The 115,343-nt window shown below is 43.1% G+C and carries 98 protein-coding genes, 3 tRNA genes and 5 pseudogenes (2 of these 106 cut by a window edge); 50 read left to right on the top strand and 56 right to left on the bottom strand.

Annotated features, from left to right (window positions below):
* The 13 genes and pseudogenes from EAE90_RS04015 to EAE90_RS03960 form a co-directional block, all read left to right on the top strand.
* Positions 1 to 726: the 3' portion of a Fe(3+) dicitrate ABC transporter substrate-binding protein FecB gene (locus EAE90_RS04015; protein ID WP_214052371.1), read on the top strand. The gene continues 183 nt to the left of window position 1, outside the view; 726 of the gene's 909 nt are visible here — the last part of the coding sequence; its start codon lies beyond the left edge, outside the window; its stop codon occupies positions 724 to 726.
* The gene (gene fecC / locus EAE90_RS04010; protein WP_214052370.1) at positions 723 to 1,715 is read left to right on the top strand and encodes an iron-dicitrate ABC transporter permease FecC; all 993 of its coding nucleotides are present in this window, start codon (positions 723 to 725) and stop codon (positions 1,713 to 1,715) included. Before EAE90_RS04015 ends, fecC begins: the two co-directional genes overlap by 4 nt.
* Positions 1,712 to 2,668 (top strand): Fe(3+) dicitrate ABC transporter permease subunit FecD, encoded by a 957-nt coding sequence (gene fecD, locus EAE90_RS04005; protein WP_214052369.1) that lies wholly within the window; start codon positions 1,712 to 1,714, stop codon positions 2,666 to 2,668. Before fecC ends, fecD begins: the two co-directional genes overlap by 4 nt.
* Positions 2,669 to 3,436: a Fe(3+) dicitrate ABC transporter ATP-binding protein FecE gene (gene fecE / locus EAE90_RS04000; RefSeq protein WP_214052368.1), complete on the top strand. Its 768-nt coding sequence runs from the start codon at positions 2,669 to 2,671 to the stop codon at positions 3,434 to 3,436.
* 46 nt (positions 3,437 to 3,482) lie between these two features.
* Positions 3,483 to 3,599: pseudogene (locus EAE90_RS24625) on the top strand (IS982 family transposase); the annotation flags it as partial.
* Between the two features lie 364 nt (positions 3,600 to 3,963).
* Entirely contained in the window at positions 3,964 to 7,272 is a 3,309-nt protein-coding gene (locus EAE90_RS03995) for a DEAD/DEAH box helicase (RefSeq protein ID WP_214052410.1), read from the top strand.
* Positions 7,273 to 7,439: 167 nt separating this feature from the next.
* A complete protein-coding gene (locus EAE90_RS03990) occupies positions 7,440 to 9,542 on the top strand; it encodes a RecQ family ATP-dependent DNA helicase (RefSeq protein WP_214052367.1) in 2,103 nt (700 codons plus the stop codon).
* On the top strand, positions 9,539 to 10,951 hold the full coding sequence (locus tag EAE90_RS03985) for a DNA-processing protein DprA (RefSeq protein ID WP_214052366.1): 1,413 nt from the start codon (positions 9,539 to 9,541) through the stop codon (positions 10,949 to 10,951). The genes EAE90_RS03990 and EAE90_RS03985 overlap by 4 nt, the downstream gene beginning before the upstream one ends.
* A 1,007-nt stretch (positions 10,952 to 11,958) precedes the next feature.
* Complete coding sequence (locus tag EAE90_RS03980) at positions 11,959 to 13,311, top strand: DNA methyltransferase (RefSeq protein ID WP_214052365.1); 1,353 nt, start codon at positions 11,959 to 11,961, stop codon at positions 13,309 to 13,311.
* A gap of 4 nt (positions 13,312 to 13,315) precedes the next feature.
* Positions 13,316 to 15,304: an AAA family ATPase gene (locus EAE90_RS03975; RefSeq protein ID WP_214052364.1), complete on the top strand. Its 1,989-nt coding sequence runs from the start codon at positions 13,316 to 13,318 to the stop codon at positions 15,302 to 15,304.
* A 2-nt stretch (positions 15,305 to 15,306) separates the two neighbouring features.
* A complete protein-coding gene (locus EAE90_RS03970; protein ID WP_214052363.1) occupies positions 15,307 to 15,906 on the top strand; it encodes a hypothetical protein in 600 nt (199 codons plus the stop codon).
* A 4-nt stretch (positions 15,907 to 15,910) separates the two neighbouring features.
* Entirely contained in the window at positions 15,911 to 17,017 is a 1,107-nt protein-coding gene (locus EAE90_RS03965; RefSeq protein ID WP_214052362.1) for a hypothetical protein, read from the top strand.
* Between the two features lie 275 nt (positions 17,018 to 17,292).
* On the top strand, positions 17,293 to 17,598 hold the full coding sequence (locus EAE90_RS03960) for a hypothetical protein (protein ID WP_214052361.1): 306 nt from the start codon (positions 17,293 to 17,295) through the stop codon (positions 17,596 to 17,598).
* A gap of 176 nt (positions 17,599 to 17,774) precedes the next feature.
* On the opposite strand, the pseudogene EAE90_RS03955 reads toward EAE90_RS03960, so the two are convergent.
* From EAE90_RS03955 to EAE90_RS03945, 3 genes and pseudogenes are all read right to left on the bottom strand, one after another.
* Positions 17,775 to 18,842, bottom strand: a pseudogene (locus EAE90_RS03955) (tyrosine-type recombinase/integrase); the annotation flags it as partial.
* Between the two features lie 152 nt (positions 18,843 to 18,994).
* Positions 18,995 to 19,079: transfer RNA gene (locus EAE90_RS03950), tRNA-Leu, on the bottom strand.
* Positions 19,080 to 19,158: 79 nt separating this feature from the next.
* Entirely contained in the window at positions 19,159 to 19,329 is a 171-nt protein-coding gene (locus EAE90_RS03945; protein ID WP_214052360.1) for a hypothetical protein, read from the bottom strand.
* Positions 19,330 to 19,568: 239 nt separating this feature from the next.
* On the opposite strand from EAE90_RS03945, the gene ampH reads away from it, so the two are divergent.
* Positions 19,569 to 20,786 (top strand): D-alanyl-D-alanine-carboxypeptidase/endopeptidase AmpH, encoded by a 1,218-nt coding sequence (gene ampH, locus EAE90_RS03940; protein WP_214052359.1) that lies wholly within the window; start codon positions 19,569 to 19,571, stop codon positions 20,784 to 20,786.
* A gap of 85 nt (positions 20,787 to 20,871) precedes the next feature.
* Here ampH and lptG read toward each other — a convergent pair whose 3' ends face one another.
* On the bottom strand, positions 20,872 to 21,948 hold the full coding sequence (gene lptG, locus EAE90_RS03935) for an LPS export ABC transporter permease LptG (protein WP_214052358.1): 1,077 nt from the start codon (positions 21,946 to 21,948) through the stop codon (positions 20,872 to 20,874).
* Complete coding sequence (lptF, locus tag EAE90_RS03930) at positions 21,948 to 23,048, bottom strand: LPS export ABC transporter permease LptF (protein WP_214052357.1); 1,101 nt, start codon at positions 23,046 to 23,048, stop codon at positions 21,948 to 21,950. The genes lptG and lptF overlap by 1 nt, the downstream gene beginning before the upstream one ends.
* A gap of 286 nt (positions 23,049 to 23,334) precedes the next feature.
* Here lptF and pepA point away from each other — a divergent pair, with 286 nt between their 5' ends.
* The 7 genes from pepA to EAE90_RS03895 all read left to right on the top strand — a co-directional run bounded on the left by pepA (position 23,335) and on the right by EAE90_RS03895 (position 32,161).
* The gene (pepA, locus tag EAE90_RS03925) at positions 23,335 to 24,855 is read left to right on the top strand and encodes a leucyl aminopeptidase (RefSeq protein ID WP_214052356.1); all 1,521 of its coding nucleotides are present in this window, start codon (positions 23,335 to 23,337) and stop codon (positions 24,853 to 24,855) included.
* 66 nt (positions 24,856 to 24,921) lie between these two features.
* Positions 24,922 to 25,371, top strand: a complete 450-nt coding sequence (locus EAE90_RS03920) for a DNA polymerase III subunit chi (RefSeq protein WP_214052355.1) — start codon at positions 24,922 to 24,924, stop codon at positions 25,369 to 25,371.
* A 13-nt stretch (positions 25,372 to 25,384) separates the two neighbouring features.
* Positions 25,385 to 28,282: a valine--tRNA ligase gene (locus tag EAE90_RS03915; RefSeq protein WP_214052354.1), complete on the top strand. Its 2,898-nt coding sequence runs from the start codon at positions 25,385 to 25,387 to the stop codon at positions 28,280 to 28,282.
* Positions 28,283 to 28,696: 414 nt separating this feature from the next.
* Complete coding sequence (locus EAE90_RS03910; RefSeq protein ID WP_214052353.1) at positions 28,697 to 29,470, top strand: amino acid ABC transporter substrate-binding protein; 774 nt, start codon at positions 28,697 to 28,699, stop codon at positions 29,468 to 29,470.
* 387 nt (positions 29,471 to 29,857) lie between these two features.
* Positions 29,858 to 30,559, top strand: coding sequence for an amino acid ABC transporter permease (locus EAE90_RS03905; RefSeq protein ID WP_036782460.1), 702 nt, complete (start codon positions 29,858 to 29,860; stop codon positions 30,557 to 30,559).
* Positions 30,537 to 31,301, top strand: a complete 765-nt coding sequence (locus EAE90_RS03900) for an amino acid ABC transporter ATP-binding protein (protein ID WP_214052352.1) — start codon at positions 30,537 to 30,539, stop codon at positions 31,299 to 31,301. The genes EAE90_RS03905 and EAE90_RS03900 overlap by 23 nt, the downstream gene beginning before the upstream one ends.
* Before the next feature lie 86 nt (positions 31,302 to 31,387).
* Positions 31,388 to 32,161, top strand: a complete 774-nt coding sequence (locus EAE90_RS03895) for an amino acid ABC transporter substrate-binding protein (RefSeq protein WP_214052351.1) — start codon at positions 31,388 to 31,390, stop codon at positions 32,159 to 32,161.
* 168 nt (positions 32,162 to 32,329) lie between these two features.
* On the opposite strand, the gene EAE90_RS03890 is transcribed toward EAE90_RS03895, so the two are convergent.
* A complete protein-coding gene (locus EAE90_RS03890; RefSeq protein WP_214052350.1) occupies positions 32,330 to 32,710 on the bottom strand; it encodes a hypothetical protein in 381 nt (126 codons plus the stop codon).
* Between the two features lie 615 nt (positions 32,711 to 33,325).
* On the opposite strand from EAE90_RS03890, the gene EAE90_RS03885 reads away from it, so the two are divergent.
* Positions 33,326 to 36,136, top strand: coding sequence for an RHS repeat domain-containing protein (locus EAE90_RS03885; RefSeq protein WP_214052349.1), 2,811 nt, complete (start codon positions 33,326 to 33,328; stop codon positions 36,134 to 36,136).
* A gap of 116 nt (positions 36,137 to 36,252) precedes the next feature.
* Here the strand turns inward: EAE90_RS03885 and rraB are convergent, their stop codons facing one another.
* The gene (gene rraB / locus EAE90_RS03880) at positions 36,253 to 36,660 is read right to left on the bottom strand and encodes a ribonuclease E inhibitor RraB (protein ID WP_214052348.1); all 408 of its coding nucleotides are present in this window, start codon (positions 36,658 to 36,660) and stop codon (positions 36,253 to 36,255) included.
* A gap of 164 nt (positions 36,661 to 36,824) precedes the next feature.
* Here rraB and argF point away from each other — a divergent pair, with 164 nt between their 5' ends.
* Positions 36,825 to 37,841 (top strand): ornithine carbamoyltransferase, encoded by a 1,017-nt coding sequence (argF, locus tag EAE90_RS03875; protein ID WP_214052347.1) that lies wholly within the window; start codon positions 36,825 to 36,827, stop codon positions 37,839 to 37,841.
* Positions 37,842 to 38,147: 306 nt separating this feature from the next.
* Positions 38,148 to 39,071: an aspartate carbamoyltransferase gene (gene pyrB, locus EAE90_RS03865; RefSeq protein WP_214052346.1), complete on the top strand. Its 924-nt coding sequence runs from the start codon at positions 38,148 to 38,150 to the stop codon at positions 39,069 to 39,071.
* A gap of 305 nt (positions 39,072 to 39,376) precedes the next feature.
* Here the strand turns inward: pyrB and EAE90_RS03860 are convergent, their stop codons facing one another.
* Positions 39,377 to 40,597, bottom strand: a complete 1,221-nt coding sequence (locus tag EAE90_RS03860; RefSeq protein ID WP_214052345.1) for a DUF819 family protein — start codon at positions 40,595 to 40,597, stop codon at positions 39,377 to 39,379.
* A gap of 1,015 nt (positions 40,598 to 41,612) precedes the next feature.
* On the opposite strand from EAE90_RS03860, the gene pyrI reads away from it, so the two are divergent.
* The 4 genes from pyrI to nrdG all read left to right on the top strand — a co-directional run bounded on the left by pyrI (position 41,613) and on the right by nrdG (position 45,432).
* Positions 41,613 to 42,077 carry an aspartate carbamoyltransferase regulatory subunit gene (gene pyrI, locus EAE90_RS03855; RefSeq protein ID WP_214052344.1) on the top strand — a complete coding sequence of 155 codons (465 nt, stop codon included), beginning with the start codon at positions 41,613 to 41,615 and terminating at the stop codon, positions 42,075 to 42,077.
* A 96-nt stretch (positions 42,078 to 42,173) separates the two neighbouring features.
* Complete coding sequence (ridA, locus tag EAE90_RS03850) at positions 42,174 to 42,560, top strand: 2-iminobutanoate/2-iminopropanoate deaminase (protein WP_036810177.1); 387 nt, start codon at positions 42,174 to 42,176, stop codon at positions 42,558 to 42,560.
* Positions 42,561 to 42,810: 250 nt separating this feature from the next.
* Positions 42,811 to 44,949, top strand: coding sequence for an anaerobic ribonucleoside-triphosphate reductase (gene nrdD, locus EAE90_RS03845; RefSeq protein ID WP_214052343.1), 2,139 nt, complete (start codon positions 42,811 to 42,813; stop codon positions 44,947 to 44,949).
* Positions 44,950 to 44,967: 18 nt separating this feature from the next.
* On the top strand, positions 44,968 to 45,432 hold the full coding sequence (nrdG, locus tag EAE90_RS03840; RefSeq protein ID WP_214052342.1) for an anaerobic ribonucleoside-triphosphate reductase-activating protein: 465 nt from the start codon (positions 44,968 to 44,970) through the stop codon (positions 45,430 to 45,432).
* Positions 45,433 to 45,434: 2 nt separating this feature from the next.
* On the opposite strand, the gene EAE90_RS03835 is transcribed toward nrdG, so the two are convergent.
* Together EAE90_RS03835 and bhsA are read right to left on the bottom strand one after the other, a co-directional pair.
* The gene (locus EAE90_RS03835; RefSeq protein ID WP_214052341.1) at positions 45,435 to 45,866 is read right to left on the bottom strand and encodes a YhbP family protein; all 432 of its coding nucleotides are present in this window, start codon (positions 45,864 to 45,866) and stop codon (positions 45,435 to 45,437) included.
* A gap of 123 nt (positions 45,867 to 45,989) precedes the next feature.
* Complete coding sequence (gene bhsA / locus EAE90_RS03830; RefSeq protein WP_214052340.1) at positions 45,990 to 46,241, bottom strand: multiple stress resistance protein BhsA; 252 nt, start codon at positions 46,239 to 46,241, stop codon at positions 45,990 to 45,992.
* Positions 46,242 to 46,515: 274 nt separating this feature from the next.
* Here bhsA and EAE90_RS03825 point away from each other — a divergent pair, with 274 nt between their 5' ends.
* Positions 46,516 to 46,830: a GIY-YIG nuclease family protein gene (locus EAE90_RS03825; protein ID WP_214052339.1), complete on the top strand. Its 315-nt coding sequence runs from the start codon at positions 46,516 to 46,518 to the stop codon at positions 46,828 to 46,830.
* Here EAE90_RS03825 and EAE90_RS03820 read toward each other — a convergent pair.
* Both EAE90_RS03820 and EAE90_RS03815 read right to left on the bottom strand, forming a co-directional pair.
* On the bottom strand, positions 46,799 to 47,302 hold the full coding sequence (locus tag EAE90_RS03820; RefSeq protein WP_214052338.1) for a GNAT family N-acetyltransferase: 504 nt from the start codon (positions 47,300 to 47,302) through the stop codon (positions 46,799 to 46,801). The two genes, EAE90_RS03825 and EAE90_RS03820, sit on opposite strands and share 32 nt — an antisense overlap.
* Positions 47,296 to 47,592, bottom strand: coding sequence for a hypothetical protein (locus tag EAE90_RS03815; RefSeq protein ID WP_214052337.1), 297 nt, complete (start codon positions 47,590 to 47,592; stop codon positions 47,296 to 47,298). Before EAE90_RS03815 ends, EAE90_RS03820 begins: the two co-directional genes overlap by 7 nt.
* Before the next feature lie 620 nt (positions 47,593 to 48,212).
* On the opposite strand from EAE90_RS03815, the gene EAE90_RS03810 reads away from it, so the two are divergent.
* From EAE90_RS03810 to EAE90_RS03780, 7 genes are all read left to right on the top strand, one after another.
* Positions 48,213 to 49,157: a prenyltransferase gene (locus tag EAE90_RS03810; RefSeq protein ID WP_214052336.1), complete on the top strand. Its 945-nt coding sequence runs from the start codon at positions 48,213 to 48,215 to the stop codon at positions 49,155 to 49,157.
* Between the two features lie 20 nt (positions 49,158 to 49,177).
* Complete coding sequence (locus EAE90_RS03805) at positions 49,178 to 51,706, top strand: phosphotransferase (RefSeq protein ID WP_214052335.1); 2,529 nt, start codon at positions 49,178 to 49,180, stop codon at positions 51,704 to 51,706.
* A gap of 162 nt (positions 51,707 to 51,868) precedes the next feature.
* The gene (locus EAE90_RS03800; protein ID WP_246550325.1) at positions 51,869 to 54,613 is read left to right on the top strand and encodes a phosphoenolpyruvate synthase; all 2,745 of its coding nucleotides are present in this window, start codon (positions 51,869 to 51,871) and stop codon (positions 54,611 to 54,613) included.
* Positions 54,606 to 55,661, top strand: coding sequence for a hypothetical protein (locus EAE90_RS03795; RefSeq protein ID WP_214052333.1), 1,056 nt, complete (start codon positions 54,606 to 54,608; stop codon positions 55,659 to 55,661). Before EAE90_RS03800 ends, EAE90_RS03795 begins: the two co-directional genes overlap by 8 nt.
* A complete protein-coding gene (locus EAE90_RS03790) occupies positions 55,658 to 57,241 on the top strand; it encodes a fatty acid CoA ligase family protein (RefSeq protein ID WP_214052332.1) in 1,584 nt (527 codons plus the stop codon). The genes EAE90_RS03795 and EAE90_RS03790 overlap by 4 nt, the downstream gene beginning before the upstream one ends.
* Positions 57,242 to 57,250: 9 nt before the next feature.
* Positions 57,251 to 57,874, top strand: a complete 624-nt coding sequence (locus EAE90_RS03785) for a CDP-alcohol phosphatidyltransferase family protein (protein ID WP_214052331.1) — start codon at positions 57,251 to 57,253, stop codon at positions 57,872 to 57,874.
* On the top strand, positions 57,864 to 58,406 hold the full coding sequence (locus EAE90_RS03780) for a CDP-archaeol synthase (protein WP_214052330.1): 543 nt from the start codon (positions 57,864 to 57,866) through the stop codon (positions 58,404 to 58,406). The genes EAE90_RS03785 and EAE90_RS03780 overlap by 11 nt, the downstream gene beginning before the upstream one ends.
* A gap of 110 nt (positions 58,407 to 58,516) precedes the next feature.
* Here EAE90_RS03780 and EAE90_RS03775 read toward each other — a convergent pair whose 3' ends face one another.
* The 5 genes from EAE90_RS03775 to EAE90_RS03755 all read right to left on the bottom strand — a co-directional run bounded on the left by EAE90_RS03775 (position 58,517) and on the right by EAE90_RS03755 (position 62,486).
* The gene (locus tag EAE90_RS03775; RefSeq protein ID WP_214052329.1) at positions 58,517 to 58,690 is read right to left on the bottom strand and encodes a helix-turn-helix domain-containing protein; all 174 of its coding nucleotides are present in this window, start codon (positions 58,688 to 58,690) and stop codon (positions 58,517 to 58,519) included.
* Positions 58,691 to 58,731: 41 nt separating this feature from the next.
* The gene (locus EAE90_RS03770) at positions 58,732 to 58,929 is read right to left on the bottom strand and encodes an XRE family transcriptional regulator (RefSeq protein WP_214052328.1); all 198 of its coding nucleotides are present in this window, start codon (positions 58,927 to 58,929) and stop codon (positions 58,732 to 58,734) included.
* A 283-nt stretch (positions 58,930 to 59,212) separates the two neighbouring features.
* On the bottom strand, positions 59,213 to 60,358 hold the full coding sequence (locus tag EAE90_RS03765) for an ABC transporter permease (RefSeq protein ID WP_214052327.1): 1,146 nt from the start codon (positions 60,356 to 60,358) through the stop codon (positions 59,213 to 59,215).
* Entirely contained in the window at positions 60,358 to 61,503 is a 1,146-nt protein-coding gene (locus tag EAE90_RS03760; protein WP_214052326.1) for an ABC transporter permease, read from the bottom strand. The genes EAE90_RS03765 and EAE90_RS03760 overlap by 1 nt, the downstream gene beginning before the upstream one ends.
* 11 nt (positions 61,504 to 61,514) lie before the next feature.
* The gene (locus EAE90_RS03755) at positions 61,515 to 62,486 is read right to left on the bottom strand and encodes an HlyD family secretion protein (RefSeq protein ID WP_214052325.1); all 972 of its coding nucleotides are present in this window, start codon (positions 62,484 to 62,486) and stop codon (positions 61,515 to 61,517) included.
* Positions 62,487 to 62,723: 237 nt separating this feature from the next.
* Between EAE90_RS03755 and EAE90_RS03750 the strand changes: the two are divergent.
* Positions 62,724 to 63,734, top strand: a pseudogene (locus EAE90_RS03750) (LytS/YhcK type 5TM receptor domain-containing protein); the annotation flags it as partial.
* Between the two features lie 281 nt (positions 63,735 to 64,015).
* Here the strand turns inward: EAE90_RS03750 and EAE90_RS03745 are convergent.
* A pseudogene (locus tag EAE90_RS03745) lies at positions 64,016 to 64,630 on the bottom strand (IS110 family RNA-guided transposase); the annotation flags it as partial.
* 12 nt (positions 64,631 to 64,642) lie between these two features.
* Between EAE90_RS03745 and EAE90_RS03740 the strand changes: the two are divergent.
* A pseudogene (locus EAE90_RS03740) lies at positions 64,643 to 64,978 on the top strand (recombinase family protein); the annotation flags it as partial.
* Positions 64,979 to 65,056: 78 nt separating this feature from the next.
* Here the strand turns inward: EAE90_RS03740 and EAE90_RS03735 are convergent.
* From EAE90_RS03735 to EAE90_RS03720, 4 genes are read right to left on the bottom strand one after another with little or no spacing between them, the layout of a single operon-like run.
* Positions 65,057 to 66,139: a methyltransferase domain-containing protein gene (locus EAE90_RS03735; RefSeq protein WP_214052324.1), complete on the bottom strand. Its 1,083-nt coding sequence runs from the start codon at positions 66,137 to 66,139 to the stop codon at positions 65,057 to 65,059.
* Between the two features lie 36 nt (positions 66,140 to 66,175).
* Entirely contained in the window at positions 66,176 to 66,388 is a 213-nt protein-coding gene (locus EAE90_RS03730) for a hypothetical protein (RefSeq protein ID WP_214052323.1), read from the bottom strand.
* A gap of 12 nt (positions 66,389 to 66,400) precedes the next feature.
* Positions 66,401 to 67,294 (bottom strand): permease, encoded by an 894-nt coding sequence (locus EAE90_RS03725; RefSeq protein WP_214052322.1) that lies wholly within the window; start codon positions 67,292 to 67,294, stop codon positions 66,401 to 66,403.
* 51 nt (positions 67,295 to 67,345) lie between these two features.
* On the bottom strand, positions 67,346 to 67,726 hold the full coding sequence (locus EAE90_RS03720; protein ID WP_214052321.1) for a PadR family transcriptional regulator: 381 nt from the start codon (positions 67,724 to 67,726) through the stop codon (positions 67,346 to 67,348).
* 345 nt (positions 67,727 to 68,071) lie between these two features.
* Here EAE90_RS03720 and EAE90_RS03715 point away from each other — a divergent pair, with 345 nt between their 5' ends.
* Positions 68,072 to 68,449, top strand: coding sequence for a type II toxin-antitoxin system PemK/MazF family toxin (locus EAE90_RS03715; RefSeq protein WP_339920709.1), 378 nt, complete (start codon positions 68,072 to 68,074; stop codon positions 68,447 to 68,449).
* Positions 68,450 to 68,537: 88 nt separating this feature from the next.
* On the opposite strand, the gene EAE90_RS03710 is transcribed toward EAE90_RS03715, so the two are convergent.
* The 17 genes from EAE90_RS03710 to rlmE all read right to left on the bottom strand — a co-directional run bounded on the left by EAE90_RS03710 (position 68,538) and on the right by rlmE (position 86,591).
* Positions 68,538 to 70,448: a DEAD/DEAH family ATP-dependent RNA helicase gene (locus tag EAE90_RS03710; RefSeq protein WP_214052320.1), complete on the bottom strand. Its 1,911-nt coding sequence runs from the start codon at positions 70,446 to 70,448 to the stop codon at positions 68,538 to 68,540.
* Positions 70,438 to 70,512: a protein YrbN gene (yrbN, locus tag EAE90_RS24620; RefSeq protein ID WP_350385507.1), complete on the bottom strand. Its 75-nt coding sequence runs from the start codon at positions 70,510 to 70,512 to the stop codon at positions 70,438 to 70,440. The genes EAE90_RS03710 and yrbN overlap by 11 nt, the downstream gene beginning before the upstream one ends.
* Before the next feature lie 107 nt (positions 70,513 to 70,619).
* On the bottom strand, positions 70,620 to 71,504 hold the full coding sequence (gene nlpI / locus EAE90_RS03700) for a lipoprotein NlpI (RefSeq protein WP_214052319.1): 885 nt from the start codon (positions 71,502 to 71,504) through the stop codon (positions 70,620 to 70,622).
* Positions 71,505 to 71,753: 249 nt separating this feature from the next.
* Positions 71,754 to 73,883, bottom strand: a complete 2,130-nt coding sequence (pnp, locus tag EAE90_RS03695) for a polyribonucleotide nucleotidyltransferase (protein WP_214052318.1) — start codon at positions 73,881 to 73,883, stop codon at positions 71,754 to 71,756.
* 246 nt (positions 73,884 to 74,129) lie between these two features.
* Positions 74,130 to 74,399: a 30S ribosomal protein S15 gene (gene rpsO, locus EAE90_RS03690; RefSeq protein ID WP_015836102.1), complete on the bottom strand. Its 270-nt coding sequence runs from the start codon at positions 74,397 to 74,399 to the stop codon at positions 74,130 to 74,132.
* Positions 74,400 to 74,521: 122 nt separating this feature from the next.
* Positions 74,522 to 75,469 (bottom strand): tRNA pseudouridine(55) synthase TruB, encoded by a 948-nt coding sequence (gene truB, locus EAE90_RS03685; protein WP_214052317.1) that lies wholly within the window; start codon positions 75,467 to 75,469, stop codon positions 74,522 to 74,524.
* Positions 75,469 to 75,879 (bottom strand): 30S ribosome-binding factor RbfA, encoded by a 411-nt coding sequence (gene rbfA, locus EAE90_RS03680; RefSeq protein ID WP_036776512.1) that lies wholly within the window; start codon positions 75,877 to 75,879, stop codon positions 75,469 to 75,471. Before rbfA ends, truB begins: the two co-directional genes overlap by 1 nt.
* 65 nt (positions 75,880 to 75,944) lie before the next feature.
* On the bottom strand, positions 75,945 to 78,674 hold the full coding sequence (infB, locus tag EAE90_RS03675) for a translation initiation factor IF-2 (RefSeq protein ID WP_214052316.1): 2,730 nt from the start codon (positions 78,672 to 78,674) through the stop codon (positions 75,945 to 75,947).
* Positions 78,675 to 78,698: 24 nt separating this feature from the next.
* On the bottom strand, positions 78,699 to 80,207 hold the full coding sequence (gene nusA, locus EAE90_RS03670; RefSeq protein ID WP_011148606.1) for a transcription termination factor NusA: 1,509 nt from the start codon (positions 80,205 to 80,207) through the stop codon (positions 78,699 to 78,701).
* A gap of 21 nt (positions 80,208 to 80,228) precedes the next feature.
* On the bottom strand, positions 80,229 to 80,681 hold the full coding sequence (gene rimP / locus EAE90_RS03665) for a ribosome maturation factor RimP (protein ID WP_214052315.1): 453 nt from the start codon (positions 80,679 to 80,681) through the stop codon (positions 80,229 to 80,231).
* Positions 80,682 to 80,892: 211 nt separating this feature from the next.
* Positions 80,893 to 80,969: transfer RNA gene (locus EAE90_RS03660), tRNA-Met, on the bottom strand.
* A 58-nt stretch (positions 80,970 to 81,027) separates the two neighbouring features.
* Positions 81,028 to 81,116, bottom strand: a tRNA-Leu gene (locus EAE90_RS03655).
* A gap of 56 nt (positions 81,117 to 81,172) precedes the next feature.
* Positions 81,173 to 81,511: a preprotein translocase subunit SecG gene (secG, locus tag EAE90_RS03650; protein ID WP_214052314.1), complete on the bottom strand. Its 339-nt coding sequence runs from the start codon at positions 81,509 to 81,511 to the stop codon at positions 81,173 to 81,175.
* Positions 81,512 to 81,687: 176 nt separating this feature from the next.
* The gene (gene glmM, locus EAE90_RS03645) at positions 81,688 to 83,025 is read right to left on the bottom strand and encodes a phosphoglucosamine mutase (protein WP_214052313.1); all 1,338 of its coding nucleotides are present in this window, start codon (positions 83,023 to 83,025) and stop codon (positions 81,688 to 81,690) included.
* Positions 83,022 to 83,867, bottom strand: coding sequence for a dihydropteroate synthase (gene folP / locus EAE90_RS03640; protein WP_214052312.1), 846 nt, complete (start codon positions 83,865 to 83,867; stop codon positions 83,022 to 83,024). The genes glmM and folP overlap by 4 nt, the downstream gene beginning before the upstream one ends.
* Before the next feature lie 84 nt (positions 83,868 to 83,951).
* The gene (gene ftsH / locus EAE90_RS03635; RefSeq protein ID WP_214052408.1) at positions 83,952 to 85,904 is read right to left on the bottom strand and encodes an ATP-dependent zinc metalloprotease FtsH; all 1,953 of its coding nucleotides are present in this window, start codon (positions 85,902 to 85,904) and stop codon (positions 83,952 to 83,954) included.
* A 57-nt stretch (positions 85,905 to 85,961) separates the two neighbouring features.
* Complete coding sequence (rlmE, locus tag EAE90_RS03630) at positions 85,962 to 86,591, bottom strand: 23S rRNA (uridine(2552)-2'-O)-methyltransferase RlmE (protein ID WP_049585096.1); 630 nt, start codon at positions 86,589 to 86,591, stop codon at positions 85,962 to 85,964.
* A 140-nt stretch (positions 86,592 to 86,731) separates the two neighbouring features.
* Between rlmE and yhbY the strand changes: the two genes are divergently transcribed.
* Positions 86,732 to 87,025, top strand: a complete 294-nt coding sequence (gene yhbY / locus EAE90_RS03625; protein WP_214052311.1) for a ribosome assembly RNA-binding protein YhbY — start codon at positions 86,732 to 86,734, stop codon at positions 87,023 to 87,025.
* A 133-nt stretch (positions 87,026 to 87,158) separates the two neighbouring features.
* Here yhbY and greA read toward each other — a convergent pair whose 3' ends face one another.
* A complete protein-coding gene (greA, locus tag EAE90_RS03620) occupies positions 87,159 to 87,635 on the bottom strand; it encodes a transcription elongation factor GreA (protein WP_036776530.1) in 477 nt (158 codons plus the stop codon).
* Between the two features lie 260 nt (positions 87,636 to 87,895).
* Between greA and dacB the strand changes: the two genes are divergently transcribed.
* The gene (gene dacB, locus EAE90_RS03615) at positions 87,896 to 89,344 is read left to right on the top strand and encodes a serine-type D-Ala-D-Ala carboxypeptidase (RefSeq protein WP_214052407.1); all 1,449 of its coding nucleotides are present in this window, start codon (positions 87,896 to 87,898) and stop codon (positions 89,342 to 89,344) included.
* A 54-nt stretch (positions 89,345 to 89,398) separates the two neighbouring features.
* Here dacB and cgtA read toward each other — a convergent pair whose 3' ends face one another.
* From cgtA to rplU, 3 genes are all read right to left on the bottom strand, one after another.
* On the bottom strand, positions 89,399 to 90,574 hold the full coding sequence (gene cgtA, locus EAE90_RS03610) for an Obg family GTPase CgtA (protein ID WP_214052310.1): 1,176 nt from the start codon (positions 90,572 to 90,574) through the stop codon (positions 89,399 to 89,401).
* A gap of 252 nt (positions 90,575 to 90,826) precedes the next feature.
* Positions 90,827 to 91,084 carry a 50S ribosomal protein L27 gene (gene rpmA / locus EAE90_RS03605; RefSeq protein WP_011148617.1) on the bottom strand — a complete coding sequence of 86 codons (258 nt, stop codon included), beginning with the start codon at positions 91,082 to 91,084 and terminating at the stop codon, positions 90,827 to 90,829.
* Positions 91,085 to 91,103: 19 nt separating this feature from the next.
* Positions 91,104 to 91,412, bottom strand: coding sequence for a 50S ribosomal protein L21 (rplU, locus tag EAE90_RS03600; protein ID WP_214052309.1), 309 nt, complete (start codon positions 91,410 to 91,412; stop codon positions 91,104 to 91,106).
* Positions 91,413 to 91,663: 251 nt separating this feature from the next.
* On the opposite strand from rplU, the gene ispB reads away from it, so the two are divergent.
* Positions 91,664 to 92,635, top strand: coding sequence for an octaprenyl diphosphate synthase (ispB, locus tag EAE90_RS03595; protein WP_214052308.1), 972 nt, complete (start codon positions 91,664 to 91,666; stop codon positions 92,633 to 92,635).
* A 21-nt stretch (positions 92,636 to 92,656) separates the two neighbouring features.
* Here ispB and EAE90_RS03590 read toward each other — a convergent pair whose 3' ends face one another.
* Positions 92,657 to 93,037, bottom strand: coding sequence for a DNA-binding protein (locus EAE90_RS03590; RefSeq protein ID WP_214052307.1), 381 nt, complete (start codon positions 93,035 to 93,037; stop codon positions 92,657 to 92,659).
* Positions 93,038 to 93,113: 76 nt separating this feature from the next.
* Positions 93,114 to 93,461 carry a DNA-binding protein gene (locus EAE90_RS03585; protein WP_214052306.1) on the bottom strand — a complete coding sequence of 116 codons (348 nt, stop codon included), beginning with the start codon at positions 93,459 to 93,461 and terminating at the stop codon, positions 93,114 to 93,116.
* 183 nt (positions 93,462 to 93,644) lie between these two features.
* Here EAE90_RS03585 and EAE90_RS03580 point away from each other — a divergent pair, with 183 nt between their 5' ends.
* Entirely contained in the window at positions 93,645 to 93,911 is a 267-nt protein-coding gene (locus EAE90_RS03580) for a helix-turn-helix domain-containing protein (protein ID WP_011148622.1), read from the top strand.
* A gap of 101 nt (positions 93,912 to 94,012) precedes the next feature.
* Here the strand turns inward: EAE90_RS03580 and mdh are convergent, their stop codons facing one another.
* Positions 94,013 to 94,951 (bottom strand): malate dehydrogenase, encoded by a 939-nt coding sequence (gene mdh, locus EAE90_RS03575; protein ID WP_214052305.1) that lies wholly within the window; start codon positions 94,949 to 94,951, stop codon positions 94,013 to 94,015.
* Positions 94,952 to 95,407: 456 nt separating this feature from the next.
* Between mdh and argR the strand changes: the two genes are divergently transcribed.
* On the top strand, positions 95,408 to 95,878 hold the full coding sequence (gene argR / locus EAE90_RS03570; protein WP_036776550.1) for a transcriptional regulator ArgR: 471 nt from the start codon (positions 95,408 to 95,410) through the stop codon (positions 95,876 to 95,878).
* A 45-nt stretch (positions 95,879 to 95,923) separates the two neighbouring features.
* Here the strand turns inward: argR and mpl are convergent, their stop codons facing one another.
* Positions 95,924 to 97,294, bottom strand: a complete 1,371-nt coding sequence (gene mpl, locus EAE90_RS03565; protein WP_214052304.1) for a UDP-N-acetylmuramate:L-alanyl-gamma-D-glutamyl-meso-diaminopimelate ligase — start codon at positions 97,292 to 97,294, stop codon at positions 95,924 to 95,926.
* A gap of 165 nt (positions 97,295 to 97,459) precedes the next feature.
* Between mpl and fbp the strand changes: the two genes are divergently transcribed.
* A complete protein-coding gene (gene fbp, locus EAE90_RS03560; RefSeq protein WP_112877177.1) occupies positions 97,460 to 98,464 on the top strand; it encodes a class 1 fructose-bisphosphatase in 1,005 nt (334 codons plus the stop codon).
* A 282-nt stretch (positions 98,465 to 98,746) separates the two neighbouring features.
* The gene (ppa, locus tag EAE90_RS03555; RefSeq protein ID WP_214052303.1) at positions 98,747 to 99,277 is read left to right on the top strand and encodes an inorganic diphosphatase; all 531 of its coding nucleotides are present in this window, start codon (positions 98,747 to 98,749) and stop codon (positions 99,275 to 99,277) included.
* 99 nt (positions 99,278 to 99,376) lie between these two features.
* Here the strand turns inward: ppa and EAE90_RS03550 are convergent, their stop codons facing one another.
* From EAE90_RS03550 to tamA, 3 genes are read right to left on the bottom strand one after another with little or no spacing between them, the layout of a single operon-like run.
* Positions 99,377 to 99,724 carry a gamma-glutamylcyclotransferase family protein gene (locus EAE90_RS03550; protein WP_036776564.1) on the bottom strand — a complete coding sequence of 116 codons (348 nt, stop codon included), beginning with the start codon at positions 99,722 to 99,724 and terminating at the stop codon, positions 99,377 to 99,379.
* A 2-nt stretch (positions 99,725 to 99,726) separates the two neighbouring features.
* Positions 99,727 to 103,500: an autotransporter assembly complex protein TamB gene (gene tamB, locus EAE90_RS03545; protein WP_214052302.1), complete on the bottom strand. Its 3,774-nt coding sequence runs from the start codon at positions 103,498 to 103,500 to the stop codon at positions 99,727 to 99,729.
* Positions 103,497 to 105,239: an autotransporter assembly complex protein TamA gene (gene tamA / locus EAE90_RS03540; protein ID WP_214052301.1), complete on the bottom strand. Its 1,743-nt coding sequence runs from the start codon at positions 105,237 to 105,239 to the stop codon at positions 103,497 to 103,499. The genes tamB and tamA overlap by 4 nt, the downstream gene beginning before the upstream one ends.
* 114 nt (positions 105,240 to 105,353) lie before the next feature.
* On the opposite strand from tamA, the gene msrA reads away from it, so the two are divergent.
* On the top strand, positions 105,354 to 106,001 hold the full coding sequence (msrA, locus tag EAE90_RS03535) for a peptide-methionine (S)-S-oxide reductase MsrA (RefSeq protein ID WP_214052300.1): 648 nt from the start codon (positions 105,354 to 105,356) through the stop codon (positions 105,999 to 106,001).
* 155 nt (positions 106,002 to 106,156) lie between these two features.
* The gene (gene paeA, locus EAE90_RS03530) at positions 106,157 to 107,488 is read left to right on the top strand and encodes a polyamine export protein PaeA (protein ID WP_214052299.1); all 1,332 of its coding nucleotides are present in this window, start codon (positions 106,157 to 106,159) and stop codon (positions 107,486 to 107,488) included.
* 109 nt (positions 107,489 to 107,597) lie between these two features.
* On the opposite strand, the gene EAE90_RS03525 is transcribed toward paeA, so the two are convergent.
* The gene (locus tag EAE90_RS03525; protein ID WP_011148633.1) at positions 107,598 to 107,804 is read right to left on the bottom strand and encodes a DUF1107 domain-containing protein; all 207 of its coding nucleotides are present in this window, start codon (positions 107,802 to 107,804) and stop codon (positions 107,598 to 107,600) included.
* A 290-nt stretch (positions 107,805 to 108,094) separates the two neighbouring features.
* Here EAE90_RS03525 and EAE90_RS03520 point away from each other — a divergent pair, with 290 nt between their 5' ends.
* Entirely contained in the window at positions 108,095 to 108,649 is a 555-nt protein-coding gene (locus EAE90_RS03520) for a YtfJ family protein (protein WP_214052298.1), read from the top strand.
* Positions 108,650 to 108,745: 96 nt separating this feature from the next.
* Here EAE90_RS03520 and cysQ read toward each other — a convergent pair whose 3' ends face one another.
* From cysQ to bamJ, 4 genes are all read right to left on the bottom strand, one after another.
* Positions 108,746 to 109,489: a 3'(2'),5'-bisphosphate nucleotidase CysQ gene (gene cysQ / locus EAE90_RS03515; RefSeq protein WP_214052406.1), complete on the bottom strand. Its 744-nt coding sequence runs from the start codon at positions 109,487 to 109,489 to the stop codon at positions 108,746 to 108,748.
* A 249-nt stretch (positions 109,490 to 109,738) separates the two neighbouring features.
* A complete protein-coding gene (locus EAE90_RS03510) occupies positions 109,739 to 111,112 on the bottom strand; it encodes an MFS transporter (RefSeq protein ID WP_214052297.1) in 1,374 nt (457 codons plus the stop codon).
* A gap of 121 nt (positions 111,113 to 111,233) precedes the next feature.
* Positions 111,234 to 112,337, bottom strand: coding sequence for a hypothetical protein (locus tag EAE90_RS03505; protein WP_214052296.1), 1,104 nt, complete (start codon positions 112,335 to 112,337; stop codon positions 111,234 to 111,236).
* A gap of 576 nt (positions 112,338 to 112,913) precedes the next feature.
* Positions 112,914 to 113,534, bottom strand: coding sequence for a BamJ family beta-barrel-assembly machinery protein (gene bamJ, locus EAE90_RS03500; protein WP_214052295.1), 621 nt, complete (start codon positions 113,532 to 113,534; stop codon positions 112,914 to 112,916).
* A 270-nt stretch (positions 113,535 to 113,804) separates the two neighbouring features.
* On the opposite strand from bamJ, the gene EAE90_RS03495 reads away from it, so the two are divergent.
* On the top strand, positions 113,805 to 114,521 hold the full coding sequence (locus EAE90_RS03495) for a helix-turn-helix transcriptional regulator (protein WP_214052294.1): 717 nt from the start codon (positions 113,805 to 113,807) through the stop codon (positions 114,519 to 114,521).
* A gap of 36 nt (positions 114,522 to 114,557) precedes the next feature.
* On the opposite strand, the gene EAE90_RS03490 is transcribed toward EAE90_RS03495, so the two are convergent.
* Positions 114,558 to 115,343: the 3' portion of an ATP-grasp domain-containing protein gene (locus tag EAE90_RS03490; RefSeq protein ID WP_214052293.1), read on the bottom strand. It continues 510 nt past the right edge of the window; 786 of the gene's 1,296 nt are visible here — the last part of the coding sequence; its start codon lies off the right edge, out of view — the gene reads right to left on this strand; it ends in the stop codon at positions 114,558 to 114,560.

Raw genomic sequence — 115,343 nt, 5'->3', positions numbered from 1 at the left:
GGTATTGCCGATGATAACGATCCACAACGTATCCTCTCGGATGTTCGCCAGCGTATTAAGCCCTGGCAATCAACGGGCACTCGCGCTCAGCCAAGCCTTGAAGCTATCAGCGCGTTGAAGCCGGATCTCATCATTGCAGATAGCCAACGCCACACAGGGATTTATCGGGCGCTAAAGGGTATCGCTCCCGTCCTGCTGTTAAAGTCCCGCAACGAAACTTACAAAGAAAACCTGCAATCTGCCGCGATCATCGGCAAAATCATGGGGAAAGATAATGAGATGCAGAAACGGCTGGCAGAGCACCGTGAACGCATGAAAAGCTATGCCAGCCAGTTACCACAAGGCGTCAGTGTGGTTTTTGGCACCTCGCGCGAACAGCAATTTAACCTGCACTCCAGCGACACCTATACCGGCAGCGTCTTAGCGGCATTAGGGCTAAAGGTTCCCACGCCAGTTAATCATGCGGCAATGGCTTCTCTCAGCCTGGAACAGTTACTGGCTCTCAATCCTGACTGGCTTATCGTGGCCCACTATCGCCAAGAAAGCATCGTCAAGCGCTGGCAACAAGATGCGCTATGGCAGATGATGACAGCACAGCAAAAACGTCAGATAGCGGCAGTAGACAGCAACACCTGGGCTCGTATGCGCGGGATATTTGCCGCGGAACGCATTGGCAGCGATGCGGTAAATATCTTCCACCATCAACCGGTTAATGAAACACCATGAGACGCTGCCATCATCCAGTCTGGCTTTGGGGATTGCCGCTGGTTGCACTGTTTAGTGCGTTCTGGCTAAGCCTGTTTTGCTATTCTGCGATTCCCGCCATCAGTGCGCTCAAGGCACTGGTGCCAGGCCATACACCGACGCTACCTGAAGCGCTGGTTATCAATCTGCGGCTACCACGCAGTCTGGTTGCTATTCTGCTCGGCGCAGCTCTGGCATTGTCCGGCGCACTCCTCCAGACGCTCACTCATAATCCGCTGGCCTCCCCCTCCTTACTGGGTATTAACAGTGGCGCTGCACTGGCTATGGCGCTGGTGAGCGCTTTCAGTCCGGCACCACTGGCCGGATATTCCATTTCTTTGGTGGCGGCTTGTGGCGGTGGAATTAGCTGGATGATGGTGATGGCCGCAAGTGGTGGCTGGCAGCAAAAATACGATCGCAACCGGCTAATTCTGGCGGGCATTGCCTTATCTGCCTTATGTATGGCACTAACACGTATTACGCTACTGCTTGCCGAAGATCATGCTTACAGCATTTTTTACTGGCTGGCGGGGGGAGTCTCCCATGTCCGCTGGCCTGAATTCTGGCAACTATTCCCTTTCATGGTGGTCACTGTACCTGCGGTTTTGTTATTGGCGAAATCACTTAATCTGCTCAACGCTGGCGATATCAGTGCCCATACACTTGGTGTGAACCTGACGCGACTGCGTATCTTCGTCAGTTTAGCGGTACTAATTCTAGTAGGGGCCTGCGTCAGTGTGGCGGGGCCAATCGTGTTTATTGGCCTGCTAATGCCGCATCTGGCGCGTTTCTGGGTTGGCTATGATCTACGCCGCACACTGCCAATGTGCATGCTGTTGGGAGCGGTGTTCATGCTACTTGCCGATTTACTGGCCCGTGCGCTGGCCTGGCCCGGAGAACTCCCGGCAGGCGCGGTGCTGGCGCTCATTGGCGCACCCTGCTTTGTCTGGCTGGCAAGGAGGCGAACATGAATCGTCAGGTTATCTTACTTTTAGTAGTATTGCTGGCAGTTACGCTGGTGCTAGCACTACACATGGGCGCACAACCACTTCCCTGGAGCGCATTAATAAGCGGCTGGCAACCCAGTGACAAACACCACTTTGTGCTAACACAGTACCGCTTGCCGCGTATTTTACTCGCCATCACTATAGGCGCTGCACTGGCGCTTTCCGGCGTTCTGGTTCAGGGCATTGTTCGTAATCCACTGGCCTCCCCCGATGTACTTGGGGTAAACCATGCAGCAAGCCTGGCGTCGGTAAGTGCACTGATCCTTTTCCCTTCTCTGCCGGTGCAGTGGCTTCCGCTACTCGCTTTTTGCGGTGGAATGGCCGCGCTAATCCTACTGCGAGCGATTGCAGGCCCCTCTTCGCCACTGCGCCTTGCACTGGTTGGCGTCGCACTTTCAGCTACCTGGACAAGCATCACCGACTACCTAATGCTCTCACGCCCACAAGATATCAATAACGCGCTTTTGTGGCTGACCGGCAGTCTTTGGGGACGCGACTGGCAGTTTGTGGCTATAGCCTTGCCGGTATTGATGATACTGATACCGCTCAGCCTGCGTTTTTGTCGCGATTTAGATTTGCTGGCACTTGGTGATGACAGCGCCAGCACACTGGGCGTCTCGCTCCTACAGGTACAATCCTGGGGATTAATGCTGGCAGTAGCGCTCGCCTCAACAGGCGTTGCCGTTTGCGGGCCAATTGGTTTTATCAGCCTCGTGGTCCCCCATCTCGTTCGCAGACTTGTGGGAGGACGGCATCGCTGGCTTATACCAACATCCATGCTTATGGGTGCTCTGGTTTTACTACTAGCCGATTTGCTGGCAAGGACCATAGCCCCACCAATGGAATTGCCTGCTGGCGTACTGACCGCCATCATTGGCGCTCCTTATTTCTTCTGGCTTTTAGTGAGGACACGTTAAATGCAACTGGCTACGGAAAAGTTATCTGCGGGCTACGGGGAGAAACGTATTCTAAATGACCTGTCGCTCACCCTCCCGACCGGGAAAATCACGGCGTTACTCGGCCCCAATGGCTGTGGTAAATCGACATTACTGAAATGCTTTTCACGGCTATTAACGCCATTATCTGGAAAGATAACAATAGATAGTGAACCTTTAGCGCACTTTTCCTCACGCAAGCTCGCCAGACATCTTGCGCTTTTACCGCAACATCCTCTCACACCAGAGGGGATCGCCGTCCATGAACTGGTTGCATACGGGCGCAGCCCCTGGCTGACCTTCTGGGGGCGTTTAGCACCTCATGATCGTCATCTTGTACAACAAGCAATGGAAAAAACGCAGATTAGCCATCTTGCCAATAAACGCGTTGCCGACCTTTCGGGCGGGCAACGGCAGCGCACTTTTCTGGCGATGGTTCTGGCCCAAGATACGCCGGTGGTGCTGCTCGACGAACCCACGACATACCTGGACATCAACCATCAGGTGGAATTGATGAAGCTGCTGCGTGAACTGAACAATGAAGGAAAAACGGTCGTGACCGTACTTCATGACCTCAATCAAGCTAGCCGGTACTGTGACCACTTGGTGCTGCTTTCCCAAGGGCAGATTATCGCCCAAGGCTCACCCGAGGAGGTTATGACACCGAAATTATTACAGCGGGTATTCAGCATTAAAGCGGAAATTCATCCCGAACCCGTTTCAGGTAAACCAATGTGTGTGGTGTGTTAAGCGGGAATCTAATGTAACGTGTTGGTTCTCTTCTCCAGTACGGCTTAATATGCTCGGTTTTTTGTTAGAGGTTGTGTCGGGATTCATTATTTATACCACCCAACCCAAAAAGCCGAGCTTGAATTTATGTGATGCTAAAATTGCTGTTCTTAAGCAAAGCTGAGGTTATTAAGCTCTACAGCTTCGACTTGACGGGCATTGAGCTTTATTTTGGAACTCATTTTTTATCGAAGTGAAGATGCTCCGGCATCCGCAATATCAGGGAATAATTTTGTTAAATCATCCATTTAATTTGCTGTTCTCCTCTGGCTATTTCTTCATCATAGCAAACATATGACACTTAACCTATCTTGTAGCCAGCATTCCCGAATAGTGCTTCGTGATAAGGAAGATGAATAAAGTATGGGGGGCTTTGTTACCAAACTGTGACGTATGTCATAACGCTTAAGCCAAACGCCTACAAAACCCATATTGATTGCTGTACTCTTATCATTCAAGGCATTTGTTAGATAATTCAAAGAGCTATGATGGCCGCAACTTCCCTTTCGAATGATATTCTCCGTACCTGGCAACGTATAGAGTTCTTCCAACCTTATACACTTGGAAAAAAAGATAAAAGTTTACTAATTCCGCTTAAAACACTCTATCAGCTGGGAGATAAGGCACTACCCTGGCTTTCATCAGAACTCCGTCAACAACATGATATTCCCGATCAAAAAGTCTTATACAGCTTGTACGTCGGTTTGTTTGATAAAGCTATCGCTAACGCGATCAGCCAAGCGGTGTTTGGTCCAGATGAAGGGTATTATGCAGAAGAATTTGAGCAACGGCTGGATAAAGAAGGAACAACCTGCTTTGCCAAAATTCTATTAGGCGCGGAAGGAAACCCTGCTCTGGATAAATTTTCAGTGAGTTCTCTTCCCTGGGCTTTAGGGCACCTGCGTGATGAACGTTTTGAACAGCTTAATACGAAGGTATTTTCAGCCAGTTGCGAGCATCTTAAAAATACCCTCGGCAACTTTAGCGTCTCTCTGAAGCCAATACGAGAAAATGGCCCCGGTATTTTAAAAGCAAATGATATTTTAACACTGTTGACGACACATCTGGTGAGTTGGGCAGATTTTGAACCCCAATGGCAATATGCTTTACAAATAGACTGGATGGAGGGAAAAGGCGACGATACAGAAGCATCACAAGAAAATAGCGATGAAATTGAAGAAGAAGTCAGCGCTAATGATAAAACCTTTGCACTTCCTATTTTAAATAGTTTTTTCTTTGAGGACATTGAATACGCTATTACGGCCCTAAAACGAGGAGATAGATGCAAAGCTCTCAGAGCATATCTTTCTCATCATAGTGTCCCCAGGAATCCAGACCTTTATTCACAAGACGGGCTTGCCTCCATCATCAGTAAACTCCATCCAGCGAAGATGCCTCATGGACGCTGGCCTTCCGATCCCAAACATGCCATGTCGCTAATGCAGCAATTTGCTATTAATACAGCGATAGAAGAGCTTGCTGACGGTGGGCTGCTTTCCGTCAACGGCCCTCCGGGAACTGGAAAAACAACGCTTCTGCGCGATCTAATAGCACATAACATTGTTGAACGAGCGAAGATACTTACGCGTTATCAAAAAGTTGATGACACGCTGGACAATTCCGGTTTTATTGTGAATGCGCTCACTGGTTTCGAAATGGTCATTGCGTCATCCAACAACGCCGCAGCAGAAAACATATCAAAAGAATTGCCGCAAAAGAAATCATTGGCTGAAGAATTCCAATCGCTTGACTATTTAGCACCAACCGCAAACCAGATAGCTGCCGAGAACCGCCCAAAGCGCGAACATAAAAAAAGTAAAAAGAGTCAGGGAAAAGTTAGAACCTATCACCTCTATCGTCCGTTGAAGAAAGAGAAACAATGCTGGGGGATCATTTCCGCTGCTTTGGGCAACAAACCAAACCGGACTAAATTTTCTGATCGCTTATTTTTTGATGAACATTTTTTACGCGACACCCCAACTGAAGCCTCTCGTCCCGCTGAAGAGAACTTTCTCAGTCTTTGGCGCTGGAGGCACTATCACAACCCCATCTCTTTCGCCACCGCTAAAAAACGTTTCCTCGTATGTCTGGAAAAGACAAAAAAACTTCAACAGCAACTAGAAATGTTTGTGCATCTGATAGAAAAACAGCATAACGATTCATTCGACACGTTATCACTGAAGTTGAAGCAAATAGAAGGACTGTACGAAACACAGCTTAACAGGCTGGAACAGGTGAAAACAGAACAGGATGTATTAGGAAAACAGCTCCAACATGCGGAACAGCAACAAAAAATTATCGAAAGTGATGCACCAGGATGGCTAATGCGTCTGATGAATCGCAAGCGAGTGCATGTGTATAAAGAAACGTTGCAGTGTGCACAACACGAAGTATTAAGACTGATGAGATTGCAAGCCGAACAAGCCCAGCGTGTTGCGGAACAACGCAAGTCAGTTAATGACATAATTGAAAAAAAGCGAACCTTACAACAGGATATCGAAAAAATTATCCAACAACGGGAGAATGACCATCGTTCTCTGCAAACTTTGAAACAGCAGTTTCCTGATATCACATTGCCAGATATCAACCAATCTATCACTGATGCAACATTACAACGAACGGCCCTTTGGCAGAATGCACAGATAAATCGTCAACGTTCCGCATTATTTATCACAGCGATGGAACTTCATCAGGCTTGGCTTTATGAAGCACTAGGAGTACCTCGTTTTGGAGACTTCATATTTAATCTCACGGCTTTTTTAGCACAACCTCATTCCGAAATCAGGCCTATACGCTGGTGGCAAACGCTGTTTATGTTTGTGCCCGTATTATCCACAACTTTCGCATCTATGGGACGCATGTTCCACGGAGTGGGAAGCGAAGAACTTGGCTGGTTAATGATCGATGAAGCCGGCCAGGCACCTCCACAACAAGCTGTCGGGGGACTCTGGCGTGCAAAACGGGTACTGGTTGTTGGAGACCCTTTGCAGATTGAACCGGTATTTACGACCCCTCCGCCGTTGGTTGAACGTCTTTGCCTAGATGCTCTGAATGAAAAGGCTAAAGACTGGAATCCGGGATTACTTTCAGTGCAGCAGGTTGCTGATCGCGTCAATCATTGGGGATGTGAATTAGAAGTCATGAACAACCTGATCTGGCTAGGTATTCCATTGTGGGTACACCGTCGTTGTATTGAGCCAATGTTCAGTTTGTCTAATAAGATGGCCTACAATGGCCGCATGATTCATGGGCTTGATGCTGACAAGATTCGCTGCCAACCTGTGAACAACATTCTGGAAAACCATTGGCTGGCATCGGTTGGAGGGACAGGTGAAAAACAATATCGTGACAGCCACGGTAAAGATTTGCTCAAGTTATTGGACCAACTGCTTGTTGCAAATGTTTCTCTTCATTCGATTTATGTTATTACACCGTTCAAAGCAGTTAAGTCAGCATTGTGTGAATTATTAGGAAAGCGTGATCTGGCTACCTGGCGGCAATCTATGCCATTGATGACACGAAAAGAACTCAACGTATGGCAAAAAAATTGTATTGGTACAGTGCATACTTTTCAGGGCAAAGAAAACGATATTGTCATTTTTGTCCTAGGCTGCGACGAAAATAATGATGGCGGCGCAAAATGGGCTGCCAGCAAGCCTAATTTGTTAAACGTTGCGCTCACCCGAGCAAAAAAACACATTTTCATAATTGGCGATCCAGCGGTATGGCATGGTTTGCCTTGGTTTCGCGATGTAGCCAAGGAGTTGCCAGTGGGGACATATCATCATTTACAATAACCCTAAGGTGGAATGATCAAAAAACGAATAACGAAATAAGTAAACAGTCCTTATGCCGTTAGGTAATACTGCCTCACAAATTGCATTATTCGTAACATGAACCTGAAGGTGATTAGGGTTATCTAAGCTAATGAATGGCGAGCTAATTGTATAAACAAGGAGTGATAATGAATCGAGCTCAGGCCCAACAACTGCTACAAACTGCACTAGCCAATCCAAATGCTGAGTTTCGCGATGGTCAGTGGGAAGCTATTGATGCTTTGGTTAACCAACGGCAGAAACTGTTGGTAGTGCAGCGTACTGGCTGGGGTAAAAGCTCAGTTTACTTTATCAGCACCAAAATTTTCCGCGATCGCGGCATGGGGCCGACGATTATTGTTTCTCCTTTGCTGGCCCTGATGCGTAACCAGATTGAGTCCGCCCAGCGCCTGCACATCGTAGCCGAGACTATGAATTCCACCAATACAGCGGACTGGCAGACGGTGACACAAAGGATTATAAATAATCAAATAGATTGCCTGCTGATTTCTCCTGAGCGGCTCGCCAATGATAACTTCATTGAAACCGTGCTTCATCCTATCGCTGACCGTATTGCTCTGATGGTGATCGACGAAGCCCACTGCATCTCCGACTGGGGCCATGACTTCCGCCCAGACTATCGGCGTATAGTAAATATTTTGCGCCAGTTGCCACCTAATACACCAGTATTAGGCACAACGGCCACTGCCAATAACCGCGTGGTGACTGATATCCAAACACAACTGGGTAATATCCAGATCCAGCGTGGTCCACTGATCCGTGAAAGCCTCTCGTTACAAACTATGGTGCTGCCTGATCAATCCTCTCGCCTAGCTTGGTTGGCGCAAGTGATTCCCACCTTGCATGGTACTGGCATTGTGTACACCTTAACAGTGCGTGATGCCGAACAGGTAGCAAATTGGTTGAACGTCAATGGCATAAATGCCAGAGCCTACCATAGCAGTATTGAGGCTGATGGTTTTGAAAACAGTAACGATTACCGACAATATCTTGAAGAGTTATTGCTAACCAATCAACTTAAGGTGCTGGTGGCAACTACTGCATTGGGTATGGGGTACGACAAGCCGGACTTAAGCTTTGTGATTCACTATCAAGCACCAGGTTCTATCGTGGCTTACTACCAGCAGGTCGGCCGCGCAGGGCGTGGTATCGACAACGCTATTGGTGTGTTGATATCTGGTATAGAAGATCAAGATATTCATGAGTTTTTCAGGAATTCGGCATTCCCATCAGAAACTCAGGTAAACGAAATTTTGCAAGTACTAGATAATAGTGATGGTTTATCGCTTCGTAGCATTGAAGAGCAAACCAACCTACGCTATGGCCAGATTGAAAAGGTATTAAAACTGCTAAGTACAGAGAACACCGCTCCTGTGATTAAAGTCGGAAACTTATGGCGCAGAATACCCGTGCCTTATGCTATGGATCGCCCCCGTATCGCTCACCTCACCAACCAGCGTAAGCAAGAGTGGGCTGAAGTACAGGCTTATCTGTCAGATACCAGATGTAAGATGACTTTCTTGCGCCGTGTACTGGATGATCACGACCCTACACCTTGTGGCAAATGCTCGTCATGCATCGGCCAGCCTGTTGTTAATCAGGCTATTAATCCAATGTTAGTTCATCAGGCAGGCACTTTTCTTAAACATGCCGAAATGATTATCCAGCCAAGAAAACAGGTAGCAACTTCTAATCGAGCCTTTCCTACATATTGTTTTCCACGGCAGTTAGGTTGCTTAGTTGCTCAGCCAGGTAGGGTTCTCTCTCGATGGGGAGATGCTGGTTGGGGAAAAACTGTTATTGAAAATAAACATTCGGGTTATTTTTCTGACGAACTAGTTGATGCTATGGCTGAAATGATCTCACAGCGTTGGCAGCCTAATCCTAGTCCAACTTGGGTGTGTTGTGTTCCTTCCTTAAGACACCCGAATTTAGTCCCTGCATTTGCACGTCGTTTAGCACAAAGATTGAACCTGACATTTGTTGATGCGGTAGCAAAAGTTCAAGATAACCAGCCCCAAAAGGAACAACAAAATAGTTTTCATCAATGCCACAACCTTGACGGCGTTTTTGAGATAACACAAATTATACAAAATCAACCAGTACTCCTTATCGACGACATCGTTGACTCTGGTTGGACTCTTACCGTTATTGCAGCTTTGTTACAGCAAGCGGGTAGTGGTATTGTATATCCCGCAGCACTTGCCTCTTCTTCGGTGAAAGACTCATGAATTTATCGCCAACAGCACAAGCCACATTATTGCTCACTAGTTATTTTTCCAAGGCGAGCTGTGATGATGTCAAACCCCTCACTAATGCTGAATGGGGTAGGTTTGCGTTATGGCTGAAAGAAAAATCCACAACACCAGCAGATTTGTTGGTATCTGAGCCTAAATCAATATTAAGCAACTGGCAGGATTCCCGCATCAGCACAGAACGAATTATACAGTTACTGAATCGTGGCCACAGCCTGGCGTTAGCCGTTGAAAAATGGCATCGAGCAGGTCTTTGGGTAGTTACCCGCTCTGATCCTGAATATCCCAAGCGCTTAAAACAGCAATTGAAAACCGATTCGCCGCCTGTGCTATTTGGTTGCGGTAATAAAGCTTTACTGAATGTTGGTGGTTTAGCGGTTATTGGCTCACGTGAGGCCAACAATGCGGACTTGTCTTATACCGAGCTGGTCGGTTCAAGAGCGGCATCAGAGGGCATTGCGATTGTATCCGGTGGTGCCCGTGGTGTGGATGAGACGGCTATGGTGGGAGCAATGCTTGGTGGCGGCAACGTTATTGGGGTACTAGCAGATAGCCTACTGAAAGCCGCTACCAGCGCAAAATGGCGCAAAGGTTTGATGAATGGCAGTGTAATGCTGATTTCGCCCTTTTACCCCGAGGCTGGCTTCAGCACTGGAAACGCTATGGCCCGAAACAAATATATCTATTGCTTGGCAGACAGCTCGCTGGTAATTCACTCGGGGAAAAAAGGCGGCACACTAAGCGGGGCAGAAGAAAACCTGAAAAAGTGCTGGGTGCCATTATGGGTAAAACCAACGAATGACAGTAGCGCGGCAAATACTGATTTAGTTGCGAAGGGGGGGCATTGGTGTGAGGCAGATGTTCACAACCTTAAGGTTTCTGATTTGCTCTCCGTAGAAAACTCTACTGCTTCGCAGAAAGAAGCTGAACAGGTTGATCTATTTTTCATACCAGCACAGTCAGAATTATTTGCGAAACCTGCATCGGAATTTGATCTAGAGGTAGCAGAAAATCGAACAATTGCTGCTCATTCAATCGAACAAGATGAAATCCAGGGTTCAATCGATCACGAAGCAGAAGCAGAAGCAGAAGCAGAAGCAGAAGCAGAAGCAGAAGCAGAAGCAGAAGCAGAAGCAGAAGCAGAAGCAGAAGCAGAAGCAGAAAAAATTATAATGCAGGCTGTGGATTTTTATCAATTGTTTATTACTGAACTCCAGCGATTGGCAATAAGCCCTATTACACTTGATACCCTTATCGAGAACACTGGCCTGCATAAATCTCAATTGAAGGAATGGTTAAAACGAGCTATTGATGAGGGACAAGTGAAAAAACTCGGTCGTCCTGTTCGTTATCAAATAGAAAAGAAAAATCAAAAAATTGTTTAAATGATTGTTGTTGTGACTATGACAAAAAAACCAATGTTCAAGAGGTAACGACGGTTTACTTGCTGAATAGATTACAGTTGGATGGAATCTGTTATGAGCATGTATGAACGGTTGGGTAAGGAATATGATTCACGCCAAGCTTAAGGGTAGCTTCAGAAATGCCTTACCTGATAACTTCACTATATGTCAAATAGCTAAAATTGCGATCCTCTGGTTATTCACCAGCACAAACCGAGCTTTGACTTAGTGCTTTATAGCTAGCCGAGAAAGAGGCGTTGCGCCTGGCACTGTATTAGTGTGCAGCTAAATTGCTGTACACCTTTGCCAATATCAAATAATACTTGGGGTTATTAAGGGGCTAATAATTCAGCCCCAGTCTGACATTTTCTTGTTTTTCTACTTCTTTTTTTACTGAGATTGATGCCATTACGGATCATTATCTTAATACTATCGCGTTGCTCCCTAGCTTTCCCTACCTGCAAACCGATATTTCAGATACCACCATTTCGAACAACTGGGTTTGATGAGAAGATACAAACCTTATACATCAGTAAGTTTGTATTCTTTTTCACGGGACTTTGCCTCACAAGCTTCCATGTCTGTTAAAGGCATAATTTGGGGGGGCAACTCATTATCGAAAAGAACTGCCCCCAAATATCATGGATGTCAACGGATACGAATGGACGATTATAGACTTAAAAACTAAGTAATTTGTTTTTTTCAGGTAGTTACGGAAGTTTATGGAGAAGACCGGACTCGTACATCGCAACTATCCTTATGATCTTAATGGATTAAAATAAAACCTATTAATTAAGATACCATCAGTCCAAGTTTGTGATAATCGAACAAAAAATTTTCATTTATAAAAATGATATTATGTGAATAATTTATTTTCGTACAATTTTATTTATTACTACAAATATCGACATTTATTATCAATGAAAATAAAAAAAATATAATTCATTGATTTTCATGCAAAAATATGATATAAGGAAGAAAATAAATTTATGGATATACGAGATATGTCATTCTGGCAGTCAGAAATCAATGAAACTATTACCAACTCTTTCAGGTTCATTGCCAAGAGTGAACACGATAACTTCAGCAAGTGGCTTTCAAAATATAATGAAAAAGCTCCAACATCTTCCAACCAAGGGACAATAAACCTCCCATTTCAACGTTGGTTCCGCTTTAAGGAAGCCTTTTCTCCAAAGTTCGTCGTTGACACCCTAGCCTCATTACCATATGAAGTCAATACATGTTTAGATCCATTTTTGGGGAGTGGAACAACTGCCGTCACCTGCAAAATGATGGGAATCAATTCAATTGGAACAGAAGTTAATCCATTTCTATCAGACTTAGTCTCAGTGAAATTAAATTATGTCTCTCCTGAAAGTTTTTTGAAGGAGTATAAAAAGATAATTAATAATTTAGAAATTATTACCGATGATTTCTTGTTAACTCCAGGTATGCCTTTATCTTTTACAGAACCGGGGATAAAAGGTAGATTCATATTCTATAAAAATACATATTCTACTATCAGAGCATTGCTCCGGAGTTCGAAAGTAATGTCGGATGATGAAGCTCGTTTATTCAAGGTATTATTAGGTTCAGTTCTTATTGAAAATAGCAATGCTATTGTTAATGGTAAAGGTAGAAGATATAGACGTAATTGGGATTCAAGAGTTAAAACAGGGCATGATGTAATTAGATCTATGAACAAGGCAGTATATAATGCACTGGAAGACATTGAATTATTTTACACACAAAATAATAGTACACACTTAATTCATAACGGTGATACAAGAAAGCTTTTAAAAGATATTGAAAAAGCAGACGTTATTATTTTCTCACCCCCTTACCCTAATTCTTTTGATTATACTGATGTCTATAATATTGAGTTATGGATGTTAGACTACCTTAAAAATAACATTGACAACAAAAAACTAAGGAATCAAACATTTCGTTCTCATGTTCAAGCGAAATGGAATTTCGATGCCGACATGGAATTAAATTCTAAGACCTTAATAAAGGTATTCGATAATTTAAATAAATCCAGGAAGGAGCTTTGGAACAAAAACATTCCTGAAATGGTTTATAATTATTTCGAAGATCTTCAAACTATTTTTAAAGAGTTTAGTAGAATATTACCTATAAATCATCATGCTATAGTAGCTATAGGTGATAGCCAATATGCAGGTGTTCATATTGACGTTGGTGTCATACTTGAAGAAATCTTAGTACCTCTTGGTTTTATTCTCCAAGAAAAAGGAGAGATACGTTCAATGAGGAGTAGTTCCCAGCATGGCGGTAAATTTGAACTATCTGAACATTGTTTAGTTTTCAAGAAAATAAGGTAAAATCATGACCACCGGAAGAAATAAGATCACCTTACCTATAATTAGACAAGTTAGACTATACGATTTTGATTTATATACAAGCAATCCAAATATTATAACGGAAGTCAATAAAAATGTTTATTGCCTAATCGGTGCTAATGGATTAGGAAAGTCCACATTCCTTAACTCTGTTACGTACTGTATAACCGGGGCGATTCCACTCACTGAGAAAAATTTCTCAACGACTCCTGAATATGCTAAGAATGCGACCAAGAACACAAGGACAACTGATTATTTTAACGGTCGAATAAGTGAAAACTTACGTGAACGAGCAAAAGTATCCGTACTTCTAGAATGTAACAATACAAAAATAGAAGTAACACGTCATTTATTTTCTGATGGCAAAGTTTCAAACTTATCGATAGAAGACCTCGAAAATAATAAACATATAGCATTAGATACAAACAACAGTAATGCTGATGAAATGGAATCAGTTTATCAACAAAAAATAATCGAACTGACAGGATTAAAGGATTTTAGCCAATATATTTTTCTTTTCCATTTTATATCTGTATTTGATGAATCAAGACATTTATTACTCTGGAATGACGATATATTAACAAATGCATTATATATTGCTTTTGGAACAGATCCATCAGTGGCTATTTTAGCTGAAAATCTACGGAATGAAATGGAAAAAGAGGATTCAAGAGGACGAAACGCCAAATTTGCTGCAAAACAGATAACACGTCAAATTGATGAATTATTATCAGCGATGAGGGATAAGCATAGTGATGATGGTTTATCGCAAGCACAAACGTTAGAAAGACATAAAAAACTCTGTGAGAATGTAAAATATGCACAAAACAGAACCTCTCATATAAACTTAGAAAAAAAAGACTTAGAAGTAAAATGTGCTGAATTAAATTCAAAATATTCAGCATTAGAGGTTGAATATAGAAAGGAGTTTTCATCTCGTCTGTCTAATATGAGCCACTTGAGATATCATCCGTTGATCAAGGTAAGTATAGAATATCATAAATGTGCTCTATGTAATTCTGAATCAAATGATATTTCTCAACATCTGGAAGACATAATATCCAAAAATAAATGTCCATTATGCTTATCGAAAGTAATTGATGATTCTGATGCAGATAAACTCGCACTTCAAAAAATCAAAAATATCGATATAGAAAGAGCAGACATTAAAGAAAAGCTTGAGATAACTTATCAAGCTTTAGACCGGGTAATTTCTGAGTTAAATATTGCTGAAGCTAATGAACAAGCAGCACAAGGAGAGCTTGATTCATTCGAAAATGACAATAGAAGCACAATTCTTTTAGGGAGTACACCAAATCCTAATTATTTCACTCAGGAAATAAAAGAACTTGAAGCACAGAAAGAAAAATTTAATAAAAACAGTTTGGCCTTCTATAAAAAACGAGATGAACTCCGAGAGCAATTAAGAAAATATGAAAAAGAGTTGAAGGTAAATTATTCTATATACGCAGAATCTTTTGTTCTAAGATTTAGAGAATTAGCAGAAGAATTCATTGGAATGCCAGTAGATGTAGTTTTAGAACACCATAAGCCGAAGACAAAATCCGGATTTGGTCTGACGCTACATATGAATAAGAAGCTAAGAACTACTTCAGATAAATTATCAGAAAGTCAGAGATTTTTTATTGATATTGCATTAAGAATGGCAATAACTGAATTCATGTGCAATGGTTCGGCTACACTACTTATTGATACTCCTGAAGGTTCTTTAGATATAGCATATGAAGCAAGAGCAGGTTCGATGTTTTCTAAATATGCGAAACAAAACAACTTCATACTTATGACTGCAAATCTAAGAAGTTCGTATCTTGTATTAAGACTTGCTAATCTGCAAAAAAAACAAGGTATGCAAATAGTAAAAATGACAGAATGGACGAACCTTACAGAAGTTCAGAAAAGTGAGGAGGGTTTGTTCACCAGAGCCTATAACGATATTGAAGAAGCCATGGAGTGATCATGAAACAAATACTACCGTCTGCATACTTTGATTCACTTATTATAATGGATGAAATGCCGGCATCACTACGCCCTATATCTTTTGTAGAGTATCATCTTTTTTCTTATCTATCATGTGTCTTGGCTTTATTCAAGGGTGAGTCAATAAGTAGTTGGGGTTATAAATATACCGTAACAGAATATGGATTCCCTTTTTCTAACGAATTGCAGCACGCCATAGATTTTTTATTGAATAGAGGATTTATTTATAGCGATGATAATGGTTTGTTTCATCCAAATAAAGATATTATAACCACTGAACTTAATAACTTCTCTCATGACAAATCTTTAGCAAATAGAAGAGAACTAATCAGTACAGCATTACAATGTGGACTCAATATACCATCGGGTGCAATCAGAAATGCAATAAAAAATTCTCCGGGCATGTTTTTAAGCACGAGCCTGGCTCAAGCGGCTCCATTGCTGGATGATGAAGACAACATAGATATTTTATATGACGAATATGATGTCATATCAAAAATGATTGGGAAAGAAAATAAAGATTTATTATCACCTGCTGTAATTTGGTTATCTGCCCGTGTTATGAGAACTGAAGGATAAGTTTATGTTTATCAATGCAGACCTTGGAAGAATTCGTGACTTAATTGCAAGTAGTCCAACACTTCATGCAAATCAAGTCTTTGGTAAGAACGGCACTGATAAACTTTCTTTTTTAATGGACAGGATAAAGATATTTTATCAACATTTCCCAGCAGAAAGTGTAAGCTTTAATTTAATGTTTTGCATTAAAGTTGAAAACTTTGACAATAAAGAAATGATATTCCAAAAAGGGAATTTCACACTTATTTATGGTTTTGAAAACATACATACAATAATATCATCACGAACAGACAAATGTATATCTTTTGAAGTTTTAGATGATGGAACCTGTGCTTTATCAATAACTGAAAATAACTATTTACACAATGACGAAACATTGCGTAAAAATTATATATTTTATAGCCTCAATAATAAAAAAGAGCATTTTTACATTGGCTCCTTTACTGATGAAGTAGTTCCTCTTTCACCAATGATAACAAGCAACTTTTGTGCGCCAACTTACCATTCATTAGATGATGCTTTGAAAACGTACTATATCAAAATGGCGAGAGAGACAACATGTAAAATTCTTCAATCCATTTGGCACAATGGAGTTGCTGGTGCAAGGTTATTTTTAACCAACAAACCAGAGCATATCATGCGTAACTCTCTCGTTCAGGCTTTGAATATGACATTAAAAGATGCTGATATTAGGGCAGAACAAAATACAGATGATACAAAACCCGTAGATATAAAAATTTCATGGTTTCACAGTAAAGCAACCGCTCTTATTGAAATAAAATGGCTTGGTACTTCTTTAAAAATCGCACCAAAGAATCCTAATAAACCTTATACTACCTATGACGAAAACAGGGCACGAGAAGGTGCTAAACAATTAATTGAGTACATAGATAACGAGTTCACTAGTAGTCCTGAAAGATTACCTCAAGCCTACTTGGTAGTTTTTGATGCAAGAAGAAAAAATCTTATAGATCCAGAAACACAGGTCAGTAAGGATGATGCTTTCTTCTACGAAAATCATGATATTGATTATAATCTAGAATACTATGAATTAGATTATTTTAATAAACCTTATCGCTTCTATCTAAGACCGAGATATTCAAGTTTATAATTACTTTTATAAAAATTAATTTTCACGTTTACAAAAAGCCACTTTTGACAAGGGAGTGGCTTAAAATTTCTTAGCAACAAATGTCAAAGCAAGGGCTAACTCATCGAAGCTCCGCTTCTCTGAGTTGCCTTGCTTTTCCTTCCTTTGGTCTGAAAAGGTAAAACAAAATTCATAGGAAACGTTAAAAAAACATTCAAGTTATGCTGTCTCCTTGTTTTAAAAATGAATAGAATGTTACCAACCGTTCTGATCTTATCAAAGTGAAGGTAAATGTAATGAGCGAAAACAGCAAAGCAATACCAGAAGGCGAGAGTAAAAAAATAGGTGATGTAAATCTCAAAGGTATTATTGATGGAATCGAAATACACTGTAATGTTGATCTAACATATCAGACACCTAAAAAACCTGAGCAGGAAACTTCGCAAAGCCTTCCCAGAAGGTTACAAACCAAACATTATTTTTCTTATTTCGTTCTCCCATTAATAATAATAGCCACCTGTTTCACAATCGATATTTTTTTGATTATAACTTCCACATTTTTTATTTATTTTACCACTCGTCTTTGGCTTCATTTTGTATAGGATGTTTACCATTAGCCCTTCAACCATCCCTGTTTATGTAAAAAAATATGTTGATTTTATAACATTGTCATCATCAACATTAACCGCATTTTTGTTATTATTCAAAACCGTTGATTCTTACAACCCATATTTAGAAATGATTTATAATTTGAAAGATCATGGGTTCATTGGTAGGCGGATTCAACTAAAGCGCTACAAGCCATCGCTCTGAAACCATGCCCGCATACTTCCGTTTTTGTATCATATCCCATCACTCGTAATGCATTATTTACCGTATTTTCGCTCATAACTTTATTAGGATCATGGTCGCCGGGAAAAAGCCGTTCATTGTCCCCACTAAGCTCTTTAAGTTGCTGTAAGATATCTATTGCCTGATTACTCAACGGCACAATATGGGCTGATTTCATTTTCATGCCACGGTAAGAATAACGAACTCCTTCGATTGGATTTCGTTGACCAGGTATCTCCCACACTGAACTATTAAAGTCAATTTCATCCCATCGTGCAAAACGTAACTCACTAGAACGCACAAAAGTGAGTAAAGTCAGTACCACCGCTAAACGTGTAATTTTCCTGCCACGGTAATGACTTATACGTTCCAATAATTCAGGAAAGCAATTGGATGGCAATGCAGGATAATGTTTAGTTTTAGGCATGGTCAGCGCCCCAGCCATATCTATAGCCGGATTACTGTCGATAATGTCATTTTGTACGGCATAGCGCATGATAGCAGTTACCCGCTGTTGGAGCCGTTGAGCTACATCATGCTTTCCTGCATCATCCACCATTCAGATAGGTACTAATAGATGACTAGTCTTTAACTGACGGATATCAATTTTACCAATATGTGGAAAGATGTATTGTTCAAGGCTGCGCAGTACACGCGCCCGGTTATAGTCACCCCACCGCTTATTACTGGAGTGCCATTTCCTAGCAATAGTTTCAAAATTGAATTCGCCTGATGCCTCAGCTTGAGTCTCTTTCTGTGTTGCTTTGGGATCTATATCATTAGCTATCAGTTTTTTAGCCTCATCACGTTTATCTCTGGCATCAGCAAGAGAAACTACCGGGTAAACCCCAAATGCTAACCTGTCTTCTTTTTTATCAGTAGGTCGGCGGTATTTCATACGCCAGTATTTTGAACCTCTCGGAGTAATTTCCAGATACAACCCGCCACCATCAGCGAGTTTATAGGCTTTATCTTTTGGCTTTGCTGCCTCTATTTGCCTGGCATTGAGTTTCATGTTGGGGGCACATTATTAATCGAATCGGAAGATGCCCCCACAGATATGTGGATTACAACGGACGATAATAGACCTTGATAGACTATTTTATTTGATTTATAAGGAGTTTTCTTGGATAAGTGGACTTTGGTGAACTGCTATGAACATAGTCATGGTGCCGAAGGCCGGACTCGAACCGGCACACCCGAAGGCGGTTGATTTTGAATCAACTGCGTCTACCGATTTCGCCACTTCGGCACTGAAGTAGTATGCGGAAAACGAGGGCCATTATACCTGTCAGCGATCTGTTAGCAACTGTTATCCTTCTAACTTTGGTTTAAGTGTTGAAAAAAAGATCAAACCCATCTCTCAACACAAATGTATGTTCAATTACTGAACATAAAAGCTCTAAATAAACACACACAGCAATATCTTTTCCACCTGAAATAGCTCCTTCTCTACAAACCAGAGCAAAAACAACTCCCCCCGAGACAATTTTTACAATCATAGTTAGCTGAACCACCTGACGCTGATAGACAACCTATAATCACCTTATATAATCTCAGCATGGTAGTTCACTATGAGGTAAATGGTTATGACGATTATTAGCTGGATTGGCGCTGGGATCTTTTTGGGCATTGTCATTGGTGCGTTGATGGCATTGTTTAAAAAGAATAAATAGCCGCTTTTGCTATCTTTATCCTGTTTGTGAATTCACTGGAAATATGCCTGATTGGTCAATTCAAAATGAATAAACAGTTTTTTAAGATCTTCTCCATTTCTGCCATGATGTTGGCTCTTACAGCCTGTTCTTCTTCAAATAAAATATATTCAGCAAAGTTTCTGCAACCGAAGAAACAACCATTGAAATGGGAAGTGTTCGAAGGAAATGCGAGAACTAAAAAGCTGGCTTCACAGTTGGTTGATCAGTATGCACAGGATATTTTCAACAGCAGCAATGCGCAAGGTATGGCGATGGTGGTGATTGATAATAATCAAGCGGTTTACCGCAGTTTCGGTGAAACTCGTCCAGGAAACGGCATCCGTCCCAAGCCTGATTCAATCATTCGTATTGCCTCGCTGACTAAGCTGATGACCAGTGAGGTTATGATCAAGCTCGAAGAGGATGAGGTCCTGCGTTCCACCGATCCATTGCAGGATTATAGTTATTATGGCGTGAAGGTGCCCCAATACAGCCCTCTTCAACCTATCCGGTTATTCCACCTGGCAAGCCATACCAGTGGCTTACCTCGTGAGCAGCCGGGAGGTAAATGGGGGCGCCCTGTTTTTGTCTGGCCTACACAAGCCAATCGCTGGGCCTGGTTAAAAACAGCTCAATTAGACTCCGCACCAGGCACAACAGCATCTTATTCCAATCTGGCTTACGATTTATTGGCAGATGCGCTCTCTAAGGCTACGGGTAAGCCATACACCCGTTTGTTACACGATAAGATCACCGGCCCTTATTACATGAAAGACACTACACTGACGCCAAACCGTTCTCAGTGTGCTCGTTTAATGGAAAGTTATAAGCCGAGTCCATGTCTTAATACGATTGCTGCGGCAGGCAGTGGTGGAATTTATTCAACACCAAAAGATATGCAACGCTGGATGCAGCAATTTTTATCATCAGACAGTCAATTACGTAAACAAACCGCCAGCCGCGAACAAGGTATTTATTTTAAACGTTCTACTCTGGCTTCAATTAAAGGGATGGATGTTGCTGGTCAGGCCGATGGCGTTGGCCTTGGATGGGTTTATATGAACGGCCGTGGTGATGTACCAGGTATTTATCAGAAAACCGGCGGCGGCGGTGGGTTCAATACGTATATGGCAATGATCCCCGAACAAAATATCGGCGTGTTTGTGGTGATCACTCGTAAACAACATAGCCAGTTCAGTAGCGTAACAACCGGGGTTAATCAACTGGTAACTGCATTGTCGAGGAATCACCACCAAGCTTGAGCCTTTTACATCTTAAAATCGAGATGCCCAAGATAGGGTTTCTTAGCCAAAAACCCTATCTCTATGGTTCCTCGATTTTTAAAAACTACTGTCTCTTAAGGAGTAAATAAATGCTCACAGCAAGGAACAACAAACTTGGCAACAGGGCCGCCAAAACCGCTGGCATGTTGTACACCAGGCTCAGTGGGCCAAAGATCTCATTAAGTACATAAAATAGGAAGCCAAAGGTTATCCCTGTTACTATCCTCACTCCCATCGGCACGCTACGCAGTGGCCCGAAGATGAATGAGAGTGCCATCAACATCATGACTGCAACTGAAAGTGGGGCAAATATCTTTTTCCACATATTCAGTTGATAACGTCCTGATTCCTGCTCACTCTGCTTAAGGTATTTGATGTACTGATATAAGCCACTAATGGAAAGTGCTTCAGGCTCAAGCGCTACCACATTCAACTGTTCTGGCGTCAGGAGAATTTTCCAGTCAGCGGAAATACGTTGTGAGCCAGTGATTTTTTTGCTGTCTGTCAGATCGGATTCTTCCACTTGAGAAAGCTTCCACAGGTCGCTATCTTCATCATAAACCGCACTGGCGGCATACTTTACAGAGAGTAGTTTTTTATCATCACTAAAATGGTAGATATTGACGCCTTTAATCTCTGTATCACTCACAATCCGCTGGATGTAGATAAAATCGTCCCCGTCTTTCGCCCACATACCTTTAGTTGTTGAAACCAGAGAACCACCAAGCATCTTCTGAGCCCGGTAATTACGCGCCATCTGTTCACCTTGTGGCGCAACCCATTCACCGATAATCATGGTCAGGATCACCAACGGAATAGCCGTTTTCATCACTGAGCCAGCAATCTGCATACGGGTAAATCCAGAAGCCTGCATGACCACCAACTCACTACGGGTTGCCAGCGTACCAAGCCCCAATAAAGCGCCAAGCAAAGCAGCCATCGGGAAGAATATCTGAATATCTTTCGGTACGCTTAACAAAGCATAAAGACCCGCGGAAATAGTGGTATATTCCCCCTGCCCCACTTTTCTTAGCTGATCAACAAACTTAATAATGCCGGAAAGTGATACCAGCATAAACAGCGTCATCAGAATAGTCTGTAGAATAGTCCGCCCGATATAACGATCCAATACACCAAACATCAGGCTACTCCTCTGTCTTTGAAACGCGCCCGAATCCTACGCATCGGCAAGGTATCCCAAATGTTGAGAACCAACGCCAGCGTCAAATAAGCTCCGTTAACTAGCCACATCCAGATAAGGGGGTCCAATTTGCCTTTGCTACCGTTAGAACGCAGGGAACTTTGTAGTAAGAAGAAAATGAGATATAGCAGCATCGCTGGCAACATACTGAGTACCCGACCTTGACGCGGGTTTACCACACTCAAAGGTACAACCATCATGGCCATAATCAGTACCGAAAGCACCAGAGTCAGACGCCAATGGAACTCAGCGCGGGAATCTTTATCATCATCCTCCCATAACTGAACAATAGACTTTTGTTCAACTTTATTACTATCTACGATTGATGTCTGATGCCCGACAATTGCTTGATAGTCATGAAATTCAGTGATCCTAAAATCACGCAACATGGCAGTACCTTCATAACGGGTACCATGATTAAGGATAACCACCTGTTTGCCATCAGGCCGCTCCACCATATGACCACCATCAGAGATCACCACGGAAGGACGCTGGTTATCAACGGGACGAAGTTGGGCAAGAAATACGTTTTCAAATTTATTGCCGCGCACGTTGCCAATATAGAGCACCAGATTACCATCGTCGGAAGGTTTGAACCGCCCTTCCATGATCGCCGCTAAACTTGGATTAGCTTTAGCATCAGCCACCACATGTTCTTGATATTTCGAGGACCACGGCATGAGCCAAATGACATTCACTGCCGCTAACGCGGAAGTAAATAGCGCCAGAATCAGCGCCGAAACCACTAGCACACGCTTGCCTAAACCACACGCATGCATAACAGTTATTTCACTTTCAGTATAGAGTTTACTGAAAGTCATCAATACCCCAAGAAACAGGCTCAGGGGCAAAATCAATTGCGCCATCTCAGGCACGCCTAATCCTAATAAGGATAAAACTAAGTTTGCCGGGACGTCCCCTTCCACTGCGGCACCCAAAATTTCTACTAACTTTTGACAGAAAAAGATCAGTAAAAGGATAAAGAGTATCGCAACTTGGCTTTTCAGGGTTTCCCGTACTAGATATCTAATGATGATCACGCTTATTACGCCTGTGAAAACTTGTCTTTTTGCAGGAAAATCGCTAACTTCATTGTATATATACCATTTATTATGTGCATCAGTTTGGCTTCCTCACTGCTAAAATGATATCGAAGCATTCCATATTCAGGTTCCCAATCAGAACATACTTATATAGTTAGCTAAACAATAACAAACAGTGCGTTTAGCTTAACATAAATAGTTAATTTTCTATGGGGTAGATTAATGCGGAACGCTATATTTTAGCGATAGCATCCGTCTTTGTCTTTAAGATTCAGGAGAACGCATGGAGTTTAGTGTAAAAAGCGGTAGCCCGGAAAAACAACGTAGTGCATGTATCATTGTCGGCGTTTTCGAACCTCGTCGCCTTTCCTCTATCGCTGAGCAACTCGATAAAATAAGTGACGGTTACATCAGTGCATTGCTGCGCCGTGGTGAACTAGAAGGCAAAGTTGGTCAATCACTGCTGCTGCATCATGTTCCCAATGTGTTATCTGAACGTATTCTGCTTATCGGCTGTGGTAAAGAGCGCGAATTGGATGAACGCCAGTATAAACAGATTATTCAGAGAACTATCAATACCCTCAATGAAACGGGTTCAATGGAAGCAGTTTGCTTCTTAACAGAATTGCATGTTAAAGGCCGCAATAATTATTGGAAAGTACGCCAAGCGGTGGAAACAGCAAAAGAGTCTCTCTATGTTTTCAACCAGCTAAAAAGTAATAAAAATGAGTTGCGCCGCCCACTGCGTAAGATGGTTTTCAATGTTCCAACCCGTCGGGAGCTAACCAGCGGTGAACGTGCAATCCAGCACGGCCTTGCCATTGCTGCCGGTATCAAAGCGGCCAAAGATCTTGGTAATATGCCACCCAATATCTGTAATGCAGCTTATCTGGCTTCTCAGGCGCGCCAGCTCGCAGATTCTGCCAATAGCCATATTACAACAAAAGTGATTGGTGAAGAGCAGATGAAAGAACTCGGCATGAATGCCTATCTGGCGGTTGGTCAAGGTTCTCAGAATGAATCTCTGATGTCAGTCATGGAATATAAAGGCAGTTCTGATAAAAATGCCAAACCCATCATCCTGGTTGGCAAGGGGCTGACTTTTGACTCCGGCGGTATTTCAATCAAATCTGCTGGCGGCATGGATGAGATGAAATACGATATGTGTGGGGCTGCAACGGTTTATGGCGTGATGCGTGTGGTTTCTGAGCTACAATTACCGCTCAATGTCATCGGCGTCATGGCAGGCTGCGAGAATATGCCAGGAGGTCGCGCTTACCGACCTGGAGATATTTTAACCACCCTATCCGGTCAGACTGTCGAAGTACTCAACACCGATGCCGAAGGCCGTCTGGTTCTGTGCGATGCGTTAACTTACGTTGAACGTTTTGATCCAGAATTGGTCATTGATATCGCCACACTGACCGGTGCTTGTATAACGGCGCTTGGTAATCATTACAGTGGATTGTTATCCAACCATAATCCACTGGCCCATGAGTTACTCAATGCTTCAGAACAATCCGGTGATCGCGCATGGCGTCTGCCAATGACTGACGAGTTTTTCGAGCAAATCGATTCTAACTTTGCCGATCTGGCGAATACCGGTGGCAGTGGAGGTGGTGCGATTACCGCAGCCTGTTTCCTGTCCCGCTTCGCAACAAAATATCACTGGGCACATCTGGATATCGCAGGTACCGCCTGGCGTTCAGGTAAAGCAAAAGGCGCAACAGGTCGCCCAGTTGCACTACTGTCACAATTCCTGTTAAATCGTGCGGGAAGTGCCGGTATCAATAACGACGATTGATTTGATTCCTCTCTTAGTTTATCAAAAGGGCATTTGACAATGCCCTTTCTCCGTAACAGAGACATTATGAAAAGTGCCACGTTTTATTTACTAGAACAGCCATCACCTCAGGCAGATTTGCAAGCTCATGAATGGCTGGCATGTCAATTTGCGGCTGACCAATGGCGATCAGGAAAACGGGTGCTCATTGCCTGTGAAAACCAGCTACAGGCAGAAAAGTTAGATGAAGCCTTATGGCAACGAGAGCCTCATCAGTTCGTCCCACATAATCTTGCTGGTGAAGGGCCAAGATATGGCGCGCCGGTCGAGTTATGTTGGCCGCAAAAACGGGGAAATGCCCCCCGTGATATCCTAATAAATCTGTTGCCGCAATTTGCAGACTTTGCCACCGCTTTCCATGAAGTGATAGACTTCGTTCCTATAGATGAAAATTTGAAACAGTTGGCGCGTGAACGATATAAATCCTATCGCAGCGTCGGCTTTAATTTGACCATGGCAACGCCGCCAACATACTAAGTATCAAGATAAAATGGAAAAAACACCCGCAACTCAAACGCAAGCCGAGCCATCTCTCGATAAAACGTACAATCCTAAAGAAATTGAACAACCTCTTTATAACCATTGGGAGAAAAGTGGTTACTTCAAGCCTAACGGCGATACCAGCCGTGAGAGTTTCTGTATTGTCATCCCGCCGCCAAACGTGACCGGCAGCCTGCATATGGGCCACGCATTTCAGCAAACCATTATGGATACCATGATCCGCTATCAGCGAATGCAAGGTAAAAATACTTTGTGGCAGTCCGGTACTGACCACGCAGGTATTGCTACTCAAATGGTGGTTGAGCGCAAGATCGCAGCAGAAGAAGGCAAAACCCGCCACGATTATGGCCGTGATGCGTTTATCGATAAGATCTGGCAGTGGAAAGCAGAATCCGGCGGCACGATTACCAATCAAATGCGTCGTCTGGGTAACTCCGTTGACTGGGAGCGCGAGCGTTTCACTATGGATGAAGGTCTATCCAACGCCGTAAAAGAAGCCTTTGTCCGTTTGTATCAAGAAAATCTCATTTATCGGGGGAAACGGCTGGTTAACTGGGACCCGAAATTGCACACTGCAATTTCCGATCTGGAAGTTGAGAACCGTGAAGTTAAAGGTTCTATGTGGCATCTACGTTATCCACTGGCCGATGGTGTAACGACCGCAGAAGGAAAAGATTATCTGATCGTTGCAACTACCCGGCCTGAAACGATGCTAGGCGATACCGGCGTAGCAGTTAACCCGGAAGATCCGCGCTATAAGGATTTAATCGGCAAAGAAATTATTCTGCCACTAGTTAACCGCCGCATTCCTATTATCGGTGATGAACATGCGGATATGGAAAAAGGCACCGGTTGTGTAAAAATCACACCAGCTCATGACTTCAATGACTATGAAGTCGGTAAGCGCCATGCCCTGCCGATGATCAATATCATGACCCTTGATGGCAACATCCGTCATGAAGCAGAAGTTTTCAATACCAATGGCGAAATTTCTGATGTCTACAGCTCTGATATTCCGGCAGAATACCAAGGCATGGAACGTTTTGCTGCTCGTAAAGCGATGGTGGCTGAGTTCGAAAGATTGGGTTTGTTGGTTGAAATTAAAGCACATGATCTGACCGTTCCTTATGGCGATCGCGGCGGTGTGGTTATCGAACCCATGCTGACTGATCAGTGGTATGTCCGTACCGCGCCTCTGGCGAAAGTGGCTATCGAAGCCGTTGAAAATGGCGATATCCAGTTTGTACCTAAGCAGTATGAAAATATGTATTACTCCTGGATGCGCGATATTCAGGATTGGTGTATCTCTCGCCAGCTATGGTGGGGCCACCGTATTCCGGCATGGTATGACGCCAACGGTAATGTTTATGTGGGTCGCAGTGAAGAAGAAGTCCGTCGTGAAAACAATCTGGGCGCAGACATCTCTTTAAACCAAGATGAAGATGTACTGGATACCTGGTTCTCTTCCGGTTTATGGACTTTCTCTACCCTTGGCTGGCCTGAACAAACTGAGGCGTTGAAAACTTTCCACCCAACTGATGTGTTGGTGAGTGGTTTTGATATCATCTTTTTCTGGATTGCCCGTATGATCATGATGACCATGCATTTCATCAAAGATGAAAATGGCAAACCTCAGGTTCCCTTTAAGACTGTCTACATGACCGGCCTTATCCGGGATGAAGAAGGTCAGAAGATGTCCAAATCCAAAGGGAATGTCATTGACCCACTGGACATGGTTGACGGTATTTCTCTGGAGGATCTGCTAGAAAAACGTACCGGCAATATGATGCAGCCACAGTTGGCTGAAAAAATCCGCAAACGTACCGAGAAGCAGTTCCCGGCAGGTATTGAAGCGCATGGTACCGATGCTCTACGCTTTACGTTAGCCGCGCTGGCCTCAACAGGTCGTGATATCAACTGGGATATGAAACGCCTGCAAGGCTACCGTAATTTCTGTAACAAATTGTGGAATGCCAGCCGTTTTGTTCTGATGAATACAGAAGGTCAAGATTGCGGCCAAAATGGCGGTGAAATGGCGCTATCACTGGCTGATCGTTGGATTCTGGCTGAATTTAACCAGACAGTAAAAGCTTACCGTGAAGCACTGGATACATATCGTTTCGATATGGCGGCCAACATTCTCTATGAATTCACCTGGAATCAGTTCTGTGACTGGTATCTAGAGCTATCTAAACCGGCGATTAACAAAGGTTCAGAGGCGGAAGTTCGTGGCGCTCGTCATACTCTGATTGAAGTTCTGGAAGGATTATTGCGCCTGGCTCATCCAATTATTCCATTTATCACCGAAACCATCTGGCAACGGGTGAAAGTGGTTAAAGGAATTGAGGCCGATACCATTATGTTGCAACCGTTCCCTGAATTTGATCTAGCGAAAACTGATGAGCTGGCGCTGAACGATCTGGAATGGATTAAGGAAGCGATTATTGCAGTACGTAATATCCGTGCTGAAATGAATATCGCACCAGGCAAACCACTGGAAGTTTTGCTACGTAATGCCGATGCTGATGCACAACGTCGTGTAGCGGAAAACCTGAATTTCATTCAAGCAATGGGCCGTTTATCTTCTGTCACGCTTCTGTCTACGGGTGAAGAAGCGCCAATTTCTGTCACTAAACTGATTAATGGTGCAGAAGTATTAATCCCAATGGCTGGCTTAGTGGATAAAGAGGCGGAACTAAGCCGTTTGAATAAAGAGATTGAGAAGCTGGATAAAGAGATTGGCAGCATTGAAGGCAAGCTGTCAAATGAAGGTTTCGTCAGCCGTGCGCCAGAAGCTGTTGTAGCCAAAGAACGTGAACGTTTGGCAAGCTGCAATACATCAAAAGAGAAGCTGCTGGCTCAGAAAGAAACGATTGCCGCATTGTAATATGCTCAACCAAAGCCACTGCAATTTATTGTCAGTGGCTTTTTAATTCAAATAGTAAACGATGAAATTAATAACAAAGTGTAAATTCAATCTATTCCATATAAATATCATCAAGAATATTGAAAATAACAACACCTATTTCCTTAACACGAGTGAATATTAACTTTTAAATTCATATATCTTAAATGACAATATGATATAATTTTATTTTATATATAAATCATTATAGTTAGCATATTATAGAGAGAGCAAAATCATATAAATAAATTATTACAAATAAAAAGGTAAACAATAATGCAATTCTAGTCTAATTTAATATTTAATTATTTATTGTTATGAATAATTTATTTCATTAAGCACTATCAAGGTAACAATAAATTAATTTACTAATTTATCACAACCCGGAGAAATAGAATGAAAACAATTCTTACCCTATTATTGGCAAGTACTATCCAATTTGGTCTCGTACATTCCTCTAATGCAGAATCAACCCTTGATAAGATTAAATCCACCGGCACATTCAGAATAGCGACGGAAGGAGCTTATCCACCATTCACTTATCACGATGCCTCCGGTACTTTAACCGGCTTCGACGTTGACATTGGCCGTGAAATCGCACGCCGATTGAATGTCAAACCAACATTTATTGAAGGAAAATGGGACGGACTGATTGCCGGGTTAGATGCGGGACGTTCTGATGCGGTAATTAATCAAATTGCGATTACCCCTGAGCGCAAGAAAAAATATGACTTCTCCATACCCTATATTACATCGCAAGCGGTACTTATCATTAATAAAGATAACAATAACATAAGAACATTCAGCGACTTACAAGGCAAAACCTCAGCACATACTCTGACTAACAACTTCGCCCAAATAGCCAGAGATAACGGCGCAGAAATTATCGGCACGAATGGATTTAGTCAGGAAATTGAACTGGTTAGTACCGGCAGAGCCGATGCCACTATTAATGATAATCTATCTTATCTGGACTATAAGAAGCACAAACCAAACGCACCAGTAAAAATTGTCGCAACGAGCCCCAATGCAGGGCAGACAGCCGTTTTACTTCGTCAGGGAGAGTCAGAACTCAAAATTGCTATTGATAAAGCAATAACTGACATCAAAGCCGATGGTACCTATCAGCGTATCTGGGCTAACTATTTTGGTGATAATCCTTCCGAATAAGTACAATATTCCCTTAACAGTTCCCTGGAAGTTAACGAAAAATTTTCGTCCAGGGGACTTTATTATTAACCTTGTTGAATTAAACAGCCAGAAAATATTTTAATCAAACATTAGATATATTGATTTATATAAATCACTCTATATATCTAAAATGACAATATGATATAACTATATCTTATATATGTAAGTTGACAGCTTGCCATATGATATTTAAAAAAATCACTATAAATATATATACCCTATGGATTTCAAGATGCATCGCAACGGCAAGGCAGCGGATCCCCGGTAACATAGATAACGATGTTACCGGGGGTGAGTGAGTGCAGCCAACAAAGAGGCAACTTGAAAGATAACGGGTATAGTTATTACACACAATAGGGAAAATATATGGAACCCTCCTGGTTCAATTTAGTACTCGATTCTTTTTGGCCTATGCTTTATGCGGGCTTTACTTTCACTATTCCACTAACTCTCATTACTTTTACTCTCGGTATCATACTGGGTTTTATCGTAGCGCTTATCCGGCTTTATGGGCCAAAACCGCTTATTGCCGTCGCCAAATTCTACGTCTGGTTGATCCGTGGTACGCCGTTGCTGGTACAACTGTTTCTTATTTTTTACGCCTTACCTAGCGTCGGCATTACGTTAGGCGCATTCACCTCAGCGGTGATTGGTTTCACTTTGAATATTGGCGCCTATACTTCCGAGGTAATTCGCGCTACTTTATTGTCTGTACCAAAAGGACAATGGGAAGCGGCTTATTCTATCGGTATGAGCTGGACACAATCATTACGTCGGATCATTCTACCTCAAGCCGCAAGAATCGCGATTCCACCACTCTCGAACACATTTATTTCACTAGTGAAAGATACTTCACTGGCCTCAGTCATCACCGTACCGGAGCTTTTCCTTGCCGCACAACGTATTGCTGCGGTGACTTATCAACCTCTCATTCTCTATACTGAGGCGGCAATACTTTATCTGATAATCAGTTCAGTGTTGTCATCACTACAAGCCCGTCTGGAAAAGAAGTTTTCGCAAAAGAGCGACACACAGGAATTAAAAGATGATCCAACTCTCCGGCATTGAAAAAAGTTTTGACGGGCACAAGGTCCTGAAAAAAATCGATCTCACCATTGAGGAAGGCAGCCTGACCGCGCTGATTGGCCCATCAGGAAGTGGCAAAAGCACGCTATTACGCTGCATCAACCTATTAGAAACTCCCCAAGCCGGGAAGCTCCAGATCGGCAATGAAAGCATGATCTTCACCGGCAAAGGTCGGATTGCCCACAAGGATATACAACGAATTCGCCAACAAACCGGCATGGTGTTTCAAAACTTTCAGCTTTTCCCTCATCTCACGGTCATTGAAAATATTATGGAAGGGTTAATCTGGGTTCAGAAATGGTCACATGAACAAGCTAAACAACGAGCGCTTGAACTACTGGAAAAGGTTGACATGTCACATAAGGCCGATGTCTTTCCAACCACACTATCCGGTGGTCAGCAGCAGCGCGTAGCCATTGCCCGAGCACTAGCGCCTTCGCCCAAAGTGTTATTATGCGACGAACCCACTTCCGCACTTGATCCAGAGTTATCTCAGGAAGTTGTTGCCGTATTAAAGCAGTTAGCGAAAGAAGGAACCACAATGTTAATGGCTACCCATGATCTACGCTTGGCAGCTAACCTTGCCCACGATGTCATATTTTTAGAATCCGGGGAAATTGTCGAATCGGGAACGTCGAAAACAATTTTCACCCGTGCCCTTAAACAACGTACGGTAGAATTTGTTTCAACCTTAACCAATACCTTACCGGATTGGGAGATATAACCCACCGTTAAAATAACCTTGCCGTAATTGATCCAAGAATCAGTTAATGACCATCAAATAAATTTTTTAACAGTTGGAGAAAGAAAATGAAAGCGTTGCTTACCGCATTATTCGCGGGTGTTATTCAATTCGGCATTGCATATTCTGCACATGCAGAGTCTGGCCTTGATAATATTAAATCAACAGGGGTATTCAAGATCGCTACCGAAGGAACCTACCCGCCATTTACCTATCACGATGCCTCTGGAGCCTTAACTGGATTTGATATTGATATTGGCCGTGAAATCGCACGACGTCTGAATGTCAAAGCTGAGTTTACCGAAGGCAAATGGGATGGGCTTATTGCCGGGCTGGATGCCAAACGCTATGACGCAGTACTTAATCAGGTCGCTATTACGCCAGAACGCAAAAAGAAATATGATTTTTCCGCGCCGTATATCATATCTAAAGCCGTACTTATCACCCGGAAAAATAATGATAATATAAAAACGTTCAGCGATCTGAAAGGTAAAACCTCAAGCCATAGCTTAACCAGCAATTACGCCCAGTTAGCAAAACGTTTCGGTGCGGAAATCGTTCCTACCGAAGGATTTAATCAGTCCATCGATTTGGTTGCTACAGGCAGAGCTGATGCCACTATCAACGATAATCTGTCCTATCTCGATTTTAGGAAACACAAACCCAATGCACCGGTAAAAGTTGTCGCGACCGAACCCAATGGCGATCCGGTCGGTGTACTAATTCGTAAAGGTGAACCAGAACTACAAGCCGCTATCGATAAGGCACTAGCCGATATCAAAGCCGATGGCACCTATCTACGCATTTCCACTCAGTATTTCGGTACCGATGTTTCTAAATAAGAAAATAACCACCTCTGTTTACAAGAGGTGGTTTTCTCTTAATAATTTATACAAAAATCATATAGCTTGGAACAGTTACTCAAAATATAAGTAATGAAAACCTAACACAGAATTCTGCATATATTCTACTATCCATGAGAACAACCAGAATTCTGTATTTTCTCTTAATTAAATTAGTCTAAATTTCACCACCTTTTTAGCATCTACATAGAAACGCAACGTTTTGTTCCCTCCTCCTGAGCTTTCACCTTCTACATCCTTTGCATTTTTATAGCTGAAAATCTTACCTTTATGATACTTTATTTGATCCTTACCTGGAGGATTATTAAAGTCTTGAAAAAGCCAAATAATTTCTGGCTCACCATCTATCGTTATACGAATAGCCTTTTTGCTCTCATCTTGACTTCCAATCCATGGTACCCAAATTTCACCTGCCCATTCAGAATTAATATTAACAGTATAAGTCTTGTTATTATCTTCACCTACCACAACATAGATTTTCTTTTGGGTATTATTAATAATTTTCTTAATATTACTTACATTAGCCATTTGCAATACCTTCCTTAAATTAATACTATTTTCTTGACGTAATTAAGATCAATATATAAGATCTTTCTATTAATTTTCTAATATAGAGTAAAAAACCATGTCAATCATATTCATTTTCGATTAAATTAACATTTTTTACACCCTTTACCAGCATCTGTACTATAAATGATAGAAATGATCATCTGAAACTTCTTTTATATAAGAGAATTGAGGGTAATAGAAATAACCGTTACCCTACTGTCAGAACAGAATCATAATAGCAAAACAGCCTTATTTACTATCAAATAAATAGAATATATAAAAGAATAATATTTTTCCAACGTCATAATTAATATCCCAGACTCTTTTCCATGCATCAATTCAATAGCCACGTACAAATCTGTAATATCATAGATATAACCGACAATATTCAATAATAATTTAATTATCTGAATATAAAATAATTTTTCGTCATTCCACCATTCTGTCCCTATCTATTGAAATACTAATTCTCATACTGTCAATTTCAAAAATTATCATACTGTTCTGTTAAAGATTTTCCTCATTCCATAGTAAAGTCTCAGGTCGCCACTATTAAACCGGCTAACAGACTAAAACAGCATAAGGAGCTGCAATATGAGTCATTACAATTCTGCAATTAACCGAAATACTCCATCTGTCAGGGTACGAGATAATCGAGGGTTGAATATACGTACGCTGGAATATCTGCGTACTCACGCTGATGAAACCAATAGCAACGAATTGATCACTCGCTATGAATTTAATACTCAAGGATTTCAAGTGAAAAGCACGGACCCACGTAGATATAAAAATCAGAGTGGTTCAAACTTCACCCGAATCTTTAGTCTCGCTGGTAATACACTGCGTGAAGAAAGTATCGATGCCGGCCGAACAGTTACATTAAACGATATCGAAGGACGCCCAATACTGACTATCAATGCAATCGGCACTCGTCAAACCCATCACTATGAAGGCAATACCTTGCCCGGCCGCTTGCTGGCTGTCACCGAGTCAATACAAAAGAACGAGAAAACCACCGAGCGCCTTATTTGGGCAAACAATACCGATGCAGAGAAAAACCAGAATCTCGCCGGGCAATGTATACGCCATTATGACACTGCGGGGCTGATACAATTGGAAAGTTTATCCTTAACCGGCGCAGTTTTATCACAATCCCGTCAATTAATAGCCGACGATCAGGAAGCTGATTGGCGCGGTGACGATGAAAATAGTTGGCGTACAAAACTGAATGACAATATATCCACGACTCAAAATAAAACTGATGCTATTGGCGCCCTGCTAACCCAAATCGATGCCAAGGGAAATATACAGCGGCTGGCCTATGATATCGCGGGCCAACTGAAAGGTAGCTGGTTAACACTAAAAGGCCAATCCGAAAAAGTTATTGTGCAGTCTATTACCTGGTCAGCAGCCGGACAGAAATTACGAGAAGAGCACGGTAATGGCGTTATTACGGAATATACCTATGAACCAGAGACCCAACGATTAATTAACATTACAACCCGCCGGATTAAAGATAGTACAAAACCGCTACAAGATTTACGTTATGAATATGATCCCGTTGGCAATGTGATCAATATTCGTAATGATGCAGAAGCAACCCGATTCTGGCGTAATCAGAAAATAGTACCGGAAAATGCATATTCCTATGATTCTCTGTACCAACTCATCAAAGCAACCGGTCGCGAAATGGCTAACATTGGTCAACAAGGAAGCCAGCTCCCTCCTTTAATTACCCCTCTGCCTACCGATGACAACACCTATACTAACTATACTCGTACTTATACTTACGACGATAGCGGCAACCTGACACAAATCCAGCATAGCGCTCCGGCAAGTAACAATAACTACACCACAGATATCACTATCTCAAACCGTAATAACCGCGGTGTCCTCAGTACCCTCACCAACGATCCCAATCTCGTTGATACATTCTTTGATGCAGGTGGTCATCAAACCAGTCTGATATCAGGGCAATCCTTAAACTGGACACCACGAGGAGAACTACAACAAGTTAGCCAAAATGGTAACACCACGCGCGAGTGGTACCGCTATGACAGTAACGGAATGCGGCTACTGAAAATAAATGAACAGCAAACATCCAATGCCACTCACCAACAACGAGTCACTTACCTGCCAGGATTAGAATTACATACCACACAAAGCAGCGCCAATATCACCGAAGACTTGCAAGTTATTACTGTCGGGCAAGCAGGAAGAGCACAAGTACGTGTACTACACTGGGAAAAAGGCCAGCCCACTGGCATAGATAACGATCAAGTCAGATACAGCTACGATAATCTTACACACAGCAGCGAATTAGAACTGGATATGCACGGGGAAATTATCAGTTGGGAAGAGTATTACCCCTATGGCGGCACCGCAATATGGGCGGCAAGAAATCAGGTTGAAGCTGGTTACAAAACCATTCGTTATTCAGGCAAAGAGCGTGATGCAACGGGACTGTACTATTACGGCTACCGTTATTATCAACCGTGGGCCGGTAGATGGTTAAGCGCTGACCCGGCTGGAACAGTAGATGGCCTGAATTTATACCGTATGGTAAGAAATAATCCAATGACTGGCATAGATGAAGATGGACGTATATTTAAAACCGTAGCAACAGGTGCATTAGGCGTTGGCGGTATAGCATACGAACTTTACAAACATAAAAATCAACAAGCTGAAAGACCTCAGATGCCATCTCCTGCTTCTGAATCCTATGGTGATCAACAAGTCAGCAAAATCACCCAAAAAGCGAGTGCTTTAAAAGCAAACTATGACCCGATGAAGCAGATGGCCCATAACATAGCAGGACGTAAAGAAGCCGCAGAACATCTCGCGCAGGGACAAGTCCCTGGCGCTCAAGCAATAAAAGAAGGGGCAAGTTTAGTCGCGGCTGCCGGAGAATTCGCCGCCGCTGGCAATATAGGTGAACTAAACAAAACTGAGCTAACAAAAGCCGCCGGCACCGACGCAATTAATAATTTTAGCCTCACCTTCGACGGTATAAAAAAGGTATTTAAGGCAGGTGCGGCTACTGCTACCGTCACCCCAGAAAAATTGGAAGAGCTGCAAAAAGCAACTGATGATTTAAAAGAGGTCGCAACAGATACGCTAATTACCGGGGCATCGCTGGGTGCAACGGTCGGCGCCACACTGGATACCGCCGCCGCAGTCGTACCACATCCAGTAGCCAAAGTGGCATTCAAAGGTCTGTCATTAGCATGGAAAATGACCGGCGTTGTTCACACCGCAGAAGAATTAAGCGAACTCGCAGAAAAACATAAGGATCTGGTTTCTAATGAGCTAGGACAAGAATTAAAAAGGGAAGTCACCGAGGCAAACCAAATTAGGAAAGGAACTATTCTTTCAAAAGTCAGGGAACATGGTTTGATAAGATAGCCTATTTAAAACGTAATAGTCCTTATTCGCCAAAGCAGATAAGGACTATTTCATTTTGAATCACATGTATCAATCACGACCAGAACTAACACAAGATTCTTAACATACCGCTCATACTAATGAAGTCTACTTTCACCCTGCTCTGGCAAATCATCTTCATCTTGCTCATCAGGATCTTCGAAGTAAGTGCCCCAACCGTCATAATTAATGCCAATTTTTTCAGCCAGATTCACCAACTGTTCAACCTGGGCATCAATCAGTTCTGCATTCAATCCACACTCACTGATAACATCACAACACATCAGAATAGTCCCATCTTCGACTTCCAATTCTTCCGCATCAGTTACTTCATAACCCAGTTTAAAGGCTTCAACCGCTGCCTTTTCCAACAGGCCAAAGTCCTCAGCAGAAAAGTGATGTTCAATGGCATACAGTGCATCAGGATCACTACCATCTTCCAGTAATTCTTCAATAATAAGGCGCGTTTCTTCGCGTTGTTCTTCTAAGTCTCTTTGATTTGCCATACCAAATATCCTCAAGCAGTTGGCCGTCCCAATACTCATTCTCCCACACCACAGGCGGGCTAACCACTGTTTACATCAAAGAAATCTAATACGGAGTTGAAATTGCATTTTTATAGATATAGATTGAATTTAAATGCAAACAATAAATACGGAGACACCAAACAATGAATCCGTTCTATCAGCGTCATTTCTTAAGGTTACTTGATTTTTCCTCGGCAGAAATTCACGCCTTGTTAAAGCTATCTGCTGAATTAAAATCGACTAAAAAATCTGGTACAGAAAAAGCCCTGCTAACAGGCAAAAACATCGTGCTGATTTTTGAAAAAGATTCCACCCGTACCCGCTGTTCATTTGAAGTGGCCGCTTACGACCAAGGGGCAAATATCACCTACCTCGGTTCCAGTGGCAACCAGATTGGCCATAAAGAATCGATCAAAGATACCGCTCGTATACTTGGCCGTATGTATGACGGTATTCAATATCGCGGCTATTCCCAAACAATCGTTGAATCACTGGCAAAATATGCAGGTGTTCCGGTATGGAATGGGCTAACAGATGAATTTCACCCTACTCAGCTACTGGCAGATCTGCTAACTATTCAGGAACATCAGCCCGAAAAACCATTGTCAGAAATCAAATTCGCCTACTTGGGGGATGCCCGTAACAATATGGGTAATACCATGCTAGAAGCCGCGGCACTAACGGGCATGGATGTTCGGTTGATTGCCCCTGAAAAGTACTGGCCCAATGCCGCGCTGGTTACTGAGTGTCAGAAACTAGCTGAAAAAACGGGAGGTAAAATTACTCTGACGGAAAGTATCGCCAAGGGGGTTAAAAATGCTGATTTTCTTTATACCGATGTCTGGGTTTCTATGGGCGAGCCAAAAGATGTTTGGCAACAACGAGTCAACCTCTTGAAACCTTATCAAGTGAATATGGATGTGGTGAACATGACCGGCAATCCACAAGTCAAATTCCTGCACTGTCTGCCAGCATTTCATGACGAAGAAACGGCATTAGGCAAACAACTCGCTGCTGAATTTAATATGTATGGAGGGCTGGAAGTGACCAATGAGGTTTTTGAATCAGAGCACAGCATTGTGTTTGATCAAGGAGAAAATCGCCTGCATACCATTAAAGCGGTAATGGTGGCAACATTAGCAAATGATCTTAAAATTTAATTAGTTGAGATATCGGCAGGATTATGTCTTTAAAGATATGATCCTGCCAATCTTATTTTTCTTCGGTCAAATAGTTGCTGTAAGATTTTTCACGAGTATAATGCGCCACAATTTGCCGGGAGAAATCATGAAAGACAGCGCTTATTTTTGTCATCAAGCACAACTGCCTGAAAGAGGGCAGCTAGCCGTCATTGTTTTCCCGTTGCTAAACCAATCATTTAACGCCCCTCAATGAGGGGCTTTTTTTTGCCCGGTAATCAATTCATGATCGCCACCCCGGATGTCAGCATTAGAGGAGAGTGAAAAATGGCTAATCCGTTATATCGCAAACATATCATCTCAATAAATGATCTGAGCCGCGAAGATCTGGAATTGGTGTTGCAGACTGCTGCCGCACTGAAAGCCAGACCACAACCTGAATTGCTGAAACCCAAGGTTATCGCCAGTTGTTTCTTCGAAGCCTCCACCCGTACTCGCCTCTCTTTTGAAACAGCAATCCATCGCCTTGGCGCTTCAGTTGTCGGTTTCTCAGACAGCAGCAACACCTCTCTGGGTAAGAAAGGTGAAACGCTAGCCGATACTATTTCCGTTATCAGCCAATACGTTGACGCTATCGTGATACGCCATCCACAGGAAGGCGCTCCGCGTCTGGCTTCTGAGTTTTCCGGTGACACTCCGATTATCAATGCCGGTGACGGCGCCAACCAACATCCGACTCAAACCTTACTGGATCTGTTCACTATTCAGGAAACTCAGCAACGGCTAGATAGTCTGAATATCGCTATGGTTGGTGATTTGAAATATGGCCGCACAGTCCATTCGCTATCACAAGCGCTAGCGAAATTTAATGGCAATCACTTTTATTTTATCGCCCCGGAAGCATTGGCAATGCCAAACCATATTCTTCATATGCTGAATGAAAAAGGTGCGACCTATAGCCAGCACGCTAATATTGAAGAAGTATTACCGGAGCTAGATATTCTTTATATGACCCGCGTACAGAAAGAGCGCCTTGATCCATCCGAATATGCCAACGTAAAAGCACAATTTGTTCTGCGCGCTTCCGATCTGATCGGTGCGAAAGAGAACCTCAAAGTTCTACATCCGTTGCCACGTATTGATGAAATTACTGTTGATGTCGATAAAACTCCCTATGCCTACTATTTTCAACAGGCTGAGAATGGTATTTATGCTCGTCAGGCGCTATTATCTTTAGTTTTAAATGAATGATTAAAATAGAGAAAGTACTTTTTTATCCACAAATATAATAGGTTATTATTTTCTTTTGGAATAGCGATTAATCAGTCTGTTTACCACCTTCGGTATCAAAAACAAATTCGATGCGGCGCCAAAATACGTCTTGCCCAGTCAGTGAGCAAGACCGTATTTCCGGGCAGTAAAGCACATAAAAACCGTCACTTTTGTCTACTCGCTGCCTGGTTTCCTCCTTTGACAACAAAGGAGGGAAAGTAAAATAATCTAATGAAATAAAATTATAATTTTTTAATATTAACTTGAGAATATTATGATTAATTTCACAAAATCGCTGTAATAACAAAATAAACAATCGTTCCAATGTGGTTGCCAATCACATATCCTACCGTTCCAATAACCATAATAGGCCCAACTAAGCCTATCCAACCTCTACTAATCGCTAACGCTGCGGCGGTTGTTGGGCCGCCAATATTTGCATTGCATGCAAGTATAATTTCCTCAAGGCTAAATTTGAATAACTTCCCAAAACTCAGTGTTAATAATAAATTCATCATTGCTATAATGAATACAAATAAAAACAACAAAGGCGCGTTACTAATAATAAGCCCTATTGAAGCAGGAATTCCTATTACAACAAAGAATATATAAATTGCGTAAGTTCCCAATTCATAGCTGCCGTTTAAATTATTAAAAGTTTTTTTGAATATGGAAACCACAATAAACGTTACGGTTGTTAAGATAAGATATTTATCTGATATCAAGCTAAAAAGCAATTCCTGATAAATACTCCCAGTCTGTCGTGAAAATGTTTTCATCCAAGCTGAGAATTGAAATGAAATTGCTACAATAAAGATAGCCCAGGCTAAGGATAACGCAATATCCCTTAAAGAGATATTCTTAGGTTGCCAATAAGATGTTGAAAAAGAATTTGATTTATCTAAATTGGGATCATTCACCATAGCATCAGAATAAGGGCTCCTCCAAAACTTTCTTGCAAATGACCAACCTGCTAATGTTATTAATATTATGCAATAACAGACCATCATGAGATTATCAGCAACGATCGTGGATGCAGTCATATCTTGAGAGGGCTTCAATTTGGCAACCATTGCGGCGAAATTCACCCCACCACCAGTATATGACGCCGCCATCATCGCGCTTATCTTATCCAGCTCGGGTATATAATTTTTTAAAATTTTAAAAGCCAAAACTGCGCCTACCATCGTCGCTATCGAAGAGAGCAAGAATAATATAAGTAATCTCCAACTTTCCTTAACAATGCTATGTAAATTAATTTTAAATAATAATAAAGGTATCGCCAACGGAACGATATATTGCCAAACTGCATCGTATACTATTGATTGAGTAGGAATTATTTTTAAATTGGATGCCAGGAGGGCAATAGTTAATGCTATCACAGCACCAGGTACTTTCGATGCCCATCTATATCTTTGTTCCATTATAATCGCTAGCGTAGCGGCAATCATTACAAAAGCCCAAAGGGCTAAGATATTATCAGGGTTAATTAACGTTTTATTCATTATTTCTTCCTAATATGTGCCAAGTTAATATTACAAAATTCACCTTCTCTATTTAAAATAAACTCATCATAGATTGATTTATTATATACCCGTTATCTTTCAAGTTGCCTCTTTGTTGGCTGCACTCGCTCACCCCGGTCACATAGTTATCTATGCTCCCTTGCCGTCGCGATGCATCTTGAAATCCATAGGGTATAACTTTTATAAAACAACAGAGCCAGATTACCATAGCCATAATATCATCATTCAGTCGGTAAATGAGTAAAAAAACCAGATCAGTTCATTATATAATAAAGCAATCAACGCTATACGGTAACTGGCATATCTTTGCCAGACTTACGTGTTAAAGTAACAGTACAAAATAAGCCTTTCATTTTATTAGGCCCTCATAAACAACCTTCCATCTTGAACCTATATGTTATTAAAATAATGCCTAAATGTTCATAAAAATCATTAATTAAAAACTTATTAATAACTTTACAACAAAGATATTTTTTACAATACAAATAGTAAATAATATATTTTCTCTATCATTATTCAAATAAATATTTTAAAGTTTTACTCTTAATTTCATTTAATGAAATAAACCATGTTATTAATAATAACTTTACCAAATAACACATTAGTTTAAAACTAATTTTTTTGACATAAATAATCTATTAACCTTTACATTACCAACAAATATTAATTAAATCAAGTTTTTTAAAATCAAGATATTATTAGCCATTAATTCTAAGACATTAACTTGCCTTTTAATTTAAGATAATAATTTTCAATCAGAATAATACTTCAAACAAAATAGCCAAAATAAATAAATTCAACATGGTACTCTTATAACAATGACGGCTAAAGCTAAGTATATGGAATAACAACAGTAAGATAATATTGATTTGTCTACGTCTTATCTGGATAAACAGGATAACACCACCTAAAATGGAAGACGTGTCGATTCTTAACAATATTCTGGAGGATGAATACAGAAAGTTGTCACTAAAATGTATTCATACAAAACACGATGACCCAAGATCATAAACTACAAGTCGAAGCTATTAGGTGCGGTACGGTGATTGACCATATCCCGGCTCAGGTCGGCTTCAAACTACTCTCTCTGTTTAAGCTAACTGAAACCGATCAACGCATTACCATCGGCCTGAACTTACCTTCCAATCGACTAGGTAAAAAAGATATCATCAAAATCGAAAATACATTCCTGACAGAGCAACAAGCTAACCAGCTTGCTATGTATGCGCCGAATGCCACGGTGAACTGTATTGAAGACTACGAAGTTGTGAAGAAACTTCCCATTAACTTGCCAGAGTGTATCGATAGCGTATTAGTCTGCCCTAACAGCAACTGCATCAGCCACAATGAACCCGTAGAAAGCAGTTTTCGAGTCAAAGTGACAGTGGAAGATGTAGTGCTAACCTGCAAATATTGCGAGAAAGAGTTCGACCGCAGTGTGGTGATACGCAACGATTAAACTCCCTATGTCAGTTGCTGAGGCAGAAGCGGACACTATAATAGTACCCTTGATGAAATATTCATTCAGTTATCACATTAACAAACAGGAGAACCTATGTCATACGAGATTAATACCAATAAAGCCCCTGCTGCAATTGGTCCCTATGTTCAAGGTGTTGATCTAGGCAATATGGTCATCACTTCCGGCCAGATCCCAGTCAATCCAGAAACAGGTGATGTCGCAGAAGATATTGCCGCTCAAGCTCGTCAATCACTGGAAAATGTTAAAGCTATCGTTGAAAAAGCAGGTCTCACTGTCGGTGACATTGTTAAAACAACTGTCTTCGTTAAAGACCTGAATGACTTCGGTACCGTTAATGCAACTTATGAAGCATTCTTCAAAGAACACAATGCATCTTTCCCGGCTCGTTCTTGTGTTGAAGTAGCCCGTCTGCCAAAAGACGTTAAAATCGAAATCGAAGCCATCGCGATTCGTAAATAATCCCTGCCCTGTTTTCCACAACCCCTTGGTTAGTTACTGACCAAAGGGGTGTTCTTCTCCACTGGACCTAAAATATAAGTCTTCATTTTTTGTTTCAGATCAAATGAGATCGTGATTATCTCACTTCAAATTACTATATATTGTGCTTAAATATAATAATAAAACTATATATAGCAACATCCATCTTTAAGCTGAATACCAAAACGAGAATAGTTTGCACTTTTGAACAACATTCTCAAGGAGTCATATTGTGAAAACTGTTGTGATAAAACGGGATGGGCGCCAAGTACCATTTGATGAAAAACTTATCAGAGATGCCGTAAAACGGGCCGCTTCTGCCATTGGCATGACGGATGATGAGTATTGTATCCAAGTTGCATCCACAGTAACGCAATTATTCGCTGACTACAGACAAGTTGATGTACAAGATATTCAGAACGCAATAGAAAAGCAATTGATAGCAGACAACCATAATCACCTTGCCCATCGCTATATTCAATATCGTCACGATAGGGATACTGTCCGAGAATTACACAGCCGACTTAATCAAGAAATCCGTGGTTTAATTGAACAGAGTAACGTTTCCCTGCTCAATGAGAACGCCAATAAAGACAGCAAGGTGATTCCTACTCAACGGGATCTGTTGGCCGGGATTGTTGCTAAAAATTATGCCAAACAATATATTCTGCCGCGTAATGTGGTATTAGCCCACGAAAAAGGCGAAATCCACTATCATGATCTCGATTATTCCCCCTTTTTCCCAATGTTTAATTGTATGTTGATCGATCTGAAAGGCATGCTAACTCATGGGTTCAAAATGGGTAATGCTGAAATAGAACCACCAAAATCCATTTCAACCGCAACGGCAGTAACCGCTCAAATTATCGCTCAGGTTGCTAGCCATATTTATGGCGGTACCACCATCAATCGTATAGATGAAGTATTAGCCCCCTTCGTTAAAGCCAGCTATGACAAACACTTGGCGATTGCCGAAGAGTGGAATATCAGCGATAAAAAATCCTATGCCGAAGCACGAACAGAAAAAGAGTGTTATGACGCTTTCCAATCGCTGGAATATGAAGTTAATACACTACATACCGCCAATGGACAGACTCCTTTTGTCACTTTTGGCTTTGGCTTGGGTACGTCAAAAGAATCCCGCCTAATTCAGCAATCTATTCTGCGTAACCGCATTGCTGGTTTAGGTAAGAATCACAAAACAGCAGTATTCCCCAAACTGGTATTTGCTATCCGTGATGGCCTGAATCACAAATTCGGTGATCCTAACTACGATATCAAACAACTGGCTCTCAAATGTGCCAGTAAGCGCATGTACCCAGATATTCTTAACTATGATCAAGTGGTTAAGGTAACAGGCTCCTTTAAAACCCCAATGGGTTGTCGCAGTTTCCTCGGTGTTTATGAGGAAAGGGGGGAACAAATTCATGAAGGACGCAATAACTTAGGGGTTATCAGTTTGAACCTGCCTCGGATAGCTATCGAAGCCAAAGGAGATGAAAAACATTTCTGGCAATTACTAAACAAACGTCTGGCACTGGCAAAGCAAGCACTCATGACCCGTATTACCCGCCTGGAAAGTGTCAAAGCACGAGTTGCCCCCATCCTTTATATGGAAGGTGCCTGCGGGGTTCGTCTAAAAGCCGATGATAATATCGCTGAAATCTTTAAGCATGGCCGGGCTTCTATTTCTCTGGGCTATATTGGTATTCATGAAACCATTAACGCATTGTATGGCAATCAGGTTCATCTATTTGATGATCAACAATTACGTGTAAAAGCACTCTCAATTGTTGATCATCTGCGAAAAGCCACTGAGCAATGGAAAAAAGAAACAGGTTATGGTTTCAGTTTATACAGCACGCCAAGCGAAAATCTATGTGACCGTTTCTGCCGCCTTGATACCGCTGAGTTTGGCGTCATTGAAGGCGTGACAGATAAAGGCTATTACACCAACAGTTTCCATCTCGACGTTGAAAAGAAGGTCAATCCTTATGATAAATTGGATTTTGAAGCCCCTTATCCACCACTAACAAATGGCGGTTTTATCTGCTACGGCGAATATCCTAATCTGCAACATAATCTGAAAGCACTGGAGGATGTATGGGATTACAGCTATTCATGTGTCCCTTATTACGGCACCAATACCCCCATCGATGAATGCTATGAGTGTGGGTTCACCGGTGAATTCTCCTGTACCAGTAAAGGGTTTACCTGTCCACGTTGTGGCAATCATGAACCTTCCAGAGTATCAGTAATCCGCCGCGTTTGTGGTTATCTGGGAAGCCCCGATGCCCGCCCGTTCAATGCGGGCAAACAAGAAGAGGTGAAACGCAGGGTAAAACATCTGGCAAATGGGCAATTAGGCTAATGAAGGCGGGCTAACAAAGTGAATTATCACCAATATTACCCTGTTGATGTGGTTAACGGCCCCGGAACCCGCTGCACACTGTTTGTCGCCGGGTGCGAGCATCAATGTCTCGGTTGTTATAACAAAAGTACCTGGCGGGTAAGCTCCGGCCAACCATTTACGCAGGAAATGGAAGACCGTGTAATTTTTGATTTACAAGACAAACGCATTAAACGACAGGGACTATCTTTATCTGGCGGAGATCCCCTCCACCCACACAATGCATCCGCGATCCTGAAATTGGTAAAACGGGTTAAAACAGAGTGCCCAGACAAGGACATTTGGCTTTGGACGGGTTATCGGCTAAAGGAACTTAGCGAAATTCAACGGGAAATTGTCAGCTATATTAATGTGCTAGTGGATGGCAAGTTTATACAAGATCTTTATGAACCCGGTTTACTATGGCGTGGCAGCCGCAACCAGATTATTCATAGACTCAGATAATTTTATCGCTGCCAGCCAATTTTCTTACCAAATCCAAGCGTATTATCAGTCATCTTTATTTCACTGAGATTCAGTTGCCAAATAGGTGTTTTAACAGCAATTGCCACAGGAAAACGGCGGCAATAACGTGCTCTGGCAGCTTTATCTTTTTCACCCTCAAGACGAATGACTTCCCCTTTGAACTGAATACCTTTTATCTGTGCAATATTTCGAATCTGCCCGGCAATGGTACCTGCAACCTGCGGGTTGACCTGCATCAATTCACCGTGGCGAGTATGAAGTTCAGTCATAAACCAGAAAGCGATTTCATCGGCATCGAAAACATAGAAGCAATTTGCACACCAAATATCATCACCGGTTGCTGTACAAAGCGTTAGGACATGCTGTCTTGCAAGGTATCTGTGGATAATCTGAAAGTTTTCAGTGGTGTTCACTCTCTCTCCAATAGCAGGGTCGTATCTGCCTGGAAGCCCAGAACCACGCCGGGATAAACATCATCCTACGGCGTGTTCTGACATCTCCTGACAGGGCCAGGGTTCAGTGTGTTCTACTATAAATTAGTTATAGATTTCAGCAACACCTGATAATTGATTCTTACCGCCAGCAGAGATAATGCGGAAAGAAGATGCCCCTGCTTTGTCAGCTTTTTTGGACAACTCGGCACTGAGGGTTTCCAAAGTATCAGCCCCCGTGACAGAAATTACGCCAACTTTAGAAGAGGAAGCTGTTTGAACTTCTTTTGCCGCCATACTACCAAAAGAGATAGCACTTAAAGCTAAAGCAACAGCGATATATTTTACGTTTTTCATACTATGATCCTTGATCAATTTTTAGTGGAATGAGTTACTCTCTGTGATGTGGATCATAGTATGCTCTAAAGGCCGGAATAAAAATTAGCAATTATTGCTATTCTATTTCAGTTTTTTTGAATAAAAAATACAGCGTACAGCAAATTGATATGTAACAGGTTTTATAAAACTGTTATATTATAATAACTTAAACTAAATTATTCAGAAAAATGATATAGAAAAACGTCCGAGTAAAATATAAATATCAAAAATAGAAAACTCAGAAAAAAATTATATGGCTGAAAATCAATGGGTTCTTTACTTACTGAAAACAAAATCAGGAATGCTTTACACCGGGATAACAACAGATATTCACCGTCGTTTTACACAACATGAAAACGGAAAAGGAGCCAAATCTCTGAGGGGGAAAGGACCGTTACAGCTAGTTTTCAGTAGTCATGCCGGAGATCGCGCCAATGCCTCACGGCTGGAATATCAAGTCAAACAATTAAGTAAACAGCAAAAAGAGAGGCTGGTTATTTGCCAGCCCGTCTGTATAGCAGAATATTTAGCATCAATTAGAAACGGCCAAAATGTGGGGAGTAAGTAACCAATCCCTGATGGTCAGCCAAAGAACTATCAGCTAATTCATATACCTGAAAATAAGATTCATACGTTGGCCACTGGCAATACAACTGGTGCTCACTAGCAAGCGTAAAACCAAACCGACGATAATAGTGTGGATCACCTAAAACAACGACGACGCCATAACCAAATTCATTCAGGCTATCCAAACCTTCATACACCAGCTTTTCACCAATCCCCTGCCGACGATATTCTTCCGCAACGGCTAACGGCTCCAGACCAACCCATTGGCGATCTTCACCATTAATATCCACCGGACTAAAAGCCACGTAACCGATTACCTGGCCTTCGTCATCTGTGGCAACCACGCCTAACGTCAATAATCCATCTTCCCGCAATTGTTGGACCAATTCCGCTTCCGCCGAAGTATCAAAAGATTTCCGTAATAACCGATCTATTCCCGCGGCATCTACCGGAATTTCTACCCTGATCAACATGATAATCGCGCCAGATCATGCTGATCCGCGCCCTCCGGCAAACTCGCTTTTACACATTCAGCCAATTGCAACAAACCTGCACAGAAAACAGTAAACATGAATTTCAACGCTATCGCATCTACCAAATTTTTAACACACAACCCTAATTCTGTACGGATAATTATCAGAATCAGATCATTGGCTTCGTCGCTGAAACTAACCTCTTCCTGCTTATACTGGTTGACAACTAAATGACTAGCTCGGACAGTAGTAAACCAGCACAGAGTAAGATTGTGGATTTTTCCTAACACAGCTCAGACTCCTTACTTGATAAAGTAACGTAGCTATTTAGCCAAAATATATCGGCATTCTCCGATCCTACATCAAGAATCCAATACAAACCTAACTGTAAATATTACCTTTTAATTATTGTGGTAATATCTGACTATAAACTGCGCTAAATCAAAACATCCCCTCACTCATTCAATTACAATAACTAATCATTTATTGTTTTATTCCGGTATCTTATATGGAGAAACTTTGTCTTACGAAAAATTTATTTACGTGACAAGTTATACAGATAACAAGACAGATACTCATTTATATTTGCCTAAAGCATGATATCGGAGCCTGTTATTCCTCAACATAAGGACAAAATAAAAACATCGTATAAACATACAGTTATAGAGAAAACTGTAAACATAAGTTGCATGCTAAAATTAAAATTTACACATACTGATTATAGCCGATAGCAAACTTTTGGCTTAATGTATGACTCTAGTCTATATGTATTTTTTAAGTTATTTAGAGAGATAATGTTAAAAAGCACACATAGACTTTAATTAAGATTCTCTTCTGGATTGATTATCCTTTAGCTGAATTTTCACACGTGTATATAGTTTAGTCTTTATACAATAAATAGGAATGATGTATGGAAAGCCAAGATATTTATTCAAAATTCATTGGTAAGAGGATAAAGCTATGGATGGATGAGCGTTTTCCACTACAAAATGCGCCGCTTTTCTTTCTCTTTTATATCATCAGCTATTCCGTAGCTTTTTATTCAATCGGAGAAAAGCCCGTTTTGTCATGGGAAATCCTGCTCGGTTGCCTGATGTCCTTCTCCTATTTTTTACTACTACGGATATTCGATGAGCATAAGGATTATCAACTGGATTGTGAACATCATCCACAGCGGATTTTACAACGCGGTATTATTACGCTGAAAAATCTACGGGTGCTTGGCATCTGTTGTATCGCATTACAATTAGGTGGAAGTCTATTCTTAGATCGGGGAATGGGTTCAGTTACTTTTGCCTGGCTGTTGGTCTTTATCTGGACCTGTCTTATGGGGAAAGAGTTCTTTATCGGTGAATGGTTAAACCAACACCTTACTTGGTATGCTATTTCCCATATGCTGGTAATGCCGCTCATTATCTGGTGGTTGGCCAATATCGCCACTCCTGACCTCACACTCAATTTCCCAATATGGGTTTTGATGGGGTTGTGCTTTTTCTCTGGATTCAGTTTTGAAATTACACGCAAGTGTAAAGGCCCAGATGAAGAACGTCTGGAAATACCGACCTATTCATCTATTTTCGGCAGAAAAGGGGCTGTCGCTATTATCGCGTCATTACTCACCGTAATGTTGATATTACAAATTTGGCTAATCCGTATCACCACTGATGGTATAGCGTTATGGGCGTTAATTATCTTGGTCGTTTGTTATGCATTGTGTCTATGGCAATTAAGTAAATTCCTCCGTAGTCCCACTATCCAAAATCGCAAACGTGATGAAGCTGTCGTGGGAATATTTATGGTGCTGGGTTACTCGGTTTGCGCTGCCAGCATCTTAATAAAGCTTGGGTTTGCTTAGGTATTAAAGGAAATATAGTTATGCTGCAAAAGAATATCCAATCATATGTAAGTGATGCATCAGATAATACCACTGATCACATAGAAAACTGTGCGCGAGGTTCTATTCTAGAATTGTCACGTGACATATTCAGCATCAAAAAACACCAAGGAGCATCTGCCGTCCGTACAGAAACAACCCAAGTGAAACTATTGCCCCGCCGCCACCTCTACACCTACACCGAGGAAGCGCGACAAAAACGTCTGGATTATTTGGCAAAACATACCGGGCATACATTAGAACACGTGGCAAATACCCGTCTGGATGCGACCAAGCTGACAAAAACCATTGAAGGATTTATTGGCTCAATAGAAATCCCTGTTGGGATCGCCGGCCCTCTCTTGATAAAGGGACAATACGCTCAAGGGATATATTATGCCCCACTTGCCACCACAGAAGGCGCTTTAATTGCTTCGGTATCCCGTGGTTCTTCCGCCATTACGCAATCAGGAGGGACGACCGCGCGTGTACTTGGTCAACGCATGATACGAGCCCCGCGTTTTGAATTTCATAGCGTCTCGCATAGCATTATGTTCAGTGATTGGGTCAAAGAACATATCAGCGAATTACGGTATGAAATAGGACGCCATTCCAAACATGCGCAATTGTTGGAAATAAAGCCACATATCATCGGTCGCAGCGTCCATTTGCAATTTATCTACAATACCGCCGCCGCAGCGGGTCAAAATATGACCACCATCTGCACTTGGTATGCATGTCAATGGATCCAACAGCAGTTAGCCAAAATGGCGTTTATACCACTACGCCACTTTATGATCGATGGTAATACATCTAGTGATAAAAAGGTGTCTTATCAACCTTTCATCGAAGGACGTGGAACTCGTGTAGTAGCTGAAGTTTATTTAGATGCTGAATCCTGCCAGCAAATCTTACGAGTCACTCCACAACAACTGGTCACGGCTTATCATCATGTCAGCGAAGGCGCTATCGCCTCAGGAATGATTGGCATAAATATTAATGCCGCAAATGTGATCGCCGGGATGTTTACCGCTCTAGGGCAGGATATTGCCTGCGTACATGAATCGTCAGTCGCCCACTTGCACATGACATTAACTGCCGATAATCGCGTCTATTGCAGTATCACACTGCCTTCTTTGATCGTCGGTACCATTGGTGGCGGAACCAATCTACCACACCAACGTGAATGTCTGAACCTGTTGGGCTGCACCGATGAAAACGGCACCGCCCGCCTGGCTGAGATCATCGCCAGCTATTGCCTGGCCCTTGATATTTCAACTCTGTCAGCTATTGCTGCGGATGAGTTCGCTCAATCACATGAAAGACTTGGCCGCTATCGCCCTGCCACCACTAGCAATATTACTGCGCATACCCCACAGGAACTTGATCTCTCCTTCTTCCAGCAAGCAGATTTTAATCCTGTATTACAAGGGGCCTATTTAACCACGATCAAACCTAAATTTTCTGGCAGTGACGAGCACAGTATGTTGACCCATCTGAGTTCAAATTATGCGGAACGTTTAATTGGCTTATTTCCTTTTTCCATGACGACATCCGCACAGAATAATTTACCCGTGATGCTGAAACTGAAACCTCTGGGGAGTGAAGTCGTTAATATGGTGCTGGATATCGCCAAACACTGCTCTCCTGAGTTATTTGCTGTTTTCCAGGATCTTAAACATCAGCTTGAATTTAACCAAAGCCATAGCCGTGAACTGGCGATTATGAACCAGCAAGATCCACGGTTGATGCGCTATATTCCAATTATCTATGGTGTAATTGAAAACGAAGCAACCGGAACTTATGCCCTGATTGAAGAATTGCTCCAGGATATGGTGTTAATGAACAACATTAACCTGGAAACACCTTGGGAGCCACGCCACCTTGAAGCCGCCATCCGAGGAATAGCCGATATTCACTCTATCTGGCTGGGACGAGAAGAAGAGCTCACGTTGAAGTTCCCACAACTGCAAATTGCGAATGCCGATACGGTTTCCCAGATGAAGCCCCTATGGCAAAAACTGGGCAATTTTGTCCACCAAACGTTCCCTGAGTTGTTCACCGCCGAAGAAGAGAAAGATTTCCAGTACTGGGTAGACAACACCGCTACCTGGTGGAAAGAAATCGAACAGATGCCAAGGACATTGATCCACGGTGATTTCAACCCGCGCAATATTGCCTTCCGGCAACAAGAAACCGAGCTACGTTTATGCGCTTGGGATTGGGAATTGTCTACTTTGCATCTACCACAACGCGACCTGGCAGAACTTCTGGCTTTTAGCTTAGACCAACAAAGCGATGCAGATAAGGTGGCCTATTATATAGAACTACACCGGGTTGAACTTGAGCAAAAATCGGGGCTCTCTCTTGATCCAATAAGTTGGCGTCGTGGCTATGAATTAGCGCTGCGTGATTTATGGATGAGAAGGATTCCGCTTTACATGATGGCCCACAATGTTGTTGGTTATCCATTTATGGAGCGCACAATGAAAACGCTCCGCTGGCTTATTTCATTAACACGGAATAAATAATCAATCGAATAAACTATTTAATTTACTCTTCCTCTAGAATAAGGGTGCAGCAATAGCTTGTAATACATTCATATCTTATTGATCTATTCACGCCAACAATATTACGTGCAGATAAGACCATGATGTAAGCAAAGTATCCTATTGCTGCATTGGTGGAATAATATGAAATATCTCTACACTCAAAATAACGCTATTGAATTGGCAGAACATTCCTTAGGCGGCAAAGCAGCCAATTTATTATGGCTTACGCAAAACGGTTTTCCTGTACCTAATTATTGGATCATCAGCAGCGAGGTACTCAATAGCCTACTTATCAAAGATACATTTGCAAGCAACATCATAGAACAGTTGGCTAACGTACCACATGATATCAGCCAGGAAAAACTTGACGCTATTGCTGCGCCATTGCGTCAGTGGATACAGTCGATTCCATTGCCTGCTGAATTAGAAGAAGAATTGGCTCTCTTATCGGAGAATCACCCAGATGCATTTTTCGCTGTTCGCTCATCAGCCATTGGCGAGGACGCCGCCAATGCCTCTTTCGCCGGGCAGATGGACAGCTACCTATTTCAACGGGGTAAATCAGCTCTGGCCAATAGCTTACGTGCTGTGATGGCCTCAGCTTTTAACACGCGCGCATTACAATACCGCCTACACAAACAGCTACCGATGGGCAATATAAGTAGTGCTGTCATCATTCAGAACATGGTTGCCGGTGAGGTTTCTGGCGTCATGTTTACTGCCCACCCAGTGACGGGTAGCAGGCAACATTGCCTGATCTCATCCGCCTGGGGCACCGGCGAAGGTGTGGTTTCCGGCGAATGTGATACCGACGAATTCTCAGTTCATCTCACTACACCTGAGATTGAACGCCATATCACACAAAAAGAGACAGCAAGTGTTTTCGATACCACCAATGGCAGCGGTACAGTAACCATACCCGTCGCGGAAGAAAAACAGTGGCAACCGACCTTACTCGATAATGAAATCTATGCATTACGAAATATCGGCAAAAAAATCGCGGCAGAACGGGGATGCCCACAAGATATCGAATGGACGATTCAAAACCATAAAATCTTTATTCTACAGACCCGGCCAATAACCCGACTGCCACGTCTGGATGATAAAAGCGAGCCTTATATTATCTTCGATAATTCCAATATTCAGGAATCTTATTGTGGAATAACAACACCATTAACTTTCTCTTTTGCTCGCGCCGGTTATGCCACCGTTTATGAACAGACAATACGTGCCTTAGGTTGCTCGGATAAACAAGTTAACCAGCATCGTTCCATGTTAGAAAACATGCTCGGTTTAATTAAAGGCAGGATCTATTACAACATCAACAATTGGTATAAAGGGCTATTATTACTCCCCTCTTTCCAAACCAATAAAAAAGATATGGAAAGAATGATGGGGCTGGAAGACCCGGTTGACTTTGTTGAGGATAAAACACTTTCACTGGGCAATAAAATAAAGAAACTGCCCAAAATGGGGTGGGCACTCTTGCGCCTGTTATATGCCTTTAGGACTATGGATCAACGGGTAGAACTATTTTTAGAGCAGTTCAAATGGCATGCCGCCGCCATAAAACAAGCAGAACCGTATACCTGTAACAGCAGCCAATTGATCGAGAAATTGAAATATCTGGATGAACATCTGCTACGACGCTGGACAACGCCGATCCTGAACGACTTCTATGTGATGATGTTTAATGGCCGAGTAAATCGGGAGCTAATTGCTGCCGGTATTGAGAATTCATCGGCATTATTAGGTGATCTTCTCTCTGGGGATGAAGATATTGAAAGCACCCAACCAACCAAAGTGCTATTAAAGATGTGCCAATATGCACGCCAGCACCCTGAGTTGTGCAACCTGTTAACCCACGGTGATGCTCGTACCCTGTTGACCCAAGTACGCCAACTCGATGAATCATTCCACCAGCAGTGCATCGATTATATTAAAAAATATGGCGATCGCACGATGGGTGAATTGAAGCTGGAAACCATCACGTTAAAACAAGATCCCAGTTTTCTATTTCTGATACTAAAAAACTACCTTGCTATCGATACTCTCACGCCAGAGACGTTATCTAGCCGGGAAAGAAAATTGCGCACTCAGGCCGAAAATACGGCATTTCAACAAATACACGAGCGACTTGGCTCCAGACGCATGAACGCCTTCAAAAAGAATTTGCAGAAATTGCGTCAGGCGATACGCCACCGGGAAAATATGCGCTTCACCCGGACCCGTATGTTTGGGCTATACCGGGATATTTTCATACAACTTGGCCAAGCCTATGCACTAGAAGGCATTCTCGCTGAACCTCGCGATATTTTTTATCTCACATTAGAGGAGATCTACAGCAGCTACGAAGGAACAGTAATACAAACCCAGCTTAAGCCTTTAGTTGCTATACGCAAGCAAGAATATGCCAGCTACGAAACCGAGGATGAACCCGCTCATCACCTTTTCATTAGAGGCTCACTGTATCAACAGCAAGATTACAGTTATCCCTATCGGGAAAAACAGGCTCCAACTGATAGCAACGTGCTACAAGGCATAGGTTGCTACCCAGGGCAGGTTGAAACAACTATCCGATTAATTAAAAATCCACAAGATGAAATGTCGCTGGCAGGTCAGATCCTGTGTACTGTGCGTACCGATCCCGGTTGGGCGCCGTTATTCCCCACAGCCGGTGGATTATTAATCGAACGCGGTTCTACTCTCTCACATTCCGCTGTTGTCGCCCGTGAACTGGGTATCCCCGCAATTGTTGGCATTCCTGCCGTCACACAAATTTTGCAAGATGGCGATCGAGTACGCATGGATGGCGCAACTGGGAGTGTTGTCCGCTTGCACGACACCACAACAGAAGAACAGGCATCAAGGAGTGAACATGTCTAATATCTTCATGGGAGAATGGTCTCCGGCCAATCCACTGCCCGAAGGTTTTCTTGACCTTCCGCCAATTATTTATCGCGATTGGCCGCTCTGGCCTGGCGAAGACCGAGAAAAGGTACAACAACAGTTCAGCCCAAAGAATTCCTGGTTTAATCACAGTAAAGCTTGGATTGGCTGCATTCCAGGGAAAGCTCGTCTTGTCGGCTTTTTAGTACCTCATAGGGTTGATGGCCGATCTGCCGCATTTTTCGGCTTTTGGGAAACCGATAATGACATAGCAAGCAACACTATGCTGTTTAGCGCCTTGGAACAATGGGCCAAGGAAAATGGTGCGCGTAATCTCTACGGACCCATTAATTTTTCAACTTTCGGCGATTACCGCGTTCGACTTGATCATTTTGAGGTCCCTCCCTTTGAGCATGAACCTTATAACCCTCCTTACTATCCTCTTTTGTTAAAAGAGTTAGGGTTTGATATCCGTTATCGCTATACCTCGCTATTCGACGATACTCAGGCAATAGCAGGCAACTTTCAACAAGCTCATCAACGCGCGCAAAAACTTCCTGATGTTCAAGCGACATTGTTGCCGTTAACACCGGAATTATGGATGCAAGAACAGGTTAAACTTTATTCTTTTATCGACTCAGTATTTGGCGAAAATTTCGCTTATACCACGCCATCTTGGTCAGCCTTTCAACAGCACTGTAGTGAAGAGTTTATTAAACCTTTTTGCCGTTATCCTGCGTCATTTCTGGCTAAAACCACCAACGGCGAAATTGCCGGGTTACTTCTGAGTCTCTCAGTTCTACAAAAAGGTCAGCCCGCTATCGGATTGTTGAAAACCGTAGCAGTTGCACCGCAATACCGGGGCAGTCGGTTGTACAACACGCTGTATTGTTCATTTGAACAGAGCGCCAGGCGCATTCACCCTCGTCTGGGAGGCGCTCTGATGCGTGAAGATAATACATCGCTCAAGACCGCAGGACGGCTTTTCAATACACCGGCCGCCACTAAGCATCAATATGCGCTTTATTACAGGAGGATCGCATGACAAATATTTGTCAGCCAATTGTCAATGCCGCCCAAAAACACCCTGAGCATTTAGCCTTGCAAGCGCCACATTCATTGGAGCACAGTAACGACTTAAGCTTTCAGGAGTTTTTTTCTCATGCCTCCCATTTCCAGCATCTGTTAACCCAAGCCGGGTTCGTTGCCGGCGATCGCTTACTGGTGATTGTTCAACCGGGTTTAGTACTTTACCCATTACTTATTGCTATTTTGGGGCTAGGACTCGTTCCCGTTATGCTTGAGCGCGGGCTTGCCAAAAAGCAACTGCGGGAGATACTGCGCCGCAGTAAATTATCAGCGGTGATCACTCAACCTACGTTAGGAAAATTTTGGTTTCTGATCCCTGAATTGTGGCGACTGCGACGTTTTGTCATCGGCCAACGTATCTGGGGCATGAAAGCGCTGGCAACACCCAGTCAACATTTACCTCTAAATAGCTTTGTTTGCCGAGACTTACCGCCGGATACAACCGGGTTAATTACCTTTACCTCAGGTTCTACCGGCATCCCCAAAGGCGCAAACCGCACTCATGACAGCCTGTTAGCACAACTTTATGCCATAACAGCGCTTTTTTCTGAGGGAAAGAGTGAGATTGACCTACACAGTTTTCCCGTTATGGTGCTGCACTCATTGTGCTGCGGCAACAGCAGTATTCTGCCTGATTTTGACTTTGCCCATCCGGCAACTGTCGATCCGCAAAAGATTGTCAAGCAAATGCAAGACAAAGGTGTTACATGCCTCAGCGGCGCTCCCGCCTATATGAGCAAAGTCACCAGTTATGCTAAGAGCAAAGGGTTGTCATTCCCCAACGTGCGAACAATCATTGTAGGTGGTGCGCCTGCCAACAAGGCTCTGCTTGAAAACTGCCTGACCGTCTTTCCACATGCTCGACATTTAGTGGTCTATGGTTCTACCGAGGTTGAACCGATCAGTACCGTCGAAATGACGACTCAATTAAACCACTGGGCAACTCATGATGGTTATCTGGTCGGAAAACCAGTGACACAAGCAGAAATATGTATTCGGGAAATAACTGCCAACCCCCAACAAATTATCCCACTGGCCGCCGGTAGTGTCGGTGAAATCTTGGTTGCAGGGCCTCATGTGCTCAAAGACTATATTGATAATCCTCAAGCAACGAAAGAAAACAAGCTCCCACGTAAACAGGGAGGTATTTGGCACTGTACTGGTGACGTTGGCTATCTGGACACCACAGGGCAGCTCTGGCTACTTGGACGGGTAAAAGACAAAGTGGTGCTAGAGGATGGCCGTATCATTCATCCCTATGTACTGGAAAAAAGGATCAATGAACTGCCAGAGGTCACTCAAAATGCGTTTGTGCTACATCCTTTAGGCGGAGCCGCTCTGATACTGGAAAGCGCTACCCTACCGACAAATTTACCCGCTATTTTAGACGAGTTGGCGCTCACGCTAGTTACCCGTATTTACTATGTTAATTCTATTCCGGTTGACATTCGCCACAACAGCAAAATAAACCGCATAGCACTGACAAATATGCTCAGAAAAGGACAATTGTCCTCCGTTCCACATAAGGAAAAATAAGGAAAAGTTATGAATAATAATCATTTTATTATCCAATTAAACAGAGCAGATTATATTACTATTGGTGGAGCGGTATTTAGCGCTCTTGCCGTGGCAGCCGCATTACAACATTGGTATTACTTAGCCATTGCGTTTTTATATCTTGCCATGCTTGGCGACGCGCTCGATGGCATGCTAGCCAGAAACTTAAATATTACGCGCCCATTTGGTCGTTATCTTGATGGATTTATGGATCAACTTATTTACTTGATCTCTCCAGCGATTATTCTCTATCTTTCCGGTTATCAATCTTGGTATTCCCTGTTTATTATCTTAATGATCATTAGTGGTTGCCTGAGATTATCTGTATTTAATGAAGTCGGGAATATTCAAAACGAAAACCAGCTCTCCTATCTCGGTATGCCCGTATTCTGGAGCTTATTTATTATCAGCGGCTACGCTTTGGTAAGCTTGGTAGTCGAGCAGTGGTTAAGTCATCTCTTACTGACATTAGCGCTCCTTACATTCAGTATTGCTATGTTATGGGATCGCCCGTTTTATAAATTCAAGAATCTCAATACTATCATCAGTACAACACTCGCAGGGTTTGTTTTATTCACTGGTCTGCATTTTTGGAGTCTTTATGCTCAATAGTTTTTATCATGGATGGATTTTAATGATCCCCGTCATCCTTGGTGGTTGTTTACATATGGTAATTGTGACGAAAAACTATTTTTCCCGCTGGGCTATTCCAGTACATCAACGTTATTTTGGTCGCAACAAGACCTGGCGCGGTTTTATTGTTGTTCCCATTATTACCGCGCTATTTTCGCTATTGTGGTTAGCTTTCAGCACAGGAACACAGGACACTGTTATTCCGCAGACTATTTCCTCCTGCTTATTTGCTGGTTTTCTGGCGGGTTTCGGCTATGTTCTTTTCGAATTGCCAAACTCCTGGCTAAAAAGGAGACTCGGCGCACCACCGGGACAACACCCGGAGCAAAATAAGCGATTGTTTATTTTATTCGATCAACTTGATTCTGCTATTGGCATCACAATAGCCTATTTTATTTATCTTAATCTTACTTATATCGATGCATTTTTTATTTTCCTCTGTTTTTTAATCAGCGCTTTTGTCGTTAAGAATATACTGTTTTTACTTTCGCTGAAAAAAACGAGATTCTAAGCGAGGAAATCAGATAGAAATATTGCAGGAAAATGGCTTCCTTTAACGGAAGCCTCTTAGAACAAGTAGATCTTAAGTATCACCACCAACAAAACACACATTCTGTAGTATTACTTCGCAGTTAAAGATAACTCAACACCACATGCAGCAGCATAACGTTTAAGTGTGTGCCAACTAGCTTTCGTTACATTCTTCTCAATACAGGTAATCGCAGACGGATTAATTCCCATCCGTTTATACCCGTCATCTTTCAAGTTGCTTCTTTGTTGGCTGCACTCGCTCACCCCGGTCACATAGTTCTCTATGCTCCCGGGGCTTCACTCCCTTACCGTCGCGATGCATCTTGAAATCCATAGGGTATAGCTATATCTATTTTCTTTAGACCCGCCTTTTCCCGCCACTCAGTGAGTTGTTCCAGCAGCTCATATTCTTCTGTAGCCTCAACATAAGATTGTATAGCTTCCGGTGTATTAAGAAGTCGCTTTCTCACTTCTGAATGTGAGATAGGAGTTACTTTAGCCATATGTCATATCCTCCAATCGTTTCAGCACTAACTCTATTTCAGATGGTGGTTTTTATCTGTTCTCTTCATAAAGCATCGTAAAATGTCAATCTGCTTCCCTTGTGAAAAAAGATAATGAATAGATACTTATCTCAGAAGGGATTAAATCCATAAGTTAATGGTGAAATATTTATAAAAATCTAGAAAATGTAACCTCGCAACCTAAAAGAAAGAAATCATCGACAAAACACAATTCAGCGATACATTGATAGAATTGACTTAGACTATATAGGAACATAAATCATCACTTAAACACCCTACGCAAATAATAGGTTATTTTCCTGAATTCACTATTACGCACCATACTTATCAAAATTCCTAACAGAGTATAAACCCCACCAAGAACCAGCATCATGACAATATCTCCCAGTACATTCTGTACTGGCAATCCCATTTGGTTAACACCGGCAATCGCTTTCGTTGCCCAAGTCGATGGTAAAGCAGAAGAGATTATTCTCACCCAATCAGGCATTGCCTGTATCGGCCAGACTGTACCGGAAATATAGAACACAGGCGTGGTAAGCAAAGCTATCGTCAGATAGATCATTTCCACACTGCGCATACATTCTGTTACTAATTTACCTAATCCAAGTACCGCCAACATAAACAAGAACGTCAGCATTAATAGCAACGGAATAGACGCCTCCTGCCGGTATCCCAACACCCACGGCCAAAGCACAAAAAAGATGATAGAGAGAAAAAGCCAAATCGGTAATAACGCCGACAACGCTCCCAAATAGACAGGCAATGGCGGTTTACCTTTCGGTGTACCACGTATCGTAATACTAACCCGCACACAAGATATCAATAGCGAGTGTTGTAATAACATCACCAATAAACCGGGAAAAACAATTGCGGCAAAACTAACACCTGGGTTAAATAGCCCAACAGTTTCACTACGAATCGGCATCAGTAATAACTCTGTCTGTTCCGAGCTAAAACCATATTTTAATAATAATTTACTGTTATATTCGTTTAGCAATTGCCGGTGAGCAGAGGTCAACTCTTGCTGAATTTGTCCATTGGCAAGACGACTGGTTGCATCACCATAAATCGGAAAAGTGATATTTTTTCCATTAAGGATATTTTTCTCCAGATCCGCCGGGATGATAATGATCGCAAAAATTTCACGCAGCAGTAGATCGTGACGAGCATCAGCTAAATTATCATAGCTGTGGACAGCAATTTTAGCCGTAGAATTGAGCTGGCGTATCAAAGCCCGACTAGCAGAGCTGTGATCTTGGTCGATCACGGCAACCGGAAGATCCCATACTGTTGGCCGGACATATACCAAACTCATCATACACAAGGAAACCAGCATCAACATCCACATGGGCTTTTCCAACATTCCCATTAATACCCGGCGAAAAGTTTGCCAATACATCTGCATTATTCATCACCCTGTGGCAAGCCAAGCCGTTTAAATAACCGGTTTCGTACTAGCAGAAAGCAAACAACCGGATAAATAAGCAATAAAGCACAAACAGATAAAATACCCAATAAAGAAACCTCACGCAGAAAAATATCAAACATCGCATTTAGCGCATGCGTTAAAGGCTCAATATTGGCAATTATTCGCGCCGGCAATATCATTGATAATTCTGGCACCGACATACCTGAAAAAGTCGTCGCAATACTGACTAGCACTCCAATTAAACTGTAAGCCGTCAATGTGCTATTAGTGAAAGTAAACAGCAACAGGCCAATACTTTGAGCGGCAATGACATAGAAGAAACCCACTATTACCATATATATCGGATTACCATTCACTTTTGCATCAAATACACCAATCAGAGCAGCCAATTCAACAATCAACAACAGAGTAAAAAACAGGGTATAAGGCGCCAATTTTCCCAATAGAGCGAAAGTAAATGGTTTCATTGTCATCAGTGTCTTGCTGCGAGCCATGCTATAAATCGTGCAGGTTACAACAAAAAGCTGTAATAAATGGATTGTGGCCGCAAACTGCTGATAATAGATGTAACTACCGCTGGCATTAAAAAGGCTGTCATAAACGAGCGTAACATTGGCTAATGGCGGTAACTGATGACCCATTTCCGTCGCCAATATGGAACGGTACTTCGCATTAATCTCTGCCATTAATCCACTGAGATCTTGAATAGAGTAACTTCCAGCGCCATAAAACAGCGCGTTGTAATACATACGCACGGTTGGCTGGTTTCCTCTGAGCGCATTAGCTTCAAAATCGTGCGGGATATAAAGTAAAGAGTAATCCTTAGCACTGCCAAGCCGTTCAAGAGATTCCTGCAATCCCCCATCATAAGATTTAATCTGCGCATGAGAAGCCGCATCCAGGTTACGTATTAGATGACGTGACAACGGGCTTTGATCATTATCAACCACCGATACTGGCAGATCGAGCAATGTCCCTTCTGAGAAATTAGCGCTGATCAGCACGAATAGCATCAACGGAAATAACCAGCTTAACCAGTGAAAAACTGGGCTACGAATCACAGCCCGGATTTCTTGGCTAAAAGCGCGTTCGAAACCACGCCATGCAACCTTGCTCCGCATCAGTCACCTACTTATTTATCCCAACGCCACAAGGCACTCATACCAGGACGTAAACCTTCAATAGGCTGTAAGGAATACAAGCGCACTTCAAAGGTTCTTAAATCGAAATCACCGGTGGCGCGAGTGGCACGCTTAGTCGCATAATCACCCATCGGAGAGATATAACGAACTTCGGCTTCCACCTCTTTATCACCTAGCGCAGGAATACGAAGTTTGACTTTATCCCCTTTGTGCACCTTTGCCAGAATGTCTTCCCGCAGGTTATAAATAAAATAAGCTTCTGGTACACGGATTAATGTCACTAAAGGACTATTAGCACTAAATAATTCACCAACTTCTGCCGGAATCGGCCCCACTTCCCCCGCAACAGGTGCTTTGACCTGCAAATCATTACTCTGGGTTTGTAACTCAATCAGTTGCTGTTCAGCCTGACGTAAAGCCGCTGCATATTTCTGGCGCAGTTCAATCCTGTCACCATGCCTGCCTTCATCCAGTGACGCTTTTGCGCTCTGCATTTTCTGATAGGCAACATCTCTACTTCTGTGAGCATTATCTAGATCGTTCCGTGAAACATAACCTTTAGATGCGACATTCTGAATACGATCATATTCACGTACCGCATTATCGTATTCGGCCTGAGCTTGTGCCAAACCCGCTTCCAAATTCCGAATACTTTCTTCACGAGTTCCATGAAGAGATTGTTCCAACTGCGCTTTGGCTTGATCACGAACAGCTTCCAGTGAAGCAACCTGAGCCAGTAATTCCGGGCTTTCAAGTGTAATCAGCAACTGCCCTGCCTTAACATCATCTCCGCGTTCAACGTGACGTTTGATCACTCGTCCCTTAGCTTTAGATGCGACAATCACTTCTGGCGCATCAACTTCACCTTGCAACAATAAATATTGGTTATGGGAACGAAATAACACAGCCATTGCTGTGAGCAAAATCACCAGTAAAATCGTAAAAAGTGTTCTTTTTTTCATGATGTCTTACACATCCAAAATTACCCGACTCGAAACTAACGCTATAGCTTCTCATTGTTCTACGGAAAATTTCTTATATGTTTGTGCGTATAATCACTGACAGAAAGGAAAACGCTTTATAATAGTGTAGTGGTTTATGATTATTGTCAAATATTAACCTACTTAAACTAAACTTTTAATAATATTATTAGCTGTTTCTGTAAACTAATAACATCCACAAATCCTCCCGGAAAGTCTATGTACGAATTTAATCTTGTGTTGTTATTACTACAACAGATGTGTGTTTATTTGGTTATCGCCTGGCTACTAAGTAAAACACCACTATTTATTCCGCTGTTACAAGTTACTGTACGTTTACCTCATAAGCTGCTGTGTTATGTCGCTTTTTCCATTTTCTGTATTATGGGAACCTATTTTGGTCTGCATGTAGGTGATTCCATTGCCAATACTCGTGCTATTGGCGCGGTTCTTGGCGGGCTTCTCGGTGGGCCAGGTGTCGGCGCGCTGGTGGGATTAACTGGCGGGCTGCATCGCTATTCCCTTGGTGGGATGACCGCTTTCAGTTGCATGATATCGACCATTATTGAAGGTTTAATCGGCGGCATTATCCACAGCTATCTGACGAAACGTGGTCAGATAAATCGACTGATTAATCCTTGGACAGCCGCTATCGTCACGTTTTGTGCTGAAGTAATACAGATGGGCATTTTGCTACTGCTCGCTCGTCCATACAGTGAAGCATTAGCGTTGGTCAAAAATATCGCCACCCCCATGATTGTCACCAATAGTATCGGCGCAGCAATGTTTATACGTATCCTACTTGACCGACGAGCAATATTTGAAAAATATACTAGCGCATTTTCTGCTCAGGCCCTGAAAATCGCTGTCTATACAGAGGGTATTCTGCGAAAAGGGTTTAATGAAAATAACAGTATGAAGGTAGCGAAAGTTATTTATCAACAACTGGAAATAGGCGCAGTGGCTATTACAGATAGAGAAAAACTCCTGGCGTTTATTGGTATCGGTTCAGATCATCACCTCCCTGGAACACCTATTTCTTCAGAACAATCCCGCCGAGCAATTGAAAACAATGAAGTGGTTTATGCCGATGGCAATGAAATACCTTATCGTTGTTCAATCAATCCAACTTGCAAACTCGGTTCCACTCTGGTCATCCCGCTACAGGGAGAAAATCAGCAAGTTATCGGCGCAATCAAACTTTATGAAGCTAAAAATCGTCTATTTAACCCGAATATATGGACACCGACTTAATTCAAGTAGGGGAGTGAATTTCTCTGACATTGTAGTCGCAAGCATATATTCGGCTTCAATGAGCCCTGATGAAAATCCGCACTCTCTGTCCTCATTATTCTGCCAGTCTCGATAGACTGATCGGGTTACCAGGTTCACAGAGAGTCGGTACTACCTGTCAGTACATCAACTTATGGACTTCTATTACATCACGACGTCGAACTGTTAATTCACCGTGCTTCATAAACCGATTGTTGATTGACTAAGGCCCACGCGATTCAGGCATTTTTATTCGCCAGTGCCACTGCCACTTTATTGATTCCGCTGCGGGCTATCACGCCTTTTAACCAGAGTTGTAAGCCATTACATTGTTCGTCAGGGATTTTTTGCACCCGGTATACCACTGAACGGGCACCCTGGATCAGTATTCTCCGCAAATAGCCATCCCCACGTTTCGTGATCCCCAATAACCTGACTTTTCCACCGCTGCTATGCTCTCTTGGCACCAACCCTAGATAGCTGGCAAAACGGCGGCCATTCTTGAAGTCCATGCTGTCGCCCAAGGCGACCATCAGAGCCGATGCTCCCAGCGGGCCGATACCCGGCAGTGTCAGTAACCGTCCGATATCTTCCTGTTGCCCATTCAGGTGGTCGAGGCGTTTATCCAGCACTTCCAAACGCAGCTGCTGTTCTTTGAGTTCAAACAGGAGTTCCTGAAACAGTTCACGGTTCATTGGGGTCAGGTCATTTTCCACGTTTTCCAGATGCTCAAGCAAACATTGCTCAACTTTGTGAGCACTTTCCGGGATGGCAATGCCATATTCCAAGCCCAATCCCCGGATTTGATTAATCAGCGCCGTCCTGTTTTTCATTAGCCGCTGGCGAACCCGATTGTCAAACAATGAGTCAATTTAGTCGATGAACTGCACAAACAGGGCATTCAGTTTAAAAGCCTGACCGACTCTATCGACACGGGTACACCATCAGGCCGTTTCTTCTTCCATGTCATGGCAAGTCTAGCAAAGATGGAGCGTGAGCTGATGATCGAACGTACCCGAGCCGGGCTTGAGGTTGCCAGACAACCTGGCCGCAAAGGGAGACGCAAACCCAAGATGACGGATAGCAAAATTGAATCAGCCAGAAGGCTTTTAGCGAGTGGTGTCCCTCCTAGGGAGGTAGCCAAAAATCTGGGTGTATTAGTTCCTACACTGTATCGTTGGGTACCCGCCTCTCAAACTTAATGTGTTATATTTCTGTTGCTTTGTGATGGAGCAAGCAAAGGTGGTCGCTTTCCTGCCATTATCTGCTTCAGATTAACCTCAGCAACTGCAACCAGTTAGAGTGTAGCTTTCCATCTCGGTGCCGGACGTTACTCCGACTTGAGGTGTATAGCACGGGAATAATCCGTAGTGCCTATTCCCCTCTCCAATGATATTAAATAATTGACGATAGCGGCTCTTACTAATCATATCCGCAGTATTGCGACAGACCGGTACTGCGCGACCGGTATCAAACACATGGCCGCTATCCAAGACAAAGCGATCCGGAGCATCGGGCAGATTGCCCCGATAGATAGCCACCTGACCATAATCCTCACAGCTATCTTCTAAATCCAGTTTGAACAACCGGAATGTGATGGAAGAGAGTTTCACACCGCCAAGTCTGGCTTCAATCGCCGGGTTGGCAATCGTCTTTTCACTGCTCGCAATAACCCGCGCATCCAGAAAACCGGCTTTTCTCGCCAGCCGGATAAAATCTTCAAAATAGAGCGCGTCACCAATACATTCACCCACCAGTAAAGGATCATTTCTCAGTTCCGGCGCAAGCCTTCTGTCTGAAAAAATATCTGCAAAGTAGATTTCCCCACCGGGCTTGAGCAGCTTAGCCATACCGGCCAGTACATCCGCTTTAGTCATAGACAGGTTGATCACACAGTTTGAAACGATGACATCAATACTTTCCGGGGGTAGATTGAGTTTGTCCAGTGCCTCAATATTCCCCTGCAAAAAGTGGACATTGCTATTGGCATAGCCAAACGCTTCGCGGTGATATTCCACATGACTCTCGGCGAAGGCGATCTGCTCGGCGGTGGCATCCACACCAATCACTTTACCCTGCTCTCCGACCAGGCTGGATAGAATGAAGCAGTCACGCCCACCACCACACCCCAAATCCAGTACGGTGGCTCCCGTCAGTAAGGGCGGAAAAGGGGAGCCGCAGCCATAAAAGCGCATCTGTACGTCAGGATGAATCTTTGCCAGAATCGCTTTGACACTATCAGAAGGCGGTGCGTCTACCGTACAGACGTTCGTTGCCAGATCCTCTTTGTCTGTCAACGTATCGCCATAGTAATGCTGTACCTGCTCTATCCGCCGGTCAGCCTCGTGTTCATTTGTCCTCATTGAGTGATCCTTATTAATGTAGATATCCGACTGTCATTATCCAGCCTGTGATGAACTGGCCGATGGTTTAACACGTTGAGTGTCGTCTTCCTCTTCAACGGCTTCGATACGCACCGCGCAGCAGGAGGAGGATTTGGTGGCCGCTGGCTTAGCTGGCTCATCAGGCACCTCTTTGATGCGTACCGCACAGCAGGCGGATTCTTCCTGCTTACCGAACAGACGGCTAAAAAAGCCTTTTTTCTCAGGCATGGTAGATACCTCTTATATAAACAATACGTTAGCGATATAGCCAACACCAATGGCAACGATAAAGATGGTTAATACAAACATAGCCACCAAGCGCGGGCGGAAAATGGTATTCAGCAAGGCCACTTCGGGAATACTGGCCCCGGCCCCGGCAATAATCAGGGCGGCAACCGCACCGATACTCATGCCCTGGGCTTGTAAGGCCATACCGATAGGGATCAATGTTTCTGCGCGGATGTACAGCGGTACACCAATGGCAGCGGCAACCGGGATAGCGAGCGGGTTATCAGCTCCAGCCACACTGGCAATCCATTCACCGGGCACAACACCATAAATCAGTGAACCAATCCCGGCACCAATTAACAGGTAAGGCAGTGAGGTTTTGAATAAACCAAAGGCAGAATAAGCAGAGCGGCGCAACCGTGACTTGAAGTCATTCGGCCCCTGATTTTCAGTATCACCCACCACCCGGACTTTCTTGACGTCTTTTTCTAATCCGAAGGCTTGCCAGAGCACTCCAATAGCGACTGCCAGTACAAAGGAGGCGATACCATAGAACAGGGCAAACTTCCAGCCGAACAGCGTCACCAGCAGCCCAAGAATGACCGGGTTTAAAATAGGTGATGATATGAGGAATGACATGGCCGCCCCAAAGGGTGCGCCCGCATTCAGCAAGCCGATTGTCACCGGGATCGTCGAGCAGGAGCAGAACGGAGTCACCGCGCCTAAACCGGCCCCCACGACATTGCCCCGCAGGCTGTGGCTAGTCATCAGGCGTTGTACGGTACTGGTGGGAACATATTCCTGTAGCAGCGCCACCAGAAAGCTAATAATGAAAAACAGGGCTATCAGTTCCCCGCTGATGACGGCAAAGAACTTCAATGTTTCAGAGACGGTATTCAGATCCATAGCTATTCTCGATCAATGCATCGATGGGCAATGCTTGTGGTTAAAAAAATATCACCGTTGTTGAGTGATGTATTGGGTTACTTCCAGCCAAGCTTCTACTGCGACAGCAAACGCTTCACGTCCTTTCTCTGTCAGGGTGTAGACCTTACGGCCACGTCCGGCGACGGTTTCAGTGTGCACAGTGACATAGCCACCTTGCTCCAACTCACGCAATACCGGATAGATAGTGCCCTCAGTTGGGGCGCAACACCCTTGTGTTGAACACTCAACCTCACGGGCGATTTCGTAACCATGCATCGGACGAGTTTGCAATACACTGAAAATAAAGAACTTGGACAGGCTCATCTTGATGATGCCATTCCAATACAGTCGGTCAGTGTAGTCTACTGCCGGACGCTCTACAGTTTTAATAGCAGTTCTTGATCTAGTCATAGTATTCATTTTATACATTGACCATCAATGTATCAAGTGAAATTTGATCCACTCATGACCAACATCTCCAGATTTTCATATAGCATTATTGCCGTTGGATATTACCTTAGAGTACGATTTTTTCCTAATTCTGAGAAAATCCCTTAACGTGCTTTATTTCCCGTTTTCTGAGGCGTTCCCCAAATAAACAGGGGGAATGTCTCAATATAATATCTGCTAAAAGGCAACGAAGAGGGAGAAAAACCCTATCCCAGCTTCTTACAGAAATCAATCCTCAGGAAATAAAAGTACTAAATCAATCAGTGGCATTCTGGAACGAAACTCCGGCAGTTGGTAAGGAATACAATGATGACTAAAAGGAAAAAATTCCCAGGACGAGGAGAAATCTGGTTTGTAGATCATGATCCAGTGACTGGCCGGGAATTAAAGGGAAAACATTACTTCATTGTTATCACTGAAACTATATTGAATAAAGCTTTAGGAACTGCAATTTGTTGTCCAATAACAACAGGTGGGAGTAAGCCACGCTCATCAGGTACAACAGTTGTGGTTGATGGCCGTAGTACACTTTCTGGAGAAATTACGGGTGTCGTATTATGTCACCAAATCAGAACACTGGATTTAGAAGGAACGAAAGCTACATATGCCACAGATACAGAGGCTGAATTGCTCGATGAAATCATTGGCAAAGTAATTGATTTAATTGATCCCCAAGAAGACTGAATCATACCGCAATTGATACAATTAACTGATAAAAAAACGGCCCCTGTAAAAAGAGCCGCTTTTATTATTTAAATATCAGTCCAGATGATTACTGCGCGTTACTATTGTTGTAACGACGGCGTGGAGCAGATGAACCATGATCATCGGCACGACCACGGAAATTGCCACGGCTCTGACCTTCACCACGACCTTCTCCACCGCGGCGTTCACCATTGAAACGACGGCCACCGCCATTGAAATTCTCACGATCACGGCGAGGAGCGCTACCATTACCATTATTACCATTACGCCCACCACCACGACGTTCACGGCGCTCAAATGGCTGCGCATCACCCATTAACTGCATATTCATTGGCTTATTCAGAATGCGGGTACGGGTAAAGTGGGACAACAAATCACCTGGCATACCTTTTGGCAATTCAATCGTGGAATGTGTTGCAAACAATTTGATGTTGCCAATATAACGGCTGCTGATATCACCTTCATTAGCAATCGCACCAACGATATGACGAACTTCAACACCATCATCACGGCCCACTTCAATACGATACAACTCCATTTCACCAACATCACGGCGTTCACGACGAGGACGATCACCACGTTCGCCACGATCATCAAAGCCATTACGACGACGATCATCACGTTCATTGAATTCACGGCGAGGACGACGCACCGGATCTGGCGGCAGAATCAATGGGCGCTCACCTTGCGCCATTTTTAATAATGCTGCGGCCAGCGTTTCTATATCCAAATCTTCCGCAGGTTGCAATTTAGACAACAGAGTACGGTACTGATCCAGATCGCTACTTTCCAACTGCTGCTGTACATTAGCGGCAAATTTTTCCAGACGACGCTGACTCAACAACTCAGCATTTGGCAGTTCAACTTCCGGAATAGTCAGCTTCATTGTACGTTCAACGTTACGTAACAAGCGGCGTTCACGGTTTTCAACAAACAACAACGCACGACCAGCACGCCCTGCACGGCCAGTACGGCCAATACGGTGAACATAAGATTCGGCATCCATTGGAATGTCATAGTTAACAACCAGACTGATACGCTCAACATCTAGACCACGCGCTGCAACATCAGTCGCAATCAAAATATCCAAACGACCATCTTTCAGACGTTCCAGTGTCTGCTCACGCAGTGCCTGGTTCATATCACCGTTTAGCGCCGCACTGTTGTAGCCATTACGTTCCAGTGCTTCTGCTACTTCCAACGTTGCGTTTTTGGTGCGCACAAAGATAATCGCAGCATCAAAATCCTCTGCTTCAAGGAAACGCACCAAAGCTTCATTTTTACGCATACCGTAAACAGACCAATAGCTCTGGCTGATGTCAGGACGAGTCGTTACACTCGCTTGGATACGCACTTCCTGCGGATCGTTCATAAAACGACGGGTAATGCGACGGATAGCTTCTGGCATAGTTGCAGAGAACAGCGCAGTCTGATGTTCTGCGGGGATCTGGCTCATGATGTTTTCAACATCTTCGATAAAGCCCATACGCAACATTTCGTCTGCTTCATCCAAAACTAAACCGCTCAGGTTAGACAGATCCAAAGTACCACGCTTTAGATGATCCAGAAGGCGTCCAGGTGTACCCACAACAATTTGCGGCCCTTGACGCAAAGCGCGTAACTGAACGTCATAACGCTGTCCACCATACAGCGCAACAACATTCACGTTACGCATATGTTTAGAAAAATCTGCGCACGCTTCAGCTACCTGCACCGCCAGTTCACGGGTCGGTGCCAACACAAGGATCTGCGGAGCTTTCAACTCAGCATTGATGTTATGCAGTAAAGGCAGACTGAATGCCGCTGTTTTACCACTCCCCGTCTGCGCCATACCTAGTACGTCACGACCATTTAATAAATGGGGAATACATTGTTGCTGAATTGGAGATGGCTTTTCATAGCCAAGATCTTCCAGTGCAGAAAGGATAGGTGCTGATAAACCCAGATCAGCAAAAGAGATTTCAGTCTCAGTGGTCATGTAATGGTGCCTCATTAGTTATGGCGGCCAGTCTACATAACGCATCGAAAAAAATTTCGGTCATTTTCATTTAAAATGTGAACTGGCTCAAAGTATTTAATTAAACGAACAAATAAGCCCTCATCGGTCAAGATGATGGACTTTGTTAATCGATCTCGAAATGTTCGTCAGCTATTGCTGGTCCGATTCTGATAGGTCATCTTGTTCCTGGCCTAACAGCGCCAATTCCAACAATGCATAGCGGTGCTCAACAAAGTTATGTGCGTTGTTAGCTACCGTCAGCTTGAATAACGCAGATGCGCTATCCTTGTCCCCCAGACTTAGGTAATGCTTACCTAAATAGAAGTCAGTTTCACTGAGATGCTCAGCGAGCGAAGTGTTATCCGTTGCATTCTCTTTCAAGCGGTCCATCAATGTATATTCACTAATTTTGCCTAAATAGAATTCAACTATATTCCAGCCCCATTGCCCCCGGTTCGCTTTTTCGTAGTGCTGCGACAAGTTCAATATCGCCCCTTTAGGATAAAATTCTTTTTCCACTAGGTACAACCACAGCGAACGGAAAGGATCATTTGGATCGTCTTGATAAAACGCCTGCAGATCATCCTGCGCTAACTTATACCGACCACCGTAATACAACGCGATGCCACGGTTAAGACGCGCGTAATTGTAAGTTGGATCAAGCTCTAATACAGAATCAAACGCTTCATAGGCGGCATCAAAATTGCCAGCCTGTGTGAAGTAAATTCCCAGATAATTAAAAATTTCTGGAATATTAGGCCGAATAGATAAGGCAACAGAAAAATCATTCCGTGCCAAAGCTCTCAGCCCGAGACTATCATACAGCACACCTCTCTCATATAAAAGCTGTGCGTACTCATCTTCTGTCAATGACCGACTCGCAAGAATCTGTTCCATGCGAGCCAGAATGACTTCTTGTTGCAATGAAGGTTGTAACGGAATAGCAAAAACTTCGTTTTTACGCCAATCCTTGCTGCTGCATCCTGCCAAAAGAAGTATTGCTACAGCATAACACCAGCGCAGAAAAAGATTCATTTCCTACTCCCGAAAGTCAGACATTAAATTAAGAATGCCCTATCACCCATATTGCATTTATTGGGCCTCCTGCCCTGAGTCTATAAACGGCGCCTTTTTACAAGACGCCGTTTATACCCGTCATCTTTCAAGTTGCTTCTTTGTTGGCTGCGCTCTCTCACCCCGGTAACATAGTTATCTATGCTCCTGGGGATTCGCTCCCTTGCCGTCGCGATGCATCTTGAAATCCATAGGGTATATACATCAAATTTATTCTGCTGATTGTGGTACTACTGGTGTATCCTCGACAATTACGCCGGCTGTCGCTTCTTTAATGCTCAGACGAACACGACCCTGGCGATCAATTTCCAGAACTTTAACTGAAACTTCCTGACCAACCTGCAAATAGTCAGCCACTTTCTCAACACGCTTATCAGCAATCTGAGAAATATGTACCAGACCTTCTTTACCACCACCGATAGCAACAAATGCGCCAAAATCAACGATACGAGTTACTTTACCAGCGTAAATACGAGCCACTTCGATTTCAGCAGTGATTTCTTCAATACGACTAATGGCATGTTTTGCTTTTTCACCATCAGTTGCAGCAATTTTCACTGTGCCGTCATCTTCGATCTCAATGGTAGTTCCAGTTTCTTCTGTCAGTGCACGGATAACTGAACCACCTTTACCGATAACATCTTTAATCTTATCAGGGTTGATCTTAATAGTATGAATGCGTGGTGCAAATTCAGAAATTTCATTACGTGGGCTGTTAATGGCCTGTTCCATTACACCCAAGATATGCAAACGCGCACCTTTTGCCTGATTCAGAGCAATTTGCATGATTTCACGGGTAATGCCTTCAATTTTGATGTCCATTTGCAGTGCGCTGATGCCTTCACAGCTACCCGCGACTTTAAAGTCCATATCTCCCAAATGATCTTCATCACCCAAGATGTCAGACAGAACAACAAAATTGTCGCCTTCTTTCACTAACCCCATAGCAATACCAGCAACAGCAGCTTTAATCGGCACACCTGCATCCATCAACGCAAGAGATGCGCCACAAACAGATGCCATTGAAGACGAGCCGTTTGATTCCGTGATTTCAGAAACTACACGAACGGTATATGGGAATTCGTTAGCTTTCGGCATGACTGCCGCTACACCACGTTTAGCCAGACGACCATGACCAATTTCACGACGCTTTGGCGAGCCAATCATACCTGTTTCACCAACAGAATATGGCGGGAAGTTATAGTGCAATAGGAAACGATCTGTGCGCTCTCCCATCAACTCGTCAATGATCTGAGCATCACGTTCTGTACCTAAAGTCGCAGTAACCAAAGCCTGAGTTTCACCACGAGTAAACAGCGCAGAACCATGTGTACGAGGCAGAACTCCAGTACGTACGTCCAATGCACGAACCATATCTTTTTCACGGCCATCAATACGTGGTTCGCCACGCAAAACACGACTACGGACAACTTTTTTCTCTAAGCTACCCAGAATCTCATGGATTTCGCCTTCCTCTAGAGCTTCATCCTGTTCCAACAACGCAGCCGTTACTTCCTCTTTGATAGTATCGACCTGAGCATAACGCTCCTGTTTCTCAGTGATACGGTAAGCATCGCCCAAACGGCTTTCTGCCAATTCAGCTACACGGTCATGTAACGCTTGATTTACAGGTTCCGGCGCCCAATCCCATTTTTCTTTACCTGCTTCCGCAGCCAACGCATTGATGTTATCAATAACCACCTGTTGTTGATCATGGCCGAATACTACCGCACCTAACATTTGCTCTTCAGTTAGAATGTCAGCTTCAGATTCAACCATCAAAACAGCACCAGCAGTACCTGAAACCACCAGATCTAAACGGCTGTTTTTCAGCTCATCACTAGTTGGGTTAAGCACATACTGATCATTAATATAACCAACGCGAGCCGCGCCAATTGGACCATTGAACGGAATACCAGATAGTGCCAGCGCAGCAGAAGCACCGATCATTGCAACAATATCTGGGTTAACTTGCGGGTTAACAGAAACAACTGTCGCTACAATCTGCACCTCGTTCAGGAAACCTTCCGGGAACAGAGGACGCAAAGGACGATCAATCAAACGAGCGACTAATGTTTCGCCTTCACCAGGGCGACCTTCACGACGAAAGAAGCTGCCTGGAACACGACCAGCAGCATAAGTACGCTCCTGATAGTTAACAGTCAGTGGAAAGAAATCCTGACCTTCTTTTACTTTTTTCTGACCAACAACAGTGACAAATACAGCCGTGTCATCCATATTGACCATGACAGCAGCAGTGGCCTGGCGAGCCATCATACCTGTTTCGATAGTAACGGTATGTTGACCATATTGAAATTTACGAACAATCGGATTAAGCAAAATAATATCCTTTCGTTAACATTGTCTTTTATATTCAGCAGACAACAATGAATAATCTCTTCATGCCACATCCTCGCGACTAACGACAGGTCTTACTCCTTTAAGCACTCTCATTAGCCGCGCGAACCTCTGTAACTGAAGAGCCTTAATAAAAACCATCACCAACATTTTTCGTGCTGTTACCTATGATGGCTTCTCAGAAGAAAAGGGGCCATATATGGCCCCTTTCCACTGAAACTTGCTTGATTAGCGACGCAGGCCAAGACGCCCAATCAGCGCAGTGTAACTTGTTACATTTTTACGCTTCAGATAGTCCAAAAGTTTACGACGCTGAGAAACCATGCGCAGCAGACCACGACGGCTGTGGTGATCTTTTTTATGCTCTGAAAAGTGGCCTTGCAGATGGTTAATCTGTGCAGTTAACAAAGCAATCTGTACTTCACTAGAACCACTGTCATTCGCATCACGACCAAATTCAGCAATAATTTGCGCTTTTGCTTCAGTACTTAGAGACATATTACAACTCCAAAAACATATAAACTAAAATTACAGGTGCCGATCTCTAATTCAGCTACCCAACATATAACTGCGCCATTCTACGCTGCAAATAAGTTAAGCGCAAGATAGCCCCAAACACCCTAGTCCCGGCTTTCAACAACTAAACGGCGGGGAGCAACAAGCCCATCGTCATTGATAACAGCAATGCCAATGAATTTCCGTTCGTCACCTTCAGTTACACGTACCAGACTTTCAACCAAAGTCGGAGATTTGGCACTGCGTACCGCCTGACCTTGCTTAAAATAAGCCGCAACTACTGGAATCAAATTAACCTCTGGGAAATGAGCAATTGCACTATCCATTGGTAATAATAATGAATCAATTAATTCGCCCACAGGTATTTCCTGATCTTTAGCCTGCTTTTGCAATTCATATAATTGCTCAAGTGTTACCATACGATCATTTGGATAATTCGCTACCTGTAAACGTCTTAAATAAATAACATGAGCACCACAGCCTAATAATTCACCTAAGTCATCAATAATAGTGCGAATATAAGTCCCTTTCGAACAGTGTATTTCCAATTCCAGCTCATCATCTTCCCAACGGATAAACTGTAATTCATAAACTGTAATCGGCCGTGCTTCGCGTTCTACTTCAATACCCTGACGAGCATACTCATACAATGGTTTTCCCTGATGTTTCAGTGCAGAATACATGGAAGGAATTTGCATGGTATCCCCACGGAATTTATCCAAAGCTGCATCAAGTTGAGCCTGATTTAGCAGGATTGCCCTTTCACTGATGATTTGCCCGTGTGAATCAGATGTATCAGTTCTCTGACCAAGACGAGCTATCACTCGATAACGCTTGTCAGAATCAAGTAAGAACTGGGAAAACTTCGTGGCTTCACCAAGGCAAACCGGTAGCATACCCGTTGCCAGTGGATCCAACGCGCCAGTGTGACCCGCTTTGCTGGCGTTGAAAATACGTTTTACTTTTTGTAACGCATCATTAGAAGAAATATCCTGCGGTTTATCCAGTAACAACACACCATGTATATCACGACCGCGACGACGACGCCCCATTACTTCTCCTCTTTGTGATCCGCAGAAGCACGGCGCTGTTCGTCATTCTTCACAACATTAGTAACCAGATTAGACATCCTCATCCCCTCTACCAGGGAATTATCGTAGGAGAAAGTCAATTCTGGTACGACACGCAAACGCATTGCTTTACCCAGCAGAGAACGAATAAAACCAGAAGCTTCATTCAATGCCTTAATACCATTCTTTACCACTTCAGAATCATGCTCTTCAGTCAACACATTCAGAAAGGTGACAAATACTTTGGCATAAGCCAAATCACGGGAAACTTCAACGCCAGAAACAGTCGCCATACCGATTCGGGGATCTTTCACTTCTCGTTGTAAAATGATGGCAATCTCTTTTTGCATTTCCTGTGCAACGCGCTGAGTACGACTGAATTCTCTTGCCATTGTTATATCTCCTGACATTTGGGGGGCAAAAGCCCCCCAATAATGAAATTAACCAGTGGTAGGAATTAGGCGATAGATCGTTTAACTTCAATAACTTCAAATACTTCGATCATGTCACCAACACGAACATCGTTGTAGTTCTTAACACCGATACCACATTCCATACCATTACGGACTTCGTTAACGTCATCTTTAAAGCGGCGAAGGGATTCCAATTCACCTTCGTAAATCACTACGTTATCACGTAATACACGAATTGGATTATTACGCTTAATAGTACCTTCAGTCACCATACAACCGGCAATCGCACCGAATTTCGGTGACTTAAACACATCACGAACTTCTGCTAGCCCCATGATCTGCTGTTTATATTCAGGCGCCAGCATACCACTCATTGCCTGCTTAACCTCATCAATCAGGCTATAAATAACAGAGTAATAACGCAGATCCAAGTTTTCATTTTCAACAACTCGGCGTGCGGAAGCATCAGCACGAACATTGAAGCCTAGAATAATTGCATTAGAAGCAGCAGCCAGTGTTGCGTCAGTCTCAGTAATACCACCTACGCCAGAGCCAATGATTTTTACTTTCACTTCATTGGTAGACAATTGTTCCAATGCTTCGCGGATCGCTTCACATGATCCCTGAACGTCAGATTTCAGAACAATGTTCAATTCAGAAACTTCACCCTCTTCCATGTTAGCAAACATGTTTTCCAGTTTAGATTTCTGCTGGCGAGCCAGTTTGACCTCACGGAATTTACCCTGACGATACAGAGCAACCTCACGAGCTTTCTTCTCATCACGTACAACAGTCGCTTCATCACCAGCCGCAGGTACGTTGGACAGACCAAGGATTTCCACTGGAATAGATGGGCCTGCGGAGAACACTTCACGACCAAGTTCGTCACGCATTGCACGAACTCGTCCATATTCAAAGCCACAAAGTACAATATCACCTTTGTTCAAAGTACCTTCTTGAACCAGTACTGTCGCAACCGGACCACGGCCTTTGTCCAAGAATGATTCGATAACAACGCCGCTTGCCATGCCAGAATGGACTGCTTCTAGTTCAAGAACTTCAGCTTGAAGTAAGATTGCGTCCAGCAATTCATCAATACCAATACCAGCTTTAGCAGATACATTGATAAACTGGGTTTCACCGCCCCACTCTTCAGGCTGAACTCCGTGCTGAGAAAGCTCATTCTTCACGCGATCTGGATCAGCTTCCGGTTTGTCAATCTTGTTAACCGCAACAACCACAGGCACATTCGCTGCTTTTGCATGCTGAATAGCTTCGATAGTCTGAGGCATCACACCATCATCGGCAGCAACAACCAAAACCACGATGTCGGTAGCTTTTGCACCGCGTGCACGCATTGAAGTAAATGCAGCATGCCCTGGAGTATCCAAGAAAGTAATCATGCCACTTTCAGTTTCAACATGGTAAGCACCGATATGCTGGGTAATACCTCCCGCTTCCCCAGAAGCCACTTTCGTAGAACGAATGTAATCCAGCAAAGAAGTTTTACCGTGGTCAACGTGGCCCATGATCGTCACAACTGGTGCGCGAGGTTCAGCAACAGCTTCACCTGTATCGCGGTCGCTCATCAGCGCTTCTTCCAACTCATTCTCACGACGCAAAATAACCTTATGACCCATCTCTTCAGCAACTAGCTGTGCTGTTTCCTGATCGATCACTTGGTTGATGGTTGCCATTGCACCCATTTTCATCATGGCTTTGATGACCTGAGAACCTTTGACAGCCATTTTATTAGCCAACTCAGCAACAGTAATGGTTTCACCGATAACAACATCACGGTTAACAGCCGCTACAGGCTTATTAAAACTTTGTTGCAATGTGCTGGTTTTACGTTGCTTGCCTTTTGTACGACCAACTGCGCGTGCTTCTTCACGATCTGCTTTAGATTCAGAATGCTTATTATTTTTCTTCTGGCGAGTAGCCTTACCGCTACGACCACGAGCACGACGATCGCCTTCAACTTTAGCATCGTTTTCGTCTTCTGCCGCACGGGCATGACGGGAAGTAGTGACATGATAATCGTCGTTATCAATAGAATCTGAATCACTTGACCACTTATCCTGATTCTCTTCAGCCATACGGCGAGCTTCCTCAGCAACGCGTCTAGCTTCTTCCTCTACCTTACGACGCATCTCTTCTTCTGCTTTGCGCTTAAGATCAGCAGCTTCTGCTTCACGACGTGCTTTTTCACTTTGAGCTGTTTTGTCAGTCTGGGCTGGTTTTTGTTTATGTTCGGTATGTTGATTGGTCACTTTTTCATTTTCCGCTGCCTGGCGCTTAGCTTTTTCAGCTGCTTCACGTTTGGCTTTTTCTTCTGCCTCACGTTTAGCCTGCTCTTCAGCGAGTTTCTTCGCTGCTGCTTCGGCTTCGCGTTGCGCTTTTTCTTCTGCTTCGCGCCGTGCTTGCTCTTCCGCTTCACGCTTCGCCTGTTCTTCCGCTTTAGCCTGTTCAATTGCATCGCGGTTCACATATGTACGCTTTTTGCGGACCTCAACGGCTACCGGTTTGCTTTTACCATCGGTGCCTGAAACATTCAACGTACTACGTGTCTTACGCTGCAATGTTAATTTATCGGGTTTACCAGCCGAACCGCCTTGTTCGCGGTTCAAATGTGCCAGTAAAGCTTCTTTTTCTTTCTGGGAGACAAAATCAGTTTCGGTTTTTTTAATCCCTGCATCAGCAAATTGCTGTACTAAGCGATCAACCGAAGTCTGGATCTCTTCTGCCAGTGATTTTACGGTTACATCTGTCATGCTGTTCCTTCCTGCTACGGTTTATTACGCATCATCGCCAAACCAACAGATATTTCTGGCCGCCATGATGAGCTCGCCTGTCTTCTCATCATTCAAACCTTCAATATCAGATAGGTCGTCGATACCCTGCTCGGCAAGATCTTCCAGCGTACAGATGCCACGGGCAGCCAGGTCAAATGCCAGAGTACGGTTCATACCAGTCAGATTTAACAACTCTTCAGTCGGTTGTTTATCACTGAGGCTTTCTTTCTGAGCCAGTTCCAGAGTAGTTAAAGCAGCTTTCGCACGTTCACGCAGGACTTCGATAGTTTCCTCATCAAGGCCCTCAATTTCCAGAAGTTCCTTAATTGGCACATAAGCCAATTCTTCCAGAGTTGAAAACCCTTCTTCGACTAGAACAGTAGCGAATTCTTCATCAATATCGAGATGCTTAGTGAATGTATCAATAGAAGCATGAGCTTCTGCCTGATGTTTTGCTTGTAGCTCTTCAGCAGTCATGACATTTAATTCCCATTTGTCATCACCACGGTGCTTTTTCAACAACTGCGCAGCCAGGCGCACGTTTTGACCATTACGGCCGATAGCCTGCGCTAAGTTATTGCTTTCAACGGCAACATCCATCGTGCACTTGTCTTCGTCAACAACAATGGATGCAACATCAGCCGGAGCCATAGCATTAATGACAAACTGAGCAGGATTATCATCCCACAATACGATATCGATTCGTTCGCCGCCCAGTTCGCTGGAAACGGCCTGTACTCGCGCACCACGCATGCCAACGCAAGCACCAACCGGATCGATACGTTTGTCATTCGTTTTTACTGCAATTTTGGCGCGAGATCCCGGATCACGGGCAGCAGCTTTAATTTCAATTAGCTCCTCACCAATTTCCGGAACCTCAATACGGAACAGTTCAACCAGCATTTCCGGACGGGAACGGCTGACAAACAGTTGCGCACCTCGTGCTTCAGGGCGAACATCATACAGTACACCACGCACACGATCACCTGGGCGGAAATTTTCCCTTGGTAACATGTCTTCGCGAAGGATAACGGCTTCAGCATTATTGCCCAAATCAAGAGTGATATTCTCACGATTGACTTTCTTAACCACACTAGTGATGATCTCACCTTGCTGTTCGCGGAACTGGTCAACAACCATAGCACGCTCAGCCTCACGTACTTTTTGTACAATAACCTGTTTAGCGGTTTGTGTTGTAATACGATCAAATGTCACTGATTCAATTTGATCTTCGGTATAGCTGCCCAAATCGATTTCAGGCTCTTCAAATCTAGCCGCTTCTAGCGTAATTTCACGCGTCGGCTGAGTCACTTCTTCAACAACTAACCAACGACGGAAGGTGTCAAAATCGCCAGATTTACGGTCAATGCTGACACGAACATCAATATCTTGTTCATATTTTTTCTTGGTGGCTGTGGCCAATGCTGTTTCCAGCGCCTCGAAGATCTTTTCGCGTGGAAGGGATTTTTCGTTGGAAACCGCTTCCACAACAGCCAGAATTTCTTTATTCATCCTAGTTGCCTCATCCGAACTTTAAAAGTGGGGTACCAGGTTCGCTTTCTGGATGTTGCTCAGTGCGAACACTTCATCTTTTCCATCCACCGTAACCGTGATCATTTCGCCGTCGACAGTTTTGATAGTGCCCAGCCATTTACGACGGTTTTGCATTGCTATACGTAAAACCAGACTGACTTCCTCACCAATAAAACGCTGGTAATGTTCAACCGTGAACAATGGACGCTCTAAGCCAGGTGAAGAAATTTCCAGGTTATAAAGCACTGAAATAGGATCTTCGACATCCAACACCGCACTGACCTGGTGGCTAACATCAGCACAATCATCAACAGTGATACCATTCTCACTATCAATATAAATCCGCAGTGTAGAAACACGTGCACGAATAAACTCCAAGCCGACTAACTCAAAGCCTAAAGCTTCAACTGGTGCTGAAATCATCGCTGTTAATTTTTGCTCTAATGTGGACAAGCCCACCCCCAAGACATAAAAAAAGGGCTAATTAGCCCAGTAGTTCTGTTGTCAAATAACAAAAAACCCCGAAATTCGGGGCTTTATGCAACTGGACCCTATTTGCTGCCAGTGGCTTCAACCACTCACTTCATGCCCCTTTAAATCAGAATCAATATTTCAAATATTGCTGAATTATTTCGTTCAAAAAGGTGCATCTTAATTTAAGAAGTGGTTGCGGGAGCCGGATTTGAACCGACGACCTTCGGGTTATGAGCCCGACGAGCTACCATGCTGCTCCATCCCGCGTTCGAAAACGTGGCAAATATTACGCCGATAACTGCGAAAACGCAAGCTATCCGAATAATGGTACCGAGGACGGGACTTGAACCCGTAAGCCCTAGTGTGGGCACTACCACCTCAAGGTAGCGTGTCTACCAATTTCACCACCTCGGCACTACATGAGGCTATCGCTGATTAAACAACCTCATCTCAATTCTTTCTTGTGATGATTACTGCGGGATATCACTATTTGGTGCTGCTGGCGCCGCCGGAATCTCTGTTGATTTCTCGACTTTAGCAGGCTCGCCAATATTTTCCCATTTGCTGCTCGTACCGGTCTGATTACTGGTCAGATTACCAAGCACCAAACTAATAACGAAAAACAGAGTAGCGAAAATCGCAGTCATACGGGTCATAAAGTTACCAGAACCCGATGAACCAAATAACGTTGCAGAGGCACCCGCACCAAAGGAAGCACCCATATCAGCACCTTTACCTTGCTGTAGCATAACCAAGGCAACTAGCCCGATAGCAACCAGCAAGAAAACAACTAAAAGAGCTTCATACATATGTCGTACCTATGTCCTCGTGGGGTTTACCACAATCTATGTGGTTACCTTATACCGCATCACCCACTCAAACAGGCTAATCGCCTGACTGAGTGGGTCTGAATACTAACCAAACCACATCTGATACGCAAGGTTAATTTCAATAATCAGAATCACTTGAGGAAAAAAACAACAAATTAACCAGCGAGTTTCACTGCATCAGCAATACGATGAGCCAAGGCCGTGACTTGTACATCATCTTCACCCTCCACCATGACACGAATCAATGGCTCAGTACCAGATTTACGTAACAATACCCGTCCACGACCATTCAATTCAGCTTCAACAGATTTAGTAATGTTAATTACATTTTCCGACTTAAGTGGATCGTGTGAACCGGAGAAACGAACATTTACCAGCACCTGTGGCAAAAGTTTCATACCACTACACAGATCGTGCAAACTCATATGGTTACGTACCATAGCGCTCAGAACCTGAAGACCAGCAACAATGCCGTCACCCGTAGTTGTTTTATCCAGTAAGATAACATGACCAGAATTTTCGGCGCCTAAACGCCAGCCTTCTTCCTGCAATTTTTCCAGCACATAACGGTCGCCCACTTTAGCACGCAAGAACGGGATACCAAGCTGCTTCAATGCCAGCTCCAATCCCATATTACTCATCAGCGTACCAACAACTCCACCACGCAGTTGTCCTTGTCTCAATGCTTCACGGGCAATAATATAAAGGATTTGGTCGCCATCAACTTTCTGTCCTAAATGATCAACCATAATAACGCGATCACCATCGCCATCGAATGCCAGGCCAACATCTGCCTTTTCTTCTACAACGCGTTGTTGCAATAAACGCACATCGGTAGCACCACATTTTTCATTAATATTGATACCGTTCGGCTCACAGCCAATCGTCACAACATCAGCTCCTAATTCTCTGAGTACATTTGGGGCAATGTGGTAAGTCGCACCGTTAGCGCAATCAAGTACAATTTTCAATCCATTAAGACTTTGCTCACTTGGAAATGTACCTTTGCAGAATTCAATATAACGACCAGCAGCATCAACAATACGATTTGCACGTCCCAACTCTGCGGATTCCACACAAGTCAGTGGCTTTTCCATTTCAGCTTCAATTGCCTCTTCCACATCATCTGGCAGTTTCGTACCGTCAATAGAGAAGAATTTAATACCATTATCATAATAAGGATTATGAGAAGCAGAGATAACAATTCCAGCTTCAGCACGGAAGGTACGAGTCAAATAAGCTACAGCAGGTGTTGGCATAGGACCAGTGAACGAAGCCGACAAGCCAGCCGCAGCTAAACCTGCTTCTAAAGAAGATTCCAGCATATAGCCAGAAATACGGGTATCTTTACCGATAATAATCTTACGAGAACCATGACGAGCCAATACCTTACCCGCAGCCCAACCAAGCTTTAACACAAAATCTGGCGTAATTGGGCTATTGCCCACTTTGCCACGGATACCATCAGTACCAAAGTATTTGCGGTTACTCATAATTTCTTTTCTTCCTTTGCTGAAAGTGTTGCTTCGACAATTTGCATTGCCTGCACGGTTTCTTTGACATCATGCACCCGGATAATTTGCGCGCCTTGCATAGCAGCGACAACAGCACAAGCTACACTACCGATAATCCTTTCTTGTGGCGGTACATGAAGTAACTGACCTATCATAGACTTACGTGACATTCCTGCCAGCACAGGTAAACCAAATTGATGAAATTGGTTTAAGTGTGCCAGTAACTGATAATTATGTGTCAAGTTCTTGCCAAAACCGAAACCGGGGTCAAGAACAAGTTTATCTTTTGCTATTCCTGCCATCACACAACGTTCAATTTGCTCAGTAAAAAATTGTTTCACTTCACTTAACAAATTTTCATAATGTGGCGCATCCTGCATCGTCCGTGGTTGGCCCTTCATATGCATCAAGCAAACGGGTAAACCAGATTTAGCCGCGCTTTCCAAAGCACCAGGCTCTTGCAATGCACGAATATCATTAATCAAATGAGCACCAGCTTTTGCTGACTCACTCATCACCAATGCTTTCGAGGTATCAACGGAAATCCAAATATTAAACCGTTGAGCTAGAGCTTCAACAATCGGAACAACACGCTCCACTTCTTCCTGTTCACTAACTTCATCAGCTCCAGGACGGGTAGATTCTCCACCGATATCAATGATCGCGGCCCCTTCATTAATCATCTTTTCGGCATGCCGTAAGGCCATGTCCAGAGTATTATGAACACCACCATCAGAAAACGAATCTGGAGTCACATTCAAAATACCCATTATTTGTGGGCGAGAAAGGTTGAGAATATTATCTCTGACTCTGAGTTTCATGTCGGGCTACCTTCAATGTCAAAACCCCAGGGCTTACCTGGGGTTTCATGAATATATCAATCAGGCTACGAAACAATGGAACAATTACTGATCTTTATTTCCTGACCGCCCTACCTGTTCACCACCTTGCGCCAATGTATTGATATCACCAGTTGGTTTTGTAGTCTGAGGAGGAGGTGTATTACCCGTTGGGCGACTGTTATTATTGCTGCCATTATCGCTTTCCCATCCAGCGGGTGGGCGCACATTTGTACGATTCATTAAGTCATCAATCTGGGGGGCATCAATAGTTTCGTACTTCATCAATGCATCTTTCATCGAATGCAGAATATCAAGGTTGTCCATCAGAATCTGACGAGCACGTTGATAGTTATGATCGATAATTGCCTTCACTTCCTGATCGATAAGACGAGCAGTTTCATCAGACATGTGCTTAGCTTTAGCAACTGAACGACCAAGGAACACTTCTCCTTCTTCCTCTGCATAGAGTAATGGGCCGAGTTTTTCTGAGAAACCCCACTGCGTTACCATGTTACGGGCAATTGATGTCGCCACTTTGATATCGTTAGATGCGCCAGTAGAAACGCTGTCTGGACCGTAAATAATCTCTTCCGCCAGACGACCTCCATATAAGGTTGAAATCTGGCTTTCCAACTTCTGACGACTGGCGCTGATCTGATCTCCTTCCGGTAGGAAAAAAGTCACACCCAAAGCGCGACCACGCGGGATAATGGTAACTTTATGAACAGGATCATGCTCAGGAACCAAGCGACCAATAATGGCATGGCCTGCTTCATGATAAGCAGTTGATTCTTTTTGCTCTTCCGTCATCACCATAGAGCGACGTTCTGCGCCCATCATGATTTTGTCTTTCGCTTTTTCGAATTCAACCATAGAAACTACACGTCTGTTACCACGAGCAGCAAACAAAGCAGCTTCGTTCACCAGGTTAGCCAAATCAGCGCCAGAGAATCCCGGAGTACCGCGAGCAATGACAGAGGCATCAACATCAGTATCCAGAGGAACCCGGCGCATATGAACTTTCAGAATCTGCTCACGACCACGTACATCTGGCAAACCAACAACAACCTGACGGTCAAAACGACCAGGACGCAGCAACGCAGGATCAAGTACATCGGGGCGGTTAGTCGCGGCAATAACGATAATACCTTCGTTGCCTTCAAAACCATCCATCTCAACCAGCATCTGGTTCAGAGTCTGCTCACGTTCATCGTGACCGCCACCCAAACCAGCACCACGCTGACGGCCCACCGCATCGATCTCATCAATAAAGATGATACAAGGTGCTGCTTTCTTCGCCTGCTCGAACATATCACGAACACGGGATGCACCAACACCAACAAACATTTCAACGAAGTCAGAACCGGAGATAGTAAAGAATGGCACCTTCGCTTCACCCGCAATCGCTTTTGCCAGCAAAGTCTTACCCGTACCCGGAGGCCCGACCATTAGAATACCTTTCGGGATTTTTCCACCCAACTTCTGGAAGCGGCCTGGCTCTCGCAGATATTCCACCAGTTCACCAACCTCTTCTTTCGCTTCGTCACAACCAGCAACATCAGCAAAAGTGGTTTTAATCTGATCTTCTGTCAGCATACGGGCCTTGCTTTTGCCAAAAGACATTGCCCCTTTACCGCCGCCGCCCTGCATCTGACGCATAAAGAAAATCCAGACCCCAATAAGCAATAACATCGGGAACCAGGAAATGAAAATAGAAGTTAGCAGACTTGGTTCCTCTGGGGGTTCACCAACCACTTTTACGTTTTTATTCAGTAACGTATCTAACAGTTTTTCATCCTGTACTGGTAGGTAAGTGGTGTATCTGCTGTTATCTTTCCTACTAACATTAATTTCACGACCTGTGATACGAACTTCGCGCACCTGATCCTGGGCTAATTCATTGATGAAGGTAGAATAATCCACCCTACGACTATTGGAATCGCTGGGACCAAAACTCTGGAATAACGACATCAGCACAACTGCGATAACTAACCAGAGAATCAGGTTTTTCGCCATGTCACTCAAGGGATTAACCTCATATTACAACTGTGTTAACAAATAGCATTCAGGGTACTATAGTTTCCGCCCTGTCGCTACAATGTATACTTCACGCGATCGTGCCCGCGAAGCGTCTGGCTTACGAATTTTCACGTTCGTAAATAGGGAGCGAATTTCCCTCAGGTATTCATCAAAGCCTTCTCCCTGAAACACTTTGACAATAAAACTCCCCCCGGGGGCCAGCACATCACGACACATATCTAACGCCAATTCAACCAGATACATGGATCGAGGAATATCGACCGCAGGTGTTCCGCTCATATTGGGCGCCATATCCGACATGACGACCTGGACTTTGTTATCACCAACTCGCTCAAGCAATGCTTTCAATACAAGTTCATCACGAAAATCACCTTGAAGGAAATCGACGCCAACAATGGGATCCATCGGTAAAAGATCACAGGCAATCACTCGCCCATTATCATTAATTTGACTTACTGCGTATTGAGACCACCCACCAGGAGCTGCTCCTAAATCGACAACGGTCATGCCAGGCTTAAAAATTTTGTCACTTTGTTGAATTTCATCAAGTTTAAACCAAGCGCGAGAACGAAGCCCTTTTTTCTGTGCTTGCAGAACATATTTATCACTAAAGTGTTCTTGTAACCAGCGACTGGAGCTTGCCGAACGTTTTTTATTGGCCATTGTCCTTTCCAACTATACTACGAATAAAGAGCCAGATATCTATTGCTCCATACACCAAAACCACAACACACTATTTATGGTGATAGAGATGAGATGGCGGTAGAATGTCCCGTTTTCAATCCTAACTAAGCAAAAAAACAATGACCCTTAACAAAAAACAAGTACAACACCTGAGAAGTCTCGCTCACCCGCTAAAACCTGTCGTCATGATTGGTAATAACGGCTTGACCGAGGGTGTGTTGGCCGAAATTGAGCAAACGCTGTCACACCATGAGCTTATCAAAGTCAAAATCGCAGGCGAAGATCGTGAAACCAAAAATTTGATCGCCAATGCAATTGTCCGCGAGACCGGTGCATATAATGTGCAAATTATCGGTAAGACCTTGGTTCTTTACCGCCAATCGGAAGAACGCAAAATTATTTTACCTAAATAATCAAACCTCATTTATATAAAATTCCGGGCGCATACTATGATAAAAAAGGCCATCTTCGGCCTTTTTTACTTTCTACACGATCCTTGCGCAATATTACCTAACGTAAATCAGTAGCAACAGGCCAATCCTGAAGTTAAATATATTCAACTTTCAGGATTTCATACTCAACTTCACCACCTGGTGTTTTGATAATAACAACGTCATCAACTTCTTTACCTATCAAACCGCGGGCAATTGGTGAATTCACTGAAATTAAATTTTCTTTAATATCTGCTTCATCATCACCCACAATCCGGTAAGTCTGCTCTTCATCAGTATTAACATTCAAAACCGTAACTGTAGTCCCAAAAATAACACGTCCAGTCTTGGGCATTTTTGTGACATCAATCACCTGTGCATTAGAAAGCTTAGCTTCTATTTCCTGAATACGGCCTTCGCAGAAACCTTGTTGTTCACGAGCAGCATGATATTCAGCGTTTTCTTTCAGATCACCATGTTCACGTGCTTCAGCAATGTCTGAAATAATTTTTGGACGGCGTACGTTCTTTAGATAATCTAACTCTTCGCGCAACTTATCCGCGCCACGTACCGTCATTGGAATCTGTTTCATTTATTAATCCTCTAAATCTTTCCTGAGCAAAAAACAAGCATCATCCTGATGTTTTCAGATAACAGCACAATGAGCACACCTTGTCGGGCGGGCTTACAGACAATAAACAATAGTGCAAACCACAGGGCTACCCGGAGTTCACAATCATATTTTACATATTAATATATCATTCTAACGTAGACTTGGTGATGGGTCATCGTTTACTTTTCCCCACTTTGCGCCTTAGTATTGTGGTACGTCTACATCCATATGCGAAATTTATGTCCTTCTTTAAAATTGCCAGCAGATTAGTTTGCGTTACCACTCTGTATTTAATTACACCCAACGCAAACGCCACGCCCGTTGAGGAATATACGCAATATCTGCCTGATGGTACTAATCTGGCATTAATCGCTCAAAAGGTTGGTGCCAATACCCCATTAATTGATTATCACGGGCAGCAAATGGCTCTACCAGCAAGTACGCTGAAAGTTGTCACAGCTCTTGCAGCATTGTTACAACTGGGTAAAGATTATCGCTTTATCACCACTCTGGAAAGCCACGGAAAAATTTCAAACGGCGTCCTGAGAGGGAATTTAATCGCTCGTTTTGTCGGAGATCCGACACTGACCCGTCAACAACTTCGCAATATGGTCACAGTCCTGAAACAATCTGGCGTGGAAAAAATTGACGGCAATCTTCTGATAGATGTTTCCGCCTTTGCCAGCCACGATAAAGCTCCCGGTTGGGTATGGAATGACATGACCCAATGTTTCAGTGCTCCCCCTGCTGCCGCAATTGTAGATCGAAACTGTTTTTCAGTTTCGTTATATAGTGCTGAACACCCCGGTGATACTGCATTTATCCGCGTAGCATCTTTTTATCCCGTAAATATGTTTAGTGAAGTTAAGACATTGGCAAAAGGCTCTCCTGAAAGCCAGTACTGCGAACTGGACATCATTCCCGGAGAACTTAACCGTTTTACTCTTACCGGATGCCTTACCCAACGCAGTGAACCGCTGCCACTGGCTTTCGCGATTCAAAATGGCGCCAGCTATGCCGGGGCAATTCTCAAAAATGAATTGCAAGTTGCAGGAATTGAAATCACAGGTAATCTCAAACGCCAAAGCCTACCAACTGACCCGGGAAAAGTTCTGGCGCAAAATCAATCAGCGCCATTACATGATCTGCTGAAAGTCATGCTAAAAAAATCTGACAATATGATCGCTGATACCGTATTTCGGACAATAGGCCGACAACACTTTGATATACCTGGTACCTGGCGTTCAGGCTCTGATGCAGTACGGCAAGTGTTAAAGCAAAAAGCAGGTATCGATCTAGGAAATACCGTAATGGTGGATGGCTCAGGATTATCCCGCCATAATCTGATTACTCCAACAACCATGATGGAAGTATTACAGTTTATTGCTCAACATGATCAAGAATTAGATTTTATTTCCATGCTGCCATTAGCAGGTCATGACGGCACACTAAGGTATCGGGGAGGGCTGGATGAAGCAGGAGTAAACGGAAAAGTTTCGGCTAAAACCGGTGCCCTGCAAGGAGTTTATAATCTGGCTGGCTTTATAACCACTGCTAGCGGTCAACAAGTTGCTTTCGTGCAATTTATTTCTGCTTACGCTGTACCGCCAAAAGAGCATCGCAACCGTCGAGCTCCTTTGATTCGATTCGAAAGCAGGCTGTACAAAGATTTATACCAAAGCAACTGATAAAATTGGCGCCACAAATATGGCGCCCTTAACTATGATGAGAAAGTAAAAAAATCAGCGTTTATAAATAACCTCAACGCCTTCGTCGTCATCTTCGTCCCAATCGTCATCCCAGTCATCGTCTATTTCCGAAACCTGTTCCAATTGCTTCTTATGGTAGTCATCCCACATAAATTCAACTTTCTCAGGTTGAGCTTCACCTTCTGTTGTGCTCATATTACGAGGCTGAGTTTTCATAAACTCCATAATATCCCAGCAAAGCGCTTTAACACCCAAATGATTTATTGCTGAGATCATATAAAAGTCGCCTTCCCACCCCAATTCATCAGCAATAGCTTGGGCACGCTGTTTAGCTTCTTCTGGATCCAGCAGATCAACTTTATTGAATACCAACCAACGTGGCTTTTCTGCCAATTTTTCACTGTATTGCTGTAGCTCGTTGACAATAATCCGGGCATTTTCAACAGGATCTGATTCATCAACAGGACAAATATCGATTAAGTGCAGCAATACCCGGCAACGCTCCAGATGTTTCAAGAAACGAATACCCAAACCAGCGCCATCGGAAGCACCTTCAATGAGCCCTGGAATATCAGCCACAACGAAACTTTGTTCGTTATCCATCCTTACTACACCCAAGCTTGGTACCAGAGTGGTAAATGGATAATCTGCAACTTTTGGTTTAGCGGCAGAAACAGCACGGATAAATGTGGACTTGCCCGCATTTGGCATCCCTAGCATACCAACATCCGCCAACAACATCAGTTCCAGCATCAATTCACGGGTTTCACCTGAGGTCCCCATCGTTTTTTGGCGAGGAGCCCGGTTGACAGAAGATTTAAAGCGGGTATTGCCAAGCCCGTGAAATCCACCTTTCGCTACCATTAAACGCTGTTCATGACGAATCATATCGCCTAAAACTTCGCCGGTTACTGCATCACGGACACGCGTCCCAACAGGGACTTTAATCGTGATATCCTGACCACGCTTGCCAGTACAATCACGACTTTGGCCATTCTGGCCACGTTCTGCCCGAAAGGATTTTTCAAAACGATAGTCAATTAGCGTATTGAGATTTTCATCTGCTAGCAGATAAACATCTCCACCATCTCCACCATCCCCACCGTCTGGCCCACCTTTCGGAATATATTTTTCACGACGGAAGCTGACACAACCATTGCCACCATCCCCCGCAACAACCAGTATTCTGGCTTCATCTACAAATTTCATATTTTTTCTCCGTATGATAGCCATTACAGTGCTGGACGGCCGTGTTACCCAGAGATGGCGTACTTTAGAATATAAAAAGCCCCGCAACACATGCAGGGCTTCTGATTCGGTTTATACCCGTTATCTTTCAAGTTGCCTCTTTGTTGGCTGCACTCACTCACCCCGGTAACATAGTTATCTATGCTCCCGGGAATTCGCTCCCTTGCCGTCGCGATGCATCTTGAAATCCATAGGGTTTATAACTCGAAAAACTTATTCAGCTTCAATGCTGATAAATTTACGGTTTTTCGGGCCTTTAACTTCGAATTTAACTTTCCCGTCAGCTAATGCGAACAGGGTGTGATCGCGACCACAACCAACGTTATTGCCAGCGTGGAATTTGGTACCACGTTGACGAACAATGATGCTGCCTGCTAGTACAGACTCGCCACCAAAACGTTTTACACCCAGACGTTTGCTTTCAGAATCGCGGCCATTACGAGTTGAGCCGCCAGCCTTTTTGTGTGCCATTAATCTGCTCTCCTAAATCTTAAGCGATGCCAGTGATTTTAACATCGGTGAACCACTGACGGTGGCCTTGCTGTTTACGGCTGTGTTTACGACGACGAAACTTAACGATTTTAATTTTCTCGCCACGACCGTGGGCAACCACTTCAGCTTTGATTTTAATGCCTTCAACGACAGGAGCGCCGATTTTGATGTCATCACCATTAGCGACCATTAGAACCTGGTCAAACTCAACAGTTTCACCCGTTGCGATGTCCAGCTTTTCCAGGCGAATTGTTTGACCTTCGCTGACTCGGTGTTGTTTACCACCACTTTGGAAAACCGCGTACATATAAACTCCGCTTTCCGCACGCCCCCTTAAATATCATTCCAGAGCGCACTATAAATATTCATAATAGGGCGCGAATTCTACGCAAAAAAGCCTAAGAAGACAAGTGCAGAATTAGAGCAGATGATAAAAAAACATAGTTGCTGAATTGTCATTTATTTAGACTGTTTTTCGAGTACAATCAAGACACAGCAATAACTATTTTAATGTTAATATGAACACAGCTCTGCATTAAAACCCATAGCCGAAAAAATATGAATTTAGAATCTATTATCAAGCTAACCGCTGATGATATGGCAGCGGTAAATGAAACCATTCTTAGTCAGTTGAATTCTGACGTTACTCTTATCAATCAGTTGGGCTACTACATAATCAGCGGTGGTGGAAAACGCCTCCGCCCAATCATTGCCATCCTGGCTAGCAGAGCATTGGGTTATCAGGGTGATAAGCATGTTACTGTTGCCGCATTAATTGAATTTATCCACACAGCGACTCTGTTACATGACGATGTTGTGGATGAATCAGACATGCGACGTGGCAAAGCGACTGCCAATGCCATGTTTGGCAATGCTGCGAGCGTACTGGTTGGTGACTTTATATACACACGATCTTTCCAGATGATGACAGCTCTTAACTCTATGCGAGTTCTTAAGTTGATGTCAGAAGCAACCAATGTCATCGCTGAAGGTGAAGTTTTACAGTTGATGAACTGCAATGATCCGAATATTTCTGAAGATGATTATATGCGGGTGATTTACAGTAAAACAGCCCGATTATTTGAAGTCGCCGCACATGCCTCTGCAATTCTTTCTAACGCCACCCCAGAACAAGAAACAGCTTTACAAAATTACGGCCGTTATTTAGGCACTGCATTCCAGTTAATAGATGACTTACTGGATTATGATGCCGATAGCGATACATTAGGCAAAAACACGGGTGATGATCTTAACGAAGGTAAACCGACATTGCCTTTGCTGCACGCTATGAATCATGGTACTCCAGAACAATCAGCGCTTATTCGTGAAGCAATTGAAAAAGGTAATGGCCGTCATTTACTCGAAACCGTACTGGCAACCATGAAACAGTGCGGTTCACTGGAATATACCCGTAAACGAGCAGAGGAAGAAGCAGATAAAGCAATAGCTGCTTTGCAGGCGCTGGAAAACTCCCCATACAAGCAAGCACTCGTGGGGTTGGCTCATATTGCCGTACAACGCCTTTCTTAATCGATAGAACAAAACCTGGGGTTAATCTGACTCCAGGTTTTTCTCTGCGTCTTCAACACCTACATCAATATAACCAATAAGTTTTGCCAGCCCCTCTCGAAGAATAAATTTCACAATTTTTTCCCGCTCAGCTTTAGTTAATTGATAGTAAGCCTCAATCCAAATTAAGAATGGGTCTTGCCGTTTGTTTGCATAATCAATAGTGCTTTCCCCTACAGATAGCACATTAAGTACATCTTCAGGCAAGCTATTTATATGATATTCAAGAGCCTTGCCCTGAACACCCCGTTTACGTCTATATTCCCATCCTTCCCGCCTTGCCATCAGATTTATTCCCTGTGGCGAAGAAGGAAGTCCGGCAATACCAACCAGCTCTTTAGCTGAGTACCATTCTTTTTTCATACTTTTCTTCTCACTTTGCACCGGGATAATGAAGAAGAATCCAAGTTAGTTGGCATTTTTAATTTCCAAAAATGGGTTAAATAACAGAAAGTTTTTCCAAAAAACTTCTGATACCATCCCGTAAGATCATAGCTGTCACAGCCTGTTTCTCAGATTCTGATAACTGATGGAAAGCACCAACCCAAATCGATAAAGGATCTTGCTTCTGCACCTGATACTCAGAAGATGATTCATGAAGCTCCAGTGCTGCAATGGTCGTTTCCGGGAAACAAGAGTAGTGATACTCGACTGCTTTACCTTGCACACCTTGTCTTTTCTGACGTAACCACTCCTCGCGCTTTGCTCTGGCATTAACTCCTTGTGGTGATCCAGGTAACTCACCCACGCCGATTAATTCCTTGGCCGAATACCACTCTTTTTTCATCACGTTTCTCTATTTTTGTAACCAAGTTCAAAAAAGAAGTTTTTAAGAAAAAATTTGGAAATATTTTTAGAAAAATAATGCTATTTTATTTCTCAATAACAGGTTTAAGTTCGTTATTACTCTCATGCGTACCTGTTATTTATACCACTAATGGCATCAAATTTAATAAAAAAAGGATTAAAAATGATTTCAAGGAAATCTGATTGGCATCCTGCCGATATAATTGCAGCTTTACGCAAGCGGGGAACAACCTTAGCTGAAGTATCACGCAGAGCGGGGCTTAGCTCGTCGACCCTAGCTAATGCGCTATCTCGACCGTGGCCAAAGGGGGAATGGATAATTGCGAATTATCTGGAAATACATCCTTCAGAAATTTGGCCAAGTCGCTATTTTGATCCAAATACTGGAGAATTATTAGAAAGGAAAGTACGCGAACAAACAAATAATTAGCTAACGAATTATATTCGTTGAATAAAAACCGCCGGTAATTCGCTATACCAGCGGTTTTATTATTTCATAGATATATATTTTTTACTTATAAAATATATAAATTAGTTATTAATAAATTTTTCGCCTAATTCTATATCTTTTCTCAATACATCTAGCATGCCTTCCAGCGCTTTCTGCTCAAAATCACTCAACTGACCAATATCCAAACGCTCTTCTACGCCATTTTTACCCAAACGAACCGGCTGAGCAAAGAAGCGAGCATATTTGCCATCACCTTCAACATAAGCACATTCCACAACATCACTTTCGCCTTGTAAGCCGCGGACCAAAGAGAGCCCCAGACGAGCCGCCGCTTGCCCCATAGACAGAGTTGCAGATCCTCCACCCGCTTTAGCTTCAACCACTTCAGTACCGGCATTCTGAATACGCTTAGTTAAGGCAACCAACTCTTCATCAGTAAAGCTCACACCAGGGATCTGCGACAACAGAGGCAAAATTGTCACACCAGAATGACCACCGATAACGGGTACTTCGATTTCCTGTGGTTTTTTATCTTTCAACTCAGCAACAAAAGTATTAGAACGAATAACATCCAAGGTTGTGACACCAAACAAGCGGTTTTTGTCATATACACCCGCTTTTTTCAGCACTTCAGCTGCAATAGCTACAGTTGTGTTGACTGGGTTAGTAATAATCCCAATCAGTGCTTTCGGGCAAGTTTTAGCCACTTGTTCTACCAGGTTACGAACGATACCCGCGTTAACATTAAACAGATCTGAACGATCCATACCGGGTTTACGGGCAACACCCGCAGAAATCAATACAACATCTGCTCCTTCTAACGCAGGAGTCGCATCTTCACCGGCAAAGCCTTTAATTTTCACTTCCGTTGGAATGTGGCTCAAATCAACAGCCACCCCAGGTGTTACTGGAGCGATATCATATAAAGAGAGTTCTGAACCTGAAGGAAGCTGGGTTTTTAGTAGAAGAGCAAGAGCCTGACCAATACCACCGGCTGCACCGAGAACTGCAACTTTCATCCTGATACTCCTTAAATCGTTTATACTTTAAAATGCTGTGAATTCATCTGGTTAAGAACCATAGATTACTACGTTTTTTGAAAACAATCTGTTAACAGCCAAATTGTGGACTTACGCTCTAATAGTGGGACGCAAAAGTCGCCGTATTCTAGGCAAAATGCTTATCTGTTAATGAGATAACGGACACTATTTTGAGAATTTCCCTAAATTTTACGAAATAATCGGCTAAATACCTTACACCCAACAACAACGCCAAACAACATCATTTGATTAACAATATATTTACCTGATAACCAATCAAAAAAAGCAAATTTTCATATTCATGTTTTATGAATTTCTATATAACATAAGAGCAATTTCACACGGTTCAAATTGGCTATAAAATCATTATTATTGCATAAAAATTCATTCATATGCATAATAGCAAGCTTCATAGCTGATTGAATATGGTGAAATATGCGTACTCCCTCTAAACAGGAAGATTTAGTAAAAGCTTTCAAGGCGTTATTGAAAGAAGAAAAATTTAGCTCTCAAGGTGAAATTGTCACCGCTTTACTGGAAGAAGGTTTTGAGAACATTAACCAATCCAAAGTTTCCAGAATGCTCACTAAATTTGGTGCTGTTCGCACCCGTAACGCCAAAATGGAGATGGTTTACTGTCTGCCTGCTGAACTTGGCGTCCCAACAGCCACTAGCCCACTAAAAAACTTGGTACTGGACGTTGATCACAACCATTCAATTGTTGTCATTCGCACAAGTCCCGGTGCTGCACAGCTTATTGCACGTCTGCTAGATTCTCTTGGTAAAGCAGAAGGTATACTTGGCAGTATCGCTGGCGATGACACCATTTTTACTACACCGGCCAGAGGTTTTACAGCAGAGCAGCTACGTGAAGCAATTCTTGGATTATTCGAACAAGAACTTTAAATGAACGCGCCAACAATGGCGCGATTCATTTTCCTGCGGTTATCTTCAGGATCGATGAGCTTTTTTATTCAGTGCAAATAGCAATTTTTCATGAATACCACCGAATCCACCATTACTCATCACCAGAATATGATCACCTTGTTGTGCCTTATCAACAATCATATTTACCAGTGAATCGATATCAGCACTCCAGTAAGCAGGCTGAACACAGCGATCTGCAATTTCTGATACATGCCATTTAATATTCGCTGGCTGAAATAAGAATACTTCGTCAGCACGTCCTAGTGCTGGCGCGATCTCATTCTTGCTGATACCCATTTTCATGGTATTTGAACGCGGTTCCAACACAGTAATAATACGCGCAGTTCCACCAACCTTACTACGCAGAGCTTCTAAAGTTGCCAGTATTGCTGTCGGGTGATGTGCGAAATCATCATAAACAGTAATGCCGTTCTTCTCACCACGTAACTCAAGGCGACGACGTGCGTTAATAAATTCACTTAGAGCACAACAGGCATCTGCTGGCTGGACACCAACATGATGTGCAGCGGCAATTGCAATCAGCCCGTTGCGCATATTATGTTCACCCACCAGCGACCAGTTCACTTCTCCAACAACTTTACCACCATAAAACACCTGATAATTACGACTGTCTGTGCTGATCTTTTTTGCCTGCCAGTTACCGGTTTCACCCACTAGCTCCAATTCACTCCAGCAGCCCATAGACAAAACCTGTTTCAGGTTAATATCGTTATCCGGGACAAGGATCTTACCACTACCCGGAACGATCCTGACAAGATGATGGAACTGTCTCTGAATAGCCGCCAGATCGCCAAAAATATCACCATGATCGAATTCCAGATTGTTTATGATCAGCGTACGTGGGCTGTAATGCACAAACTTAGATCGTTTATCAAAAAAAGCACTGTCATATTCATCAGCTTCTATTACGAAAAACGGGCTTTCCCCGATCTGAGCTGATGTTTCAAAATTCCCCGGAACACCACCAATTAAGAAACCTGGTTTATAACCACAAGCTTCCAAAATCCAGGCTAACATACCCGCAGTTGTTGTCTTGCCATGCGTCCCTGCAACCGCCAGCACCCAACGTTCAGGCAAAACATAATCATGCAGCCATTGTGGGCCAGAAGTATAAGGGAGCCCACGCTCCAGCACAGCTTCTACACAAGGATTCCCACGGCTCATAATATTACCGATGATGACCATATCAGGCGCAGAATCCAACTGTGCCGGGTCATATCCCTGAATCAGATTAATCCCATGTTTTTCCAGTAAGGTACTCATTGGTGGATAAACATTGGCATCAGAACCAGTCACTTCATGGCCAAGAGAACGTGCCAAAATTGCCAGTCCCCCCATAAAAGTGCCGCAGATACCAAGAATATGAATACGCATTGATTTCCTATTCCGTAGCATAAAGTTAGCCACTATTCTAACCATCAAAAGCAAGATAAGAAATGGAATAGCCTATGAATCATCCCTTTCTTTGGCTAAACTGCCCGCGTAAGAGTGCAATTGATACTCTAAAACCACTATCAAATCACATTCAGGACTTTTGTCATGAAAACATTAGGCGAATTCATCGTCGAAAAGCAGCACGATTTTTCTCACGCTACGGGTGAACTCACTGCATTGCTTTCCGCTATTAAGCTCGGAGCAAAAATCATTCACCGCGATATCAACAAAGCCGGTTTAGTGGATATTTTAGGGACCAGCGGTGTGTCCAATATCCAAGGCGAGGTGCAGATGAAACTGGACCTGTATGCTAATGAAAAACTCAAAGCAGCACTGAAAGCACGCGGTGAAGTTGCGGGGATCGCTTCAGAGGAAGAAGATGATATCGTTATTTTTGAAGGAGACCGCGCTGAAAACGCAAAATATGTTGTTTTGATGGACCCATTAGATGGTTCTTCAAATATTGATGTAAACGTTTCCGTCGGTACTATCTTCTCTATCTACCGCCGTATTACCCCCATCGGCCAGCCAGTGACTGAAAAAGATTTCCTGCAACCAGGTCATCGTCAAGTCGCCGCCGGATATGTTGTTTATGGTTCTTCCACCATGCTGGTCTACACCACCGGCTGTGGGGTACACGCCTTTACTTACGATCCTTCTTTGGGAGTATTTTGTCTTTCCCATGAGAAAGTTCAATTCCCACCCAATGGCAATATGTATTCCATTAACGAAGGGAATTACATCAAATTCCCTATGGGGGTAAAGAAATACATCAAATATTGCCAAGAACAAGATGAAGCAACTCAGCGCCCTTATACCACCCGTTATATTGGTTCGCTAGTTGCTGATTTCCACCGAAATTTACTTAAAGGCGGCATCTACATTTACCCAAGCACCGCCAGCCACCCATCGGGAAAATTACGCCTGCTGTATGAATGTAACCCAATGGCATTCCTGGCTGAACAAGCCGGAGGTAAAGCCAGTGATGGCGCTAATCGCATTCTGGATATCATTCCATCTAAACTGCATCAGCGTGTCCCTTTCTTTGTGGGCAGTAAATCGATGGTGGAGAAAGCCGAGAGTTTTATGGCTGAGTTCCCAGATGAGTAATTTCATCGGTTAATGACGGATAAGCGACGGGATTTTTCGTCGCTTTTTTGATTTTAACTAGTTACTTTATTACTGATTGGCGGCCACCTAACAGATCACCTTCAATAAAATGGCGACTGCACAAAATCGTGCACAGGCTCATCTAGGTTTTATAGTGACTGCCCCACAGGGTTATCGCCAAACTCAGAGACAGCATTTGTCAGAAAAATGGAGAGTACTTTAAAAAATGTTTTGGCTATAATACTCCCCACTCTATTCTGGTTTGAAATAAAGGAAACTTTCATGAGCCTGAACTTAGTACCAGCAGGAAAAGAACTGCCTGAAGATATCTATGTCATTATTGAAATCCCTGCAAACGCCGATCCAATTAAATATGAAGTTGATAAAGAATCCGGCGCACTGTTTGTAGACCGTTTTATGTCTACCGCGATGTTCTATCCATGCAACTATGGCTACATCAACAACACCCTATCTCTGGACGGTGATCCGGTTGATGTTCTGGTTCCCACGCCATACCCACTACAACCTGGTTCAGTGATCCGTTGCCGTCCAGTTGGCGTTCTGAAAATGACTGATGAATCAGGTGAAGACGCGAAACTGGTTGCAGTTCCACATAGCAAACTGACTAAAGAGTATGATCACATTAAAGATGTGAACGATTTACCGGAACTACTGCGCGCTCAGATCACGCATTTCTTTGAGCACTATAAAGATCTGGAAAAAGGTAAGTGGGTTAAAGTTGATGGTTGGGATAGTGTCGAAGCTGCTAAAGCAGAAATTATCTCCTCTTTCGAACGCGCCGCCAAAAAGTAGCTTTTGTCTGTTTGAATAATTAAAAAACCTCTGGGGAACATCACCGACAGAGGTTTTTTAAAATCATACTCCCTTTTTATTACAAAAAAGGATTTTTATTTACTCTTCCGCATGGCGCTTCAACCAGTCACCGCTTTTTATCCGCCGTAAACCAGTTATTGGAAACTGATAAAGATATATCCACGCATTACCATACGGTGTCTGAATCAATTCCCTTAGATACTCCCGCGAATTATCTTTCAAATCGTCTAATTCTGTCAGGATAGTAGAATTGATTCGATATACCTCACATTCAATACTTCCGTCACCACGGACAACCGCAGGATAATGCCCAAGGTCATATAGCTCATAGCCTTCCAGCCGATGATCACCTAACCATTGAGCATCGGTCATCCAGTGATGATTGCCCTGTTTGCGCCGTAAGCTGCCATAAACAATAATTCGCATTTTTAAAACTCAAACTGATAGAGCAAATCCAATGTCTGATCAATACCAGACACCGCTTCCAGATACAATCTAGGCATTAACCTATAGCGTAAGGTTAACGTTGCCAGTGAATCAAATATACCAACACCATACTTAACTTGCAGATCTTTTGTAATCTTTCCACTAACAACTACCTGTGATTTATCACCAACCCCCTGAGTATCCAATGCTAAGTCGGAAACACCAAATATTTCACCGATCTTACTTACCAATTGACCACTCTGCGCAACCCCTAAACCTATTAATATTGCTGTCATCTGTGAGTTATCCGAGTCACTATTCTCTAACCCTTCACCCCGCAGCAGATAAGAAAGCGCTTCCAATTGTGATCTAACAGGTTCTGAGAAAATTTCTACTTTTGGCTGATCCGCTAAACCGGTCACTCTTACTCCTGCAATAACCCGCCCATCGGTAGAATCTGGATTACGGATAGCCTCAATGTTAAGTAACGGCTGATCAGGTGGACCTGAGAACATAATCAGCCCTTTACGGACGATCAGATCCTGCCCATAAGTATGGAAACGACCATCAAGAATATCAACTTGACCGTTCAAACCTAAGCCTTGTTTATCTTGAACAACCTTCAAATCGCCTTTAAGTTGCGCTTTAAGACCAAAAGCACTGAGACGAACATCGTCTCCTATATGAATCGTCAAGTTACTTTGAATCGGAATCGACGCTTTTTTCTCTTGTAATGGCTGGAGATTCTCATTCAATATCACTTCATCCGGTGAAGCCTCAACTGTCGATTCTGGTAGCTCCTTCACCGTAATACGCGCCCAAGGGATACCAACGCTACCATCCAATTTCAGCAACTGAGGAGAAGCCTCAAACACCAGAGCGGGGCTAACATCAATTTTCACCATTGGTGGAAGAACTACTCTTAACTTGTCACCATTAGCCGCCATTCTTGCATGCCATGCATCCACATTGCGCCAGTCTGCGTCACCATTCAGGTTAAGTTGTCCTTTCGGTGTTTTGATAACTCCCTCAAGAGCAGAATGTACCCCATCAAAATTCACACCTATTTGCCCTTGAGTAATATCAAACGGGATCCAGTGACCCGAAACTTGCAATGCATCCAAGTTCAACCGACCAAACAATAAGGGATTTTTGACATTACCTCCCAGACGCAAGTTAGCCTTCAAATGACCTTCAGCCTTATCGCCATTCCCTAGAATAGGCTTAATTAATGCCAATGAAATATCCTGAACATCGACATTGCCCGACAGCTTACGACTCCCTGCAAGATCATCAACCTGAACATCACCGTTAAACTGACCATTTCCCATAATCTTAAACAACCAATTCAGCTTTGCTGTGCCATTCTTCAAGCCTGCATTGAGTGTCAGCGTCTGGAAATCTACCGGTAATGCAGTGCCATCAACCATCTGCTTAACCTGAACTCCATCACCACGCAGATTAACGTTGGCCTGAGGCAATTCTCCGTCCGCACTCCATTTAACGTCAGCATTGCCACTGAATACACCTTTCAAATGGGTTTCAGGCTCCAGTAATGGCTGAATCATCGCAAGATCAAAGCGTTCAAGAATAAGGGATACGCTACCGCTGGCGCCTGCTTCAATGGATTTAGGTACACAGAGCCGCGCATGTGGATTCAGCCAACAATGCGTGCCCACAGTGATTTTCTGTTGCTGATTAAGATAATCGAGAGTTATTGCTTTAGCTAAACGCCATTCTCCAACCGGAGTGTCAAAACGGGTATTGTCGATGCTGCCTTTCCATCGCTGTTGCTTACGATCAAAACTACCATTAAGCGAAAGTTGACCCGCAATCGGCTCACCGTCGATCTTTAGTTGCACGTTGTGCTGTTTCTCATTGCCCTTTGCATCCAACGTCAAATTACGGACAATCAAATCGGCCTGTTTTAACTGACTGACTTTAACAGCAAGATCCCCGTGGATCTGTTCAGCAGAACGTACACTCCCCTTGACACTCACACGATCAATGCGCAAATCCTGCCACTTCAATCCATTGACCTTAAGATCAGCCAAAAGTTGAGGCGCTTGCATATTACCGCGCAATTTCAGCGTCCCATTCACGACACCGCCAAGCCCCGGTAATATGCCATCCAGCTTTGGTGCACTGATATCGCCATCCAATTTCCACTGTTTGAACAACTGCCCCTGGAGATTCAATTTATTGCGCCCTAAAGCTAGCTCAAATTGAGGAATATTCCACTGACCAGCCGCGTTACCAGAAATCTTACCTCTGGCTTTTACTAAGTTCTGTTTTACGTTGCCGTCCAGCATAATTTCCGGGATCTGGAGCTGCCAACTACCACCGTGTAAACTACCACGGGTAACTATTTTTCCATCTACTTTGGCGGGCCATTCCGGCCACTGTTTAGCGGTATTGATCCCGGAGAGTGCCAGTACCGCATTCCAACTGACCGCCTTACTCCAGTCTGCCACACCTGCCAATTCAGCCTTTCCCTGCAAAGCAGATAGGCGTAGACGGGTCAACTTAAACTGCTCTTCATTGCCTTTAGCATCTAACACGAGTAATGCCGGTGGAATTTCATTCCCCTTAATACTGGAACGCAATGACAGATCATAACCACTGGCCTTACCATTTAGACGCATTCTTACGCTATCAAGCTGATATTCAGGCGTTCCCGTTAAAGGCCAACTTAGTTGCTGGCTTTCAAACATCATTCGCACTGGCAAACCCGCCTTCGCCAGTTCCGCTTGAGCATCAAGTTTAGCCCTGACAGGACCAGACAAATTCATTCCCAAGCTAAGTTGCTCCAGTAAAGCGCCATTAAGCTTTACATCAACCTTTTGCCCCTGAATCTCTTGTCGACTTAATTCACCTTTTATTACCAATTTTATCGGCCACTGCTGCGCCAGAGTCGCAGAACCATTAATGGCAATAGAACCTTCCGGCATCTTAACATTCAATTTGTTGAGCTGAATCTGCTGTCCCTGATTACTGAGTTGCAACAAAAACTCATTGATTGTGATATCAGTATCACCCGTCAGCCGTAACTGCTTACCGCTGATCCCTGCAATCGTCATATCCAATGGAATAGGCACTTCCGGTAACGTTGCCAATAGCGGTTGAGAGAACAATTTTTTCAAAATTTCTGCCAACGATTTTTCCGGTTCACTCCCTCGTTTCATTTTCTCCTCTGCTTCTGCTGTTTTCAGCCGATCAGGGGGAGTTTTTGGCAGTCCCACCAGCAATCCATTAATTTTCGTTGGCTTAAGCGTTAATACTTTTTGCTGCCACTGAGCTGCGGTCCTAAGTTCATCAAGGGCAAATACCATATCATTTACGGTGACAGTGACATTTTTAACAGATAGCAAATCAAGGGAGACTGGATACGGCGTCCTCAGTTCAGTCAAAGGCTCTGACTTTGACGACGGTTCTCCCGCAGGGGGCAATTGGCTAGTATTAATCGCAACTTTTACGCCTTCCGTTGTCAATGCATTAACACATAGCTGACTATTTTTAAGACAGGAAAGACGCAGCGAAAGGTGGAGTTGATTGACATTGACATCCACACCGGGCATTTGATACTTAACGCCTTTCAGAGTCAAATCACGCCAACCGCCACTGACACTGGCTATATCTAACCCCGGCACCCAACGGGCAGCACTGTTAATCATAAAATGCAAGCCAGATTGCGTTCCTACTAACCCGGCAACAGCAATAACCAACAAAGTCACCATCAGCAAAAAAGCAATACTGACCTTTTTAATCCATCTCATAATTCAGATCCTAACCCAATGTAAAACTGGATATTACGGGATTCTGAATCCCCTATTGGTCTGGCAAGGTCAAATTTAATGGGTCCGACTGGAGAAGCCCAACGTACGCCAACACCTACGCCGGTTTTAAAATTACTTTTTCTAATGTCATTAATGGCCTCGCCAGTATCAACAAAAACAGCACTCCACCAATTACCCGTGACGTTATATTGATACTCAAGCGAACCCACAACCAGTGCGGATGCACCGGTCAATTTTCCTTTATCGTCTTTAGGGGAAATTTTCTGATATCTGTAGCCACGAACACTGTGATCACCACCAGCGAAAAAGCGTAAGTCAGGTGGAACTTTCTCGAACGCATTGGTTTCTATCCACCCCAAATTACCCCGAGCAACAAAACGGTGATTATCCCAGTAAGTCCTGATCCAAACGTTTTGCGCCTGTAATACCAAGAAATCGACATCAGAACCCCAAAGGATATCAGAGATATCAATAGAATAGCGCTGGCTATCGCCCCAATAAGGCATTGTCCCCCCACGCTGGCGAATACGGCTAACATTTGCTCCTGGGTATAATAACATTGCCGTATTGGTGACATTAGCCTGAGTAAAGTGGCTGAGACTCCAACGCATATTGACCCCATACTGCCAACCTGTTGAAAGATCCCAATTACGGGAAAGATTCACTGTCGCGGTATCTGATACGGTATCGTTGATATCTTTACGCTTATAACCTGTCTGCAATGCGTAATATTGCTCTAACGGGTTTACTTTCAGCGGTATTTTATAGGTGGCATCAACAACCTGTTCAGGCGCCGAAAGGTTGATGCTGGTGCTAAGGCTGTGTCCACGGGAATTAAGCCAGGGTTTTGTCCATTTCGCTTTTACCCGTGGTCCTATATCAGATCCATACCCCCCACCCAGTTCAACATAGTTTTTGGAACGTGGAGTTAATACCGCTTCAAGAGGAAGCATTCCGTCACCATTTTTTCTAGCAGTATTAAAATCCGGTGTAACTACCGCTGAATTAAACCAGCCAGTTTCTGCTAACCGCCGATTCAATTCGGCCAATTGTTCAGAAGTATAAAAATCCCCTTCTTTAAACGGAACCAGATGATCCAGATAATCTTCGCGGATCTGTGAACCACGATAACGCATCTGACCAAAGTGATAACGCTCACCGCTATTAAAAACAAAATCCCAGAATGCCTCATGCCGCGTTTTAGAAATACCCAATTGGCTCTTTTTCATCACAGCGTCAAAATAACCTTTCCTAATAGCAAGCCCGGTCAGAGAACCTTTAAAGCTTTCATATTCATCATGATTAAGAACCGTTCCTTTCTTTGGACTTTTGCTTGTTACTAGTTTGGCATAATCTCCATCTGTCTTCGCCCCACCTTCCAAAACAACATTAACACCGGCGATTCGCACAGGCTCACCTGCGGTAACTTTTGCCGTTAATACCGAGCGAGCAGGCGGTTTATTTTCCTGATAGGAAAATTCGATAATGGGTTCATAATAACCAAGCGGGCGCAAGCCTTCACGAATCGCTTTATCTACACGAGATCGGAAACGGCCATCTGGTGCAACTTCATCTGTGCTGATAGTGGAGAGATGAATTCGGGCATTTTTCTCTAAACTGCCTGTTAGTCCCTCTATTTTCAGACGAAGATTAGCGCTATAAGCAATGGGAGAGGCGATAGACACACAAAGAAAGCATAAAACGGGGTATCTCAACACGCGAACTCCTAACCTGATCGGAATAATTTTACTATAATCAATTTATCTTGAGTAAAGTTTATAATATATACAATCTATTAATGTCTGAAAACTTAATAATTACGGGAGTGAATTGTGCCAACTTCAGCTAATAACAGCCTATCTATTGATCCTCAAAGCGCATTACCAGGCAGAACCGAGCCACTTAAGGTTTCACCTAACCATGCTGTTACTGATCATGCGATAGAACCTGTTCCAGAAAATATGGAAGTTGCCTATTTTGGTATGGGGTGTTTCTGGGGCGTAGAACGCCTATTCTGGCAACAACCCGATATTTACACCACCTCCGCAGGTTATAGCGGCGGTACAACAGCGAATCCAACCTACGAAGAAGTTTGTAGCGGCCTGACCGGACATGCTGAGGTTGTTAGAATTGTTTACGATCCAGCAAAGAACAGCTACGAAAACTTATTAAAACTGTTCTGGGAAAACCACGATCCCGCTCAAGGGATGCGCCAGGGCGGGGACATTGGTACTCAGTATCGCTCCGTGATTTATACCGTGTCACCTCAGCAACATGAACTGGCATTAGCTAGCCTTGAACGCTTCCAAAAAGCAATGCAACAACAAGGGGATAACCGCCCTATTACAACGGAGATCACAGAAGCGGGGCCATTCTATTTCGCCGAAGATTATCATCAACAATATCTATTTAAAAATCCTGAGGGGTATTGCGGACTAGGCGGTATTGGTGTTTGCCTACCTCAAATGAACAAAAACTAGTCGTTGTATTTTATTAATGTTATAATTACTACGCTAATCAATGGTTTTCTAAGTATTTGTTATCACTTTTTATTTTATATGATTTTTATTGTTTCCTCCGGTGCTCTTCTAAATGACAACCTACCCTACCACCGGAGGTAAAACATGGATTCCTTATGCTAAATAGTCTCTTAATAGTATTTCTATTGTGTGCGATAAGCGCCTTTTTTTCGTTATCTGAAATCTCTCTTGCTGCCTCCAGACGAATCAAACTAAAACTGATGGCTGATGAAGGTAACATCAACGCAGCCCATGTCCTCAAATTACAAGAAACACCGGGAATGTTTTTTACCGTGGTGCAAATCGGCCTAAATGCGGTAGCAATATTAGCCGGTATTGTCGGTGAATCCGCATTCTCCCCTTCACTAAAAGCTTTTTTCATGAAATTTATGCGCCCGGAATGGGCGGAACAATTGGGCTTTATCTGTTCATTTACCATTGTCACCAGTATATTCATTTTGCTCGCTGACTTGACGCCAAAACGAATTGGCATGATCAAACCTGAAGCCGTCGCAGTGAAAATTGTCAACCCTATGCGTTTCTGTCTGACAGTTTGCCGTCCATTAGTTTGGCTATTTAATGGCCTGTCTGATCTTATCTTTAAGATCTTTAAAATTCCGACAGTACGTAATGAAGACATCACATCTGATGATATTTTTGCGGTTGTGGAAGCAGGTGCTGTTGCTGGTGTGCTACGTAAACAAGAGCATGAACTGATTGAAAACGTGTTCGAACTCGAATCCCGCACAGTGCCCTCTGCCATGACGTCAAGGGAAAGTATCATCTACTTCGATAAGAATGAAAGTGAAGAAAGTATCAAACAACAGGTTTCCAGCCAGCCACACTCCAAATACCTGATATGTGATGGAGATATTGACCACGTTATCGGTTATGTCGATTCCAAAGACCTGCTCAACCGTGTCCTGAGCGGTCAAAGCCTCAGCTTCAATAAAGGTGTCCAGATCCGCAACGCGCTGATCATTCCAGATACTTTGACGCTTTCCGATACTTTAGAAAGCTTTAAAGCGGCGGGTGAAGATTTCGCTATTATCCTGAATGAATATGCACTGGTAATGGGTGTCATTACCCTTAATGATGTTATGACCACCCTAATGGGTGATTTAGTCGGACAAGGGCAGGAAGAGCAGATTATTATCCGCGACGAAAATTCATGGTTAGTAGAAGGTGGAACACCTATCGATGATGTACAGCGGGTACTGGATATTGATGATTTTCCTGATTCAAGTAACTATGAAACCATTGCAGGTTTCATGATGTTCCGGCTGCGTAAAATTCCAAAGCGTACCGATTCAGTCAAGTTTGCGGGTTACAAGTTTGAAGTTGTCGATATTGATAACTACAAAATCGATCAGCTATTAGTCACAAAAATCACTGACATTCCCACCGCGACACCAACGCAAAACCTACTTATCAGTGATGATAAATAAAAACGGCCTATTCTTGAACTAAGGCCGTTTAATATTCTCGTGTTAAGCGCCACCCATTGTTATTTTGTGGCGCAGATGACTCAGTATGCAACCCGACTCTTTTCGTTTTCTATCCTATTTCGGCCTGCAAACGTAGCACTTGCTGATTGACTTCGCTCATTACACTAAAATGGCGTTTATCTCTCACCTTCGGTGGTAAAATTTTGCCACAGTCGAATTCAAAAGCCCCCATATCTTTAATGTATAAACGTCCACGGAATAAAGTTTTAACGTAGAGAGCAATTTTCAGTGGGTTATATCGGTGAAAAATTTTCATCTCTGCTTTTTTCCTCCTAAGTGCTTCTTACGGTTACGTTTGGTGAACCAACTCCATACACCATACCGTTATGTAGAATAATAGACTGAATTTATCCGATTTTGTTCCCTCCATTTTTAGTTTTATGCACCGAATTTACATAAAATGACAGATATTTAGATATACATAACTATGTAACTTTATCTCTTACTTAATGTTAAAAATTTGATCTTCTTTAAAGAGATAAATCAGTTAATACCCGCTATGCTAGAGATCCATGCATTTTCACATTAACCTACAAAGGAAAAATTATGATAAAGAACTTTATGCTATATGCTGTGCTACTTTGTTCTCCTGCTTTAGCACTCGCTCACAACATCACTCTGGAACAACAAGTTCCTACGATCAGCGTCTCTGATAAAGGTGAGTTGCTCCTCAACAATAACAAGTTTAGCTACCAAAATTGGGATAGTGGAAAACTGATTGGCAAAGTGAGAGTCATACAACATATTGCAGGTCGTAGTGCAGCTAAAGAGATGAATGCTCCGCTGATAGAAGAGATAAAACGTGCTGATTTTTCAAAAGAAAAATACCAAACAACCACCATCATCAATGTCAGTGATGCCATATTCGGTACTGGACCATTTGTCCGCAGTAGTATTGAAGATAGCAAAAAAGAGTTTCCGTGGTCCCAGTTTATCGCTGACAGCAACGGTGTGGTCAAAAAAGCTTGGCAGTTGGAAGCGAAAAGTTCTGCCATTATTGTCCTGGACAAAAATGGCGCCGCGAAGTTTGCCAAAGAAGGTAAGCTAACCAGTAGCGAAATCAAACAAGTCATTGAATTAGTTCGTAAAGAACTACAGTAAAAACATCCGTGGTGATAATGACTTGCAGGTATGTTTTCGTTTGCCCTTATCACCACCATTCTGCTGAAAAACAATTTTGCTAAAAAACAGCCACGATTAAAAAATCGTTACTCTAAATCCCGGATTTAAGAATGATTCACGAGGCGTATAATCTAGAGTCTGACCTTTCCAGTTCGTCACGTGAGCACCAGCAGCAATGGCTATAGCGTGACCCGCCGCAGTATCCCAGATATGAGTGGGCCCAAAACGCGGATAAAGTTGCGCTTTTCCTTCGGCCACCAAACAGAACTTCAGTGAAGACCCCACAGAAACCGTCTGATGTTCACCTAACTGATTGAGATAATCTTCTAATTCCGTATCCATATGAGAGCGGCTAACGACTACCATTGGTGGATTAGCATCACGAATTTTAATCGGCAAGCATTGACCACCACCGGCTTTTTTCCATGCTTGCCGCCCTTGTCCGAAATAAAGCGTATCCTGCACAGGAGCATATATGACTCCCATCACAGGAACGCCCTCATCAATCAAGGCAATATTAACCGTAAATTCACCGTTGCGATTAATAAATTCCTTAGTACCATCCAGAGGATCAACTAACCAATAGCGCTGCCAATCACGTCTCTCTTCCCAAGTGGGAAGCTCTTCTTCTGACAACAGTGGAATTTCCGGAGCGATACGGGATAATCCGGCTTTAATGATTTTATGAGCCGCAATATCAGCCATAGTAACCGGCGAATCATCTTGCTTATGATCAATTTTCAGAGGATGTTCATCCTGATAAATTGTCATAATAGCCGCACCAGCTTCCTGAGCCAGTTGGCAAATTTGTTCTAGCATCATACACCTCTGCGGTTAGTCATCTGTTATCATTTTAGACTATATTACCAATTGATCTTTTTATTGGAACGGTAAGAATTTTATTACCCCTCTTGAAGCAAAAACAACTGGATATACCTGCTCAAATTATTAACAATCTGATGCAATCACTGTGATCTTCATGTTTTCACCAAGCACTTTCGCCCAATATGATGCCGTCATCCAACCCGCTGTACTACAAACAATGTATTCCGCATTAAAAACCTTGTGTTAATACCCGCGACTTCGTTGTAAACCCCGGCACACTGCAAACGCGACTAAAGACAACATAGCAGCTATCAGTAACGCCATAGCTTCCGAGATATGGATGACAGACTCCCCACCGTGTTGCGTCAACAGTGAAAAAAAAGCAACTCCTGCGGCAAACCCGGTTTGACGCAACGTGCTGGTAAGGGCTGCCGCCAATCCTGAATTCTCAGGAGCAACATTGTCCATCACTAACCTTGCCATCAATGGATTAAGCACCGCGGCTCCCGTACCTAACAGCAACAACCCAGCCGCCAACAACCAGACATTCCCATCAACAACCGGACTAAAGATACCAGCGAGCAACACCAATCCAACCGTTAACATCAGGAATCCCTCAGTAGCTTGAAGATTGAAACGCTCGGCAATCCTCAATAAAGGCACCAAGGTCAACGGCAAAGAAAGCAATAGCATTGTCATAGCCAGATACAATGCATCAAAACCCAACTTCACCGCGAAATATTGCGGCAACACCACAAATAGGCTCCAGTAGGCGATAGAAAAAATAATCGGCAGAACCAACGAGATAAGAAAGGCACTATTTTTAAGCTCCGGTAAGCGTGTAAAACTACGCGCAGAAAAACGGTGACATAGCCAAACGCTTACTATCCCCAGAATAAGCAACGTTGCCTTGACGATAGTGCCATATTGCCCCGGAAGCACTTGCTCGATGTATTGATACATGGTGATCAACAGCAGAATTACAGTCACTGGTAAAGTACTAAATAGCGAAACACGGCTTAACGCCCCACCAGTAGACAAGGTGCTGCCTTTTCTTTTCAACATCAAGAATACAACCAGCCCCCCTAAGGGCAAGTTGAGCAACAATATCCATGACCAGTCTAGCATCCTGATTATTAAGCCCCCCAGAGGTGGCCCCAAAGAAAAACTCAGCCCAAGTATCATTGACCAGGCTTTGAAAACCTGTGAGCGATTACTATTTCCCATTGGAAACAAGAGATTCAACAGCGCCATCGCCGCTGTATTCAAAAAGGCGGCGGCAATTCCTTGAATTAAACGCACAAAGGTAAAACTGCCAAGAGAAACACAACTGACGGAAATATAAGAAGCAACAACGAACACCAACAAGGCGGAAATCAGTGTTCTCATCGCTCCCAGACGATCAGTGATTATTCCGGCAGGTAATAAGAAAGCGGCGAAACCCGCCGTATAAGAAATGCTGAGCCATGCTCCTTCTTTAACGCCGAAACCAAGTTCAGTCGCGATCACCGGAATAGCAACCCCTAGGCCGGTTGTATCAAAACCAATCATAAAAGTGACGATCATGATAGCGATAAATATGGCTCTGTATTTCGTATCTTGATTAGAAGAATTCATATAATCCTATGATTAAGAGGGTGAATATAGCCATGCTTTTCCATACATCATTAATGTTTCAGACAACAATAATTCAGGGCTCATTATCATCTGAAACATCCGATAATATGTGTCAATTTACCTAAGCAAGAATTGAACCTTCAAGATATTTGACCACATTGCGATCAATCAGACATTCACACTGTTCATCCATCACACCAAACGCCGTTATCCACATTTCCTCCATACGTGCCCTTGCCATTTCAGGGCCCTTTTCATGCGCCAATAGCGCTAGCATGTAAGTTGTGCCAGAGACCGTATAACCCGCCATTTTGATTCGGGAGCATTTCAGTGATAGCTCAAGAGGAGATGCATTCATTTCCGCCAGACTTTTGGCAACAAAAGCGTTTTTCTGGGCCATATCCTTAACATCAGGAGAATTTAAAAATTGTTTGCGAGCAGTTTCATTCTCAATGAGGTAACGCAACGAGCTCATCAGATGGAAACTTTCCATCGGTTTAATCACCGAGACATCGGCACCATGCCAAATATCGAGGAGTGCCCACAAATCCATCTCTTTGACATTACCTGGCATGATTTTCTGGCCGGTATTATGGCCTATAGTATCCAAATAAATATAAGCAGTGCTGGTCTCACTATTCTGGGAGAACGAATAAATTTTCGTATAATCCCCCGCCTTACTGATCCCCCTTTTCGTCAACATCACTTCCTCTGGTAAACGCCCCAACGTAACCACTCCATGAACATGATTGCGCGAAAGGATAAAACCTACTTTTTCCAGCAGATTATGAGTCTGTTCCTTATCAAAATTACCATTATCATCCCGCACACCCCATTGCCCATCCTCCGTTAACGCCAGACCAAAAGGATCGACAATCATCTTTACTGGTACGGAACCAATCAAAGCCAATATATTTTGCAGTGTTTCTTCGAATAATATTAAGCCCTTCTCAATATTATTATTTTTATTTGCCGACGAGATAAATCTCAGAGAAATATATTCTACCCCAAGTGTATTTGCGTGAATTACTCGGTCGGCAGCACTACGCCAACCATAAGCAAAATAGCCAGGTATTCCCTTTGTCGGCTTACATTCTTCTTCTCCTAGATCAATACTAACATCAATAGCCTGCGCCATTCTTTCCGGGGAAATTCGGTATAGACTTTCAGAATTAATACGGCGAGAAAAATAGGGTATTAATGGTGATATTTCAATTGCATACATTTCCATTTCCTTTATATCAAGATAACATTCCTGGCTAATTACGCCGCCAGACCGTTTATAATCGTTGATGTAATGAAGTAGTCACACTATTCTGCAATATATTTAATAAATCAACATTATCTTTATAATAAAAACCAACAAAACATTGTTTATTTGTTATTAAAGTGACTAAAGCAATAAAAAATGCTTTAAAATACTGAAACTCAGCAAAGATAAAGTAAATAAGAGTTAACAAAAGAAAGGAAAAAGTGGAACCTAGCCTTGCCAGTACGAAACCGCACTATAATCACGATTAAAACCTGAGAGAACCCAAATAGTTATAGCAACAGCACGGAATATCAGGAAAATAGTGTTACCAATAGCATTACCATCTATTTTTTAGTTAAAAGCGAAAATTGACCAGGCCAAAAATCCTATTTAAAGCAATAACTGGGACATGGAGAGAAAGCCAGTTAATCGGCAACATACTAGCTGAAATTTTCGATAGTCTGAAAACACTACCCACTTTTTAAATGGGTTTATCAGTAGTCTGAGGCGAATATACCGGCTATTTTTAATCCTACCTCTGGATAAAACTTACAGAATATCCAATAATTCCACCTCAAAAATCAGAGTGCTATATGGTGGAATCGATGCACCAGCACCACGCTCACCATAAGCCAAATTATAAGGGATATAAAGTTCCCATTTAGAACCGACAGGCATCAACGTCAATGCTTCAATCCATCCGGCAATCACACCATTCACAGGGAATTCAGCAGGTTCGCCACGCTGTACTGAGCTGTCAAACACGGTGCCATCAATCAAACGCCCCGTATAATGAACACGCACGCGGTCAGTACGGGCAGGAATTGCACCATCACCCTGTTTCAGTACAGAGAACTGTAAACCAGATTCTGTGGTGCTTATACCGTCACGCTGAGCGTTTTCTGCCAGAAACTTCTGCCCCTCTTCTGCCATAGCCTGCTGACGTTCGCGACGCACACCATCTGCACGTTCATGCATTTCACGTAAGGCGCGATGTAATATATCGACCGGCACCGCTGGAGAATGATTTTCCAGCGCATCACACAACCCTGCCAACAGCGCTTCAGGTTCCAGACCTTGCAGGCCAGACTCCAGTAATTGCTGACCAACTTGCAAACCAACTCCATAACTTGCTTGTGCTTCGATAGAATCAAAAGAAAGTTTTGCCATGAAAATACCTGTGATCAAATTAAATTAGGTCTGTAAGCATAACAGCGCTATGCAGCGGGGTAAACCGAAGATATCACTAGAAAAATACATGTCGACAAAATATATAAGAGCTAATAATCGATATAATTCTCAGTAGCATATTCATTCCTTAAAGGTTACAATATAAAAATTCAATTTTTATATATTTTTACTTATAATTGATTATATGAATAAAATATTTATTATATAAAATTAGTTTTATTGAAAATATTATACGACGAGGAAAATCTTATGAATACATTATTTAATGAGATTTTATCTGAAATTAAAAAGTCCAAAACCATGCCAGAATTAGAAAAAAAACTGTTAAACGCGATAAATTATCTGGGTTTTGAATTCTACTCAATTTATCAGGAAGAAAAATATCCATTCACGACAAAAAAATATGTTCTAATAACCAACTTAAATATAGAAACCGTAAACAATTATAATCAAGATAATAATCACGACAGCGACCAACTAATGAATGGTGATTACACTTTCTCTATTCCATCAGTTTGTAATGATAAAATATCAGAAAACGCTGATTTTATGATTGAAAAATCAAATCCAAATAAAAATGAAGTTAAAAATAGTCTTTCAATCAAAATTAAAGGTTATCATGGCGAAAGGTCAATTTTTTCAGTTGCCAGAAAAGAAGGCGCTATTTCCCACAATGAAATACTTAACAAAGCCGGAATGTTAGGCATACTGGCAAATGAATGCATAAAAACATTTAATAACCTAAAAAATAAAAAGGATAAAATCATTGTTCCAACGCTCTCTACCAGAGAAGTTGAAGTCATAAGATGGACTTGTGAAGGAAAAACTTCTGCTGAAATAGCCGATATACTGGACATTTCAACAAGAACCGTTAATTTCCACATTAACAATGTCATGGAGAAATTAGTGGTTCCCAATAAAGTCGCAGCAGTTGCTAAAGCAATAGCATATAATCTAATTATATAATAATTAAAGCCGAAATAAGGCTCTAACTATACGAAATTATAAAATATAATTAGACAATATATCCCTCCATGCATCATTAATTTCATTCATCAGGGATTCACATTCGATGTGCTCGTCATTAATGTGCACACAAACGTAACCACAGAAATCATTATTGCTTTTTGGTGTTTCGTAAACCAATGAATTCTTCTCTAAATTAATATTTATTGCAATAATTTCATAATATAATTTATTCAAAATATTATCAACAGATGCTAATAATACTTTATTAACTTCCGTTTTATCGAACTTATCATTAATCCTTCCATCTTTACCCGCCAGCAAATTAATCAAAAATGCTCTTCCCTTCGCTTCAGGCAATATCATTCGATTACTAAATCCTTTGACTAAATGGTCAACCCAAATTTCCTGCAAACTTATACCATATACCCGGTTAGCCATATCCCAAATACGCATACCCGCAGGTCTACGATTAGTTTCAACTAGAAAAGTTTCTCCCGTTTTGCCATCTTGCTTAATCTCATTATGGAATGCGCCAAGAGTCTGCCCTGAGATCAGATTCATTGCCTGCCCTGCTTTATGTAATGCAATCGTATTTCTGCCATCACATTGCGCCGGCACTATTTGGCCTATTTCAACAGGATACTCCCCTTTCTGGGAAACTTTTTGCGTTAAAAACGCCATACACCCAATACCATCATACGAATATTCTGTATCGAAAATAATAAGCTCTTCTGCAAGAATTTGATTACCGCCAGATTGCTCAACTGATTGAGCAAAAGCCATTGGGATTTTACTTCTATCTTTAACCGCTACCACACC

Origin of the sequence: Photorhabdus caribbeanensis (assembly GCF_018448885.1) — a bacterium.
GTDB classification, from domain to species: Bacteria; Pseudomonadota; Gammaproteobacteria; order Enterobacterales; family Enterobacteriaceae; genus Photorhabdus; species Photorhabdus caribbeanensis.
Note: the sequence above shows the minus strand (reverse complement) of the source record. Positions and strands in the feature narration are given on the sequence as shown.

Bases quoted from the DNA above. Each gene is read 5' to 3' on its own strand.
- fecC (WP_214052370.1), top strand. From the start codon at position 723: ATGAGACGCTGCCATCATCCAGTCTGGCTTTGGGGATTGCCGCTGGTT.
- fecD (WP_214052369.1), top strand. From the start codon at position 1,712: ATGAATCGTCAGGTTATCTTACTTTTAGTAGTATTGCTGGCAGTTACG.
- fecE (WP_214052368.1), top strand. From the start codon at position 2,669: ATGCAACTGGCTACGGAAAAGTTATCTGCGGGCTACGGGGAGAAACGT.
- EAE90_RS03995 (WP_214052410.1), top strand. From the start codon at position 3,964: ATGGCCGCAACTTCCCTTTCGAATGATATTCTCCGTACCTGGCAACGT.
- EAE90_RS03990 (WP_214052367.1), top strand. From the start codon at position 7,440: ATGAATCGAGCTCAGGCCCAACAACTGCTACAAACTGCACTAGCCAAT.
- EAE90_RS03985 (WP_214052366.1), top strand. From the start codon at position 9,539: ATGAATTTATCGCCAACAGCACAAGCCACATTATTGCTCACTAGTTAT.
- EAE90_RS03980 (WP_214052365.1), top strand. From the start codon at position 11,959: ATGGATATACGAGATATGTCATTCTGGCAGTCAGAAATCAATGAAACT.
- EAE90_RS03975 (WP_214052364.1), top strand. From the start codon at position 13,316: ATGACCACCGGAAGAAATAAGATCACCTTACCTATAATTAGACAAGTT.
- EAE90_RS03970 (WP_214052363.1), top strand. From the start codon at position 15,307: ATGAAACAAATACTACCGTCTGCATACTTTGATTCACTTATTATAATG.
- EAE90_RS03965 (WP_214052362.1), top strand. From the start codon at position 15,911: ATGTTTATCAATGCAGACCTTGGAAGAATTCGTGACTTAATTGCAAGT.
- EAE90_RS03960 (WP_214052361.1), top strand. From the start codon at position 17,293: ATGAGCGAAAACAGCAAAGCAATACCAGAAGGCGAGAGTAAAAAAATA.
- EAE90_RS03945 (WP_214052360.1), bottom strand. From the start codon at position 19,329: ATGATTGTAAAAATTGTCTCGGGGGGAGTTGTTTTTGCTCTGGTTTGT.
- ampH (WP_214052359.1), top strand. From the start codon at position 19,569: ATGAATAAACAGTTTTTTAAGATCTTCTCCATTTCTGCCATGATGTTG.
- lptG (WP_214052358.1), bottom strand. From the start codon at position 21,948: ATGTTTGGTGTATTGGATCGTTATATCGGGCGGACTATTCTACAGACT.
- pepA (WP_214052356.1), top strand. From the start codon at position 23,335: ATGGAGTTTAGTGTAAAAAGCGGTAGCCCGGAAAAACAACGTAGTGCA.
- EAE90_RS03920 (WP_214052355.1), top strand. From the start codon at position 24,922: ATGAAAAGTGCCACGTTTTATTTACTAGAACAGCCATCACCTCAGGCA.
- EAE90_RS03915 (WP_214052354.1), top strand. From the start codon at position 25,385: ATGGAAAAAACACCCGCAACTCAAACGCAAGCCGAGCCATCTCTCGAT.
- EAE90_RS03910 (WP_214052353.1), top strand. From the start codon at position 28,697: ATGAAAACAATTCTTACCCTATTATTGGCAAGTACTATCCAATTTGGT.
- EAE90_RS03905 (WP_036782460.1), top strand. From the start codon at position 29,858: ATGGAACCCTCCTGGTTCAATTTAGTACTCGATTCTTTTTGGCCTATG.
- EAE90_RS03900 (WP_214052352.1), top strand. From the start codon at position 30,537: ATGATCCAACTCTCCGGCATTGAAAAAAGTTTTGACGGGCACAAGGTC.
- EAE90_RS03895 (WP_214052351.1), top strand. From the start codon at position 31,388: ATGAAAGCGTTGCTTACCGCATTATTCGCGGGTGTTATTCAATTCGGC.
- EAE90_RS03890 (WP_214052350.1), bottom strand. From the start codon at position 32,710: ATGGCTAATGTAAGTAATATTAAGAAAATTATTAATAATACCCAAAAG.
- EAE90_RS03885 (WP_214052349.1), top strand. From the start codon at position 33,326: ATGAGTCATTACAATTCTGCAATTAACCGAAATACTCCATCTGTCAGG.
- rraB (WP_214052348.1), bottom strand. From the start codon at position 36,660: ATGGCAAATCAAAGAGACTTAGAAGAACAACGCGAAGAAACGCGCCTT.
- argF (WP_214052347.1), top strand. From the start codon at position 36,825: ATGAATCCGTTCTATCAGCGTCATTTCTTAAGGTTACTTGATTTTTCC.
- pyrB (WP_214052346.1), top strand. From the start codon at position 38,148: ATGGCTAATCCGTTATATCGCAAACATATCATCTCAATAAATGATCTG.
- EAE90_RS03860 (WP_214052345.1), bottom strand. From the start codon at position 40,597: ATGAATAAAACGTTAATTAACCCTGATAATATCTTAGCCCTTTGGGCT.
- pyrI (WP_214052344.1), top strand. From the start codon at position 41,613: ATGACCCAAGATCATAAACTACAAGTCGAAGCTATTAGGTGCGGTACG.
- ridA (WP_036810177.1), top strand. From the start codon at position 42,174: ATGTCATACGAGATTAATACCAATAAAGCCCCTGCTGCAATTGGTCCC.
- bhsA (WP_214052340.1), bottom strand. From the start codon at position 46,241: ATGAAAAACGTAAAATATATCGCTGTTGCTTTAGCTTTAAGTGCTATC.
- EAE90_RS03825 (WP_214052339.1), top strand. From the start codon at position 46,516: ATGGCTGAAAATCAATGGGTTCTTTACTTACTGAAAACAAAATCAGGA.
- EAE90_RS03820 (WP_214052338.1), bottom strand. From the start codon at position 47,302: ATGTTGATCAGGGTAGAAATTCCGGTAGATGCCGCGGGAATAGATCGG.
- EAE90_RS03810 (WP_214052336.1), top strand. From the start codon at position 48,213: ATGGAAAGCCAAGATATTTATTCAAAATTCATTGGTAAGAGGATAAAG.
- EAE90_RS03805 (WP_214052335.1), top strand. From the start codon at position 49,178: ATGCTGCAAAAGAATATCCAATCATATGTAAGTGATGCATCAGATAAT.
- EAE90_RS03800 (WP_246550325.1), top strand. From the start codon at position 51,869: ATGAAATATCTCTACACTCAAAATAACGCTATTGAATTGGCAGAACAT.
- EAE90_RS03795 (WP_214052333.1), top strand. From the start codon at position 54,606: ATGTCTAATATCTTCATGGGAGAATGGTCTCCGGCCAATCCACTGCCC.
- EAE90_RS03790 (WP_214052332.1), top strand. From the start codon at position 55,658: ATGACAAATATTTGTCAGCCAATTGTCAATGCCGCCCAAAAACACCCT.
- EAE90_RS03785 (WP_214052331.1), top strand. From the start codon at position 57,251: ATGAATAATAATCATTTTATTATCCAATTAAACAGAGCAGATTATATT.
- EAE90_RS03780 (WP_214052330.1), top strand. From the start codon at position 57,864: ATGCTCAATAGTTTTTATCATGGATGGATTTTAATGATCCCCGTCATC.
- EAE90_RS03770 (WP_214052328.1), bottom strand. From the start codon at position 58,929: ATGGCTAAAGTAACTCCTATCTCACATTCAGAAGTGAGAAAGCGACTT.
- EAE90_RS03765 (WP_214052327.1), bottom strand. From the start codon at position 60,358: ATGCAGATGTATTGGCAAACTTTTCGCCGGGTATTAATGGGAATGTTG.
- EAE90_RS03760 (WP_214052326.1), bottom strand. From the start codon at position 61,503: ATGCGGAGCAAGGTTGCATGGCGTGGTTTCGAACGCGCTTTTAGCCAA.
- EAE90_RS03755 (WP_214052325.1), bottom strand. From the start codon at position 62,486: ATGAAAAAAAGAACACTTTTTACGATTTTACTGGTGATTTTGCTCACA.
- EAE90_RS03735 (WP_214052324.1), bottom strand. From the start codon at position 66,139: ATGAGGACAAATGAACACGAGGCTGACCGGCGGATAGAGCAGGTACAG.
- EAE90_RS03730 (WP_214052323.1), bottom strand. From the start codon at position 66,388: ATGCCTGAGAAAAAAGGCTTTTTTAGCCGTCTGTTCGGTAAGCAGGAA.
- EAE90_RS03725 (WP_214052322.1), bottom strand. From the start codon at position 67,294: ATGGATCTGAATACCGTCTCTGAAACATTGAAGTTCTTTGCCGTCATC.
- EAE90_RS03720 (WP_214052321.1), bottom strand. From the start codon at position 67,726: ATGACTAGATCAAGAACTGCTATTAAAACTGTAGAGCGTCCGGCAGTA.
- EAE90_RS03715 (WP_339920709.1), top strand. From the start codon at position 68,072: ATGATGACTAAAAGGAAAAAATTCCCAGGACGAGGAGAAATCTGGTTT.
- EAE90_RS03710 (WP_214052320.1), bottom strand. From the start codon at position 70,448: ATGACCACTGAGACTGAAATCTCTTTTGCTGATCTGGGTTTATCAGCA.
- nlpI (WP_214052319.1), bottom strand. From the start codon at position 71,504: ATGAATCTTTTTCTGCGCTGGTGTTATGCTGTAGCAATACTTCTTTTG.
- rpsO (WP_015836102.1), bottom strand. From the start codon at position 74,399: ATGTCTCTAAGTACTGAAGCAAAAGCGCAAATTATTGCTGAATTTGGT.
- truB (WP_214052317.1), bottom strand. From the start codon at position 75,469: ATGGGGCGTCGTCGTCGCGGTCGTGATATACATGGTGTGTTGTTACTG.
- rbfA (WP_036776512.1), bottom strand. From the start codon at position 75,879: ATGGCAAGAGAATTCAGTCGTACTCAGCGCGTTGCACAGGAAATGCAA.
- infB (WP_214052316.1), bottom strand. From the start codon at position 78,674: ATGACAGATGTAACCGTAAAATCACTGGCAGAAGAGATCCAGACTTCG.
- nusA (WP_011148606.1), bottom strand. From the start codon at position 80,207: ATGAATAAAGAAATTCTGGCTGTTGTGGAAGCGGTTTCCAACGAAAAA.
- secG (WP_214052314.1), bottom strand. From the start codon at position 81,511: ATGTATGAAGCTCTTTTAGTTGTTTTCTTGCTGGTTGCTATCGGGCTA.
- glmM (WP_214052313.1), bottom strand. From the start codon at position 83,025: ATGAGTAACCGCAAATACTTTGGTACTGATGGTATCCGTGGCAAAGTG.
- folP (WP_214052312.1), bottom strand. From the start codon at position 83,867: ATGAAACTCAGAGTCAGAGATAATATTCTCAACCTTTCTCGCCCACAA.
- ftsH (WP_214052408.1), bottom strand. From the start codon at position 85,904: ATGGCGAAAAACCTGATTCTCTGGTTAGTTATCGCAGTTGTGCTGATG.
- rlmE (WP_049585096.1), bottom strand. From the start codon at position 86,591: ATGGCCAATAAAAAACGTTCGGCAAGCTCCAGTCGCTGGTTACAAGAA.
- yhbY (WP_214052311.1), top strand. From the start codon at position 86,732: ATGACCCTTAACAAAAAACAAGTACAACACCTGAGAAGTCTCGCTCAC.
- greA (WP_036776530.1), bottom strand. From the start codon at position 87,635: ATGAAACAGATTCCAATGACGGTACGTGGCGCGGATAAGTTGCGCGAA.
- dacB (WP_214052407.1), top strand. From the start codon at position 87,896: ATGTCCTTCTTTAAAATTGCCAGCAGATTAGTTTGCGTTACCACTCTG.
- cgtA (WP_214052310.1), bottom strand. From the start codon at position 90,574: ATGAAATTTGTAGATGAAGCCAGAATACTGGTTGTTGCGGGGGATGGT.
- rpmA (WP_011148617.1), bottom strand. From the start codon at position 91,084: ATGGCACACAAAAAGGCTGGCGGCTCAACTCGTAATGGCCGCGATTCT.
- rplU (WP_214052309.1), bottom strand. From the start codon at position 91,412: ATGTACGCGGTTTTCCAAAGTGGTGGTAAACAACACCGAGTCAGCGAA.
- ispB (WP_214052308.1), top strand. From the start codon at position 91,664: ATGAATTTAGAATCTATTATCAAGCTAACCGCTGATGATATGGCAGCG.
- EAE90_RS03590 (WP_214052307.1), bottom strand. From the start codon at position 93,037: ATGAAAAAAGAATGGTACTCAGCTAAAGAGCTGGTTGGTATTGCCGGA.
- EAE90_RS03585 (WP_214052306.1), bottom strand. From the start codon at position 93,461: ATGAAAAAAGAGTGGTATTCGGCCAAGGAATTAATCGGCGTGGGTGAG.
- EAE90_RS03580 (WP_011148622.1), top strand. From the start codon at position 93,645: ATGATTTCAAGGAAATCTGATTGGCATCCTGCCGATATAATTGCAGCT.
- mdh (WP_214052305.1), bottom strand. From the start codon at position 94,951: ATGAAAGTTGCAGTTCTCGGTGCAGCCGGTGGTATTGGTCAGGCTCTT.
- argR (WP_036776550.1), top strand. From the start codon at position 95,408: ATGCGTACTCCCTCTAAACAGGAAGATTTAGTAAAAGCTTTCAAGGCG.
- mpl (WP_214052304.1), bottom strand. From the start codon at position 97,294: ATGCGTATTCATATTCTTGGTATCTGCGGCACTTTTATGGGGGGACTG.
- fbp (WP_112877177.1), top strand. From the start codon at position 97,460: ATGAAAACATTAGGCGAATTCATCGTCGAAAAGCAGCACGATTTTTCT.
- ppa (WP_214052303.1), top strand. From the start codon at position 98,747: ATGAGCCTGAACTTAGTACCAGCAGGAAAAGAACTGCCTGAAGATATC.
- EAE90_RS03550 (WP_036776564.1), bottom strand. From the start codon at position 99,724: ATGCGAATTATTGTTTATGGCAGCTTACGGCGCAAACAGGGCAATCAT.
- tamB (WP_214052302.1), bottom strand. From the start codon at position 103,500: ATGAGATGGATTAAAAAGGTCAGTATTGCTTTTTTGCTGATGGTGACT.
- paeA (WP_214052299.1), top strand. From the start codon at position 106,157: ATGCTAAATAGTCTCTTAATAGTATTTCTATTGTGTGCGATAAGCGCC.
- EAE90_RS03525 (WP_011148633.1), bottom strand. From the start codon at position 107,804: ATGAAAATTTTTCACCGATATAACCCACTGAAAATTGCTCTCTACGTT.
- EAE90_RS03520 (WP_214052298.1), top strand. From the start codon at position 108,095: ATGATAAAGAACTTTATGCTATATGCTGTGCTACTTTGTTCTCCTGCT.
- cysQ (WP_214052406.1), bottom strand. From the start codon at position 109,489: ATGCTAGAACAAATTTGCCAACTGGCTCAGGAAGCTGGTGCGGCTATT.
- EAE90_RS03510 (WP_214052297.1), bottom strand. From the start codon at position 111,112: ATGAATTCTTCTAATCAAGATACGAAATACAGAGCCATATTTATCGCT.
- EAE90_RS03505 (WP_214052296.1), bottom strand. From the start codon at position 112,337: ATGTATGCAATTGAAATATCACCATTAATACCCTATTTTTCTCGCCGT.
- bamJ (WP_214052295.1), bottom strand. From the start codon at position 113,534: ATGGCAAAACTTTCTTTTGATTCTATCGAAGCACAAGCAAGTTATGGA.
- EAE90_RS03495 (WP_214052294.1), top strand. From the start codon at position 113,805: ATGAATACATTATTTAATGAGATTTTATCTGAAATTAAAAAGTCCAAA.